The sequence below is a fragment of the Microvirga aerilata genome (assembly GCF_016743775.1).
Classification (GTDB): Bacteria; Pseudomonadota; Alphaproteobacteria; order Rhizobiales; family Beijerinckiaceae; genus Microvirga; species Microvirga aerilata.
In genome coordinates this window covers 1-115343 of the sequence record NZ_JAEQMY010000001.1, presented here as the reverse complement: position 1 = coordinate 115343, position 115343 = coordinate 1, and the positions used below count along the sequence as shown (strand labels likewise).

The following is a 115343-nucleotide window of genomic DNA, read 5'->3' as shown; positions in this document are numbered from 1 at the left end:
CGGCGACGATCTGGCGGATTATCGCGACGCTGAAACGTCCGTGACCGTGAACCTCGTCAACAGGGCCCTCAACACAGGCGAAGCGAGAGGCGACACGTTCATCTCGATCGAGCGGGTCAGGGGCGGGCGCTTCGACGATGTTCTCACCGGAAACTCCCGCGACAACGTTCTCGAAGGCGTTGCGGGGGCCGATATCCTCAATGGCCGCGGCGGATTCGATTTCGCCCGCTACAAATCGGCTCTGGAGGGTGTCACGGCTAATCTCGAAAACCCCTTGGGCAATACGGGCCATGCGGCTGGAGATACCTATTTTTCCATCGAAGGGCTGCAGGGCAGCGACTTCAATGACACGCTGGTCGGCAACAGCGTCGGCAACACTCTCATCGGCGGACGGGGCGCCGACGCTCTCGACGGTCGGGATGGGTTCGACTTCGCACGCTACGACGTCAGCGACGGCGGGCGCACCGGCGTGCGAGCCAACCTGATCGATGCTGGTCTCAACACCGGCGATGCGGCCGGCGACACATACGCCTCGATAGAGGGGCTCATCGGAACCCGGCTCGCGGACGTCCTGACGGGAAACGACGTCGCCAACAGTTTGGTCGGTCAGGCCGGGAACGACCGGTTGGCCGGAAATCTCGGCAACGACACCATCAATGGAGGATCGGGCAACGACCGTATCGATGGAGGCTATGGCAACGACCGGCTGACCGGAGAGTCGGGCAGGGATCTTTTCATCTTCAGCTCGACCTTGAACGCTGCCGAGAACGTCGACCGGATCAGGAGCTTCTCGGTCAGGGACGACACCATTCGCCTCGACGATGCGATCTTCACCGAGGCCGGATCCACAGGAGTGCTCAGGGCTGCCGCCTTCTATAGAGGATCCTCCGCCCACGACGCGAACGACCGGATCATCTACAACCGTTCGACGGGTGCGGTGTATTACGATCCTGACGGCACGGGAGCGCAGGAGCAGGTTCAGTTCGCCCAGCTTAGCTCCAGGCTCGGCCTGAAGAATACCGACTTCCAAATCTTCTAGGCCTGGGTATTCCAGACCTTGTAATAGCTACAATCACCGAAGCTCGGCTTCCCCCGGCTGCCCCAATCTGCAGCCGGGGGAAGTTCTGTTGGGCCGGTCGGTTCAGCCTCGTGCCTGGCCGCCTCTCTTGAAGAGCCATCAAAATCGCATGACCCTGCCTCGCACCATCTCAAAAGGCATGACAGCCGGATGAAGATAGGGGTAAAGCACAGGAGCTTTACGCTCCTTCGCTCAGGGCCCACGCGATAGATCATGACCCAGACCCACGACAAAATCCTCATCGTCGATTTCGGCTCCCAGGTGACCCAGCTCATCGCACGGCGCGTGCGCGAGGATGGCGTCTACTCGGAGGTCGTTCCGTTCCAGAAGGCCGCCGAGGCCATCCGGACCTTGAAGCCAAAGGGCGTGATCCTGTCGGGCGGGCCTGAGTCGGTCACCACCGACACCTCGCCCCGGGCGCCCAAGGAGCTGTTCGAGACGGGCCTGCCTGTCTTCGGCATCTGCTACGGGCAGCAGACCATGGCGGCGCAGCTCGGCGGCGAGGTCGAGGGCGGGCACCATTCCGAGTTCGGCCGCGCCGAGATCGAGGTTTTCACCGAGAGCCCGCTCTTCCAGGGCGTGTGGCAGGTGGGCAAGAAATACCCGGTGTGGATGAGCCACGGCGACCGGGTCACCAGGCTGCCGGAGGGCTTCGAGGTGCTCGCCGCCTCCGAGAACGCGCCCTTCGCGGTGGTGGCCGACGAGGAGCACAAGTTCTACGGCGTCCAGTTCCACCCGGAGGTGGTGCACACCCCGCAAGGCGCGCAGCTGATCCGCAACTTCGTCCGCGACATTGCCGGCTGCAAGGGCGACTGGACCATGAAGGCCTTCCGCGAGGAGGCTATCGAGCGCATCCGCGCCCAGGTGGGCACCGGCCGTGTGATCTGCGGCCTGTCCGGCGGTGTCGACTCCGCGGTGGCGGCGGTGCTCATCCACGAGGCCATCGGCGACCAGCTCACCTGCGTGTTCGTGGATCACGGGCTCCTGCGCGCGTCCGAGGCCGAGCAGGTGGTGACGCTCTTTCGCGACCACTACAACATCCCGCTCGTCCACGTGCAGGCGCAGGGCCCGTTCATCGGCGAGCTTGAAGGCGTGTCCGACCCGGAGGTCAAGCGCAAGACCATCGGCCGCCTCTTCATCGACGTGTTCGACGAGGAGGCCAAGAAGATCGGTGGTGCTGATTTCTTGGCTCAAGGGACGCTTTACCCGGACGTAATCGAGAGCGTCTCCTTCACCGGCGGTCCCTCGGTCACCATCAAGAGCCACCACAACGTGGGCGGTCTGCCCGAGCGCATGAACATGAAGCTCGTGGAGCCCCTGCGCGAGCTGTTCAAGGACGAGGTTCGGGTGCTCGGCCGCGAGCTCGGCCTGCCCGACGCCTTCGTCGGCCGCCACCCCTTCCCGGGTCCGGGCCTTGCCATCCGCGTTCCCGGCGAGATCACCCGCGAGAAGCTCGACATCCTGCGCAAGGCCGACGCGATCTATTTGGAAGAGATCCGCAACGCCGGCCTCTACGACGAGATCTGGCAGGCCTTCGCCGTGCTGCTGCCGGTGAAGACCGTGGGCGTCATGGGCGATGCGCGCACCTACGACCACGTCTGCGCGCTGCGCGCCGTTACCTCAATCGACGGCATGACGGCGGATTTCTACCCCTTCGACATGGGCTTCCTCGGCCGGGTGGCCACCCGCATCATCAACGAGGTGAAGGGCATCAACCGGGTCACCTACGACATCACGTCGAAGCCGCCTGGAACAATCGAGTGGGAGTAGGCGATGGCCTCCAGGCAGGCCGTCACGCTTTACGGCATCAAGAACTGCGACACGATGAAGAAGGCGCGCGCCTGGCTCGATGGCAGGGGCGCGCCTTACACGTTCCACGATTACAAGACTGAAGGCATCGATGCAGCGCGGCTTGAGTCCTGGGCGCAGAGTGTCGGCTGGGAGACGCTCCTCAACCGTGCCGGCACGACCTTTCGCAAGCTTCCCGAGGCTGACCGCGCAAACCTCGATGAGAGCAGGGCGCTGGCGCTCATGCTGCACCAGCCCTCCATGATCAAGCGCCCGGTGCTCGATTTGGATGGTCGGCTTCTGGTTGGCTTCAAGCCGGAGCAATACGAAGCAGCAGTCCGCTAAGGCACCCCTGCTCCCGCCCGTCATCTCTGCTTTTCCCCGTCTTGCCCGGCCTTGTGCCGGGCATTTACGTCTTTGCCGCGGTTGAACGTGGATGGCCGGCACGAGCCCGGCCATGACGCGCGGTGGGTGTCATCCCCGGCGGCCCACAGGGCCGGGAAGGGGATCCATAGCTCTGAGCTTGTCAATGGATACCCTTCCCCTCCGCTGACGCTCCGGCCGGGAATGATACCAGGTCCCGAAGGGCGTGACTCGGGTCTAAGTTTGAGTGGGCTGGCTAGGTCGGCTAGGACCAGCGGGACCAGGCTATCGCTCTGGCAGGACTATGCCGTTGACATATAAAATTGCGCAGCCGAGATATCTCAGCGTGATACGGCTTCACACTACCAGCCATTTGAATGCGCGCCGTAGAAGTGCTCGGCCGTTATTAGTCACAGGCGTCCCATGCGCCATCAACACCTTTTCAACCGGCCATGCGAGGATGCGTTCGACAGCCGTGCGGGCTGCATGACGATTGGTAAAGGCAACACGAAATTTGCGTGGGACGGATGGTTCGGGGCCTATCATCAGGTCCAGTTTCGCGACGACCGCTCGCCAACCTGAAAGCCAGCCGGACGGGAGTTGCTGGAGCAGATCAGTGAAGAGTGCGGTGCCGCTCCGGCGGTGAAAGAACACTGCCTCACTTGTTATCGCGTTGCCCGGCACCACGATATAATCGATCTCTCCCGACCACTCGGGAACCGGAGTTCCGTCCAATCCGCGGTCAAACGCGATGTCCTTGCGCTTCTCCCGCAATCCGGGAGCGGCATAGACCCCTGCGTTCGGATAAGCTTCCTTCCAATCGGCGATAAACAGGTGACGCAGCGAGTTGGGTGCAACGAGATAGCGAACCTTGCCGAGCGCATCGACCTCGTCACGAAGGTCCTCGGTTAAAGCGACGGGCGACCATATAAAAAGGTCTCCACTAGGCAGCTTTATGATAGCCATACGGGTCGGATAGTGAAATCCCAGCGTGGCCACCACCTCAGGACCCTCAGCTGTCCATATTTCCTGTCCAAAATCTTTCAGCATGACCGCTCCTGCGTCGAATTCGTTAAATGGTTGGAGACCGGGGTTGCTCGCCGATACCTTCAACAACGATACGGACAAGGTGCCTTATGTCGTCCTCGCTGAATGGCTCGCCCGAGAGCGCCGTCAGCATGGCCTGGGCATAGCTTCCAAGCAGGAAGAGCGACATGTCCATCGGATTGCGCGAATAGGCGCACAGGTCGTGACCTCCGCGACTTGGTATGACACCCGAGCTGCGCATAGGACTCTCCCATCCCAAACAAAAAGGCAGGCCGCAAAGCCCGCCTTTCTGATTCATCGCGTAATCCGCCCTTACTGAATTTTCGGCGGTTCGTCGAAGTTCAGGCCGGGGAGGCCGCCCGGATCGCCGGGAGCGCCGAGGCCCGGGACCAGCAACTGGTCGAGCTTCTGCTGCACCGCTGCCGGATCGACGGCGGGGCCTGCGGACTTGTAGTGCGTGACGATGCCCGGGAAGATCACCACGATGGCCACCATGATGAGCTGGATCACCACAAACGGAATGGCACCCCAGTATATCTGGCCAGTGGTCACCGGCTCCATGCGCTTGCCCGTCAGGCGGTCGATATAGGCCTGCTTGGGGGCCACCGAGCGCAGGAAGAACAGGGCGAAACCGAAGGGCGGGTGCATGAACGAGGTCTGCATGTTCACGCCCAGCATGACGCCGAACCAGATCAGGTCGATGCCCAGCTTCTCGGCCGCGGGGCCGAGAAGCGGCACCACGATGAAGGCCAGTTCGAAGAAGTCGAGGAAGAAGGCCAGGAGGAAGACCAGGATGTTGACCACGATCAGGAAGCCCACCTGACCGCCCGGAAGCGAGGTCAGCAGGTGCTCCACCCACACATGGCCGTTCACGCCGTAGAAGGTGAGCGAGAACACGCGGGCGCCGATCAGGATGAACAGCACGAAGGCGGAGAGCTTCGCCGTCGCTTCCGTCGCCTGGCGCACGATGGTGAAGTTGAAGCGGTTCGGGTTGTTGTCGAGCCGGCGCTTGACCGCCGCCAGGATGACGGAGCCGAGCGCGCCCATGGCGCCGCCCTCGGTCGGGGTGGCCAGACCGATGAAGATGGTGCCGAGCACGAGGAAGATCAGCAGCAGCGGCGGCACCATGACGAAGGTGGTCTGCTGCGCCATGTTCGACATGAGGCGCAGGCCTGAGAACCGCTCGATGATGCCCACCACCAGCGCATAGACCGCGCCGGCGATCACCATTTCCAGGGGCAGCGCTAGATTCTCATGACCCTGCTGGTTCAGGTAGAAATAGGCGCCGACGAGCAGCACGGTGAGCACGGCCGAGATGGCGATGCGCTTGGCGCCGAGCAGCTTGTTCATCACCGCGCAGATGAGCGCCACCACGGTTCCGACGCAGATCGTCAGGATCACGAAATCCGCGCCGGCCTTGGTGTTCGTCTGCGACAGCACGTAGTAGCCGACGAGGCCGGAGAACACGACCAGGACGCCGAGCTGCCACACGCCGCGCGAGCCGTTGGGTTCGCGGAAGCCGACGGCTTCGAGCGGCAGGCCGGGAGCGGCCTTGGGGTCGATCAGCGAGGCCAGCAGCACGTAGCCGGCGTAGAGGCCGGCCAAGATCAGGCCCGGCAGGAACGCGCCCTCGTACATGTCGCCCACCGAGCGGCCGAGCTGGTCGGCCATGACGATGAGAACCAGGGAGGGCGGAATGATCTGGGCCAGCGTGCCGGAGGCCGCGATCACGCCCGAGGCGAGGCGCCGGTCGTAGCCATAGCGCAGCATGATCGGGAGCGAGATGAGGCCCATGGAGATCACGGAAGCGGCCACGACGCCCGTGGTGGCGGCGAGCAGCGCGCCCACGAAGATCACCGCATAGGCGAGACCGCCGCGCAGGGGGCCGAAGAGCTGGCCGATGGTGTCGAGCAGGTCTTCCGCCATCCCCGAGCGTTCGAGGATGTATCCCATGAAGGTGAAGAACGGGATCGCCAGCAGCACCTCGTTCGACATGGTGCCGTAGATGCGGTCCGGCAGCGCCTGGAGGAGCGGCCAGGACAGGTTGATGCTCTGGGGCGCGAGAGGGGCGAGCTCCACCGCGATGAAGAAGAACAGAAGCCCGTTGGCCGCCAGCGAGAAGGCGACCGGGTAGCCGAGTAGAAGGAAGATCACCAGCGCACCGAACATGATCGGTGCGAGGTTCTGGGCAATGAATGCAGCCATAGGACGAAAGACTCCGAAATCAGATCAGGGCGAGGGGCGTCAGCGCAGGACGTCGCCCGGGGGCTCGCCGCCCTTGGTGGTGCTGGTATCGGCCAGCTCAGAGATCAGCCGCTCGGCCTCGGCTTCGACGGCGTTGTGCCCCGCCGTGTCATGCTCGTCGACGAGTTCGCCCTTCATGATGGCCACCCGCTTGATCAGCTCGCTCAGGCACTGGAACCCCAGCGAGATAAAGCCCAGCAGGATGAGGCCCTTCGCCGGCCAGATCAGCAGGCCGCCCGCATTGGACGAGACCTCGCCCGAGCGGTAGGAGCCGATGAAGTAAGGGAAGCTCAAGTACAGCATCAGCGCCAGGAAGGGCAGCAGGAAGAACAGGTGCCCGATCAGGTCGATGGTGTCGCGTCCGCGCTTCGTGAGCTTGCTGGAGATGATGTCGATGCGGATGTGCTCGTTCACCTTCAGGGTCCAGGCGGCGCAGAGCATGAACACGGCGCCGAACAGGTACCATTGCAGCTCGAGCCAGGCATTGGACGACACGCCGAAGATGCGCCGGATGATGGCATTGATGGCCGAGACCAGGATGGCCACCACGATGGCCCAGGCGGCAACCTTGCCGATGCGTTCGTTGAACGAGTCGATGACACGGGATAGCCGAAGAAGTGCCGTCACCTGTCTCCCCCTCAAAACTTGTTGGTTGAAATCTTGCGGCCTAGCTACCGGAGTTGGGGTCCGTCCGCTAGTGCCGTGTTGGTATAAAGCAAGGTTTGGGGGTCAGTAGCGGGGAAATTTTCGGGCCGCAAGATGTCAGGCTGTTAAAAGTTTAGGCAGGCCAAGGCTTTGAGGACGATCCGAAACTTGCGGGGCCTGCCCCGCAGGCTTTTTGTCCCGTGCAGTCTGCCCCGAAAGGCCACGGTTGGTTTTTCCCCGGCAGTCTGGCTATAAGATCCTATCTTCCGGAGGACTCCCGTGACGCTGCTCGTTCTCGGCCTTGTGATCTTTCTCGGCACCCATTCCTACAGCATGGCCCGTGGCAGCAGGGCCGGCCTGATCGCCAGGATCGGGGAGGGGCCGTACAAGGGCCTTTACTCGCTGGCGTCGCTGGCCGGCATCGTCCTGATCTCCATCGGCTACGGACAGTACCGGGCGGGCGGCTACATCCCCGTCTGGGATCCGCCGGTCTGGACGCGCCATCTCGCGCTTCTTCTCGTTCTCGTCGCCTTCATCTGCTTCGTGGCGGCCTATCTGCCCGGGCACATCAAGGCCCGGCTGAAGCACCCGATGCTCGCGGGGGTGAAGATCTGGGCGCTGGCGCATCTCCTCGCCAACGGGGATCTCGGCTCCATCCTGCTCTTCGGCTCGTTCCTGGCCTGGGGCGTGGCGGCCCGCATCAGCGTGAAGCGCCGGAACGTGGCGGCCCAGCACGGCGGCACGGCGGCGCCCGCAGGCATCCGCAACGACCTGCTGGCGGTGGCGATCGGCACGGCGGTCTACGTGGCTTTCGTCCTGTGGCTTCATCCGTGGCTGATCGGCGTTTCGGTGCTGCCCATGCGGGCATGAAACCTCTCGCCTTAGGCGGGGGGGTATGCTAGGCGACCCACTCGATTGAAGGAGGCGGCTCAAGGCCGCGAAGAGTGCATGGCCCGGAACGACGAGTTCATTCGCGAAGTCGACGAGGAATACCGCCGCGATCAGATCGCCCAAATCTGGGCGCGCTACAATGGCGTGATCATTGCCGTCGTCGTTCTGATCGTCGCCGGCGTCGGCGGCTGGCGCTACTGGGAGCACATGCAGGAAACCAACGCGCAGGCGGCCGCCGTGCGCTACGAGGAGGCGCTCCGCCTGTCCGACCAGGACAAGGGCCAGGAAGTGCAAGCCGCCCTCGAGGCCCTCGCGAAGGAAGGCGGCACCGGCTACAGCCTGCTCGCCCGCTTCCGCCTCGCCGCCGAGCAGGGCCAGCAGAACCCGGAGAACGGCGCATCCGCCTATGATGCGCTCGCCAACGACGCCGCCGTGAGCCCCGTCTGGAAGGATCTCGCCCGTCTGCGCGCCGCGTGGCTGCGCCTCGACACCGCCGAGCCCGCCGCCCTGCGCCAGAGTCTGGAGCCGCTGGCGGCGCCCACCAACGCCTGGCGTCACTCGGCGCGGGAACTCTTGGGGCTGTCCGGCCTTAAGGCCGGTGATATGGATTATGCGGGCCGCTGGTTCGATCAGATCGCAGCCGATCGCGAGACGCCTTCCGCCTTGAGGCAGAGGCTTGCCGTCTACACCGCGCTGGTGGCGGGCGGTCCGGTCCAAGCGACCCAGTAACTCGGCGACCCAGTAACCAGGCGACCCAGTAAAGGACACAGGGACATGACGGCGACCGTCGCCATTGTCGGGCGGCCGAATGTCGGCAAATCGACTCTCTTCAATCGTCTCGTCGGCAAGAAGCTGGCGCTCGTGGACGATCGGCCGGGCGTGACCCGCGACCGGCGCGAGGGCGAGGCGCGCCTCGGCGACCTCGAGTTCCGCATCATCGACACGGCGGGCCTGGAAGAGGCCACCGAGGAATCGCTGCTCGGCCGCATGCGCGCCCAGACGGAGGCCGCCATCGTCGACGCCGACGTGATCCTCTTCGTGATCGATGCCCGCGCGGGCATCCTGCCGGCCGACCGGCCCTTCGCCGAAATGGTGCGTCGCTCCGGCAAGCCCGTGATCCTCATCGCGAACAAGGCGGAAGGCGGGGCCGGCATGGCGGGCGCCTATGACGCCTTTTCGCTGGGCCTCGGCGATCCGGTTCCCTTCTCGGCGGAGCACGGAGAGGGCTTGGCGGACCTGTTCGAGGCCCTGATGCCCCACTTCCCGGATCCGAACGACCAGGAGGAGGAAGAGGACGATCCCAACAAGCCCCTGCAGGTGGCCATCGTCGGGCGTCCCAATGCAGGCAAATCCACCCTCATCAACCGCATGGTGGGTGAGGATCGCATGCTCACGGGCCCCGAGGCCGGCATCACCCGCGATTCCATCTCCCTCGATTGGGAATGGCGCGGACGCTCGATCAAGCTGTTCGACACCGCAGGCATCAGAAAGCGCGCCCGGGTCGAGGACAAGCTCGAAAAGCTCTCCGTGGCTGACGCGTTGCGTGCCGTGCGCTTTGCCGAGGTGGTGATCATCCTCCTCGACGCCACGATCCCGTTCGAGAAGCAGGACCTGTCTATCGTCGACCTGGTAGAGCAGGAGGGCCGCGCTCTCGTGATCGGCCTCAACAAGTGGGATCTGGTGGCCGACCAGAAAGGCCTGCTCAGCGATCTGAAGGAAAAGGCCACCCGCCTGCTGCCGCAGGTGCGCGGCGCCCCGGTGGTGCCGCTCTCAGGGCTCGCCGGCAGCGGCATCGATCCGCTCATGAAGGCGGTGCTGTTCGTCTACGAGAAGTGGAACACCCGCATCTCCACCGCGCGGCTCAACCAGTGGCTCACGGAGGCCCTGGAGGCCAACCCGCCTCCCGCCGTGTCGGGCCGCCGGATCAAGATCCGCTACATGACCCAGGTGAAGGCGCGCCCGCCGCATTTCGCGGTCTTCGGCAACCAGCTCGATGCCCTGCCGAAGAGCTACTCGCGCTATCTCGTCAACAGCATCCGCGAGGCCTTCGACATCCCCGGCACCCCGATCAGGCTTTCGCTCCGCACAGGTGCGAATCCGTTCGACAAGGACCGGAAGTAGCGCCCCGCCCCGTGGTCCCCGGCGGCCGTAAGGCCGAGGGGATCCAGTCACACGCGTGGTGTTATGGATTCCCTTCCCCTCCGCTTTGCTCCGGCTGGGAATGACACCGAGGTGAGTGCTCCGCTGTCATCCCCGGCGGTCCGAAAGGACCGGGAAGGGGATCCACTTACACGCTCAGCACTATGGATTCCCTTCCCCTCCGCTTTCGCTCCGGCCGGGAATGACACTGAAGGAAGCGCCACCGCTGTCATCCCCGGCGAGCGGCAGCGAGGGAAGGGGATCCATGACCAGGGTTGCCGCCATAGCTCCGCCCCGCACCACCGCGAGGAAGGGTGAAAGCCCGATCCTCATCCTGATATCGTTGCAAAGCCCCACGATCTGCTTCTATCCTTCACCGGTACCCGTGAGCGGGGCCAAAAGGCCTCTCGCATGCACCGAGGGAGCGCGATGGCAGGCAGCGCGGATAACGGCAGTGGACGGCGCGGGCACCTCTGGAGGCTAGCTCCCTGGGGGATCGCGGCCCTCATTCTGCTGCTGCCTCTCGTGGCGATGCCCTTCACCGACGAGGTGGCATGGGACAGGGTCGATTTCGCCCTCATGGGCGTGATGCTGTTCGGCGCCTGCGGTGCTTTTGAGCTCGCCGCCCGGATGACCGGGAATAAGGCCTATCGGGCTGCCGTCGGCGTTGCGGTCGCGGCGGCCTTCATCCTGGTCTGGATCACTCTTGCCGTCGGCATCGTCGGGTCCGAGGACAACCCGGCGAACCTCATGTATGGCGGTGTGCTCGCCGTCGGCCTTCTCGGCGCCCTCCTGGTGCGCTTCCGGCCCCAAGGCATGGCCCGCGCCTCAATCGCGACGGCGCTCGCCCAGGCGCTCGCCGGCCTCACCGCCCTGATCACCGGATGGGGATCCACGGGAGCGAACTGGCCGGGAGCAATCATGGTCCTGACCGCTTTCTTCGCCGCCCTGTGGCTTCTCTGCGCCTGGCTGTTTCGCAAGGCGTCACGGGAGGAGATGTCGGTGGGCGGGGCGACGTAGGTTGGGGCGCGCTCGAACTTGTCGCCGATCGCTCCTCGCTCGGGAGGGCGCGAGGCGGGGTGTCGGGGAAACAGCACCCGCAGCACCCATTGACAGACAGGGCCGCAGCTTCGAGCCTCTGCCGTTGAGGAAACCCCAGACGAGAGGCTGAACCGCCATGAACCTGTCCACCCTGCTGCGCCAGCGCCACGACAGCAACCGCCCCGTTCGCGTGGCGGTGATCGGCGCGGGCAAGTTCGGCTCCATGTTTCTCGCCCAGGTGCCGACCATTGCCGGGCTCGAGGTCGTGACGATTGCCGATCTCGATCCCGACCGCGCCCGCCAGGCCTGCCGGACCGTCGGGTGGGACGACGCGAGGGTGGCCGCCACGCGCTTTACCGCAGACGGCCTCGACGCCTGCCGCGACGACGCGGAGGTGGTGATCGAGGCGACGGGGCATCCGGAGGCCGGGATCCGGCATGCGCTCGCCGCCATCGAGGCAGGCAAGCATATCGTCATGGTCAATGTGGAGGCAGATGTTCTGGCAGGCCCCCTCCTCGCCGAGAAGGCGCGGAAGCGCGGCGTGGTCTATTCCATGGCCTATGGCGACCAGCCGGCCCTCGTGTCCGAGATGGTGGATTGGGCCCGGGCCGCAGGCTTCACGGTGGCTGCCGCCGGCAAGGGAACCAAGTATCTGCCGCATTACCATCAGGTGACGCCGGAGGACGTTTGGACCCATTACGGGCTGACGCCCGATCAGGCGAAGGCCGCCGGCATGAACCCGCAGATGTTCAACTCCTTCCTCGACGGCACGAAATCCGCCATCGAGATGGCGGCCATCGCCAATGCCTGCGATCTCGACGTGCCGGAGCAGGGCCTCCGGTTTCCGCCCTGCGGCGTGGACGACCTCGCCCAGACCTTGCGCCCGCGCGAGGACGGCGGCCAGCTCGATCATGACGGCATGGTGGAGGTGGTCTCCTCGCTTGAGCGCGACGGCCGGCCCGTGTTCCGCGACCTGCGCTGGGGCGTCTATGTGGTCCTGAAGGCGCCCAACGATTACGCGGCGGCCTGTTTCAAGCAATACGGCCTGCCGACCGACGCGACCGGCCGCTATGCCGCCATGTACAAGCCGTTCCACCTGATCGGGCTCGAGCTGTCGATCTCGGTGCTCAGCGCGGCGCTGCGCGGGGAGCCGACCGGTTCGACCCGCTCCTGGCGCGGCGATGCGGTCGCCACCGCCAAGCGGGATCTCAAGGCCGGCGAGATGCTCGACGGGGAGGGCGGCTACACGGTCTATGGCCGCCTGGCGCCGGCGGCGCGCAGCAAGGCGGAGCGCATGCTGCCGATCGGCCTGGCGCACGGGGTGCGCCTGACCCGCGATGTGCGGGCCGGTTCGACCGTGACGGAGGACGACGTCAGCCTCGATGCGGATCGGCTGGCCGTGCAGGTGCGGCGGGAGATGTCGAGCCGCTTCGGGTGAGGCTGCGCGCCCCGGCTCAGGCCGGCATCTGCGGCTCGACGACCTTCCCGTCCTGGGTGAAGTCGTAGATCTTGCCGGTCTCGGTCCAGGCGGGCAGGGCGAGCTTCACGATATGGGGGGCGAGGTCTTCCGGCGTCTTCAGGGTCAGCGGGTCCTCGCCGGGCATGGCGGCGCGGCGCATGGAGGTGCGCAAGGGACCGGGATTGAGCAGCATGGCCTTGACCGGCGTCGTCACCGTCTCGGCCGCATAGGTGCGCACCAGGGCCTCGAGGGCCGCCTTGGACACCGAGTAGACGCCCCAATACGCCTTGTGCTTGTGGGCGGCGCCGGACGTGATGAAGATCGCGCGGCCCGCATCGGACGCGCGCAGCAGCGGGTCGAGGGAGCGCAGCAGGCGGTAGTTGGCCGTCACGTTGACCGCCATCACCTCGTCCCAGACGGGCTGGTCCACATGGGTGATGGGCGCGAGCTCGCCGAGCTGGCCCGCGTTGCCGAGCAGGATGTCGAGCTTGCCCCAGCGTTCATGGATCGCAGCGCCGAGCCGGTCGAGGGCGTCGAGGTCCTTCAGGTTCACCGGCACCAGGGTGGCCGAGCCGCCCTTGGCGCGGATCTCGTCGTCGAGGGATTCGAGCGCGCCCTGGGTGCGGGCGAGGGCGATGACGTGGGCGCCGGCCTCGGCGAGAGCCAGCGCCGCGGCGCGGCCGATCCCGCGCGATGCACCGGTGACGACCGCGACGCGGTTGAGAAGGGGCTTGTCCATGAGAACTCGGATATCCTCAGTCGGCTTCGGCGAGAACGGCCAGGCGGCGCGGGGTGGCGATGGTCAGGTCGGTGAGCGCCGTCGGGTAGTCGCCCGTGAAGCAATGGTCGGTGAATTGCGGCTGGGCCGCGTTGCGGCCGGTCTCGCCCATGGCCCGGTAGACGCCTTCGATGGACAGGAAGGCCAGGGAGTCCGCCCCGATATACTGGCGCATCTGCTCCAGGTCGTGCGTGGCGGCGAGCAGCTTCTCCTTCTCGGGCGTGTCGATGCCGTAGAAGTCGGGGTGCGTGATCGGCGGGCTGGAGATGCGGAAGTGAACCTCCTTGGCACCGGCCTCGCGCATCATGCGGACGATCTTCACCGAGGTGGTGCCGCGCACGAGGCTGTCGTCCACGAGCACGATGCGCTTGCCTTCGATGGCGGAGCGGTTGGCCGAGTGCTTCATGCGCACCCCGAGCTCGCGCACCGACTGGGTCGGCTGGATGAAGGTGCGGCCCACATAATGGTTGCGGATGATGCCGAGCTCGTAGGGCAGGCCGCAGGTCTGCGCGAAGCCGAGGGCCGCCGGCACGCCGGAATCCGGCACGGGAATGACCACATCCGCGTTGGCGGGCGACTCCGTGGCGAGCTCCCGGCCCATGGCCTTGCGCACCTCGTAGACGCTGCGGCCGTTCACGATGGAATCGGGGCGGGCGAAGTAGATGTATTCGAAGATGTCCGGGCGGGGAGCGCGCTTGGGCGCGAAGCGGAAGGACTCGATGCCCTCATCGGAGATCACCACGCACTCTCCGTTCTCCACATCGCGGATGAAGCGGGCGCCGATGATGTCGAGCGCGCAGGTTTCGGAGGCCAGGATGTAGCGGCCGTCGAGCTCGCCCAGCACAAGCGGGCGGATGCCCATGGGGTCGCGGGCGCCGATCAGCTTCTTGTTGGTGAGCGCCACGAGGGCATAGGCGCCCTCGATCTGCTGGATCGCCTCGACGAAGCGGTCGATCACCCGATCCTTGCGGCTGCGGGCCACCAGGTGGACGATCACCTCCGTGTCCGTGGTGGACTGGCAGATGGCGCCGTCGCGGATGAGGTTGCGGCGCAAGGTGAGGCCGTTGGTGAGGTTGCCGTTATGGGCCACCGCGAAGCCGCCGCCGTCGAGCTCGGCGAAGAGGGGCTGCACGTTGCGCAGCACCGTCTCGCCGGTGGTCGAGTAGCGGACATGGCCGATGGCCGAGAGGCCCTCGAGCCGCTCGATGGTCGCCCGGTCGGAGAAGCTGTCGCCCACGAGGCCCAGCTTGCGCTCGGAATGGAACACGTCGCCGTTGAAGGACACGATGCCGGCCGCTTCCTGGCCGCGGTGCTGAAGGGCGTGGAGGCCCAGCGCCGTGATGGCCGCGGCATCCGGGTGCCCGTAGATGCCGAAGACACCGCATTCTTCACGCAGGGTATCGCCGTCGAGGTCGAGGTCCACCTTCTTGGGCGCGACCTGCCACGTCTCTGACCAAGCAGACATCAATGTGATCCTCGGGATTCGCGCCCCCACCGGCGCCGCCCTTATGTAATGGGCCTTGCGCCGATCGCCAATGGGTATTCTGCCGCTGCCGGAAACGTGACCCTGGCCGGTCAGCTGCGCCGTTGCGGCGGCTGCGGCGGCGCCGGAGCGGCGGGTGCGGCCGGGCGCTGCGGATCGGGCTCGGCCGGCTCGGCCGGGTCGGGAGCCGCGTCCTTGTTGCGCAGCCGCTGGATCAGCGCCTCCGCATTTTCGGGCAGCATGGCGATGATGTTGTCGCGGGTGTTTTCCATGGCGGGCCGGGTGCGCGAGGCTGCGGCCCAGTCGGGCTCCTTGCCCTGAAGGAGCCAGCCCAGGAAGGCCCAGCCGATCACGCAGATCAGGAAGCCCCGGGCCGCGCCGAAGAACAGGCCCAGCGTCCGGTCGAGGGCGCCGATGCGGGAGTCGAGGATCAGGTCCGAGATCTGCACCGTGATGATCGACACGATGATCAGGGTGATGACGAAGATCCCGCCGATGGTTGCCACGAGCGCCACCGTGTTGCTGCTGATATACTGCTGGGCGATCGGCAGGGCGGTGGGGTGCAGATACCAGGCGGCGGCCGCCGCCACGACCCAGGCCACGATGGCGAGCACTTCGCGGGTGAAGCCGCGCACGGCAGCCAGAAGGGCCGAGATCAGGACGATACCGATGACGACGAGGTCCAGAACGGAAACGGGCATGGGCCGGGCCTACGCAAGAAGAACAGGAATGAAGCCGCCTTCGCGGCTACGAAGCCTGGCTCTATAGCCTTAAGAAAAGGTTTCGTCACCCTTCGAAGTCCAACAGGATGTGTGAAGGCACCCGATGGGCGCCTTCGCCGGATCCGTGCCGTCAGGCAACCCGCACGACCAGCTTGCCGAAATTCCTGCCCTCCAGCAGGCCGATGAAGGCTTCCGGCGCATGCTCGAGGCCGTCGACGATGTCCTCCTTGTACTTCACGCGCCCTTCCGCGATCCACTCCGCCATCTCCCGGTAGAAGGCCGGACGCTGCGCCTGGAACTCGCGCTGGATGAAGCCGCGGATGGTGAGGCTTTTGGTGAGCACGTCGCGCATGAGGACCGGCAGGCGGTCGGGTCCCTCGAACGGTCCGGTGCTGTTGTACTGCGCAACCAGGCCGCAGACCGGGATGCGGGCAAAGGTGTTCAGGAGCGGGAACACCGCATCCCAGACCTTGCCGCCCACATTTTCGAAATAAATGTCGATCCCGTTCGGGCAGGCGGCCCGCAGGTCCTCCGCCAAGGTCGGCGAGCGGTGGTCGAGGGCCGCATCAAAGCCGAATTCGTCCCGCACAAGGGCGCATTTCTCCGGACCGCCCGCAATGCCGATCGCCCGGGCGCCCTTGAGGCGCGCGATCTGGCCGACCGTCGCGCCCACGGGCCCGCTGGCCGCGGCCACGACCACGGTCTCCCCCGGCTTCGGCTGGCCGATGGTGAGCAGTCCTGCATAGGCGGTAAAGCCCGGCATCCCGAGGACGCCGAGGGCCGTGGTGACCGGGGCCTGCTCCGGATCGAGCTTCCGCAATCCGGCGCCGTCGGACAACGCGTAGGACTGCCAGCCCGAATGCGAGAGAACGATGTCGCCTGCCGCGTAGTCCGGATGGCGGCTCTCGATCACCTCCGCGACCGTGCCGCCCTCCATCGGCTGGCCGATCTCGACAGGAGCCGCATAGGACTTCGCGGCGCTCATGCGTCCGCGCATATAGGGATCGAGAGAAAGGTAGCGGATCTTGAGGAGCAGCTGCCCCTCACCGGGCGTGGGGACGGGCGTCCGCACAAGCTCGAAATTGTCGGGCGAGGGACGGCCGGTGGGCCTCGAGGCAAGGACGACTTGGAGATTCTGCTCTGTCACGGATGAACTCCTGGGGCACGCCATAGGCCATGGGCCTAGGCTGCGACGACTCGGCTTCGTTCGGCCCTTAACGGGCGAGACAGTGAGCCGTTCGTCAAGTGCCTCGACAGCCTAGACCCGCAACGAAACAGGCCCCGGCGGATGCCGAGGCCTGATGGGTAGGGGAAAGCCGGCACGAGAGCTGTTGCCATCAGTATGATAGCGACCCCGAACCATGGTTCGCTCTCTCTTTGGGCGGCGAACGGGATGTACCTCGCCGATGCTCTAGATGAACAGGAAGTCGTCGGCCGTGAGCTTAATGCCCGGCTTCACCTTGAAGATCTCGATTCCCTTGCCTTTGCCTGAGCCGTCGATGTCAAGATAAACGATGCCGCTCTTCTTGTTGTAGAAGATATAATCGTTGGAGCCGTCCGGGGTGTCCTTGAGCTTCGTGCCCACATTGAAGAACTTCTTCTGCAGCTTCTGATCCTTCAGGAAGATCTTGTCGAAGCCAACGGACTTTTTGCTGCCGCCTTTGTCGTCAGGCTTGCCCTTGTCATCCGAGCTCTTCTTCGAATGCACGTCGCTTGCATTGGGGGCCTTCACCTTGAAGGCCTTGAGAGCCGCAAGGCTGATCTGAATGGTATCGTCGGACGGCTTGAAGTCATAGATCTGGTCGAATTGGCCCTTCCTCACGGCTGTATCGAACACGAAGGTGTCCTGGCCCGAACCGCCATAAAGCTTGTCCTTGCTTAAGCCCCCGATGAGTACGTCGTCGCCGTCCCCGGCGTAGAGGCTGTCCTTGCCCGCTCCACCCAACAGGGTGTCGTTCCCGGAGTAGCCGTAGAACGTGTCGTTACCGGCCCCACCGTTCATGCTGTCGGCACCGGCCGTGCCGGTGAGCCCGTCGTTCGCCGCTCCGCCCTCGACAGTATTCACAGGCTCAACGGGATCTTTGATGGTATCCGTGATGGTCAGCGTGATCTGTTTCGCCGTCCACATATCCGGTTCCGTTTCAGTGTGGGCGGTGTTCTGGTCTAAGGCCCGCACCCAGAGGGTATAAGTGCCCGCCTTGGCGTTGCCAGGCTGAGATTTGAGCCTGATCGTATTGCCCACGATTTCGAAAAGCGGATCTGTTGTGACGGTCTTGCCGCCTGCATCTGTCACAAAGGCATAGGAGAGCCTTGCCTGGTCGCCTGCATCCTCATCGATCGCGTTTAATGTGGCCACAACGGTTCCGGCCGCTGCGTCCTCTCCGACAGCGCCCCCGCTCATCGTCAGGTCCTTCGGAGCTTCTTCGGAATTACGAATCTCAACGTCGAAGTTCCCTATTAAAGTCTGCATGTTTCCAGCAGTGCCGGTCTTGGCAAGAACGCGGATTTTTATGAATTTATCAGATAGAGCTTCATAACTTATAGTACTCTTCAATATCATCAGGCCGCCCTGAGCAGCGTCAAATTCATAGGAAAAGCGATCGTCCGCAATCTCAATAGTGTACCGGTCGATGTAGAAACTTCCGGATGCATCTTGCCTACTTCCATTTTGATCGACAATGTTGATCTTCAGCACTGCCGCTCCAACACCTGATGACTCCGAAATTTCATAGGCTGATAGCATGAGGGTGAGTGTCTCTTGGCTCTCCTGCATATCTCCAGTCTCCCCATAAAAAACGATCTATTCCTACTAGCCAGCGTTTACGCAATGATAGATCGTTTATATAAAGATTCCTAGATGTCTTTTGAGGTGGCCGATGGCTCAAACGACCTAAATGTTCGTATTCGTGGAAATAGATTTACGACACTCTGCGGCGGCTGACGGCGATATTTGCCACTAGGTCTGTGATGTGCCCGATAGAGGCAGTTGCGAGAGAAGGGCGCTCCTTCTTGCCCTTGTCGTTGCGGGGAGCCGGGGCAACGGCGCTTGAGAAGCCGAGCTTCGCCGCCTCCTTCAGGCGCGCCTGCTCCTGGGCGACCGGCCGTATCGCGCCGGAGAGGCCCATTTCGCCGAAATAGACCGTGTCCGGCGGCAGGGGATTGCCGGACAGGGACGAGACCAGGGCTGCGGCTGCCGCAAGGTCCGCTGCGGGTTCCGTGATGCGCAGGCCGCCGGCGACGTTGAGGTAGACGTCGTGCATGCCGAGCTTCAGGCCGCCATGGGCCTCCAGCACCGCGAGCACCATGGACAGCCGGCTCTGGTCCCAGCCGACGACCGCCCGGCGCGGGGTGCCGAGGGACGAGGGGGCGACGAGGGCCTGGATTTCCACGAGCAGCGGGCGCGTGCCCTCCATGCCGGCGAACACCGCCGTTCCGGCGGTTGCCATGTCGCGGCCGGCCAGAAACAACTCGGAGGGGTTCGGCACTTCCCGCAGGCCCTGGTCGGACATCTCGAACACGCCGATCTCGTCGGTGGGGCCGAAGCGGTTCTTCACCGCGCGCATGATCCGGAAATGGTGGCCCGTATCGCCCTCGAAGGACACCACCGCGTCCACCATGTGCTCCACGACGCGGGGGCCGGCGATCTGGCCGTCCTTGGTCACGTGGCCCACGAGGATCACGGCCGTGCCGGTTGTCTTGGCGAAGCGGATAAGCGCCTGCGCCGAGCCGCGCACCTGGGTCACGGTTCCGGGTGCCGATTCCACCGTTTCGGTCCACATGGTCTGGATCGAGTCGATGATGGCGAGCGCCGGCGGGCGGCCCTGGCTCAAGGTGGCGATGATGTCCTCGACATTGGTCTCGGAGGCGAGCTCGACCGGCGCCTGACCGAGCCCCAGGCGCTCGGCGCGCAGGCGCACCTGCGCCACCGCCTCCTCGCCTGAGATGTAAGCCACGCGCTCGCCCCGAAGGGCGAGGGCCGCCGAGGCCTGCATCAGGAGGGTCGACTTTCCGATGCCCGGGTCGCCGCCCAGCAGAATGATGGAGCCGTGCACGAAGCCGCCGCCGGTGACCCGGTCGAGCTCGGCGATGCCGGAGGGCGTGCGCGGCGCTTCCTTGGTCTCCCCCTGGAGACCCTCGAGCGGGAAGATCCGGCCTTTGGCGCGAGACGGACGCGTGGCGACGGGCCCTGCCATGGGGCTTGCGGAGCCGGCTTCCTCGACAATGGTGTTCCAGCCGCCGCAGGCCTCGCACTTGCCTTTCCAGCGGTTGTAGACCGCGCCGCATTCCTGGCACGTAAAGGCGGGATGACGCTGCTTGGCCATCAGCCGGCATCCCCGCTGTAGGTGCGGGCGTAGCGGGATCCCAGGTTGGTCAGGATCTCGTATCCGATGGTGCCGGCGCGGCGGCCGACCTCGTCCAGCGTCAGCTCGCCCCCGATGAGGGTGACGGGATCGCCGCGCTTCACCTGGGCCTCGGGCACGTCGGTCACATCCACCGCAAGCAGATCCATGGAGACGTTGCCGGCAAACGGGCAGCGCTGCCCCGCCACGAGAGCCACCCCGGCAAGCAGCTCCTCGCCGCTCTTGCCGCGCGCGCTGGAGGAGCGCGGGTAGCCGTCAGCGTAGCCCACCGAGATGGTGGCGATGCGGCGTTTGCTCAGGGCCAGCCAGCGGCCGTTGTACCCGACCGTATGCTCCGCCTCGACCCAGCGCAGCTGCACGATCCGGCCCTCGAGGCCGATGACGGGGCGCATGGGGTTGTCCAGGTCAGGCGTCGGGTTGCCGCCGTAGAGCGCATAGCCGGGGCGCACCAAGTCGTAGTGCGGCTTGTCGCGCAGGAAGATGCCGGAGGAGTTCGACAGCGATGCCGGCACGTGAGGCAGCGACGACCTGACTGCCTCGAAGGCCTCCGCCTGCTGCCGGTTGAGCGGATTGTCGCTTTCCTCGGCGCTGACGAAATGGCTCATGAGCAGAGCCGTCTCGAAATCCTGCAGCGCGGCCGTGTCCTTCAGCATCAGGCCCTGCGGCACGGTGAGCCCCAGCCGGTTCATTCCCGTGTCCACATGGATCGCGGCCTTGAGCCTGTGGTTCTGGGAACGGCAGAAGCCTGCCCATTCCTCGATCTCCTCGAAGGAACCGAGAACCGGGCGCAGATCGTGCTCCGCGTAGGAGGGAGCGGTGCCGGGAAGGAGCCCGTTCAGCACATAGATCGTGGCATCGTACGCGACGGCGCGGGCGCGCACGGCCTCGCTCAGATGCGCCACGAAGAACGTGCGGCAGCCCGCCCTGCCGAGGGCCGGCACGGCCTTCTCGATGCCCGTGCCGTAGGCGTTCGCCTTCACCACGGCCGCGGTCTCGGCCCCGCCTGCGGCGTCGCGCAGGGCGCGCCAGTTCGCCGCCAGGGCGTCCAGGTCGATATGCAGGACGCCGCCGGCGCCGCTCGCAGGGATGGGGGCGGTCAGGTTGGTGTGAGAGTGAAGCTCGGTCAATCGCCAATCCGTTCAGGGAGTTTGTCTTCATCCGCAAGGTTGGTGAAGCGGGTGATGTCGGCCTGGAAGGCCAGCTGCACGGTGCCCGTGGGGCCGTGACGCTGCTTGCCGATGATCACCTCGGCCTTGCCATGCACCTGGTCCATTTCCGTCTGCCACTTGAAGTATTCCTCGGTGCCGGGTTTCGGCTCCTTGTTCTTAAGATAGTACTCCTCGCGGTAAACGAACATGACCACGTCGGCGTCCTGCTCGATCGAGCCCGATTCACGAAGGTCGGAGAGCTGCGGCCTCTTGTCGTCGCGGGACTCCACCTGACGGGAGAGCTGGGACAGGGCGATGAGCGGAACCGACAGCTCCTTGGCCAGCGCCTTGAGGCCGGTGGTGATCTCGGTGAGCTCCTGCACCCGGTTCTCGCCCTTCTTGGAGGAGCCCGAGAGGAGCTGGAGGTAGTCGACGATGAGAACGTCGAGGCCGCGCTGGCGCTTGAGGCGCCGGGCGCGGGCGGTGAGCTGGGCAATGGAGATGCCGCCGGTCTGGTCGATGTAGAAGGGGATCGACTGCATCTCGCGAGCAGCTTCCGTGATCTTGTAGAAGTCGTCCTCGCGCATGTCGCCGCGGCGGATCTTGTAGGACGGCACGCCCGATTGCTCCGCGATGATACGCGTCGCCAGCTGCTCCGCCGACATTTCCAGGGAGAAGAAGCCGACGATGCCGCCATTGACGGTTTTCAGGTGTCCGTCCTGCTGCTTCTCGGCCCTGTAGGCCTTGGCGATGTTGAACGCGATGTTCGTGACGAGCGAGGTCTTGCCCATGGCCGGACGTCCGGCCAGGATGATCAGGTCGGACGGCTGGAGGCCGCCGAGGGACTTGTCGAGATCGACAAGCCCCGTCGAGACGCCGGACAATGCGCCCTCGCGCTTGTAGGCGGCGGCCGCCATGTCGATAGCGGCGGTGAGCGCATCGGAGAAGCGCTGGAAGCCCCCGTCGGCGCGGCCCGTCTCGGCGATGGCGTAGAGACGCCGTTCCGCCTCCTCGATCTGCTCGCGCGGTGAGTTCTCCACCGGGGCGTCGAAGGCGTTGTTGACGATGTCCTCGCCGATATTGATCAGGTTCCGGCGCACCGCGAGGTCGTAGATGGTCCGGCCGTAATCCTCGGCGTTGATGACCGTGGTCGCCTCGGCGGCGAGGCGGGCGAGGTACTGGGAGACGGTGATGCCGCCCAGGTCCTGGTCGCCCAGGAACGTTTTCATGGTGATCGGGGTCGCCACCTTGCCGGCCTTGATCAGGCTCGTCGCCACCTCATAGATGCGCCGGTGCAGGTCTTCGATGAAGTGGGCGGCCTCGAGGAAATCGGAGACGCGGTAATAGGCGTCGTTGTTCACCAGGATCGCGCCCAGCAGGGCCTGTTCGGCCTCGATGTTGCTGGGAGGCGTCCGAAACTGCGGCTCGGCAGCTTCGAGGCGGGCGATCAGGGCATTGGCGGTGGCCATCTGGCGCTCCGAAAACAGGAAAGGGTTAGAGTCTCTTAGACCGCAAATGGTGTCCTAAAGGTTGCCGGGCAGACACGAAGCCGAACCTTGGCGTGATCTGTCCTCGCTGTCCTCGATTCTCACACCGTTCATCTTTTCGCAGGCGCCATGGCTTGACTCTCCGGCAGCCCCGAAACCCAAAGAAAAACGCTCCCCGTCGAATCGACGGAGAGCGCTAATTTAGAACAAATCGAGAACTAGAACAAGCGGTCGAGCTTGATCGCTTTCCTGTCACACCGGCAAACAGAGTGCGGCAAGGGGATTCACCATTGAGCGCTCTGGCTATGGATCCCCGTCCCGTCCGCTGACGCTACGGCCGGTGACGACGGAAGCGGCTTAGGCCTCGTCGTCGCCGCCGGCTTCGGCAAGAGCTGCGCCGACCTCGAGGCCGAGATCGTCGAGATCCAGCTCGTCACGGGTGGTGACGGCCTCGCCGCGCGCCTGACGCTCGGCTTCCTCGGGGCTGCGGGCGACGTTGATCGTCACCTGAACCTCGACCTCCGGATGGAGGGCGACCGGGACCGTGTGAAGGCCGATGGTCTTGATCGGCTGGTTGAGCGCAATCTGGTTGCGGTCCACCGTGAAGCCGTTCTGGGTCATGATCTCGGCCAGGTCGCGGGTGGACACCGAGCCGTAGAGCACGCCGGTCTCGCCCGACTGGCGCAGGATGATGAAGCTCTGGCCGTTCAGCTTCTCGCCGACAGCCTCCGCGTCTTTGCGGCGCTCCAGGTTGGTGGCCTCGAGCTGGGCGCGCTGGGTCTCGAAATGCTTCTTGTTGCCCTCCGTGGCGCGCAGAGCCTTGCCGCGCGGCAGGAGGAAGTTGCGTGCATAGCCGGAGCGGACCTTTACGGTCTCGCCCATCTGGCCGAGCTTTGCGACGCGCTCGAGAAGGATCACTTCCATGGTTTTCTCCTTTAGGTTCGTGATCAGGCAGAAAGGGTTGGTGGCTGTTTCGGCCTGCTGCCGCCGAAGCGGCGACGCAGGCCGAAGGTCGTGTCGGCCAAGCCGAACAGGGCAAGGGCAACCATCAGGATGCCCTGGGTGACGAAGACGAGCACATAGAGTGTCGACAGAATGAAGGCGCGGCCGGACTTGCCTCGGGTCCGGTCATGGATGGCGGCAAGGCCCTGCAGGGCAAAGGCCATGAGGAAGGCCCCCGACAGGGCCATTCCCAGCACGCCGATGAACCCGTCCACGGTTGCCATCACGAGGGCGACGATCAGGACCACCCCGGCGGCCCGCGGCATCGCGAGTTCCGGCACCGGCGCCCAGGGGCGCGGCAGCCGCTTGGAGGCCTGGACGATTCGGGCGGCCGCCCAGAGATAAAGCGCCAACACGGTGGCAAAGCCCTGGGCCGACAGGAAAGGCGTCAGCCGGGTCAACAGACCGATCAGCTGCTCGCGGGTGTCGGCATCGAGGCCCTCGGGCCCGGCGGGCGCGAACTGGGCGTTCACGAAGGCTTCGGACACGCTGCGGGCGCTCTGGTGGAAGGCCGCGTAGTCGCCGCCCGTGGACAGCAGGCCGGCGGCAGCGATGGTGAGCGCGGCCGTGGCTGCAACCCAGGCCAGGAGGCGCCCGACCGGGTACCATTCCATGGCGCCGTCGGCATCGGGGCGCCCGAGCAGGGCCAGATAGGACAGCCACCAGGCGGGCAGGGCCGTGATGAGCGCAAAGCCAAGCCCGCTGAGCGGCGACAGGAAGACCGCGATGGCAAGCCCGCCTACGACGGCCGCGACGAGGCCGGAGCGGTGATCCCAGCCAAGGGACACGATCAGAACGGGGATGGGGGCAAGGAGATACAACAGGGCCGCAAGCGGTGTCGCCTTGACGATCACCGCGGTCAGGAGGGCTGAAACGAGCCCTGCGCCTATGCCTGTTGCAACAAAATTCATGGTCTCGCTGTCCCGCTGCTCACCGGCAGGGTTAGGGGCGGCTGGCCCCAACTGACCCGGCGGGTTCTCACCGCTGGGCGATCTGGTAGGGAGACGGGCCGCGGAGGGCGGCCCGTCGAGGTCTTGCTTAGCGGATCACGTAGGGCAGGAGGCCCAGGAAGCGGGCGCGCTTGATCGCCTGGGCGAGCTCGCGCTGCTTCTTGGCCGACACGGCCGTGATGCGGGACGGAACGATCTTGCCGCGCTCGGAGATGTAGCGGGACAGGAGCTTCGTGTCCTTGTAGTCGATCTTCGGCGCGTTCGGGCCGGAGAACGGGCAGGTCTTGCGACGACGGAAGAACGGACGGCGACCGCCGCCGGCTGCGCCACCAGTAGCACCAAATGCCATGATTAAGCCTCCTCGCCTTCGTTGCCGCCTTCGAAGCTGCCGCCGTCGCGCTCACGGCGCTCCCGGTCCTTGCGCTCGTCGCGGTCACGCTTCTGCATCATCACGGACGGCTCGGTCTCGAGCTCTTCCACCTTGATGGTCATGAAGCGAAGGATGTCTTCGTTGATGCGCATCTGACGTTCCATCTCGGCAACCGCCGGAGCGGGAGCGTTGAGGTTGAACATCGTGAAGTGCGCCTTGCGGTTCTTCTTGATGCGGTAGGCGAGGGACTTCACGCCCCACATCTCGGTCTTGTCGACGCTGCCGCCATTCTGCTCGATGACGCCCTTGTACTGGTCGACCATAGCCTCGACCTGCTGCGGGGTGACATCCTGGCGAGCCATGAAGATATGCTCATAGAGAGGCATAGTGGGCCTTTCTCAGGGTTTGAGGACAAGCCTTGCACTGTTTTGACGAGTGTCTCGGCCGTTTCGCGCATCCGATCGGCGCCAAGCCCTTCGAGCCTGCAAGGCCCGAGCGATTGTCGAAGGCGGAGACACGGGACGACGGGTTCGCAAAAACCCTGCATGGCCAAGCCACACCGTCCGTTCAGCCCCCGGCCGGAGCGAACGCGAAGCGGGGGCTATAGTCGATTTGGGCCGGGAATGCAAATGGGGAATGCAAACGCGTCGGTGCGCCGTCATCACCGGCCTCGTGCCGGTGATCCCGATGCTCAAGGGCGCCGCATTCCTCGAAACGGGGTGGCCGGGACCGTTCCCCGGGCGGCCATGAAGGGAAGGTTGTCATGCGCAGGCCGAGCCGCAGTCGAGGGAAGGGACACGGGTGTTGAGGCTGCGAGTGGATTCCCTTCCCCTCCGCTTTCGCTCCGGCCGGGAATGACACCGAGGTGAGTGCTCCGCTGTCATCCCCGGCGGTCCGAAAGGACCGGGAAGGGGATCCACTTCCACGCTCAGCACTATGGATTCCCTTCTCCTCCGCTACGCTCCGGCCGGGAATGACACTGAGGTGAGTGTGTAAGGCCAGCGCTACGCTGTCATCCCCGGCGAGCGCAGCGAGGGAAGGGGATCCACGCCCAAGCCCAGCGCCACGGATTCCCCACCCGATCCCACGGACCGCGGGGCTGACGCAGCGCGTCGATTTGCCGTTGATAGCGCCGCCGGACGGCGCGAGAACTCTGGTCAATCGGCCCGTCTAGGCTAAAACACCCTTATGAAAGCTCCTCCTCTTCGCCTTGGCGTCAACATCGACCATGTCGCGACCGTGCGGAACGCCCGCGGCGGCGCCTACCCTGACCCGATCCGGGCCGCCCATCTGGCGGTTCTCGCCGGGGCCGATGGGATCACGGCCCACCTGCGCGAGGACCGGCGGCATATCCGGGACGAGGACATGGAGCGCCTCAAGCGCCAGCTCTTCGTGCCGCTGAACTTCGAGATGGCGGCGACCACGGAGATGGTGGGTCTCGCCACAAGGCTGCACCCCCATGCGGCCTGCCTCGTTCCCGAGAAGCGGGAGGAGCGCACCACCGAAGGGGGGCTCGACATCATCGGCGGCCATGCCCATCTGCGTCCTGTCATTCAGGAGCTGAAAGGCGAGGGCATCAGGGTGTCCCTTTTCGTCGAACCGGAGATCGCCGTCATGGACGCAGCCTGCGACCTGGGGGCTCCCGTGGTGGAGCTTCACACGGGCACCTACTGCGAGGCCGTGGTCGAAGGCGACGGGGCCAGGATCGCCCACGAGCTGGAGCGCCTGCGCCGGGCTGCCGAACATGGCGCGAAAATCGGCCTCGAGATCCATGCCGGTCACGGCCTCGCCCTCGATTCGGTTCGCCCGGTCGCGGCCATCCCCCAGATCGTGGAGCTCAACATCGGCCATTCCCTTATCGGCGAGGCCATCTTCCTCGGGCTCGACGAGGCGGTGCGGGCCATGCGCGCCGCCATGGACGAGGGCCGGGCACAGGTGGCGGCATGATTCTGGGCATCGGATCCGACCTCTGCGACATCCGCCGCATCGAAAAGTCGATCGAGCGCTTCGGCGACCGCTTCACCCACCGGGTCTTCACCGAGGGCGAGAGGGCCAGGAGCGACCGCCGCGCCGCCCGTGCCCCGTCCTATGCCCGCCGCTTCGCCGCCAAGGAGGCCTGCGCCAAGGCCCTCGGCACAGGCCTGAGCCACGGGGTGTTCTGGCGGGACATGGAGGTGGTCAATCTCCCCGGCGGACGCCCGACGCTGCGCCTGACCGGCGGGGCGCTGGAGCGCCTTCAGGCCATGACGCCGGAGGGCCACAAGGCGGTGGTGCATGTCACGCTGACGGACGATCCGCCCATGGCTCAAGCCTTCGTGATCATCGAGGCCCTGCCGGCGTGAGGAGACGCTGCGTTGCGGCAGGGCACGCCATAGGTTAGAGGATTGCCGCGGCGGAACGGATCAAGGTCCGCCGGATGGGGCTGCGACAGCTAAAATTGATCGGGAGCGGTTTGCACTCGGGGCTGAGTGCAAACCGCTCCCGACTGCCTCAATCAGCGAGACGGCGCGAGCCGTCGTGTTTCGAAAGCATAGGTCGATAGACGTGAGCGACAAAACCGGCAAATACGTAGGCAGCAGCGTGAAGAATGACGAAGGCGGTCTCTGGGAGACGATCAAGGTGATCGTCCAAGCCCTCCTGATCGCGGTCGTGGTCCGCACCGTGCTCTTCCAGCCCTTCAACATCCCGTCGGGCTCCCTCATCCCGACCCTGCTGATCGGCGACTACCTGTTCGTGTCGAAGTACTCCTACGGGTACTCCAAGCATTCGATTCCCTTCAGCCCGGGCGTCTTCTCGGGCCGCATCTTCGGCTCCGAGCCCAAGCGGGGCGAGATCTCCGTCTTCAAGCTGCCGAAGGACAACTCCACCGACTACATCAAGCGGGTGATCGGCCTGCCCGGGGATCGGATCCAGGTGATCAGCGGCGTGCTGCACATCAACGGGCAGCCGATTCAGCGCGAGCGTGCCGAGGATTACAAGACCACGGACCTCTACGGACGCACCGTGAGCGTTCCCCGCTACAAGGAAACCCTGCCCGGCGGCGTGTCGTATTTCGTCATCGAGCGTGACGGGGACCGGGGCTACTGGGACAACACGAACGTCTACACGGTGCAGCCGGGCCATTTCTTCATGATGGGGGACAACCGGGACAACTCCACCGACTCCCGGGACGAGGCCAGCGTCGGTCAGGTGCCGTTCGAGAACTTGGTGGGCCGGGCCGAGATCATCTTCTTCTCGATCGACGAGACCGCATCCCTTTGGCGTCCCTGGGAATGGCCGCAGAAGATCCGCTGGAACCGTCTGTTCGAGAGGATTCGATAATCCGTGGCCCGCCGCAAGCCAGACCTCGAGGAGCTTCTGAAGAAGCTCGACTACCGCTTCGAAAAGCCTGAACTTCTCGAAGAGGCGCTCACCCATGTGAGCGCCCCTCAGGCAGGCGGGCAGAGCTACCAGCGGCTGGAGTTTCTCGGAGACCGGGTGCTCGGGCTCGCCATTGCCGAGCTTCTCCACAATACCTTTCCCAACGCCCCCGAGGGCGAGCTGTCCCGGCGGCTGGCGGAGCTGGTGCGGCGTGAAAGCTGCGCCGAGATCGCGGTTGCCTGGGATGTCGGCCCTCATCTGAAGCTGGGCGCCGGCGAGGCGCATTCAGGCGAGCGGCGCAATCCGACGATCCTGGCCGATGTGTGCGAGGCCATCATCGGGGCGGTCTTCCTCGACGGCGGGTACGAGGCCGCCAAAGGCCTCGTGGAGCGCTCGTTCCAGGAACTGGTGGATGCCCCCCGCCGCCCCTTGCGCGACCCGAAGAGCGCCCTTCAGGAATGGGCGCAGGGGCGGGGCCTTCCGCCCCCCAGCTATGCGGTGGTCGAGCAGACGGGGCCGGACCATGCGCCGAAGTTTCGGGTGATGGTGAAGGTCAAGGGCAGCGAAAGCGAGTTTGGGCTCGGCACATCCAAGAGAATCGCGGAACAGGCGGCGGCGCGAAGCCTTCTCTTGAAGGAAGGCGTCTGGACGGAGGAAGAGCATGGAACAGCCTGAGCAAACCGCCACGAAGGCCGGTTTCATCGCCCTCATCGGCGCGCCGAACGCGGGCAAGTCGACCCTGCTGAACTCGCTTGTCGGCTCCAAGGTCTCCATCGTGTCCCGCAAGGTGCAGACGACCAGGGCCCTGGTGCGCGGCATCGCCATCGAGGGCGAGGCGCAGCTCATCTTCGTGGACACCCCCGGCATCTTCAAGCCGAAGCGTCGGCTCGACCGGGCCATGGTCACCTCCGCCTGGGGCGGGGCAGGCGACGCGGATGTGATCGCTCTCCTGCTCGACGTCCGCAAGGGCATCGACGAGGAGGCCGAGGCGATCCTCGAGAAGCTGCCCGACCTCAAGCGCCCGAAGGTGCTGATCCTGAACAAGATCGATCTGATCGAGCGCTCGAAGCTGCTGGAGCTTGCGTCAAAGCTCAACGAGAAGGTGCCCTTCGCTCACACCTTCATGATTTCGGCCCTGAAGGGCGATGGGATCGAGACGCTGAAGCGGCAGCTTGCCGGGATGATGCCGGAAGGTCCCTGGCTCTACCCGGAGGACCAGATCTCCGATGCGCCCCTGCGGATGCTGGCGGCCGAGATCACCCGCGAGAAGATCTACGAGCGCCTGCACGAGGAACTGCCCTACCAGTCGACCGTCGAGACGGACCAGTGGCAGCCGCGCCCCGACGGCTCGGTGCGCATCGAGCAGACCGTGTTCGTGGAGCGGGACAGCCAGCGCAAGATCGTGCTCGGCAAGGGCGGGCAGACCATCAAAGCCATCGGGCAGGCCGCCCGCAAGGAGATCGCGGAGATTGCCGAGTCCCCGGTCCACCTCTTCATCTTCGTGAAGGTGCGGGAGAACTGGAGCGACGATCCGGAGCGCTATCGCGAGATGGGCCTGGAGTTCCCGCGGGGCGGTTAGGCGCCTGAGCGGCAAGCCTCCCGTTCAAGCCTTGTAGGCCGTTCTCAAGCCGCCCCAATGGCGGCCCAGGACGCGAATGGGGGCGTCCACCTCCTGCATCATCACGATCTTCCCGCCGCCCATGTCCCGGGCATAGGCCTGAACAGCGAAAGGCCTCGTGCTCCGAGCCGCCGTGATGCCGGCACGATCGTCGAAGATCCGCTTGTTTCGGGCATTCGCCGCGTTCCAAACCGGATCGCCCGTGCGCTGAGGCTGCGAGTAGATCCTGTTATGGACCGGGATGTAGCCGTTGCGGTCAATGGCCAGGCAGAAGGCCATGGTGGGGTCCGATGCAAGGACCTTCTCGAGGATCGGCGGCAGGAGCCTCCCGAAGACCGGCAGATAGGCCGTGCCGTATTGAACCGGGTCTGTGCCGGAGAGCAGCCTGTATTCCGTGTCGAAGACGGCGTCGCGGGTCACCGTCCCATCGGCCACCGCACGCTCGATGGCCGTCTCGACGTGGCGTGCGGTCTCCTGGGCGAGCAGGATGCGGGGGCGATAGGTTGCCTCCACCTGCGCGATGAAGCCGTCGATGCGGGTACGCGCTCCAGGATCTAGCCGATCGAAGGCGCAGTGAACACCCATGGGGCTCGCGGCGACGATCCGCATGCCGAAGCGGCCGGCGTTCTGAATCTCGATCTCCCCTCTTGAGCCCAACTCGATCCGTGTGCCCGCAACAGGAGCCAGAAGGACGCCGCCGTTGCTGACGTCGATCAGCCGCGAGGAGGCGGTGCGCCCGGAAATCCAGACCGTCGCAGGGTGGTCGACCGGGAATCGATCCGATTGACGCCTGTCGCCCAGTTCGCTCTGGCGGATTACCGTGACGAAACGCTGGCCCAGGGCCTTTGCGAGACCGTCGGCATTCTTGGTCGCCTGATCGGCCTGGTTGGCCCTGTGGCTCGCATTGAGCGAAATCGTGTCCACATCTCCGGCCCGGTTGCTCACCTGGCCAACGCTCGACGACGTCCTCGTGGCCAGGCGAGACACCTCGCCGATGGCCGAGTTCTGTTCCCCGACGGCGTTCCGGACCGTGTCGAACACCGGCCGGACGCTTTGAACGACATCGACGACCTCAGCCACGGCGCTCGTGGAAGCCTGAGCCGTTTCCCGCAGGCGGTCGATCCGCTGACGGATGTCGTCCGCAGCCCTTCCGGTTTCCATGGAAAGAACTTTCACTTCACTTGCCACCACCGCAAAGCCTCGCCCGGCCTCGCCAGCCCTCGCTGCCTCGATGGTGGCGTTGAGCGCCAGAAGATTGGTCTGACGTGCGACCGCCGAGATCGTATCGACGATGCCCACGATCTCCGATGTGGCGGCAGAGAGTTGCGTGATGAGGGCGCTGGCTTTCTGCGCCGCCTGCACGGCGCTGTCGATCCGCGTGCTCGCCTGATCCATTGCGCGCCCGATCTCGGCGGAGGTGACCGCCAGTTCCTCGGTCGAGGAGGCAAGCGAGAGGGTCTCGTCGGAAGCGGTTCTGCCCGACGAGGCAAGCTCCCCCGCATGGGTGCGGATCTCTGCCAGATCCTTCTCGACGGCCGCTACATCAGCCGCGGCCACGGCAATGGCCTGGGTCACGCCTTGGATCGCCCTTAGAACGTCAGCCTCCAACGAAGCGACGATCTCGGTGTCAAATTGCTTCTCTGGTGATGCCGGAACAGACGGTTCCGCCGGCGCAGCCGCATCGGGGCCAGCGGCAATAATCGTTTCTGGAGCGCGCCGCAGAATACTGAACATCGCCCGACTCTCATCCTTTTTGTGCTTAGCCTAACGTCATGTCAAAAGGTTAATGAAAGAAGAATACTTGAGCCCGCTCCTTCTAAGGTCGTACAGGACTGCCGGAAAGCGCAAGGTGCCTGCACGGCATCTCCCGCCACGAGGGGCTTCCAGAAACCGGCAGGAGAGCGCCAATTCCTTTGAAAATCCTTGCTTTGCATCGATTTCAGGCAGTTTCCCGACGCAACCAGATGGGATGTGAGGCTTTATCATGAGGGAACGATGAAAAGCCGAACAGCCTGTTGAGTAATCTTCCCCTGTAGCGTCAGTTTCAGCGTCGACGTCCTGGAGAGGCCATGAGCAGCCCTTCTGATCAGACGGCGCAAAGACGTCTCGCAGCTGTCCTTGCCGCTGACGTGGTAGGCTATTCCGATCTCATGTCCAAAGACGAGGAAGGCACGCTGGCTCGTCTTCGAGACCTGCGGCGGCAGGTGATCGAGCCAAGCATTCGCTCCCACCATGGGCGGCTGGTGAAAACCGTCGGGGATGGGTTCCTGGTCGAGTTCTCAAGTCCTGTGGAAGCCGTTCGATGTGCAGTGGATCTTCAGAAATCCGTCGCATCGACCTCGAGCAAAGAGGCGATGAGGCCGCTCCAGCTGCGCATCGGGATCAATATCGGCGACATTATGATCGAGGAGGACGGGGACATCTTTGGAGACGGAGTGAACATAGCCTCGCGCCTGCAGAAGATGGCGCTGCCAGGGGGCATCTGCCTGTCCGCGAAAGTCTATGAAGAGGTGAGGGACAAGCTTCCCTTCGAGTTCGAGGACCGCGGAGAGCATCGCTTCAAGAACATCGGAAGGCCCATCAAGGTCTATTGCCTTCTGGAAGGGCTGGACTCATCAGAAGCCTCAGGCGAGCGACGTTTCGTGCCGCCGGTCCTGAACCAGCCCTCAATCGCCGTTCTGCCCTTCGTCAACATCAGCAAGGATCCCGAGCAGGATTTTTTTGCCGACGGGATCGTCGAGGACATCATTGCAGCTCTGTCGCGCTTCAGATCCTTCTTCGTGATCGCCCGGAACTCGACCTACGCCTACAAGGGGCGATCCATAAACGTACAGCAGATCGGCCGCGAGCTCGGCGTGCGGTACGTGCTCGAAGGCAGCGTCAGACGTTCTGCCGATAGACTTCGCATTACGGCACAGTTGGTGGACGCCATGACCGGTGTTCATCTTTGGGCCGAACATTATGATGGGGTCGTGGCGGATGTCTTCGATCTGCAGGACCAGATCACGGCCAGCGTCGTGGGATCGATCCAACCCTCCATCCGAGCGGCCGAGATCGAGCGGGCAAGACGCAAGCGCCCCGAGAACCTGGACGCCTACGATCTGGTCATGCGGGCGCTTCCCTACGTATGGTCGTTGGAATACGAGGGAAACCGGGAGGCAGCAAGGCTGCTGGAAAAAGCTCTGCTCCTCGATCCCGGTTATCCGCTGGCTCTCTCCCTGGCAGCGTGGTGCCGGGGGCAGAGGATTGTCTACAACTGGTCCACGAATATCCGGGAGGACAAGCGCGAGACGTTGCGTCAGGCGCAGACGGCGGCCGCCCTCTGCCACGACGATCCCTTCATTTTGACGGTGCTGGGCGCAGCGCTGACGATCACGAAAGAATATCAGCGCGCCACCTTCATGCTGGATCGGGCTCTCTCATTGGATACGAACTCGGCGTGGGGGTGGAACCGCAGCGGATGGCTGCGCAACTACCAGGATGATCCAGAGGTCGCGATCCAGCATTTCGAGCGCTCGCTCCGCCTCAGCCCGTTCGATCCCATGGCGTTCAATTGCGAAATGGGAATTGGCTGCGCCCACTTCATTGCAAAGCGTTATGATCAGGCGACGCAGTGGCAGGAAAAGGCCCTTATGGCGAAGCCGACTGCGGCCTGGATCCACCGGACGCTTGCGCCGTCCTATTTCCTGGCCGGCGAGCTCGACAAGGCGCAGGAAAGCGTTGGGGAACTGCTCAAGGGATATCCAGGCATCACCGTCACGGACATTCTGCAAGCCATGGCCTTCAGCAAGGAAGCCATGAGCCGGTTCGCGGAAGGCCTGCGGCAGGCAGGCCTTCCGGAGTAAATCAGGACTGTTGAACAGCCGTGAGGCTCGCGGGGAGCCTCACGGCAGATCGGCTTACTGCTGCTGGTTCTGTCCCTGCAGAAGCGGGGTGATGCGGCGCATGGCCACCCGACGGTTCTGCCGCTCGGGCGCCTCCGTGCTCACCTTCAGGTACTGCTCGCCGTATCCCTGCGTGGTGAGGTTCTCGGCCGGGATCTGGAACCGTTCGGACAGGATCGTCGCAACCGTCTCGGCGCGGCGGTCGGAGAGGGTGAGATTGTCCTCGTCCGGGCCGACGGCATCCGTATGGCCTTCGATCAGGAAGATCTCGTTCGGATTCTTGGCCAGGGCTGCCTTGATCGCCTCGGCAATGCCCGTCAGAGCGCCTGCCTGATCGCCGGCCAGCTCCCAGGAGCCGAACTCGAAGGTGACCGTATCCACGTCCACCCGGCGCATGCGCTCACGCAGCGGCTGGCTGCGACGAACTTCGTCGAGCGTGTAAGACCGCTCGATCCGCTCGACGGGAGGAGCCGTGAAGGCTTCCACCAGGTCGTCCTGGGATGCGCGTTCCACATCGACGATGTATTCCTCCCGCGGAATCCGGACCACCGGCGGCGGCAGGCGCACGACCTCCTCCTCGACATATCCGTAGGTTGTCGCGCGGCGGTCACCACGGCGGTTCTCGATCAGCACGACCTCGCGGCCGCCTGCCGGCTCTCGCCTCGCGCGGCGGATCAGATTGCCGTACTCGTCGCGCACGGTCACGATCTCCGAGCCGTCCGGACGGCGCACGATGGTGACTTCCTCATCGGCGCCACGGCGTTCGACACGCACGTCGGCATCACGGTAGGTCCGGCGGAACCTCTCGGTCTCGTCGTGACGGATCACGACCTCGTTGCCCTGGCGGATAATGGTGCGGTTGCCGGGCTCCTCGATGATAACCCGTCCACCTTCCCTCCGCTCACGCCGCTGATTGCGCAGATCCTCGATGCGAACACGGGACGGATCGAGCGGCTGGGCTGTGGGTGCAGCCTGCTGGCGCGGCGCGATCTGCGTGGGTGCAGCCGGAGCTGTAGGCTGGGCTCTCGTCGCGGGAGCCGGTGCCGCGGGGGCAGCCGGAGCTGCGGGCGCAGCGGTTGCCGGAGCGGCGGGGGTAGGCGTCGGAGCAGCGGGTGCCGCAGGGGCCGCGGTCGGAGCTGATGGTGCGGGCGTCGCAGGAGCCGCTGGGGCCGTGGTTGTGGTGGGCGCATCCTGGGTCGGACGCTGCCCGCGCTGGCGGTCAGGCCGCTCGGTGTCTCCCTGTCGGGTGGGCCGCTCCGCATCGGCCGGGCGAGGCGCGCCTGCGGCAGGCCGCTGCTGTGCCGGGGCCGGAGGCGTTGCCGGCTGAGCCGCCGGAGCAGGAGGCGTTGCCGCCGGAGCCGGAGCGGTCGGAGAGGTCTCGGCGGCAGGTGCTGGCTGCCGAGGACGATCGCGCTCGGCGGCGGGGCGGTCGCGGTTTCGTTCACGCTCCTGGGCGGCCGGGCGAGCGGGGCGCTCAGGCGTCTCGGCGGAAGGCAATGGGCGCTCTGCGGGCGCCTGCTGCGCCGGCCGGGCGGGAGTGGCCGGAGTTGTACCGGAAGGCGGCGTCGGCCGCTCGGCGGGCTGGGCCGAGTCGCGCCGTGGGCGCGGCGCTTCCTCAGACTCCGTGGCGCGGGAGCCGCGCGGCGCGTCGGGGGCGCCGCGCTCAGCGGGGCCTGCACCACGCTCGGCCGGGCCTGCACCGCGGGGCGGGCGCTGACCACGTTCCTCGGAGGCAGCGGGGGCACCACCTGCGTCCTGGCCGCCCTGTCTGCGCTCCTGGGCGTCCTGTCTGCGCTCCTGACCCTGACGTCCTCCGCGGGGCGCCTCGCCATCCTGCTGGCCCTGCCGTCTGGGGCGAGCGCCAGGTGGGAGTTCCTCTTCGGCACTCGGTCCAGCTTGGGCGATGACAATGGGCATCGCGGCTTCCGCCTGGAGGGCCGACACGTTCGCCGGCAACAGCATCAGAGGAAGGGCGGTGCTCGCAAGAAACAGGCGGGAAAGTTTCATGGTTCTCAATTCATCACTAGACATATTAAGGTTATCGACAATGTGAGGGCGGCAGTTTGGTTCCGCCTGGCGAGCATTCCGGCTTCTGCAACAGAATTTTAGAAGTTGGCCGATATCCTTGAAAAACATGGATGAATGTCCCCTGAATGCTTACATCAGGCATTCAGGTAAACCGTTTTCCGAAGGCCTTTAGGAACGATGCAATGGACTGACGAAGGGGTCGTTCTCGGCGTCCGCAAGCATGGCGAGGCTGGCGTCATCCTTGAGCTGATGACGCGCGAGCACGGCCGGCACCTGGGGCTGGTCCACGGCGGGCGCTCAAAATACCTTCAAGCGGTTCTACAGCCCGGCAACACAGTCCAGGCGACCTGGCGGGCGCGGCTCGACGAGCATCTGGGCACCTATCAGGTAGAGGGCCTGAACCTGCGCGCCGCGCGGCTGATGGGATCCTCCATGGCGCTCTACGGTTTGGCGACGCTTGCCCATCTCCTGCGAAACTTCCCGGAGCGGGACCCTCATTTTGCCCTTTTCGAGACGCTCACCGTTCTGGTCGACCACCTGGACGACGCCGATCTCGCACCGGCGCTGTTCGTGCGGTTCGAACTAGCGATCCTCACTGAGCTCGGCTTTGGTCTGGACCTTTCCAGCTGTGCCGCCACCGGTACAGAGCGCGACCTCACCTATGTCTCCCCAAGGAGTGGTCGGGCGGTCAGCGCCGGAGCCGGAGAGCCCTATAAGGACCGGCTTCTCAAGCTGCCAGGCTTCCTGATCGGGCAGACAAAAGCCAATCGGCCGAGCGAGGAGGATGTCCGGGCCGGGTTTGCGCTCACAGACTTCTTCCTGCATCAGAACGTGTTCGACCCACAGGGGCGGAGGGCGCCCGACGAGCGGGCGCGTTTCGTCGCACTCGCCACAGCTGGGGACGAATGAAGTTTGTTTCTGTTATGTTCTCATTTCAGATGATAAGAAGCGATTCGCAGTTGAGGATTTCGAGTCATGGGTAAGCCGGTCAATCCGCCGACAGGGGGCGAGATCGAGAACATCAATCTCAAGGATGCCCTGGAAGAGCGCTATCTCGCCTATGCGCTCTCCACCATCATGCACCGGGCCTTGCCGGACGCCCGCGACGGCCTGAAGCCGGTCCACCGCCGGATTCTGCATGCCATGCGTCTGCTGCGCCTGGATCCGAAGTCGGCTCCGAAGAAGTGCGCGCGCATCGTCGGCGACGTGATGGGTCAGTTCCACCCCCATGGCGACCAGTCGATCTATGATGCCCTCGTGCGCATGGCGCAGGACTTCGCCCAGCGCTATCCGCTGGCCGACGGACAGGGCAATTTCGGCAACATCGACGGCGATAACGCCGCTGCCATGCGCTACACCGAAGCACGCATGACGGAGGTCGCGCGCCTCCTCCTTGAGGGGATCGACGAGGATGCCGTCGATTTCCGCGAGACCTACGACCAGACCAACGAGGAGCCGGTGGTGCTGCCGGCCGCCTTCCCGAACCTGCTGGCCAACGGCTCGCAGGGCATCGCGGTCGGCATGGCAACCTCGATCCCGCCGCACAATGCGGCCGAACTCTGCGATGCGGCGCTCCATCTGATCGGGAAGCCGAACGCGACCTCGGAACAGCTGATGCAGTTCGTGCCGGGCCCGGACCTGCCGACCGGCGGCATCATCGTCGACATGCCGGCTTCCATGGCCGAGACCTACCGCACGGGCCGCGGCTCGTTCCGCGTGCGTGCCCGCTGGGCCAAGGAAGACCTGGGGCGCGGCAACTGGCAGATCGTCGTCACCGAAATCCCCTATGCGGTGCCGAAATCGCGGCTGATCGAGAAGATCGCCGAGCTGCTCCAGGAAAAGAAGCTGCCGCTGCTGGCGGACGTGCGCGATGAATCGGCCGAGGACATCCGCGTGGTTCTCGAACCCCGCGCCAAGACGGTCGACCCCATCATCCTCATGGAATCGCTCTTCAAGCTGACGGAGCTTGAGAGCCGCATCCCCATGAACGTGAACGTTCTGGCTGGCGGCAAGGTGCCCAAGGTGCTGGGGCTGGTGGAGTGCCTGCGCGAGTGGCTCGACCACCGCCGCGAGGTGCTGATCCGCCGCTCGGGCTTCCGTCTGGCCGCGATCGACCGCCGCTTGGAGATCTTGGGCGGCCTGCTCATCGTTTATCTCGACCTCGATCGGGTGATCAAAATCATCCGCGAGGAGGACGAGCCCAAGCAGGAGCTGATGCGGGTCTTCAAGCTCACAGAGGTTCAGGCCAACGCCATCCTCGACACGCGCCTGCGCAGCTTGCGCAAGCTCGAGGAAATGGAGCTCAAGCGCGAGCAGAAGAACCTGCAGGACGAGAAGGCTAAGATCGAGGAGCTGCTCGGCTCCGAGAAGGTGCAGTGGAAGACGATTTCGGCCGAGATCAAGGAGGTCCGCAAGACCTTCGGGCCTGAGACGGCGCTCGGCCGCCGCCGCACGTCGTTCGCAGAGGCGCCGGACACCTCCGACATCGATTTCGCAGAGGCGATGATCGAGCGCGAGCCGATCACGGTGATCGTCTCCGAAAAGGGCTGGATCCGCGCCATGAAGGGGCACCAGGACGATATCTCCGGTGTTCAGTTCAAGGGTGACGACAAGCTGAAGACCGCCTTCTTTGCCGAGACGACGTCGAAAATCGTCGTGGTGGCGAACAATGGCCGCTTCTTCACGCTCGAGGCTTCCAAGCTTCCGGGCGGGCGTGGTTTCGGCGATCCGATCCGCCTCATGGTGGACCTGGAGGAGGGTGCCGATTTCATCGCCGCCTTCCCCTACAGGGCGGGCTCCAAGCTGCTCGTCGCCGGCTCCGATGGGCGCGGTTTCGTGGTGCCCACCGAGGAGATCACGGCGAACACCCGCAAGGGCAAGCAGATCCTCAACCTCGACGCGCCTGCCAAGATGGTGGTGTGCGCTGAGGCCGATGGCGATCACGTCGCGATCATCGGCGAGAACCGCAAGCTCCTGATCTTCCCTGCAAAGCAGGTGCCGGAGATGACCCGCGGCAAGGGTGTGCGCCTCCAGCGCTACAAGGACGGCGGCGTCTCCGACGCCAAGGTCTTCAAGCTCAAGGAAGGTCTGACCTGGAAGGACACCGCCGGCCGCACCTGGACGGTGGCCAAGGAGGACCTCCGCGACTGGATGGGCGATCGCACCGAGGCCGGCCGCCTTCCGCCGAAGGGCTTCCCGAAGTCGAACACGTTCGGCGAGTAACAGATGTCGAAGCTCGTTCTCTATGGCAACAGAGAGTCAGGCCATTCCTACAAGGTGAAGCTGGCTCTCACCCTGCTCGGCTTGGAGCACGAGTATCGGTCCGTCGATCTGACGGTCGAGCGTGCAAACCGGCCCCGTGATTTTCGGGAGGTCAGCCGCTACGGGGAGGTTCCCGTTCTCGTGACGGACGGAGAACCCCTCGTCCAGTCCGATGCAATCCTCATGCACCTCGCGCGCACGACAGGGCGTCTGCGCGGGGAGTGCGACCCGGATCGTACGGTGGAGTGACTGTTCTGGGAGGCGAACCGGATCGGCTTCTCGGTGTCCAACCTGCGTTTTGCAAGGCGCTTCGCGCCCGATACGCCATCTGACGTGATTGCCTGGCTTGAAGCCCGTGCTCGCGCCGATCTCAGCCGGCTCGATGAGGAGTTTCGAGCAAAGGAGGGTTTTCTCCTTGGCTCGACCATCTCCATCGCAGACATCGCCTGTTGCAGCTACCTCTTCTGGCCCGAGCAGACTGGCCTCGATTACAGGGCTTGGCCTCATGTAGCCGGCTGGCTGGAGCGCATCCAGGCCCTGCCCGGATGGGCACATCCATACGTGCTTCTGGACTGACCCTGGCCGTCTCAACCCTGATCCGCCGTTCCGCCGGTCGTTTCGGTCGGATTGTTCATATCGGCCGGCGCGGGACCGCGCTCCCCGGCGCCGCGTTCGAGCCGCGCTGCGATCTCGGCAACGTGCCGGCCCTGGAAGCGGGCGCCGTCCAGCTCATTCTCGCTCGGCTGTCGGGAGCCATCGCCGCCGGCCAGGGTCGTGGCCCCATAGGGTGTGCCGCCGGTCACTTCGTCCATCTTGGTCTGTCCCGCGAAAGAATAGGGCAGGCCTACGATGATCATGCCGTGGTGGAGGAGCGTCGTGTGGAACGACGTGATGGTGGTCTCCTGCCCGCCGTGCTGGGTTGCCGTTGAGGCGAACACGCTGCCGACCTTTCCCACCAGCGCGCCCTTCACCCACAGGCCGCCGGTCTGGTCGAGGAAGTTGCGCATCTGCGCCGCCATGTTGCCGTAGCGGGTCGGCGTGCCGAAAATGATCGCGTCGTAGTCAGCCAGCTCGTTAGGGTTCGCAATGGGAGCCTGCTGGTCGATCTTCATGCCAGACTTGCGCGCCACCTCCTCAGGGACCAGTTCGGCAACCCGCTTGATGGTGACGTCGGTTCCGGCAACGGAGCGGGCGCCTTCCGCAATGGCCTGGGCCATTGTTTCAAGGTGACCGTAAGAGGAGTAGTAAACGACCAGGACCTTTGCCATAGCGCACCCGCTGCTTGCGTTGAAGTTACGCAAGCAACGAGTCGAGACTCGCGTTGTTCCTTGCCCTGAGTGCAAGACACGATCTGCAGCACCGGCTTGGCCAGAGCCTAGTCGACCCGCACCCAACCATGAGCCAGGAGGCGCTCCTGTGGCTTGTAGCGGGCCTTGTAGCCCATCTTCTTCGAGCCATCGACCCAGTATCCAAGGTAGAGGTAGGGCAGGCCCATCGCCTTCGCACGCCGGATGTGATCCAGGATCATGAAGGTGCCGAGGCTGCGGTCCTGATGATCGGGATCATAGAACGAATAAACCATGGAGAGGCCGTCGCTCATCTCGTCGGTAAGGCAGACGGCAATGAGATTGCCTTCGCCCTTGCCGGTAATGCTGCTGTCGATGCCGCGCCGCCTGTATTCGATCAGCTTCGTGTCCACATGGCTGTCCTCGACCATCATGGAATAATCGAGCACCGTCATGTCGGCCATGCCGCCATCCGCGTGGCGCGTGTCCACGTAGCGGCGGAAGAGCGAGTACTGTTCCGATGTCGGACGGTTGGGATTAGGGCTGCCGATCAGGTCGGCGTTATCCTTCAAGACACGCCTCAGGTTCCCGGACGGCTCGAATTCGTCCACGAGAACGCGCACGGAGACGCAGGCCCGGCAGGTGTCGCAGGCCGGTCGATAAGCGATGGTCTGGGAGCGGCGGAACCCACCCTGGGTGAGGATCTCGTTCAGCTCCCGTCCGCGCCGCCCCACGATATGCGTGAAGACTTTGCGCTCTTCCTTACCCGGCAGATAAGGGCAGGCGGAGGGGGAGGTGAGGTAGAATTGCGGTGCGTCGCGGGGCTGGCTCGTCAAGCTGGATGCCTTGTGGAGAAACCTTGAGCGCTAGGTTAACGCCCAAGGATAACATTGGTGTCCGCAGGGTCCAGGAAAAGAGCGGCGATGTCGCAGACTTTTGTTCAGGCCCGAACGACCATCATGCCGGTGAGCAGGTCGCGCAGGAAGCGGCGGTCGTCCCGGATGAATCCGACGAACACGTCACCTGCCCAGAGCAGGAAGGTCGAGACGGCCACGTAAAAGAACAGGGCGTGCACGGCAGCGGACAGCATGGAGGCGCCCCTGCCGGTCTGCGGATCGATTACCCGCAGGCCCATATAGCGCATGCCCACCGTCGCCTGGGACGGGCCGCCGATAGTCACCGCATTGTAGACGATGAAGATCAGGGCGGTGAGGGGAAGGGCGAAGAACAACCCCCAGCCGAGACCCAAGGTGATGATCCCGAGGAAGAAGATGCCGATGGAGATCAAGGTAACCCAGAGCGCGATCACGACGAGGTCGATCAGATAGGCCCAGAAGCGCCGGGAAATGACGCCCTCGGTCAGCCGGGAGTCCATCACGTAGGATGGGTAGTTCGGCTGCGCCGGGTAGGGTTGGTTGACCATGGGTGTCTCCTAGAAGGCGGTCTGGGGAAGGCTGCGGGATGCGATCCGCTGCGGGGCGAGCCCCTCCGCCGCAAGGGCCCCGAAGACCTCCGACGTATGTTGTCTGTCCCGCGTTTCGACGGTGATGTCGATGGAGACGCCCTTGGCGGGCACATCGAGGAACAGGCGACCGTGGGATACTTCGAGAATGTTGGCGCCAAGGCTGCCGAGCAGGCTCGCCACGCGTCCCAGGATGCCTGGCCTGTCGTTCGATGTGATGCGGAAGGACGTGATGCGATCATCCCGCTCCAATTCGCGGACCATGACGGAGGCCAGGATGCGCGCATCGATGTTGCCGCCGCAGAGCACGAGGCCGACCCGCTTGCCCTCGAAGCGCTCAGGGCTTGCCATCATGGCGGCAAGCCCGGCCGCGCCGGCACCTTCCGCCATGGTTCTTTGCAGGGTGGCATAGGCGTTGACGGCGCGCTCGATCAGCGGCTCCTCGACTGCGATGATGTCGGACACGAGATCGCGCACGATCGGCAGGGGCAATTGTCCGACGGTTTTCACCGCTATGCCCTCCGCCAATGTCGCCCCCCCGATCGGCTGGTCCTCACCCTTGATGGCGTTGCGGAATGACGGGTAAAGCGCTGCCTCCACACCGATGATCTCGATGGACGGCTTCATGGCTTTGGCCGCGACCGTGATGCCGGAGATGAGCCCGCCGCCCCCGATGGGCACGACGATCTGGTCGAGATCAGGCGCATCGGCCAGCATCTCCAGCGCGATGGTGCCCTGGCCTGCCATGACCTTCGGATCGTCGTAAGGGTGGACGAAGACGAGGCCCTCCCGCTCGCCGATCTCGCGGGCATGCGCGGCCGATTCGTAGAGAGTCTCGCCATGAAGGATCACCTGCGCCCCATAGGAGCGGGTGTTCTCCGCCTTCACCAGGGGCGTATTGTCGGGCATCACGATGGTGGCCGGGATGCCGAGGCGCCGCGCATGATAGGCCACGGCCTGGGCATGATTGCCGGCCGACATGGCGATGACGCCTCGCTTGCGTTCGCCGTCCACCAGGCTCTCGAGCTTGGTCACCGCTCCCCGCTCCTTGAAGGAGCCCGTGGGCTGCATGTTCTCGTGCTTCACGAAAACGCTCGCGCCGGTGAGCTGAGACAGGCGCGGAGCAGGAACCAGCGGGGTTCGCAGGACCTGTCCCTGGACGATCTCCGCCGCGCGTTTCACATCCTCGATGGTGATGGCATAGGTGCCCAAGCGTTCCTCCAGGCTTTGACTATACACCCTTAAACGGGTCGCGGTGTTGGATCCTTGAAGCCGAGCAAGCCGCCGGGCCGAAAGATCAGGAAGATGATCAGTGCGCCATAAAGAGCCATATCACGCACCTCGATCGGTAAATACGCCGACCACAGGGTCTCGAACAAGCCTACGGCGAAACCTCCTAACATTGCGCCGGGGATCGATCCGATGCCGCCGATGATGGCGGCGATCAGCGCCTTGAGGCCGTACTGGAAGCCGCCAGCAAACCCCAGGCCGCCATATTGGGCCACGATCAGCATGCCCGACAGGCCTGCCATGGCGCCGGCGAGCGCAAGAGTTTGGATGAGAAGGCGAGGGCCGTCGACGCCCAGGAGTGCGGCAGCGCCCGCATCGTCCGCATAGGCGCGCCACCTCCTTCCGAAGCCGGTGCCCTGCACGAGCCAGAGCAGGCTCAAGGCAACCAGAAGGCCGATGCCGGACGTGACCGCCGTGACAGGGGTCAGGCTCACGAGAAACTCTCCAGCCTTGGCAAGGGGCCAGGCTTCCGACCAGATCGGGGGGAGCCAGACCGTGACAGGGCTCTGCGCGAGCCGAAGATACTCCATAAGGAAGAGCGATAGCCCGACGGTGGCGATCAGGCTGGGCTGCGGGCTGGCGCCGGTAATGCGTGCGATGGTGAAATGCCCGCCGACGGCGCCATGGATAGCCCCGGCGAAAAGGGCGGCGGCCAAACCTGCGACAAGTCCAAGGACCGGGGAGCTGATCCCCATGCCGAGAACGACTGAGGCGCCTGCCACGGTGGCCGCCGAGCCGACCGCCGCCAGCTCGCCGAAGGCCAGATTGATCCGGCCGCTCAAACCGAAGACGAGAGCGAAAGCAACGGACAGGAGCGCATAGATGGCGGTTCTGGGAAGGCTGACGAGCAGTTGCTGAAGCCAGTAAGCTGTGCTCATCGGGATTTCCGCAACATCGGCATCCATCCGGCTGCCGGGATCGCCGGCGGCGCCCTCGGGCGTATCGAGATAGAAGCGCTTCAGAAGATACAGGTTCGCCCCGGACAGAAGACCTTCCTCTGTGCCGATGCCGGTCAGTTCCGCCTTGTTGGGGGACAATCCCTCAGCCGCGAATTGGCAGATCGCGAAGCGCTCGAGGGCGGGGCGGTCCGGATGTTGGGCGATGTAGTCGACGCGCAGGCTGCTTGGCGCCGGACCCTTGCGAACAGCCTGTACGGTGATCGCTGCCCCCGGATTGAGCGCCGGCAGCGCTGAGCGGCAAACCCGCGCATGCTCGGCGTCGACGGAAGCGCCGCAGGCGGCAAGCAGGCAAAGGCCCATCAGGCAGGCGGTGAGCCTCCATGCCGCATAGAGCCGGGAGCCTGTCACGAAGAGGCCCTGCGACCGGGACGCGTCAGCCCTGCGTCTTCAGCTTTTCCGCCACCTGAGGAGCGAAATAGGTGAGGATGCCGTCGGCACCGGCTCGCTTGAAGGCCAGGAGGCTTTCCATCATGGCTCGCTCGCCATCGATCCACCCGTTGGCGGCCGCGGCCTTGATCATCGCGTACTCGCCGGAAACCTGGTAGGCGAAGGTTGGAACCGCGAAGGTCTCCTTCACCCGGTGCACGATGTCGAGATAGGGCAGACCCGGCTTGACCATGATCATGTCGGCGCCTTCCTCCAGATCGAGCAGGACCTCCCGCATGGCCTCGTTTGCGTTGGCAGGGTCCATCTGGTAGGTGCGCTTATCGCCTACCAGGGTGGCGCTGGTGCCGATGGCGTCCCGGAAGGGGCCGTAGAAGGCCGAGGCGTATTTGGCCGCATAGGCCATGATCTGCACGTCCTGGAAGCCCATCTCGTCGAGAGCGGTGCGAATGGCTCCCACGCGCCCGTCCATCATGTCGGAGGGAGCGATGATATCCGCTCCGGCCTCTGCTTGAAGGACTGCCTGCCGCGCCAGAAGGGCAACGGTCTCGTCGTTGAGGATCCTCTGGCCGTCCATGACCCCGTCGTGGCCATGGCTGGTATAGGGATCGAGGGCTACATCGCAGATGATCCCGAGTTCCGGCACGGCCTTCTTGATCTCACGCACCGCGCGGCAGACCAGATTGCGGCTGTTCAGGGATTCGGAGCCTGTCGGGTCGCGCAGGGCGGGGTCCGTATAGGGAAAGAGCGCGACGGCCGGAATGTGGAGGGAGGCTGCCCGTTCGGCCTCACGCACGGCCTCGCCGATGGTCAGTCGCTCCACGCCCGGCATGGAGCCGACCGGCTGGCGACCGGACGCGCCTTCCACGATGAAGATCGGCCAGATCAGGTCGTTTGCCGTCAGCACGTTCTCGCGCACGAGCCGCCGCGACCACTCGGCCTTGCGGTTGCGCCGCGGGCGGTGGGACAGGTTCAGGGAAGAAGGGCGTGCTTCCTCTGAGGAGGGGCGGGGGAACGGCGACAGCTTCGACATGATCCTCATCCGGCGCCGGCTTCGATGCGCTGGCGCTGGGCTGAGGGTTAGCACATTTAAATCGCTCTAAAAAAGGGTTCGAGGTCGCACTTCGGCAGGATCCATGTGAAATTCCGGTTAGACTGACCCACATGTCATCCCCGGCGATCCGCCGGGTTCGGGAACGACAAGGGTGCATTGACGGCTGACCCGCACCTTGTTTTAAGCCACATACCGATATTGGAGGAGTGTTCCATGGACGAGAGCGCCGAGGTCGTCTGCGAGAAGCAGGGTGAGGCCGGTCTCATCACGCTCAACCGTCCGAAGGCGCTCAATGCCCTCAACCTGGCCATGGTCCGCGAGATACGGCGGGCGCTCGACGCTTGGGAGAGCGACCCGTCCGTGACGCGCATCGTCGTGCAGGGCGCCGGCGAGAAGGCATTCTGCGCCGGCGGCGACATCCGCCAACTCACCGAGGACCTCAAGGCCGGACGCCGGGAGGAGGCGCTCGCCTTCTGGCGGGAGGAATACCAGCTCAACATCCGGATCAAGCGCTATCCGAAGCCGTACGTGTCGCTCATCGATGGCATCGTTATGGGCGGCGGCGTTGGCGTGTCCCTGCACGGCTCGCACCGGGTGGCCGGGGAGCGCTATCTCTTCGCCATGCCGGAGGTAGGAATCGGCTTCTTCCCCGATGTGGGCGCCACCTATGCCCTGCCACGCCTTCCCGGCCACAGCGGCATGTACCTTGCGCTCACCGGGGAGCGGGTGAAGCGCGCCGATGCCGTCATGCTGGGCCTCGCGACCCATTCCGTTGCGAGCGGGAGCATCCCCGCCTTGCGCGAGGCGCTGATCGCGGGCGAGCCGGTGGACGAGGCTCTGGCCAGGGCCGCGGCCGATCCCGGTCCTGCGCCGCTGGAGGCCCACAGGGTCGAGATCGATTCCTGTTTTTCGGGCGACAGCGTCCCCGAAATTCTCCAGCGCCTCGACGAGGCTGCCGGCAGAGGCTCCGAGTTCGCCGCCAAGACTGCGGCGGGCATGCGCACGAAATCGCCCACCAGCATGAACCTTGCCTTCGAGCAGGTGCGCCGGGGTGCAGCCCTCGATTTCGAGGAGGCCATGAAGGTCGAGTTCCGCATCGTCTCCCGCATCGGCGAAGGCCACGACTTTTACGAGGGCGTCCGGTCGGTCCTGATCGACAAGGACAACCAGCCCCGCTGGCAGCCGGCCTCCCTGGAGGCGGTCGATCCGGCCGTGATCGAGCATCACTTCGCGAGCCTTGGGGCACAAGAACTGGAGATCGCCTGATGCCCCGCAGCGGCAGCCAAGGATCGTCCGCCCAAGCGGCGCGTGACTATCTCTCCGACCGCATCGAGGAGCGCCCCGCACCCCAGGGCTTCATGCGCTGGAGCTTCGTGCTCACCTGCTTCATGCGGATCCTGTCCATCCTGTGGATCATGAAGGGCCTGAGCGCCTGGGCGGTGATTCTCGGCATCTGGACCCCCATTGGGCACTTCGAGGCCCGTTCGACAGGCTATCAAGCAACCGTGATCTACTTCGCCCTGATCGACCTGATCGCGGCCGTGGGCCTGTGGATGGCGAGCACCTGGGGCGGCATCATGTGGCTTCTGGCCATCATGAGCCACCTCATCCTGGCAGCCTTCTTTCCCGGCATCGTATCCGGCGGCGTCATGACGGTGGCGTTCTTCCTCACCCTCATGGCCGTTTACTTGGGAATTTCATGGCTCGCGGCGCGGGAGGCATAGGGCTGGCCGGCCTTCAGGTTTCCCATGCCTAGCCTACAGACGGGTGCGGGCATGGGACCTTGAGGAGGCAGGCTTCACCTATGAGATAGCTTTACCGTTCCACTCCACGCAGTGAAGGCGGCCATCGCGAAGCTCCCCCTTGGCATAGCTCGCGTTGGCAAGCTTGTTGCCCATGGAAAACTTCAAGTCGATGTTGTCGAACACCAGGGGCAGCATGTTCCGGTAGATGCCGCTATGTGCCACGAGCACGATGGCGCCGCCCGTCGGGCCGTGATGAGCAAGCAAGCGGGACATGAAGGGAAGGAAGCGCCCTTTCTGGTCGTTGAGGCTTTCGCCGCCATCCATCTTGGCTTCGGGCTGACCCCTGTTCCAGGCCTCCTGCACTTCATCGAAGATCTTCCAGCCCTGCTCACTCCCGGTGTCTCCGTAGACTCCGACATCGTATTCGCGAATTTCTGGGGCCAAGCGCACGACTTTGTTCGTGGCCAGGGCGATGATGTCCGCAGTCTGCACGGCGCGGGTAATCGGGCTCGAATAGATTGCCTCGATCTTATCCCTGGCCAAGGCCTCGGCCAGAGTTTTGCCCTGCTGGTACCCTTTGATCGTCAGCGGATGCTTCACGCCGCGGTTGGAGAAGACATTGAGGACGTTGGCCTCGCTCTCCCCGTGACGGGCGAAGTAAACCGTAAGCTTGCCGGAAGCAGTAAGCGGCGTCTGGGCAAGCGCAGGCGATGAGAGCGTGCCTGCGCTGAAGAGGAGCGGCGTTCCCAAAACGGCCTTGAGGACTGAGCGCCGATCCGCGCCGTCCTTGTTCTTTTCAATATCCATAGCAAGATCCTTTCTCTCTCCAGCCGGGATGAAGCTGGTGAGGATCCGCATATTGCAGTTATAACGTCACTATTATGACGGGGGGGAGGTCGACGTTCAGCCCAGGCTCGGCAGGCAACCTGATCTCGGTCGATTGGCAACAAACCGTAATGCCAAGCTCCTCACGCAGAAGTGTATCCCCAAGATCACACTTCAAAGTTACGTACCCCTCAAGAGCGGTTTCGAAGCCGGGTGGAAGTCCAATGGGGCGATTTGCCATAAAACGGCCCTGATGTTCCCTGTTTTCGATACCGTTCTTTAATCCTATCCCGGCACTTATCGCTGGGAATGGGAGCGGATCCCGACGCTTGTCTGCCGCTCCTTTGACCGACCACACCTAACCGGGAAGAGCCTGCGCTCATGTTGTCTCGCCGTACCCTCCTGACTGGATCGCTCGCCCTCATCTTCACGCCGGCGACCGGAGCCTTGGCCCAGCAGTTCGCTCAGAGCCAGGCCGAGTGGTCGCAGAACTACGAAGCTGTGTCCCGCACCCGGGTCCAGCGGACCTCGACCCCCATGCTGTCTCAGGAGGCGCTCGCCGCCACCGAGCAGATGATCGAGTACTACCGCAACATCGCCGCCCGTGGCGGCTGGCAGCCGGTCCAGGGCGTCCAGGGCCTGCGCGTCGGCTCCAAGAGCCCGGCCGTCATCGCGCTGCGCCAGCGCCTCATCATCACGGGCGACCTCGACCAGGCCGCCGGCGAATCCCCGATCTACGATTCCTATGTCGAGGCCGCCGTCCGCCGCTTCCAGGCCCGCCACGGCATCAGCTCCACGGGCACCATCACGGCCCCGACGGTGGCCGCCATGAACGTGCCGGCCGATGTTCGCATCCGCCAGCTTGAGATCAACGTCGCTCGCCTGCGCACCCTCGTCGGCGCCGGGCTGCCCAGCCGGTATGCGGTCGCCAACATCCCGGCCGCTCTCGTCGAGGCCGTTGAGGGCGGCGTCGTCCACTCCCGGCACGCGGCCGGCGTCGGCAAGATCGACCGCCAGTCCCCGCTGCTGAACTCGAAGGTTGTCGAGGTCAACTTCAACCCGTTCTGGACGGCTCCTGCCTCCGTGGTCAAAAAAGACCTCATCCCCAAGATGCAGAAGGAGCCGAACTACCTCGCCGAGAACAAGATCCGCATCTTCAACGCGGCCGGCCAGGAGGTTCCCTCCAGCCAGATCAACTGGTTCTCCGACGAGGCGACCCGCTACCGCTTCCGCCAGGACCCGGGCGGCGACCTCAACTCCATGGGCTTCGTGCGCATCAACATCCCGAACCAGCACGGCGTCTACATGCACGACACGCCCTCCAAGGGCATCTTCGGTGACGATTTCCGCTTCGTCTCCTCGGGCTGCATCCGCATTCAGAACGTGCGCGATTACATCGAGTGGCTCCTGAAGGACACCCCCGGCTGGACCCGCGAGCAGATCGACGCCACCTTCAAGTCCGGCGAGCGCATCGACGCCCGTCTGGCGCAGGCGGTTCCGATCCACTGGATTTACATGACGGCCTGGGCGACCCCGGACGGCCTCGTGCAGTTCCGCGACGACATCTACAACAAGGACGGCCTCGGCAACGCCATCCCGGTGGCAAGCCGGACGCCTACCGAGCCGGACGAAGAGATGTTCCTCCAGAACTGAGCCTTCTGCGACAAAGCTCCCAACAGCCCGCCCTCCGGCGGGCTGTTGCATTTCATAAGCCGGGTGGGCATGTCTCTGGAGCAGTTGGCGCGGTGAAGCCTGCCATGTTAAAGGCCACGGCACGTGCAGATCGAGCGGCCGTATCGGCTAAGGCTCCCAGGAAGGCGAGAGTGAACCCATGAGCGCGAGTGAAGCGGCACACAGCCATCTGTCCAACAGCTTTTTCTCGGCCGGCCTTGCCGACAGCGATCCCGAGATCGCCCGCGCCATCGGGCTCGAACTCGGCCGCCAGCGTGACGAGATCGAGCTGATCGCCTCCGAGAACATCGTCTCCCGCGCCGTCTTGGAAGCACAAGGGTCGGTGATGACCAACAAGTACGCGGAGGGCTATCCGGGCCGCCGCTACTATGGCGGCTGCCAGTTCGTCGACATCGCCGAGGAGCTTGCCATCGACCGGGCCAAGCGCCTGTTCGACTGCCGGTTCGCCAATGTCCAGCCCAATTCAGGCTCCCAGGCCAACCAGGCCGTGTTCATGGCGCTCATGAAGCCAGGCGACACGTTCATGGGTCTGGATCTTGCCTGCGGCGGCCACCTGACCCACGGCTCCCCAGTGAATATGTCCGGCAAGTGGTTCAACGTGGTCAGCTACAAGGTGCGCGAGGAAGACCAGATCATCGACATGGATGAGGTGGCCGCGCTTGCCCGCGAGCATAAGCCGAAAGTGATCGTCGCCGGCGGCTCGGCTTATTCCCGATTCTGGGACTTCGCTCGCTTCCGCGAGATCGCGGACGAGGTCGGCGCCTTCTTCATGGTGGACATCGCCCATTTCGCTGGCCTCGTGGCGGGCGGCGCTCACCCGTCGCCGTTCCCGCATGCGCATGTGGTCACCACCACCACCCATAAGACCCTGCGCGGACCCCGCGGCGGCATGATCCTCACCAACGATGAGGACATCGCCAAGAAGGTCAATTCGGCCATATTCCCCGGACTTCAGGGTGGTCCACTCATGCACGTGATCGCGGCGAAGGCCGTGGCCTTCGGCGAGGCGCTGCGCCCCGAGTTCAAGCTCTATGCCCGCTCGGTGGTGGAGAACGCCAAGGTCTTGGCCGACACCATGCTGGCGGGCGGCTACGCCATCGTGGCCGGCGGCACCGACAACCACCTGATGCTGGTCGATCTTCGCCCAAAGAAGCTCACCGGCAAGGCGGCCGAAGCCGCAATGGGTCGCGCCCACATTACCTGCAACAAAAACGGCGTGCCCTTCGATCCCGAGAAGCCGATGGTGACCTCGGGCGTCCGCCTCGGAACCCCTGCCGCCACCTCTCGCGGCTTCGGCATCGCCGAATTCAAGCGGGTGGGCGAGCTGATCGTCGAAACGCTCGATGGCTTGGCCAAGCATGGGGACGAGGCCAACGCTTCGATCGAGGAATCGGTCAAGCAGCGCGTCCACGAGTTGACCCGCCGTTTCCCAATCTACGCCTGAGGTTTAAACGGATCCATGCGTTGCCCCTATTGCGGGAGCCTGGACACCCAGGTGAAGGATTCCCGCCCCACGGACGATTCCTCGTCCATCCGCCGCCGCCGCATCTGCCCCGATTGCGGCGGCCGGTTCACGACCTTCGAGCGGGTTCAGCTGCGTGAGCTGACGGTCGTCAAGCGCTCCGGACGCCGGGTTCCCTTCGACCGCGACAAGCTCCAGCAGTCGGTCGAGGTGGCTCTGCGCAAGCGTCCGGTTGAGCCGGAGCGGGTCGAGCGGATGATCAACGGCATCGTGCGCCAGCTCGAGAGCATGGGCGACGGCGAGGTGCCGAGCGAGACCGTAGGCGAGCTCGTCATGGAAGGGCTGAAGGGCCTCGACGACGTGGCCTATGTGCGCTTCGCGTCCGTGTACAAGAACTTCCGTGAGGCCAAGGACTTCGAGGAGATTCTTGGCAAGTTGGCTGAGGGAGACGGCGACGACGAACTGCAGCCTCCCGCCAAGAAGAAGCGCGTGCAGTCCGAGCCATGAATGCCGCAGGCGCGAAGTGGCAGATGACTGACAGAACTTTCCAGGACGAGCGGTATATGCGCCTGGCATTCGCTCTGGGGGAACGCAATCTCGGCCTGACCTGGCCGAACCCGTCCGTTGGGTGCGTGATCATGGACGAGAGCGGCAGTGCTCCGGTGATCATCGCCCAAGGGGCGACCCAGCCGGGCGGCCGGCCCCATGCGGAGCGGGTGGCGCTTGCGGCGGCGGGAGAAAAAGCCAAGGGGGCGACCCTCTACGTTTCCCTGGAGCCCTGCTCACACTACGGCAAGACCTCACCCTGTGCGGACGCCGTGATCGCGGCGGGGGTGGCCAGGGTGGTGTCCGCCCTGGAGGACCCGGATTCGCGCGTGGCGGGGCTCGGCCATGCCCGCCTGAGAGAGGCCGGCATCGAGGTCGTTGCCGGGTGCCTCGGCGAAGCGGCCCGCCGGGCGCACCGGGGGCACATTGCCCGGGTGACGCAGGGTCGCCCCGCCGTCACCGTGAAGCTTGCGCGCAGCACCGAGGGCTTTGCGGGCGCGCGCAACGGCCCGCGCCTGATTCTCACCGGCGAAACCGCTCAGGCAAGGGTTCACCTGATGCGGGCCCATGCGGATGCCATCATGGTGGGAGCCCAAACCGTTTTGGCCGACGATCCGCTGCTGAACGTGCGCCTGCCCGGCCTCGAGAGCCGGTCGCCGGTTCGTGTCATCGTCGATTCCCGGCTGCGGACGCCTCCGGCTTCGCGGGTCGTTGCCGGAGCGGGCAGCATCCAGACCTGGATCGTGACCACGGCTGAGGCACCGGTCGAGGCGGAGATGGCCCTGACCGCGCAGGGCGTCGAGGTGATGCGGGTCTCTAGGGACCAGGACGGCCGCGTTTCCCTCGCCGAGGCACTGCAGCTCCTTGGCGCCCGGGGCGTGACCCGCGTCTTCTGCGAGGGCGGTCCTCAGCTGGCCGATGCGCTTGCCAGGGAAAACCTCATCGACGAGCTGGTTTTGATCACCGGCCGCTCGGCACGGGGCCTGGGCGACGTGCCGGCGCTCGGCCTTTCGCTCCAGGACCGCATGGACGAGCTCAGCTTTCTGGCCGAGGAGCAGATCGGCCCGGACCTTTTCATGTTTTGGGAGAAGCCCTGATGTTCACGGGTATCGTCACCGACCTCGGCGAGGTTGCGGCAGTGGAGGGGGCTCAGGGAACCCTGAAGCGCCTGCGCATCCATTCCGCCTATGATCCCGCGACCATCGCGCTCGGTGCATCCATCGCCTGCGGCGGACCGTGCCTGACGGTGGTGGCGGTGGGCCCGCGGGAGGGCGGCTGCTGGTTCGATGTGGATGCGGCGGCCGAGACCCTGGAGCGCACCACCGTCGGCGACTGGCGGCCCGGCACCAGGATCAACCTGGAGCGCTCCCTGAAGATCGGGGACGAGCTCGGCGGCCATATGGTCACCGGGCACGTGGACGCCGTCGCCACCATCGTGGCCAAGGAGGCGATCACGGCGGGGGACAACCCCTGGGGCCCGACGGCTCGCTTCGCCATCAAGGTGCCGCCCGCGCTCGCGCCGTTCATCGCCGAAAAGGGCTCCGTCTGCCTCGACGGCACGTCGCTCACGGTGAACGCGGTCGACGACGACACGTTTTCCGTGCTGATCATTCCCCACACCCTGAGCGTGACCACCTGGGGCGACCGGCAGGCGGGCGACAGGCTCAACCTGGAGGTCGACCTGATGGCCCGCTATGCGGCGCGGCTTGCGGACGCGCGCCGGGCGGGGTAGGGGAACGCCTAACGTTTCCCGTATTCCATACGCAGCCCTCATCCTGAGGAGGCCGCCAGGCCGTCTCGAAGGATCAGGGCGTTTCCGGTTCTCTCTGGATCCTCCTTCGAGACGCCTGCTCCGCAGGCTCCTCAGGATGAGGGCAGAGGGGCTGTCAGAGTTCTGAACGGATTTCTCATGGTCGCCCATTCCGACAAGCCGAAAAGCCCTCGCCCGCCGGTGCCCGGCGCCCGCATCCTGATCGTCGAGGCCCGCTTTTACGACGACATCGCCAACGAGCTCCTGCGCGGCGCGCAGGGCGCGGTGGAGGCGGCGCAGGCCACCATGGACGTGCTGACCCTCGACGGGGCGCTGGAGATCCCGGCCACAATCGCCATCGCGCTCGATGCCGCAGAGAAGGCAGGCCGGCCCTACGATGCGGTCGTCGCCCTGGGCTGCGTCATCCGCGGCGAGACGGGGCACTACGATATTGTCGCAGGCGAGAGCGCCCGCGCCCTCATGGATCTCTCCGTGGAGCGCCGGATTCCGCTCGCCAACGGCATCCTCACCGTCGAAAATGAGCAGCAGGCCTGGACCCGGGCCAGCGTGAATGAATTGAACAAGGGCGGTGGAGCGGTGGATGCGGCTCTGGCCGTCCTGCGCATCAAACGCCAACTCGTGGAGGCCTGATCATGACGAAGCCAGCAGAGCGCTCGGCCGCTCGCCTCGCTGCCGTTCAGGCCCTCTACCAGATGGACGTGTCGGGCACGGGGGTCATCGACGCGCTTGCGGAATTCGAGGCCTTCTGGATCGGCCGCGAGGTCGAAGGCATCACGTTCCAGCCGTCGGACACCACGTTCTTTCGCGATATCCTCTCGGGCGTGGTCAAGAACCAGCGAGAGATCGACGTGAAGATCGACAAGGCCCTGGCCGAGGGCTGGCCCTTGAAGCGCATCGAGGCCGTGCTTCGCGCCATCCTGCGTGCCGGCGGCTACGAGCTCATGTACCGCAAGGATGTGCCGGCCCGCGTGGTCATCACCGAATATGTGGACGTGACCCACAGCTTTTACGGCGAGGATGAGCCCGGTCTCGTGAACGCCGTTCTCGACAACCTGGCCCGAGAGGCGCGGCCGGGCGAGCTGGAGAAGAAGGCTGCAGGCCAGGGGAAGCGGTAAGGGCTCGTATTTACGGCGTTGTTCTTTCAAGCCCATGTCAGGTTAGCCTGGGATGGGCTTTTTCATGAGCGCTCCCGGATCCGCCTTGCGCTCGACCTCGCCCTCGGGGAAGGGTAAGGAGCAGCCGGAGGAGTCCCCCTGCGGATGAGCGTGCAAAGACCGACCGAAGACAGCCTGATCGCCCGCTTCTTTGCGCCCATCGCAGGCGAAGGGGCTTTGGGCCTCATGGACGATGCGGCCCGTCTGACCCCTAAGCCCGGGCACGATCTCGTGCTCACCGTCGACGCGCTGGTCGAGGGGGTCCACTTCCTGCCGGACGACGCCCCCGGCTCCATTGCCCGCAAGGCTCTCGGCGTGAACGTGTCCGATCTCGCCGCCAAGGGTGCCGATCCTTCGGGCTTCCTCCTCAGCCTGGCCCTGCCGGCCCACTGGACGGAGAGTTGGCTTGCGGATTTTGCCGCCGGGCTCGGCGAGGCTTCCCGGGAATTTGCCTGCCCGCTTCTCGGCGGCGATACGGTGAAGGCAAGGGGGGCTCTCACCCTCTCGGTCACCGCCGTCGGCGAGGTGCCGTCGGGCCTGATGGTTCGCCGGACGACGGCTCGGGTGGGGGATGCGATCTGCGTGACCGGCACCATCGGCGACGGCGCCCTGGGTCTCAAGCTGCGCTCCGCTCCCGACTGGGCGGAGGCCCTGTCCCATGACGACAAGGCGCATCTCGCCGACCGCTACCTCCATCCCCAACCCCGCCACCGCCTGGCGGGGGCACTGCGCGACCACGCGAGCGCCGCCATGGACGTGTCCGACGGCCTGGCGGGCGATCTCGCCAAGATGATGCGCTCAGGCGGGGTCTCCGCCCTCGTCGAGGCGGGTTGGGTTCCGCTGTCGCCCGCCGCCCGCAAGGCCGTCCAGGCCTCGCCCCCGTTGCTGGACGTCGCTTTCACGGGGGGTGACGACTACGAAATTCTCTGCACCGTGCCGGAAAAGAACCTCGACAGCTTCCGGAAAGAGGCCGATAGGGTCGGGGTTGCCCTGTCCGTCATCGGCCGAGTCGTCGCAGGAGACGGCCTGCCGGTCTTTCGGATGAAAGATCTCGAAAGACGCTACGATGTCGGCTCATACCAGCATTTCTGACGCTCCCGTTCAGGCTCACTCCAACGACGCGGTCGCCAAGTACAACGCGGTGGTGCTTGCCGCCGCCATGGCCCTGGGCGGCTCGAGCCCGGCCATCGTGGTGTCCCTGGGCGGGCTCGTGGGGCAGGCGCTTTCCCCCGACAAGGAACTGGCGACGCTCCCGGTGAGCCTCCTCAACCTCGGACTGGCGCTGGGCACCATTCCGGCCGCGGTGCTCATGCGAAAGGCCGGACGGCGCATCGGCTACATGGTCGGCGCCGGAATCGGCCTTGCGGGCGGGTGCCTGGCGGCCTTCGGCATCGCCTCGTTCAGCTTCGTGCTGTTCTGCCTCGGCACCCTGATCATCGGCAGCTACGGCTCCTTCAACCAGAGCTACCGCTTCGCCGCGACGGATGCGGCCTCCGAGGCGTTCAAGCCCAGGGCCATCTCCTGGGTCATGACGGGCGGCCTGATCGCCGGGGTGGTGGGACCCCAGACGGTGATCTGGACCCGGGACTTCATCCAGGCCGCTCCCTTCGCCGGGGCCTTCCTGGGGCAGGCGGCCCTGGCCTTCCTGTCCATGATCGCCGTGTCGTTCCTTCGCCCCGCGCCGGTCAGCGTCGCGGCCTCCAAGGCCAGCGGCAGGCCCTTGATCGAGATCGTGCGGCAGCCCCGCTTCATCGTGGCTGCGGTGACGGGCCTCGTTTCCTACAGCCTCATGACCTTCATGATGACGGCCGCGCCGCTCGCCATGATCGGATGCGGGCACTCGGTGGGGGCGGCGGCGCTGGGCATCCAATGGCACATCCTGGCCATGTTCGGCCCGAGCTTCTTCACCGGCCGCCTCATCGCCCGCTTCGGCAAGGGCGCGGTGACCGCCGCAGGCCTGGCTCTCATCGCCGTTTCGGCCGTGATCGGACTGTCCGGCATCAGCATCGCTCATTTCTGGCTGACCCTCATCCTCCTCGGCCTGGGCTGGAACTTCGGCTTCATCGGAGCCACCGCCCTGGTGACCGACTGCTACCGCCCCGAGGAGCGCGCCAAGGTTCAGGCGGCCAACGACTTCCTGATCTTCGGCTCGGTTGCCGTCGCGTCCTTCTCGTCGGGCAAGCTTTTGAATGCCGGCGGATGGGACAGCGTGAACTGGCTGGTCTTCCCGCCGGTGGCCATCGCGCTAGTTCTGCTAGCTTGGCAGCAGAGGACGAAGGCAGCCGCACCCGCTTAAAGTATTAAGGGCTTCCTGTGGGTTGTGCTGGCAGGATCGTTGCGAACTGCCTAGTTTTTTGCAACCAAATATAAAGTTCGCTGGGGGTAGGGGCCGGTCAGGGCCATCAAACAGGCCTTGATGAGCGGCTTTCTGCTTTCCCATAACAAGGATGGCATGATGGCACTGACCCTTATTATCTTGGGCGGTCTTCTATCGATCGCGTATGGCTTCTGGGCCATCAGCGATGTGATGAAGCGGGACGCCGGTTCTCAGCGTATGCAGGAAATCGCGGGCGCGATCGCCGAAGGCGCGAAAGCCTATCTTCGCAGGCAATACATCACCATCGCCATCGTGGGCGTGATCCTGTTCGCCGTCATTGCCTACCTGCTCGGGATTCGGGTCGCCATCGGCTTTGCCATCGGGGCCATCCTGTCGGGTCTCGCGGGCTTCATCGGCATGAACGTGTCGGTTCGCGCCAATGTGCGCACGGCCCAGGCCGCTACCCAGTCCCTTGGAGGAGGCCTCGACGTGGCCTTCAAGTCCGGCGCCGTCACGGGCATGCTGGTGGCGGGCCTCGCGCTTCTCGGCGTGGCGCTCTACTACGGCTATCTCACCCGCATCTCGGGCCTCAACCCGTCCGACCGGGTGGTGATCGACAGCCTCGTGGCCTTGGGCTTCGGAGCCTCCCTGATCTCCATCTTCGCCCGTCTCGGCGGCGGCATCTTCACCAAGGGCGCCGACGTGGGCGGCGATCTCGTGGGCAAGGTGGAAGCCGGCATCCCGGAGGACGATCCGCGCAACCCGGCCACCATCGCCGACAACGTGGGCGACAATGTCGGCGACTGCGCCGGCATGGCGGCCGACCTGTTCGAGACCTATGCGGTGACCGTGGTGGCCACCATGGTTCTGGCGGCGATCTTCTTCGCCGGCCAGGCGAACCTGGACACGATGCTGCTGTACCCCCTGGGCATCGGCGCCGCCTGCATCGTAACCTCGATCATCGGCTCCTTCTTCGTGAAGCTCGGGCAGAACGAGTCGATCATGGGTGCGCTCTACAAGGGGCTCATCGTGACGGGCGTTCTCTCGGCCATCGCGATTGCCCTCGTGACATGGCAGATGATCGGCTTCGACCAGGTGGCCGGCGCCGAGTTCACGGGGCTCGACCTGTTCTGGTGCGCGCTCATCGGCTTGGCTGTGACGGCCTTCATCGTCGTGATCACCGAGTACTACACCGGCGTCGGGTTCCGCCCGGTCCGGTCCATCGCCCAGTCCTCGGTGACGGGGCACGGCACGAACGTGATCCAGGGCCTCGCGGTCTCGCTGGAATCCACCGCGCTGCCCACCATCGTGATCATCGCGGGCATAATCGTGGCCTTCAAGCTCGCCGGCCTCTTCGGCATTGCGATCGCGGTCACCGCCATGCTGGCGCTCGCCGGCATGATCGTGGCCCTCGACGCCTTCGGCCCGGTGACCGACAACGCGGGCGGCATTGCCGAGATGGCGGGCCTGCCCAAGGAGGTTCGCAAGTCCACGGACGCGCTGGATGCCGTCGGCAACACCACCAAGGCGGTGACCAAGGGCTATGCCATCGGCTCGGCGGGCCTGGGCGCCCTCGTGCTGTTCGCGGCCTATACGTCGGACCTGAACTACTTCACGCAGAATGCGGCGCAGTACCCGTACTTCCAGGGCGTGGCGCCGGACTTCTCCCTCACCAACCCCTATGTGGTGGTGGGTCTGCTGTTCGGCGGCCTCATCCCGTTCCTGTTCGGCGGCATCGCCATGACGGCGGTGGGCCGGGCGGCCGGCGCGGTCGTGGAGGAGGTGCGCCGTCAGTTCCGCGAGAAGCCCGGCATCATGGCCGGCACCGACCGTCCCGATTACGGGCGCGCGGTCGACATGCTGACCCGGGCCGCGATCAAGGAGATGATCGTGCCCTCGCTCCTGCCGGTGCTGGCGCCGATTGTCACCTACTTCGTGATCTACTGGGTTGCGGGCAAGTCCCAGGCCTTCTCGGCCCTGGGCGCCATGCTGCTCGGCGTGATCGTCACCGGCCTGTTCGTCGCCATCTCGATGACCTCGGGCGGCGGCGCGTGGGACAACGCCAAAAAGTCCTTCGAGGACGGCTTCACGGACAGCTCCGGCACGACTCACCATAAGGGCTCCGAGGCTCACAAGGCCTCGGTGACCGGCGATACCGTCGGCGACCCCTACAAGGATACGGCGGGTCCCGCCGTCAACCCGGCGATCAAGATCACCAACATCATCGCCCTTCTGCTGCTCGCGATCCTCGCGCACTCCTAAAGCGGCAGCACTCAAACGATCCGAGCCCGCGGCAAATGCCGCGGGTTTCTTTTTGGGCTCAGGGGCTCAAACACGAAAATGGCCGGGACGAAGCCCGGCCATTCTGAAAGCTCTCGAGGGAAGGTGCGGATCAGCCGAACGGGTTGAAGCTGTTCACGCCGCGGAAGATCTGGCCGAGGAAGCTCGATTCCTCGCCGCCCGCCGGGGTGGTGCGGCTGATGAAGTCGAACACCCGGCCGTCCTGGAGGCCGTACAGCGCGATGCGCTCGACCCTCAGGTTGTTGTCGAAGTACACCGCCGTGACCTGCTGATCCACCACCTGCTCGCCCATGAACTGGAGGGTGCGGCGGGACTTCTGGCTGATGTAGTACCAGTTCCGGTTGCCCACGGTGGACACAGTGGAGGGCGTTCCGAGGGTCTGGAGGACCTGGTCGGCGCTCATGCCCTTCCTGACCTGCGAGATGGCGCGCTCATCCACGAGATAGCCGCGGTGGAAGTCTTCGCCCATCGTGCAGGCGGCAACGGACGAGGCGAGGAGAGTCGCGGTAGCCAGGCGCACCAAAAGAGGATGATATCGACGCATCGTACGGTTCTTCCAGAAAAGCGGCGCGGATAAGCTTGCGCCTACGGATCGTGATGGCGTAACCCGAGGTTACGATTTTGACAAGCTTGGAAGGGCAAGAGCCGTGATCTTCAGTCTCTTCCGCAAGGATCCCCGGCGCACCGCCATCGCGACCCTCTACAAGGGAATCGCCACGGCGTCCCGCGCACCGGGGCTGTATGCGGCACTCGGCATCCCGGACACCCTGGAGGGGCGGTTCGAAGCCCTGTGCCTGCACATGGTGCTGGCCCTGCGGGCCTTGCGCGGCTTTCCGTCTCCCGCCGACGAGATCGCCAGGGACCTGACCGAGGCTTTCTTCCGGGACATGGACGCCTCCTTGCGGGAGATGGGCGTGGGCGACACCGTGGTGCCGAAGCGGATGAAGAAGGTGGCGGCATCGTTCTATGGGCGCGCCCATGCCTATGACGGTCCGCTCAACGATGCCGACGAGGCGGGCCTCGCAGTGGCCCTTGGCCGCAACGCCTACGGGACCGATGCACCTGCCGCCCCTCTTGCGCGTTATGCCCTGGCAGCCGACCGGGCCCTCAAGGCCCAGGGCCTGGAGACGCTTATGGATACAGGGCCGGCTTTCCCGGAACCCGCAACCTTTTCATGAGGAGCGCACCCATGACACCTGAAACCGTGGGACCGTTGTCGCGGCTCGTCGACGTCATGAAGATCCCCCCGCGCGGGCAGGAGATCCATGTGCAGGCGACCCCCGAGGAATGCGCCGCCCTTGCGAAGGATTTCGGCCTGCCGGGCATACGGGCGCTCTCCGGGGACTTCATGCTGAAGACCTCCGCCAAGGGCATCAACGTGAAGGGCACGGTCAAGGCCTCGATCACCCAGGTCTGCGTCACGACCCTGGAGAACTTCGACTCCGACGTGGAGGAGGAGGTCGAGGTGGACTTCGCCGAATCCTCCGGCATGCCGGCCGAGCCCCCCACCGACATCAACGAGTACGAGCCGCCGGACGAGATCGTGAACGGCCAGATCGACTTGGGAGCCCTCACGGCCGAGTTCCTGGCGCTGGGCCTCGATCCCTATCCGCGCAAGCCCGGGGTAGGTTTCGACTACCGGGACCCCACCGACGAGATGGATTCTCCCTTCGCGGCGCTGAACAAGCTCAAGGGCCAGCAGTAGGAAGCGGCCCGTCGACCGCTTGCTCAGGGCCCCGAGGCGGGTCCCGGAGCACGATTCTGCGGCTCGGCGGGCCGCAGAATTCAGTTGCGGAGCCCCCGCAAACCGCTATTTTCCGCCCCCTGTCGAATAGCTTGAAAAGAAAGAACGACCGTTCATGCCGAAGCCGGTGCGTATTTCGCTTGATGCGATGGGGGGCGATCATGGCCCGTCCGTCGTCGTCCCGGGCGCAGCCTTGGCCTTGGAGCGCCACCCCGACCTGCGCTTCCTCATGTTCGGCGATGAGACGGTTGTTGCGCCTCTACTCAACGCCCATCCCAGGCTCAAGGAAGTCACCGAGCTGCGCCATACGGACATTTCCATCGCCATGGACGAGAAGCCGAGCCAGGCGATCCGCATGGGCCGGGGCAAGTCCTCCATGTGGCGCGCCGTCCAGGCGGTGAGGGACGGGGAGGCGGACGCGATGGTGTCCGCCGGCAACACCGGCGCCCTGATGGCAACCGCCAAGGTCTGCCTCAAGACCATGGCGCATATCGAGCGCCCGGCCATCGCCTGCATGTGGCCGACCACCCGGGGCGAGAGCATCGTGCTCGACGTCGGTGCGACCATCGGCGCGGATGCGGGCCATCTGGTGGATATGGCAATCATGGGCGCGGCCATGGCTCGCATCGTGTTCGACCTGGAGCGCCCGACCGTCGGGCTCCTCAACGTCGGCACCGAGGAGATCAAGGGGATCGAGGCCGTCAAGGAAGCCGGTCGGCTCCTGAAGGAATCGAACCTTCCGCACCTGAACTACCATGGCTTCGTGGAGGGCGACGATCTCGGCAAGGGAACGGTCGACGTGGTGGTGACCGAGGGCTTCACGGGCAACATCGCCCTGAAGACCGCTGAAGGAACCGCCAAGCAGATCGCCCAGTATCTGCGCTCTGCCATGAGCCGGACCCTGATGGCGAAGATCGGCTATCTGTTCGCGAAACAGGCTTTTAACGCTCTCAGGGACAAGATGGACCCGCGCAAGGTCAACGGCGGGGTCTTCCTGGGGCTCGAAGGGGTGGTCGTCAAAAGCCATGGCGGCACCGACGACCTCGGCTTCGCCAGCGCCATCGACGTGGCCTACGACATGGCGCATTTCGAATTGATGAACACAATCCGGGCCATGCTGGAGCATGACCCGGTCGGACAAACGGTTTAGAGCACCACCGTGCTCGTATTTGGATATGGCATGATCCCCCTGGACGACCGGTTCCGGCCCGTCCGGGTCATGCCGTAGGAAGGCGCACCTTGAAACGCACCCGCTCCATTGTACGCGGCGTCGGCTCCTATCTGCCGAGGCGCAAGCTGACGAACCAGGATCTCGAGAAGCTGGTCGAGACCTCGCACGATTGGATCGTGCAGCGGACCGGCATCGAGGAGCGTCATATCGCGGAGGACGATGAGACCACCTCGGTGCTCGGCATCAAGGCGGCGGAGGCGGCGCTCGCCGATGCGGGGCTTACGGCCGACGACATCGACCTCGTCATCTGCGCCACCTCGACCCCGGATTACACCTTCCCGTCGACCGCCACGATGATCCAGACGGGCCTTGGCATGACCCATGGGGCCGCCTTCGACCTTCAGGCCGTCTGCACGGGCTTCGTCTATGCGGTTTCGACCGCGGACAAGTTCCTGCAGTCCGGCTCGCACAAGCGCGCCCTCGTGATCGGCGCCGAGACCTTCTCGCGCATCCTCGACTGGAACGACCGCACCACCTGCGTTCTCTTCGGCGACGGGGCCGGCGCCCTCGTGCTCGAGGCGCAGGAGGGGGAGGGCACCTCCGCCGACCGGGGCGTGCTGACGTCGCACCTGCGCTCCGACGGGCGCTACCGGGACAAGCTCTACGTCGACGGCGGGCCGGGCTCGACCAAGACCACCGGCGTCCTGAAGATGGAAGGCCGCGAGGTGTTCAAGTTCGCCGTGGGCATGGTCGCCGACGTGGTGCAGGACGCCTTCAAGGCCACGGGGACCAGCGCCGACGAGCTGAAATGGTTCGTGCCGCACCAGGCCAACAAGCGCATCATCACCGCGAGCGCCGACAAGCTCGGCATCGCGCCGGAGAAGGTGGTTATCACCGTGAACAAGCACGGCAACACCTCCGCCGCCTCGATTCCGCTGGCCCTCGACGCCGCCCGCAAGGACGGGCGGATCCAGGACGGCGATCTGGTGATGATCGAGGCGATCGGCGGCGGCTTCACCTGGGGCAGCGCGCTGATCCGCTGGTAGGATATTCGGGGCGTTCGGCCTTCGTGGCGTTCGGGAAATTGACCTTGGCGGTTGACCATAGGAGGTCATCTGCCTAGCGTCGTCAGAGACGATAAGACCAACGATCTCATTCGTGCTGGGGAGCTCAATGGCTGGCAAGACGATAACGAGGGCGGACCTGAGCGAGGCCGTATACCAGAAGGTGGGTCTCTCCCGTACCGAATCGGCTGAGCTGGTCGAGCGCGTTCTGGCGGAGATCTGCGACAGCCTGGCTGCCGGCGAAACCGTGAAGCTCTCCTCCTTCGGCTCGTTCATCGTGCGCAGCAAGGGCGAGCGCGTCGGCCGCAATCCCAAAACCGGGGTCGAGGTGCCGATCGACCCCCGCCGGGTCATGGTGTTCAAGCCTTCGAATGTTCTGAAGGCCCATATCAACGGCGAAACCTTCGAAGGCGAGGACTGAACCGGCGATGGCGAGCGGCGCCATGGACAAAAGCCCGGATGCATTTCGCACCATCAGCGAGGTCGCCGAAGACCTCGACGTTCCCCAACATGTGCTCCGCTTCTGGGAAACACGCTTTTCACACATCAAGCCGCTGAAGCGCGGCGGCGGGCGGCGCTACTACCGTCCCGACGATGTCGATCTGCTCAAAGGCATCCGGCATCTGCTGTATGGCGAAGGCTATACGATCAAGGGCGTCCAGCGCATCCTGAAGGAGGAGGGCGTCCGCTTCGTTCATGCGGTCGGGCGGGGGGAGCAGAGCGTCTCCGCGCTGCATCCCGAAGGCGCGCGTGCCCCGGCGGAGGAGGCAGAGGGCCTTGCAGAGCTCCCATTCCTCGATGAGGCCGACGCGCCTGCCGAGCCATGCCGGACGGGCCTGCCGGAAGAAGCGCTTCGCTGCCTGCAGGCGGCCCTCGACGAGCTGTTCGAGTGCGATCGCGTTCTGACCTCCCTCAAAAGCGCGGGCGAGGCTTCGATTGGTGAGTGAGACCTGAGGGGCTGGGTTTCAGCCGATGGCTCAACTCCCCCTCCAGTGTCATCCCCGGCGCTCCGTAGGACCGGGAAGGGGATCCATAGCGCTGAGAGTGTGAGTGAATTCCCTTCCCCTGCGATGGCTTGCGCCATCTCCGGCCGGGAATGACACCGGAGGCGGCACCACCCTGTCATCTCCGTTGGCACTCCTTTGTCATCCCCGGCGAGCGTCAGCGAGGGAAGGGAATCTTCATCAAGCGCTGCGCAATGGTTTCGTGTTACTGCCGCGTTTTGGAAGGCAGTGCTGAGCCCCCTGCTGCCTACGAGATGCAGGTTTCCCGGATCGTTTTCAAAATGGCCGCTTTGCACCCTTGACAGGGGTCGGGGTGGCCCTTAAACCGCACCCACACCGCTTCGGCGGTCCGATGCGCGGGCGTAGCTCAGTCGGTTAGAGTGCCGGCCTGTCACGCCGGAGGTCGCGGGTTCGAGCCCCGTCGCCCGCGCCACTTCCCCTCCAAAAATTCGTCGGAAGCGAAGTCCGGCTGTTGCCCTGGGCGCAGCTTAATCGCGAACGAAGCGCCAAGTCAGCTTGCCTGACATCGGCGCGACCGTCTGCCCGGAATTGTGGGAAACCGAGCCGATCTTTTCCAGCTGGCTCTGCCCGGACCATGTGGTCGCATCAGTGCTGACAGCCTGGTCGAAGAGCTCGATCCCTTTGCTGCCCTCGAGAAAGAGAACGGACTTTTCCGCCGTGTAGGCTTGGCCGGTCATCCGAACGGGGACCGGAATGTTGAGCCCGCCGAGCCGCATGCTCAGAAGGCCTTTCTGACGATCAACCGAGATCTCCGCTTTGCAGGCCCGGTCCAGGAGGTCCGCGCTCTGGGGCGCAAGCTCCAGGGTTCCGCTGCGTTTGAACCGGTAGGGCTTGGCCGGCGCCGGAGGGGAAATGTTCATGCCGTCCCCCTCGTCGTCCACCCTGAGCGTACCCGAGGCGCAGGGTCCGCGGCGGTCGGCGCACCAGTTCTCGAACCGGGTATCGTCCGGCTGCATGGCTGCCAGGACTCCAGGGTTGGCCATCATCTTCTGGGCGACGGCCGCCATAGCCTGGCTTTCGCAGTTCTGGTCCCCGTTGCACCCCTCGACCGCGTTCTTGATGGCCTCCATGCCTGCGGGCATGGGCGCATTGTTCTTGTCGATGCCGCCGACCGTGAGCGTAGGAGCCGGGCTCTTCAAGAGCATGTACATGGCAAGCTCGAGTTCCAGCCTGCGGTCGGCCGCGAGCCGGTACCACTCGACCTTGTTCGAAAGGTCCTTCCTGCCCTGGCCTTTCAACTCCACCATCAGGAACAGGCGGCCTGTCAGCGGCTCGAAGCGCTTGCTCCTCGGCGATCCCTGTGCCGAAGCGTCAGCCGATACGATGCAGGTGAGCGCGATGGCCGCTGCCCCTTGGTAGAATGTGCGCATATCAAATCCACATGGAATGCAATATCGCTGCATTATAGGATCGCAGGGGTGCTTCGAACAAGTCTTCCGGCAGGTGGGGGGTGACTTGAGTTCCCGGCAAGTGTCGTCTCCGGGCAGGCGATGGCCGGGAAGGGGGGCATGGCGTTGTGCGTGTGAGTGGATCCCCTTCCCCTCCGCTTCGCTCCGGCCGGGAATGACACCGGGGCAGCACGACTCTGTCATCCCCGGCGAGCCGTAGGCGAGGGAAGGGGATTCACGACCAGCCTCAACCCTATGGATCCCCTCGCCTCCACCGCCCGGCCGGGAATGATACCGAGGGCAGGAGCATCCGGGTTGAGCCGCTGCCTGCAGGCGAACGGCTTCCGGCGCACCGCCCCAGGAACGGCGCATGGGCAGCCGGGAGATCCAAGCTTGACCGATTGCGGCGGGGCCGAGCCATGCAAAAAGCTGATTGGGGGTTTGGAATGGTTCTTTTTGCGGCAGTGCAAACACTTGTCAGGGAAGGGGAACTCAGCTAAGCCTCCGCGCAATCAGCGTGTTGTCGCAGGGGGCTGTTTTGGGCCTTTCTGAGGCCTAAATGCGTAACATATTCCCGGCTAAGAGCCGGACTTCGTTCCTTCTAGGTGTCGCATGACGAATCTCCTCGCCGACTACCTGCCTCTCGTAATCTTCATCGGCGTGTCGCTCCTGATCGGGGTGGCGCTGCTCGTGGCGCCGTTCCTGGTTGCCTACAGCCGCCCCGACACCGAGAAGCTGTCCGCCTACGAGTGCGGGTTCAATGCCTTCGACGATGCCCGCATGAAGTTCGACGTGCGGTTCTACCTCGTCGCCATCCTTTTTATCATCTTCGACCTGGAAGTGGCGTTCCTGTTCCCCTGGGCCATCACGTTCGGGGGACTGGGCTGGTTCGGTTTCATCTCCATGATGATCTTCCTGGGCGTCCTCACGGTCGGATTCGTTTATGAGTGGAAGAAGGGGGCCCTGGAATGGGATTGATCTCCGATAACCAGTCGACCCTGGTGGCTCCGGCCCCCCGCGGCGTCATCGATCCCAATACGGGCAAGCCTGTCGGTTCGACCGATCCCTATTTCGTCTCGATCAACGAGGAACTGTCCGACAAGGGCTTTCTCGTCACGTCCACCGAGGACCTCATCACCTGGGCGCGCACCGGCTCGCTCATGTGGATGACCTTCGGCTTGGCCTGCTGCGCCGTCGAGATGATGCAGATGTCCATGCCGCGCTACGACGCAGAGCGCTTCGGCTTCGCGCCCCGCGCCTCGCCGCGCCAGTCGGACGTGATGATCGTGGCCGGCACGCTGACGAACAAGATGGCGCCCGCCTTCCGCAAGGTCTATGACCAGATGCCGGAGCCGCGCTACGTCATCTCCATGGGCTCCTGCGCCAATGGCGGCGGCTACTATCACTATTCCTACTCGGTGGTTCGTGGCTGCGACCGCATCGTGCCGGTCGACATCTACGTGCCGGGATGCCCTCCGACTGCGGAAGCGCTCCTCTACGGCGTGCTGCTCCTTCAGAAGAAGATCCGCCGCACCGGCACCATCGAGCGCTGAGCAAAGGTCATTGCATGAGTGCTGAGCTCCAAGCCCTGAGCGATCACATCGCCTCGTCCCTCGGCGAGGCGATCGAGGATCGGGCCATCGCCTATGACGAGCTGACGATCGTCGCCCGCCGCGAGGACATCGTGCGGGTGGCGACCTTCCTGCGGGACGACCCGCAGTGCCGGTTCGTGTGCTTCATCGACATCTGCGGCGCGGACTATCCGGCCCGCGAGCGGCGCTTCGACGTGGTCTACCATTTCCTGGCCCCGCACCATAACCGCCGCATCCGCGTGAAGGTGGAGACGGACGAGGTCACCCCCGTCGCTTCGCTCAACGGCGTCTTCGCGGCGGCGAACTGGTACGAGCGCGAAGCCTACGACATGTACGGCATCCTGTTCACCGGGCACCCGGACCTGCGCCGGATCCTCACCGACTACGGGTTCGAGGGGCATCCCCTGCGCAAGGACTTCCCGATGACCGGCTATGTCGAGGTTCGCTACGACGACGGCCAGGGGCGCGTGGTCTACGAGCCGGTGAAGCTCAGCCAGGAGTTCCGCAACTTCGACTTCCTCTCGCCCTGGGAAGGCACGGACTACGTGCTGCCGGGCGACGAGAAGGCCAAGGCTTAAAGGGGCGGAGAAGGCGACCTATGAGCGAGCACAACATCCGCAACTTCACGATCAACTTCGGCCCGCAGCATCCGGCGGCGCACGGCGTTCTGCGCCTCGTGCTGGAGCTGGACGGCGAGGTGGTCGAGCGCGTGGATCCGCATATCGGCCTGCTCCACCGGGGCACCGAGAAGCTGATCGAGTACAAGACCTACGTTCAGGCCAATCCCTATTTCGACCGGCTCGACTACGTCGCGCCGATGAACCAGGAACATGCCTACTGCCTCACGATCGAGAAGCTCCTCGGCATCCAGGTGCCCCGCCGGGCCCAGCTGATCCGGGTGCTCTTCGCCGAAATCGGACGCCTGCTGTCGCATCTTCTCAACGTGACCACGCAGGCCATGGACGTCGGCGCGCTCACGCCGCCCCTCTGGGGCTTCGAGGAGCGCGAGAAGCTGATGATCTTCTACGAGCGCGTCTCGGGCTCGCGCCTGCATGCCAACTATTTCCGCCCCGGCGGCGTGAACATGGACATCCAGCCGGAGCTGATCGACGACATCGAGGCCTTCTGCGACCCCTTCCTGCAGGTTCTCGACGATCTCGACACCCTCGTCATGGGCAGCCGCATCTTCAAGCAGCGCAACGTCGACATCGGCACGATCACGCTCGACGATTGCTGGACCTGGGGCTTCTCCGGTCCGCTCGTGCGCAGCTGCGGCGTGGCCTGGGACCTACGCAAGTCGCAGCCCTACGAGTGCTACGAGGAGATGGAGTTCGACATCCCGGTGGGCCTCAACGGGGACAACTACGACCGCCAGGTGATCCGCATGGAGGAGATGCGCCAGTCCGTGCGCATCATGCGCCAGTGCATCACCAAGCTGCGGGCGCCGGACGGGCAGGGCCCCGTGACCACCCTCGACGGCAAGATCGCCCCGCCCTCGCGCAAGGACATGAAGCGCTCGATGGAAGCGCTGATCCACCACTTCAAGCTCTACACGGAAGGCTTCCACGTCCCTGCGGGCGAGGTCTATGCCGCCGTGGAAGCCCCGAAGGGCGAGTTCGGCGTGTACCTCGTGTCGGACGGCACCAACAAGGCCTATCGCTGCAGGATCCGCGCCCCGGGCTTCGCCCACATGCAGGGCATGGACTTCATGTGCCGCGGCCACATGCTGGCCGACGTCGCAGGCGTTCTGGGCTCCCTCGACATCGTGTTCGGCGAGGTCGACCGTTAAAGACAACCCGGCTCCGGATCCGGCGCCGGCATCACGCTCTTTGAGGCGTGCTGGACAAGTTCAAGTCGTGAATGGCCGGGCACAAGACCGGCCATGACGATGAGGAGAAGAGTGTATGGCCGTTCGTAAGCTCGCGCCTGAAGAGTTGCAGCCGGAAAGCTTCGTGTTCTCCCCCGAGAACGAGGCGTTCGTGGATCAGCAGATCGCCAAGTATCCGCCGGGCCGTCAGGCCTCGGCCATCATCGCCGTGCTCGGCAAAGCCCAGGAGCAGGCGGGCGGCTGGCTGCCGCGCAAGGCCATCGAGGCCGTGGCGGCCCGGCTCGACATGCCGGTGATCCGCGTGATGGAGGTGGCGACCTTCTACACGATGTTCAACCTGGAGCCGGTCGGAAAGTATTTCATCCAGTTCTGCGGCACGACGCCCTGCATGCTGCGCGGCGCCGCCGACATCAAGAAGGTGCTGGAGCGCCGCATCGGGGATGCCAACCACATCCCGTCCAACGGCACCTTCTCGTGGCTCGAGGTCGAGTGCCTGGGAGCCTGCTCCAACGCGCCGATGGTGCAGATCAACGACGACTACTACGAAGACCTGACCACGGAGAACTTCGAGAAGCTTCTCGACGATCTCGAGGCCGGTCGCCCTGTGCGCAAAGGCTCGCAGATCGGCCGCAACCGGTCCGAGCCGTTCGAGGCCGTGAACACCCTGCAGGACCCGTCTCTCTATGACGGTTCGCTCGTCGGCGCCTGGCGCAACCGCTTCGAGGAGCAGGCCAAGGCTGCCGAAACCGGTGAAGCCGCCGCTGCCTTGGAGAGCGTCCCCGGCAAGGCGGGACGGCCCGGTGCCGGACGGGCCATCGAAACCGGCGCTGCCGATACGCCGGCCGAGCGTGCGAAAGAAGGCGAGACGCCGATCAACCCGGTCGACCGCAAGGAAGCCGCCGATCCGTCGACGGCCACCAAGGGCAAGTCGCATACGGAGGAGGGCGCAAGGCCCGCTCCGCAGAGCAGCAAGTCCTACGTGACGACGCCGTCGAAACCGGAAGGGGGATCGCCCGTGCCGGAAAGCCCGACGACGCCGGAGGCCGGAACGCCGCCTGCACAAGCCGAGACACGCCGCGACGGCAGCGAAAGCAAGCCGGACGTGGTCGTCGACAAAGACAACATGACGTCCTGATGGAGATGTCGGGAATGCTTCAGGACAGAGATCGTATTTTCACCAACCTCTACGGCTTCCATTCGCCGGACCTCAAGGCCGCGAAGATGCGCGGGGCTTGGGATGGAACCAAGTTCCTGCTCGAGCAGGGGCGCGACTGGATCGTCAACGAGATGAAGGCGTCGGGCCTGCGCGGCCGCGGCGGCGCGGGCTTCCCCACGGGCCTGAAATGGTCCTTCATGCCGAAGCAGTCGGACGGACGTCCGCACTACCTGGTCGTGAACGCGGACGAGTCGGAGCCGGGCACCTGCAAAGACCGTGAGATCATGCGGAACGATCCGCATCTCCTGGTCGAGGGCTGCCTTCTCGCGTCCTTCGCCATGGGGGCGCATGCGGCCTACATATACATCCGCGGCGAGTACGTGGCCGAGCGTTTCGCGCTTCAGCGGGCGGTGGACGAGGCCTACGAGGCCAAGCTCATCGGCAAGGACAACATCCACGGCTATCCCTTCGACCTCTACGTTCACCACGGCGCAGGCGCCTACATCTGCGGCGAGGAGACGGCTCTCATCGAGAGCATGGAGGGCAAGAAGGGCATGCCGCGCCTCAAGCCGCCGTTCCCGGCCAATATGGGCCTCTACGGCTGCCCGACGACGGTGAACAACGTGGAGTCCATCGCGGTCGCCGGCACGATCCTGCGCCGGGGCGCCGCCTGGTTCTCCGGCATCGGCCGCCCGAACAACGTGGGCACCAAGCTCTTCTGCGTGTCGGGCCACGTGAACAAGCCCTGCAACGTGGAAGAGGCCATGGGCCTCACCTTCCGCGAGCTGATCGACCGCCATTGCGGCGGCATCCGGGGCGGCTGGGACAACCTCCTCGGCGTCATCCCGGGCGGATCCTCCGTGCCGATCGTTCCGGCCGAGCAGATCGCCGACGCCCATATGGATTTCGACACGCTGCGGAACCTGAAGTCGGGTCTGGGCACCGCCGCCGTGATCGTGATGGACAAGTCCACCGACATCGTCCGCGCCATCGCCCGTCTGGCCTATTTCTACAAGCACGAGAGCTGCGGCCAGTGCACTCCGTGCCGCGAGGGCACGGGCTGGATGTGGCGCGTGCTCAACCGCATGGCCGAAGGGCGCGCCCAGAAGCGCGAGATCGACATGCTCCTTGAAGTCTCGACCCAGATCGAAGGCCACACCATCTGCGCGCTCGGCGACGCGGCGGCTTGGCCGGTCCAGGGTCTGATCCGCCACTTCCGTCACGAGATCGAGAAGCGGATCGACGATTACGCGGCGAACCCGCATTCCGAAGCCGTCATGATCGCGGCGGAGTGAGATTGAAGATGACGAAAATCATCGTTGATGGCGTCGAGGTCGACGTTCCTGCGGAATACACCCTGCTCCAGGCCGCCGAAGCGGCCGGGGCGGAAATTCCGCGCTTTTGCTACCACGAGCGGCTCTCGATTGCCGGCAACTGCCGCATGTGTCTCGTCGAGGTGAAGGGTGCGCCGAAGCCGGTGGCGTCCTGCGCCTGGGGCGTGCGCGACTGCCGTCCCGGCCCGAACGGCGAGCCGCCGGAGATCTCCACCAAGTCGCCGACGGTCAAGAAGGCGCGGGAAGGGGTGATGGAGTTCCTCCTCATCAACCACCCGCTCGACTGCCCGATCTGCGACCAGGGCGGCCAGTGCGACCTGCAGGACCAGGCCATGGCCTACGGCGTCGACACGAGCCGCTTCCACGAGAACAAGCGCGCGGTCACCGACAAGTATCTCGGCCCGCTGGTGCGCACCTCCATGAACCGGTGCATCCACTGCACCCGCTGCATCCGCTTCTCGGCCGAAGTGGCCGGCGTGTCGGATCTCGGCGCCCTGTGGCGCGGCGAGGACATGGAGATCACGAGCTATCTCGAGAAGGCCCTCGGCTCCGAGCTGCAGGCCAACGTGGCGGATCTCTGCCCGGTGGGCGCGCTCACCCACAAGCCCGAGTCCTATCACTACCGTCCCTGGGAACTCACCAAGACTGATTCCGTCGACGTGATGGACGCGGTCGGATCGTCGATCCGGGTCGATTCCCGTGGCCGCGAGGTCATGCGCATCCTTCCGCGCGTGAACGAGGCGGTGAACGAGGAGTGGATCACCGACAAGACCCGCCACATCGTGGACGGCCTGCGCCTCCAGCGCCTGGACCGGCCCTTCGTGCGCGACAACGGCCGCCTGCGGCCGGCGTCCTGGCAGGAGGCGTTCGCCACCATCGCCAACCGGGTGAAGAGCACGTCGCCCCAGCGCATCGGCGCCATCGTGGGCGATCTTGCGGCCGTCGAGGAAATGTTTGCCCTGAAGCTCCTCATGCAGAGCCTCGGCGTGACCAATATCGACGCCCGCCAAGACGGCACGGTGCTCTCGTCGGCCTACGGCCGGGGCTCCTACCTGTTCAACACCACCATCTCCGGCATCGAGGATGCGGACGCGATCCTGATCGTGGGCTCCAATCCGCGCCTCGAGGCATCGCTCGTCAACGTGCGCATCCGCAAGCGCTGGCGCGTGGCTCCGCCGCCGATCGCGCTGATCGGCGAGCATGCGGATCTGACCTACCCCTACGAGTATCTGGGCGCAGGCCCCGAGACCCTGGCGGATCTGGTCTCCGGCCGCCACAGCTTCATGGAGAAGCTGCGGGGCGCCGAGCGTCCGCTGATCATCGTGGGGCAGGGCGCTCTCACCCGTCCGGATGGTCTCGCGGTTCTCTCCGCAGCCGCCGGGCTTGCCCGTGACGTCGGCGCCGTGAACGAGGGCTGGAACGGCTTCTCGATCCTGCACACCGCCGCCTCCCGCGTCGGCGCGCTCGACCTCGGCCTCGTGCCGGGCGAGGGGGGCGTCACGGCGCAAGAGATGGCGCAGGGCGGGGTGGACGTGCTGTTCAACCTCGGCGCGGACGAGATCGAGATCGCGCCCGGCGCCTTCGTCGTCTACCAGGGCACCCATGGCGACCGTGGCGCCCACCGGGCCGACGTGATCCTGCCGGCGGCAACCTATACGGAGAAGTCCGGCACTTACGTGAACACGGAAGGCCGGGTGCAGCTTGCCAACCGCGCAGCCTTCGCGCCCGGCGAGGCCCGCGAGGATTGGGCGATCCTGCGCGCCCTGTCGGACGTGCTGGGTCACCGCCTGCCCTTCGACTCCCTGAACGCTCTTCGGGCGAAGCTTTATGCGTCCCATCCGCATTTCGCCGGCATCGAGATGGTTCAGCCGGCCGACGGTGCCGCCGCCATCCAGGCGCTTGCCGGCATCGGCGGCAACCTGGGGCGCGAGGCGTTCGTGAGCCCGGTGCAGGACTTCTATCTGACGAACCCGATTGCCCGCGCCTCCGGCGTCATGGCCGAGTGCTCCGCGCTCGCCCGTGAGCTGAAGCTCGAGGCGGCTGAGTAAGAGGAACGGATCATGGAATTTGGGGATATCGTTCTCGCGGTCGCGATCATGCTGGGCCAGAGCCTGCTCATGCTGGTCGCCCTGCTCATCTTCATCGCCTACGCGCTCTATGCCGACCGCAAGGTATGGGCGGCGGTCCAGCTGCGCCGGGGCCCGAACGTGGTCGGCCCCTGGGGCCTGCTCCAGTCATTCGCGGACCTGCTCAAGTTCGTGCTGAAGGAGCCGGTGATCCCGGCTCCGGCCAACAAGGGCATGTTCCTGCTGGCGCCCTTGCTCATGTGTACACTGTCGCTGGCCGCCTGGGCGGTGATCCCGCTCAATGCGGGCTGGGCGATCGCGGACATCAATGTGGGCATTCTCTACATCTTCGCGATCTCGTCGCTGGGCGTCTACGGCGTCATAATGGGCGGCTGGGCCTCGAACTCGAAGTACCCGTTCCTCGGGGCGCTGCGCTCGGCGGCCCAGATGGTCTCCTACGAGGTGTCCATCGGCTTCGTGATCGTGACGGTGCTCATGTGCGCAGGCACCTTGAACCTGTCGCAGATCGTCGAGTCGCAGAACACCAGCTTAGGGATCCTCGGCTGGTACTGGCTGCCGCTCTTCCCGATGTTCGTGGTGTTCTTCATCTCGGCCATGGCCGAGACCAACCGCCCGCCCTTCGACCTGCCCGAGGCCGAGTCGGAGCTGGTGGCAGGCTACATGGTGGAGTATTCCTCGACCCCGTACCTGCTCTTCATGCTCGGCGAGTACGTGGCCATCATGACCATGTGCGCCCTCGGGACGATCCTGTTCCTGGGCGGCTGGCTGTCGCCGATCCCGTTCGCGCCGTTTACCTGGGTGCCGGGCGTCATCTGGTTCGTCCTGAAGGCGAGCTTCCTCTTCATCCTCATCGCCATGGTGAAAGCCCTGGTGCCACGCTACCGCTACGATCAGCTCATGCGCCTCGGCTGGAAGGTCTTTCTTCCGCTCTCGCTCGCCATGGTGGTGATCGTGGCAGGCGTCCTGATGGCCACCGGCAATGCGCCGGGCATGCGCTAACGGAGATCGACGACATGAAGCTCGATCAATTCGCACAGTCGCTTCTGCTGAAGGAGTTCGTGGCAGGGTTCATCCTGACCGTGAAGTACTTCTTCAAGCCGAAGAAGACGATCAACTATCCCTTCGAGATGAGCCATCGCGGCCCCCGCTTCCGGGGCGAGCATGCGCTGCGCCGCTACCCCAACGGGGAAGAGCGCTGCATCGCCTGCAAGCTCTGCGAGGCGATCTGCCCGGCCCAGGCCATCACCATCGAGGCGGGTCCTCGCCGCAACGACGGCACCCGTCGCACCACGCGCTACGACATCGACATGGTGAAGTGCATCTATTGCGGCATGTGCCAGGAGGCCTGCCCGGTGGACGCCATCGTGGAGGGCCCGAACATGGAATTCTCCGTCGAGACCCGCGAGGAGCTCTACTACGACAAGGCAAAGCTTCTCGAGAACGGGGAGCGCTGGGAGCGGGAGATCGCGAAGAACATCGCGAAGACCGCGCCCTACCGGTAAGCCACTCCCGGCCCGACAAGGGCAGGGGGCAAACAGGCCCGGCGGGTTGTCCCGGCGGGATTCGGAATTTATAGACTGGCCCTTGGATTCTCCCGGGCCACGTCGGAAGGGGCCGCCGAGGGCGGCTTGAGCTTGAGCATGACGGTTACCGCCGCCTTCTTCTATCTGTTCGCGACGATCACGGTCGCCTCCGGCTTCATGGTGATTGCCTCCCGCAATCCCGTGCAGTCGGTGCTGTTCCTGATCCTGGCCTTCGTCAATGCGGCGGGGTTGTTCCTGCTCATGGGAGCCGAGTTCCTGGCGATGATCCTGGTCATCGTCTATGTGGGCGCGGTCGCGGTGCTCTTCCTCTTCGTGGTCATGATGCTCGATGTGGACTTCGCGGCGCTCCGCCAAGGGTTCCTCCAGTATCTGCCGGTCGGCGGGCTGATCGGCGTGATCTTCCTGCTGGAGCTCGTCCTGGTGGTCGGCGCCTATGCGGTCGATCCCGCCCTGGTTCGTTCGCCGGGCGTTCCGATCCCGGCCCCGGACGTGATGACCAACACCGAGGCCCTCGGCCAGGTGCTCTACACCCGCTACTTCTACTTCTTCCAAGCGGCCGGCCTGATCCTGCTGGTCGCCATGATCGGCGCCATCGTGCTGACCCTGCGCGAGCGCGTGGGCGTGCGGCGCCAGAACATCACCATGCAGAACAACCGGACGCAGGACACTGCCGTCGAGGTGCGGAAGGTTCCCTTCCGCCAGGGCATTTAAGGAGGCGCGCGATGGTTATCGGACTGGGCCATTATCTCACCGTCGCCGCCGTGCTGTTCACGCTCGGGGTGTTCGGGATCTTCGTCAACCGCAAGAACGTGATCGTCATCCTGATGTCCATCGAGCTGATCCTGCTCGCGGTGAACATCAACATGGTCGCTTTCTCGACCCACCTGAACGACATCGTCGGCCAGGTCTTCGCCCTGCTGATCCTCACGGTCGCGGCGGCGGAGGCGGCCATCGGCCTTGCCATCCTGGTGGTCTTCTTCCGCAACCGCGGCTCCATCGCGGTTGAGGACGTCAATATGATGAGGGGCTAGGGGCATGATTCAGAAAAGTGGGCACCGGTTTTCTGAACACAATCATGCGGCCATGAGCCAAGCCCGATCGGCGAAGTAAACGAACATGTATCACGCAATCGTCTTCCTGCCGCTCGTCGGCTTCCTCATCGCAGGCCTGTTCGGCCGCCTGCTCGGCCCCCGGCCGAGCGAGATCGTCACCACGGCGCTGCTCTTCGTGGCGGCCGTCCTGTCCTGGGTGTCCTTCATCCAGGTGGGCTTCGGCGACGGCGCGACCCGGGTCCAGGTGGCCCAGTGGATGTCGGTCGGCGACCTGGTGGTCGACTGGGCGTTCCGGATCGACACGCTCACCGCCATGATGCTGGTGGTGGTGAACACGGTCTCGGCCCTCGTCCATCTCTACTCCATCGGCTACATGCACGAGGACCCGCACCGCCCGCGCTTCTTCGCGTATCTGTCGCTGTTCACCTTCGCCATGCTCATGCTGGTGACCGCCGACAACCTGGTCCAGATGTTCTTCGGCTGGGAAGGGGTGGGCCTTGCGAGCTACCTGCTCATCGGCTTCTGGTACCAGAAGGACTCCGCCAATGCGGCGGCCATGAAGGCCTTCATCGTCAACCGCGTCGGCGATTTCGGCTTCCTGCTCGGCATCTTCACCCTGTTCGTCCTGTTCAACGGCGTCACCTTCGACCAGATCTTCCCCCGCGCGGCGGAGCTGGCGAACGCCAACTTCCACTTCCTCGGCATCGAGTGGCATGCCCTGACCATCGCCTGCCTGCTGCTCTTCATGGGCGCCATGGGCAAGTCGGCGCAGTTCCTGCTCCATACCTGGCTGCCGGACGCGATGGAGGGCCCGACTCCGGTCTCCGCGCTCATCCACGCCGCCACCATGGTGACAGCCGGCGTGTTCATGGTCGCGCGCCTGTCGCCGGTCTTCGAATATGCGCCTGCGGCTCTCACGGTGGTCACCGTGATCGGCGGCATCACGGCCTTCTTCGCCGCGACCATCGGCTTGGTTCAGAACGACATCAAGCGCGTGATCGCCTACTCGACCTGCTCGCAGCTCGGCTACATGTTCGTGGGCCTCGGCGTCGGAGCCTACAGCGCGGGCGTGTTCCACCTGTTCACGCACGCCTTCTTCAAGGCCCTGCTGTTCCTGGGCGCCGGCTCCGTCATCCATGCCATGCACCATGAGCAGGACATGCGGAACATGGGCGCGCTTCGCCGCTACATCCCCGTCACCACGGCGATGATGGCGATCGGCACGCTCGCGCTCACCGGCTTCCCCTTCACGGCGGGCTACTATTCCAAGGACGCCATCATCGAGGCGGCCTATGCGTCCCATTCCACGGCGGGCACCTTCGCGTTCCTGGCCACCGTGATCGCAGCCTTCATGACCTCGTTCTACTCCTGGCGCCTGTTCTTCCTCACCTTCGAGGGCACGGCGCGCTGGTCGAACGCGGATCACCATGCCCATGGCCACCATGAGGGCGTGGAGCATGACGGCCACAGCCACGATGTGGAGCCGGCCACCCATGCCCAGCATGAGCATGGCCATCATGGGGACCATACCCCCCACGAGAGCCCGCTCGTGATGCTGCTGCCGCTGGTGGTGCTTGCCATCGGCGCCGTGGTTGCCGGCATCGTGTTCCACGGCGCCTTCATCGGCGAAGGTTATGCGGATTTCTGGAAGGGTGCCCTGTTCACCCGGCCTGAGAACCACATCCTGGAGGAGATGCACCATCTCCCGGGCTGGGTGCCGCTCCTGCCGACCGTGATGATGATCCTCGGCTTCGTGCTCGCGGTCTACATGTACATGATCGACGCCAAGAAGCCGGCCCAACTCGCCGCCGAGCATCCGGTCCTCTACCGCTTCCTCCTGAACAAGTGGTACTTCGACGAGCTCTACGACCTCCTGTTCGTGCGCTCGGCCATGTGGATCGGCCGCTTCTTCTGGCGCACGGGCGACCAGCGCATCATCGACGGGCTCGGGCCCGACGGCATCTCCGCCCGCGTCATGGACGTGACGCGCGGCGTGGTGCGGGTTCAGACCGGCTATGTCTACCACTACGCTTTCGCCATGCTGATCGGCGTTGCGGCTCTCGTGACCTTCTATCTCTTCAGGGGAGCCCACTGATGCTCGGCTTCGGCATTCTCTCCGGCCTTCTGGTCCTCCCCCTAGTCGGGGCGGCCTTCATCCTGACCCTGCGCGGCGACAGCGAGGCTGCTCGCTCCAACGCCCGCTGGGCTGCGCTGGCCACGACAATTGCAACCTTCCTCCTGTCGCTGGTCGCCTGGGGGCGCTTCGACACGGCAACCGCCTCGTTCCAGCTCGTCGAAAGCCATGCCTGGCTCACCGAGACGATCCGGTTCAAGCTCGGCGTCGACGGCTTCTCCATGCCGCTGATCCTGCTCACCACCTTCCTGATGCCGTTCTGCATCCTGGCCTCGTGGGAGTCGATCGGGCACCGGGTGAAGGAGTATTTCGTCGCATTCCTGGTGCTCGAGACCACCATGATCGGCGTGTTCTCCGCCCTCGACCTGGTGCTCTTCTACCTGTTCTTCGAGGCAGGCCTCATTCCGATGTTCCTCATCATCGGTATCTGGGGCGGCAAGCGGCGCATCTACGCCAGCTTCAAGTTCTTCCTCTACACGCTGCTCGGCTCGGTGCTGATGCTGCTGGCCATCATGGCCATGTACTGGGCCGCCGGCACCACGGACATCCCGACGCTGCTGGCCCACAAGTTCCCGGCAAACCTCCAGACCTGGCTCTGGCTTGCCTTCTTCGCGTCGTTTGCGGTGAAGATGCCCATGTGGCCGGTGCACACCTGGCTCCCCGACGCGCACGTGGAAGCGCCGACGGCGGGCTCGGTCATCCTGGCGGGCGTGCTGCTGAAGATGGGCGGCTACGGCTTCATCCGGGTGTCGCTCCCCATGTTCCCGGACGCCTCGGTCTATTTCGCGCCGCTGGTCTTCGCCCTCTCGGTCATTGCGATCGTCTACACCTCCCTGGTCGCCCTGATGCAGGAGGACATCAAGAAGCTCATCGCCTACTCCTCCGTGGCGCATATGGGCTTCGTCACCATGGGGCTGTTCAGCCTGAACCCGCAGGGGATTCAGGGCGCCATGTTTACCATGATCTCCCACGGCCTCATCTCGGGTGCGCTCTTCCTCTCCGTCGGCGTCATCTACGACCGGATGCACACCCGCGAGATCAAGGCCTATGGGGGCCTCGTGAACCGGATGCCGCTTTACGCGGTGGTGTTCCTGATCCTGACCATGGCCAACGTGGCGCTTCCGGGCACCTCGGGCTTCGTCGGTGAGTTCCTGACCCTGATGGGCGCCTTCCGGTCCAACACCTGGGTGGCGTTCTTCGCCACCACGGGCGTGATCCTGTCCGCCGGCTATGCCCTCTGGCTCTACCGCCGGGTGGTCTACGGGGAACTCGACAAGCCGGCGCTCCAGGGCATCAAGGATCTGAACCGCCGCGAGATCATCACCTTCGCGCCCCTGATCCTTCTCATCATCTATTACGGCGTACAGCCCGGACCCATCCTCGACGCCTTTGCGGCGCCGACCGATGCGCTCATGAACAATGTCCAGGCCGCGCTCGCCACCGTGAAAACGGCCGCTGTTGCCGCACACTGAGGTCACGATGAACTCCGCCTTCGTCATTCCCGCCTTTGGTCCCGTCCTGCCGGAAATCCTTCTGGCGGCGGGTGCCCTCATCCTGGTCCTGTTCGGCGCCATTCGCGGCGAGCGCCCGGGCTACGGCATGAACATCATCGCGCTTGCGCTTCTGGCGGTCACCTTCGTGGCCGTCCTGATGCTCCCTTCCGAGCGCGTCGAGACCATGGGCGGCTCCTTCGTCGTGGACGGGTTCGCCAAGTTCATGAAGGCGCTCACGCTCCTTGCATCTGCGGGCGGCGTCATCCTCTCCCTGGACTACATGCGCCGCGAGGGCATCAGCCGTTTCGAGTACCCGATCCTGATCGTGCTCTCCACCATCGGCATGATGATGGTGATCTCGGCGAACGACCTGATCGCCCTCTATCTCGGCCTCGAGCTGCTCAGCCTGTCGTCCTACGTGATCGCGGCTTTCGACCGTGACAACGTGCGCTCGACGGAGGCCGGCCTGAAGTACTTCGTGCTCGGCGCGCTCTCCTCCGGCATGCTGCTCTACGGCGCTTCGCTGGTCTACGGGTTCACGGGCAGCGTGTCTTTCCCGGTCATCGCCTCGGTTCTCCAGGGCAATGTGGGCATCGGCGCCATCGTGGGCCTCGTGTTCGTGTCGGCAGGCATCGCCTTCAAGATCTCAGCCGTGCCGTTCCACATGTGGACGCCGGACGTCTACGAGGGCTCGCCCACGCCGGTGACGGCGTTCTTCGCCGCGGCGCCCAAGATGGCCGGCATGGCCATGGCCACCCGCGTCTTCATCGATGCCTTCCCGGGCATCCTGGGCCAGTGGCAGCAGATCATCGTCTTCATCTCCATCGCATCGATGGCGCTTGGCTCCTTCGCGGCGATCGGCCAGCGCAACATCAAGCGCCTGATGGCCTATTCCTCCATCGGCAACGTAGGCTATGCGCTGATCGGCCTTGCCACCGGCACCGTGGAGGGGATCCAGGGCGTCGCCGTCTACATGGCGATCTATCTGGCGATGACGCTCGGCGCCTTCGCATGCATCCTCAGCCTGCGCCGCGGCAACGTGATGTTCGACACGGTCGACGATCTCTCCGGCCTTTCGCGCACCCATCCGGTCATCGCCTTCTGCCTCGGCATGATGATGTTCTCCCTGGCCGGCATCCCGCCGCTTGCGGGCTTCTTCGCCAAGTTCGCCGTGTTCACCGCGGCCATCGAGGCGGATCTCGTGGCTCTTGCGGTCATCGGCGTGGTGACCAGCGTGATCGGTGCCTATTACTACCTGCGCATCGTGAAGGTGATGTATTTCGACGAGCCGGCCGAGCGCTACGACTCGATGCCTGCGGGCGTTAAGCTCGTGCTCGCCCTGTGCAGCATCTTCGTCGTGCTCTTCGGCATCGTTCCGGCTCCTCTGGTGGCCGCCGCAGGTGCTGCCGCGCGCTCCCTGTTCTGATCGTGAACCTGTCGCCCGAGACCGAGTCCGCCGGCTACCGGCTTCTCTCGCTCGAGGCGACAAACTCGACGAACGACGACGCCCTGCAGGCCGCTCGGGCCGGCGATCCGGGACAGCTCTGGATCGTGGCCGACGAGCAGCTGGCGGGGAGGGGAAGGCACGGCCGGCAATGGGCGTCCCCGAAAGGCAACCTTTACTCCAGCCTTCTCCTGATCGATCCCTGCGACACGGCGGCTGCGCCGCAGCTCGGCTTCGTGGCAGGGCTCGCCCTGCATGAAGCCGTCGAGTCGGTCACTGGCCTTAGGGCTCCGCGCCTGTCGCTGAAATGGCCGAACGATCTCCTGCTCGATGGAGCCAAGGTGTCGGGCCTTCTCCTCGAGGGGCACAGGATCGGGCCCGACGGATCCCTGGCCATCGTGATCGGCTGCGGCGTGAACGTCGCCTTCGCGCCGACAGGGACGCCGTATCCAGCCATCGCTCTTCAGGCCGTCAAACCTGGCTTGCGCCGGGAGGATGTGTTTCGAGCCCTTTCGTCGTCCTTCGCCCGCACCTTCGCGGCTTGGCGCGCGTCAGCCCGGATGAATGCATCGGACCCGTTCGGAGCGATCCGGCAGCTTTGGCTGGAGCGGGCTGCCGGCATCGGGCAGGAGGTGACGCTTCGTCTGCCCACCGGCGAGAAGAAGGGCGTCTTCGAGGGTCTCGATCGTTTTGGGCGCCTGCAGCTGAAAAGCGTCGATGGAATGGAACTCATCGATGCAGGCGACCTTTATTTCCCCAATTTGCTGCACGATATAGCCAAGCCTGGCGCTGGCTTAAAAAGGTTTGAACAATAATGGCTTCCCACCAAGATGAACTCGTCTTCCTTCCCCTCGGAGGGCTTGGCGAAATCGGGATGAACGCCGCGCTTTACGGCTTCGGGCCGGAGACGGAGCGCCAGTGGATTCTGGTCGATTGCGGCATGGGCTTCGGCGGCGAGGAGAACCTGCCCGGCATCGACGTAGTCTACCCGGACCTGCGCTTCATCGAGGAAGAGCGCCACAATCTGCTCGGCATCTTCATCACCCATGCCCATGAGGACCATATCGGGGCTCTCGTCGAGATGTGGCCGAGCCTTCAGGCGCCGGTCTACGCCACGAAATTCGCCATCGGGCTTCTGGAGACGCGCCGCCTTTCCGAGGCCGGCGCGCCGAAGATCGAGCTGAACGAGATCGTGCCCGGCCAGCGGCTGAAGCTCGGGCCCTTCGACATCGAATATGTGCCGGTCGCCCACTCGATCCCGGAATCGAACGCGCTTGCGATCCGCACCCCCCACGGTCTCGTGGTTCATACGGGCGACTGGAAGCTCGACAACACGCCTTACCTCGGCAGCCTGACCTCTGAGGATGCTTTCCGCGCCTTGGGCGATGAGGGCGTTCTTGCGCTCATCTGCGATTCCACCAACGTGGTCCGCGAGGGCGTCAGCCCCAGCGAGTCGGACGTGGCCAAGAACCTGGCCCAGCTGATCAACGACGCGCCCCATCGGGTTGCCATCACCACCTTCGCGTCCAACGTCGCGCGCATCCGCTCCGTGGCGGAGGCCGCCCGCGAATGCGGCCGCGAGGTCGTGGTGGTGGGGCGCGCCATGGACCGGGTGGTCGACGTCGCAAAGGAATGCGGATACCTGGAAGGGCTGCCCGAGTTCCGCTCCGCGGAAAACTTCGGCTACATACCCCGCAACAAGATCGTGGCGATTCTAACCGGATCGCAGGGAGAGCCGCGGGCGGCGCTCGCCCGCATTGCCCAGGACGAGCATCCCGACATCGCGCTCTCCGCAGGCGATCGGGTGATCTTCTCGTCTCGCGCAATCCCCGGTAACGAAAAGGGCGTCGGAGCGATCATCAACAGCCTCATCGAACAAGGCATCGAGGTCATCACCGACCGCACGGAGCTGGTGCACGTTTCCGGCCATCCGCGCCGGGGAGAGCTGGCGCAGATGTACGAGTGGACGCGCCCGCGCATCTCCATCCCGGCTCATGGCGAACCGCTGCACCTGAGCGAACATGCGAAGTTCGCGCGCCAGCAGGGCGTGCCCGAGGTCGTCCGCGCCAAGAACGGCACCGTGGTGCGCCTTGCGCCCGGCCCCGCCGAGATCGTCGACAACATTCCGGCCGGCCGGCTCTACCGCGACGGCAACATCGTCATCAACGCCGGCGAACGGGCGCTGCCGGAGCGCCGCAAGCTGGCCTTCGCCGGCATCGTCACGGTGGCCATCGCCATCGACGAGAGGGGCGAGCTCGTAGGTGATCCCGTGATCGACGCCATGGGCCTGCCCGACAAGAACCGCCAGGGGCGGGAGATGACCGAGATCATCGCCGATACGGTGGCCGATCTGCTCGATGGGCTGTCGAAGGCCAAGCGCCGTGATCCGGAAGCGGTCGAGAACGCCGTTCATCGGGCCGTGCGCGCTGCCGTGAACCAGGAATGGGGCAAGAAGCCCGCATGTCATGTGCTCGTGATCGAGGCATGAGAACGGCGGATTCGGGAGGGAAGCAGCCATGATCGGACGTCTCAACCACGTCGCCATTGCCGTGCGTGACATCGAGGCGGCCTCTGATGTCTACCGCAACACCCTGGGTGCCGAGGTTTCGGCGCCCGAGGCGCTCGAAGAGCATGGCGTCACGGTCGTCTTCATCACCTTGCCCAATACCAAGATCGAGCTCTTGGAACCCTTGGGCGGCGAGTCGCCCATCGGGCGCTTCCTGGAGAAGAACCCGGATGGCGGCATTCACCATGTCTGCTACGAGGTAGATGACATCGGCGAGGCGAGAGACCGGCTTGTGAAATCCGGGGCCAGGGTGCTGGGCTCCGGCGAGCCGAAGATCGGGGCCCATGGGAAGCCCGTGCTTTTCCTTCACCCGAAGGACTTCAACGGCACCCTCATCGAACTCGAGCAAGCCTGAGGACAAGCTGTTGACAAGCCTTGTAAAACATCTGGCGGGATCGCTCTTGTCCACGATCGCGGCCGTCGTGATCGTCTCGGCGGCGGCCGTCGCCGTTGCGGCCAATGCATTCGCCCTCAGCGTCGCCGGCGGCTTGGCCCTTTATTTCGTGATCTGGTGGATCCTGCTCTTCGCCGTCCTTCCCTTCGGCGTCCGCAGCCAGGCGGAAGACGGGGAGGTCATCAAGGGCAGCGAACCCGGTGCCCCGACGCTGCCCGCGTTGCGGGAAAAGGCGATCTGGACGACGCTCGTCGCTTCCGTCGTTCTTGTGGTTGTCGCAGCCGTGTTTCCCCTGGCCGGTCTTTAATCGGAAGCAGAACGGGATGCCTAAAAAGAAAAAGCAAGGCTTTCGCCTTGCCTGAACTGCCTTTTGGCAATTTTTGATCTCTGGCTTTCTGATGCCAACGCCTATGATGGCGCTTGAAGATCTTGTTCCTCCCGAAACTCGGACCGTAACCTCTGACCTTTGAAGGTCTATGACGTTAGGATTTTGTTTATAATCACCTTCCCTAGCGGTGTCACCTTTTTTGGGCACGCGCTGATGCAATTTTCGGCATTTATTGTATTGATCTTTGGTCTAATCCATCTCGCCGCAGGCCCGTTCCGGCGATGACAGCTTGTCTTTTACCCGAGGCCTGTGTTGTGTGCTGGAAGCGAGTCGCTACCCATTTATTCTGCTTGAGACTTAAAGGCGTCCTATGCGTTTGAGCCGCTATTTCCTCCCCATTCTCCGTGAGACGCCGAAAGAGGCGGAGATCGTCTCCCATCGCCTGATGCTGCGCGCCGGCATGATCCGCCAGGAATCGGCGGGCATCTATGCATGGCTGCCCTTGGGCCTGAAGGTGCTGAACAAGGTCAACGCCATCGTCCGCGAGGAGCAGAACCGCTCCGGCGCCGTCGAGCTCCTGATGCCGACGATCCAGTCAGCGGATCTCTGGCGCGAATCGGGCCGCTACGACGCCTACGGCAAGGAGATGCTGCGCATCCAGGACCGGCACGAGCGCGAGATGCTCTTCGGCCCGACCAACGAGGAGATGGTCACGGAGATCTTCCGGGGCTATGTGCGCTCCTACAAGGATCTGCCGCTGAACCTCTATCACATCCAGTGGAAGTTCCGCGACGAGGTGCGCCCGCGCTTCGGCGTGATGCGCTCCCGCGAGTTCCTGATGAAGGACGCCTATTCCTTCGACCTGGATCAGGCGGGCGCCGTCCATTCCTACAACAAGATGTTCGTGGCCTACTTGCGCACCTTCGCCCGGATGGGCCTGAAGGCGATTCCCATGCGGGCCGACACCGGCCCCATCGGCGGAAACCTGAGCCACGAGTTCATCATCCTGGCCTCGACCGGCGAGAGCGAGGTGTTCTGCCACGCCGATTATCTCGACTACGACATTCCGGCGGCCGACACGGATTTCGACAGCGTCTCCGGCCTTCAGGGCATCGTCGACCGGTGGACGTCGCTCTACGCCGCCACCTCCGAGATGCACGACGAGGCTGCCTTCGAGGCCATTCCGGCGGACAAGAAGATGTCGGCCCGCGGCATCGAGGTCGGCCATATCTTCTATTTCGGCACCAAGTATTCCGAGCCCATGGGCGCCAGGGTCATGGGGCCGGACGGGCAGGAGCGGGACGTCCATATGGGCTCCTACGGCATCGGGCCGAGCCGCCTGATAGCCGCGATCATCGAGGCGAGCCATGACGAGAACGGCATCGTCTGGCCGGAGGCCGTGGCCCCGTTCGACGTGGCGATCCTCAACCTGAAGGCAGGGGATGCGGGCACGGACGGAGCCTGCGAGCGGCTCTACCGTGAGCTGAGCGCTGCCGGCCGGGACGTGCTCTACGACGACCGCGACGAGCGTCCGGGCGGCAAGTTCGCCACCGCCGATCTCATCGGCGTGCCATGGCAGGTGCTGATCGGCCCAAAGGGCCTGGCGGATGGCAAAGTGGAGCTGAAGCGCCGCGCCACGGGCGAGCGCGAGCATCTCTCGCTCGACGACGTGGTCGCCCGGCTCTCGGTTCCTAAATAAACCGCCATGGCCAAGACGGCGACAACAGGGACCAGGCCCTTCTCGCTCTTCGAGTGGATGCTCGCCGGGCGCTACCTGCGCACGCGGCGGCGGGAAGGGTTCGTCTCGGTGATCGCCGGCTTCTCCTTCCTCGGCATCATGCTGGGGGTCGCCACCCTCATCGTGGTGCTCTCGGTCATGAACGGCTTCCGCAAGGAGCTGCTCGACAAGATCGTCGGCATCAACGGCCACATCTTCGTGGCGCCGCTCGAGAGCCCGCTCACCGATTATCCGGAGGTCGCCGCGCGCATCGCCGCCGTTCCCGGCGTCAGGCGCGCCATCCCCCTGGTGGAAGGGCAGGCGTTCGGCTCCTCGCAGTACAACGGCAGCGGCGTTCTCGTGCGCGGCATCCGCCCGGAAGACCTGCGCAAGATCGAGCATATCGCCGGCAATCTGCGCCAGGGCACGCTCGAGAATTTCGAGGAAGGCGAGGGTGTTGCCATCGGGCGGAGGCTGGCTGACTCCCTGTCCCTTCAGGCGGGCGATACCTTCACGCTCATTACCCCTCGTGGGGCCGCAACGCCCTTCGGCACTGCGCCCCGGGTGAAGGGGTATCCGGTCAAGGCCATCTTCGAGATCGGCATGTCGGAGTTCGACTCCACCTTCGTGTTCATGCCCCTGACGGAGGCGCAGAACTACTTCAACCGACAGGGCGACGTGCAGCTCATCGAGGTTTATCTCGACAACGCCGACCGGGTGGACGAGGCCCGCGCCGCCATCGAGGAGGCGGCAGCCCGCCCGATTCTCATGACCGACTGGCGCCAGCGCAACCGAACGTTCTTCGGCGCCCTGGAGGTCGAGCGGAACGTTATGTTCCTGATCCTCACCCTCATCGTGCTGGTGGCGGCGCTGAACATCATCTCCGGGCTGATCATGCTCGTGAAGGACAAGTCGGAGGATATCGCGATCCTGCGCACCATGGGGGCGACCCGCGGCTCCGTCATGCGTGTGTTCCTGATCACGGGCGCCTCGATCGGCATCGTCGGTACGTTCGCGGGCTTCGGTCTCGGGCTGCTGCTCGCGCTCAATGTCGAGACCATCCGGGATTTCATCTCGACCCTCACGAACACGAACCTCTTTCCGGCGGAACTCTACTTCCTGAGCCGTCTGCCTGCCGAGGTGAACCCGACGGAAGTGACCACCATCCTTCTCATGGCGATGGTGCTGTCGCTGCTCGCAACCCTTTATCCCTCCTGGCGGGCCGCGAAACTCGATCCGGTCGAGGCTTTGCGCTACGGTTGAGTATGTCCCCCGCCCAATCCCAACCCGCCCTGTATCTGTCGAAAGTGGAGCGCCGCTATCCGCAAGGGAGCAGCTTTCTCGAGGTCCTGCGCGGTGCCGATCTCGCGATCTGGCCTGGCGAGATCGTGGCCCTGGTTGCTCCCTCGGGAACTGGCAAGTCCACCTTGCTCCATGTGGCGGGGCTGCTCGAAAAGCCCGATGGCGGCGAGGTCTTCGTCGGCACGAAGCCCACGGCATCGATGAACGACCAGGAGCGGACCCGTGTCCGCCGCGAGGAGCTCGGCTTCGTCTACCAGTTTCACCACCTCCTGCCGGAGTTCTCGGCTTTGGAGAACGTGGTCATCCCGCAGCTCATCCGCGGCCTCTCGAAGGCCGAGGCTCAGGATCGCGGAACGCAGCTTCTGACCTTTCTGGGGTTGGGCAAGCGTCTCGATCATCGTCCCGGCGAACTCTCCGGCGGCGAGCAGCAGCGTGTTGCGATTGCGCGCGCGGTTGCCAATGCGCCGCGCCTGCTTCTGGCCGACGAGCCTACGGGCAATCTCGACCCGCATACCGCAGACCGGGTCTTCCAAACATTGGTCGCCATCGTTCGCGCATCGAAGCTCGCAGCATTGATCGCCACGCACAACATGGACCTCGCAGCCCGCATGGACCGGCGCGTGACGATCCGCGACGGCCTGATCGTTCAGCTGCCCTGACGTCTCATCATTCCAATCACGGTGATTGAAGCGCATTCAGCGCTGTCGAAGATGCGCGCTCCGGCATCTTAACGGTCTGTTGACTCCGTCGCGAGCGCAGCCTCTGCACACGCTTTACACAGAACATCCAATGAACAAATATGAACATGTCAGGAACATGGAGATCCAAACATGCTTCGCTTCATCCTCGAAACCGCCGCCGAAATCGCCTCGCTGGCCATGTTCGGCTCGGCCGTGGCAATCTGGGCTCTGGTTCTTTCTCCCATTGCTTGATACCGGGAATCCACAACAACCCACCGGGATTCACAGGAACATAGTCCTCGAGGTCCAAGGTTAGGCTTCCTTAGCTAGAATCGTGTCACTATGCGTGCCGTTCGATGAGTAGAGTTTTATGGCGCGCATCCTTCAAGACATCGGCTTCGTTCACCTGCACGTGCATTCCTCGTATTCGCTGCTCGAGGGCGCACTGAAGATCGCGCAACTGGCGAAGCTCGCTGCGGCCGACAAGCAGCCGGCTCTGGCGCTCACCGACACCAACAATCTCTTCGGCGCCCTGGAGTTTTCCGAAAAGCTCGCCGGCTCAGGCATCCAGCCCATTGCCGGCGTGCAGCTCTCGGTCTGCTTTGAGGAGGCGGATCCGGTGGCCCGGGTCGCGCCGCAGCCCTCCAACATCGTGCTGCTCGCGCAAACGGAGGAGGGCTACCGCAACCTCATGCGGCTTGTAAGCCACGCCTATTTCGGCGTGCCCCTGGGCGAGAGCCCACGGATCGGCGCTCCCGCGCTCGCAGCCCATTGCGAGGGCCTCATCGCGCTGACCGGCGGCTTCACGGGACCGCTGGATTGCGCCCTGCGCCATGGCGGCCGTCAGGAATTGGCGCAGGCCCGGCTGGATATCCTCAAGAATGCCTTCGGCCATCAGCTCTATGTCGAAATTCAGCGCCACGGCCTCGACGAGGAGCGGCTGATCGAAGGCGAGCTGCTCGCGCTTGCGGACCGCAATGGCTTGCCTATCGTGGCTGCCAATGAGCCGTTCTTCTCGTCGGCGAAGGACTACGAAGCCCACGACGCACTGCTCGCCATCGCGGAAGGGCAGATCGTGTCCAACGACAATCGCCGCCGCCTTTCGCCGGAGCACCATTTCAAGACACGCGAGCAGATGATGAAGCTGTTCGGGGATCTGCCGGATGCGCTGCAGGCCAGCGTCGAGATCGCCATGCGCTGCGCCACGCGCGTGAAGACCCACAAGCCCATCCTGCCGAACTTCGGAACAGGCCCGGACGCCGCCGCCCTGGACGAGGGCGAAGAGCTGCAGCGGCAGGCGGAGGAGGGGCTGCTCAAGCGTCTTGCGGCGCATGGCCCCGCGCCGGGATTGACCGAGCAGGATTATCACGACCGCCTGGCCTATGAGGTCAACATCATCCGGAACATGAAATTTCCGGGCTACTTCCTGATCGTGTCGGACTTCATCAAGTGGGCGAAGGACCACGACATTCCCGTCGGCCCGGGCCGTGGCTCCGGCGCGGGCTCCCTTGTGGCTTATGCGCTCACCATCACCGATCTCGATCCGCTGCGGTTTGCGCTTCTCTTCGAGCGCTTCCTCAATCCCGAGCGCGTGTCGATGCCCGACTTCGACATCGACTTCTGCGTCGAGGGCCGCGAGCGCGTCATCGAATACGTGCAGCAGCGCTATGGCGAAGAGCAGGTCGCGCAGATCATCACCTTCGGCACCCTGCTTGCCCGCGGGGTGATCCGCGACGTGGGGCGCGTGCTCGAAATGCCCTATGGGCAGGTGGACAAGCTCACCAAGCTCGTGCCGCAGAACCCGGCCAACCCGGTGACGCTCGCACAGGCCATCGAGGGGGAGCCGAAGCTCCAGGCGGCCATCGAGGAAGAGCCTGTAGTCAAGCGCATGCTCGACATCGCGCAGAAGCTGGAAGGCCTGCATCGTCACGCCTCGACCCACGCAGCCGGCGTGGTGATCGGCGACCGGCCGCTGCAGGAGCTGGTGCCGCTCTATCGAGACCCGAAGACCGGGATGCGCGTCACCCAGTACAACATGAAGTGGGTCGAGCAGGCAGGGCTCGTGAAGTTCGACTTCCTCGGCCTCAAGACGCTCACGGTTCTGCGCACGGCGGTGGACCTGATCCGGCGAACGGGAGTTGAGGTCGATCTGTCGGCCTTGCCGCTGGACGACCGCAAAACCTACGAAATGCTTCAGCGCGGCGAGACGGTCGGTGTGTTCCAGGTGGAATCGGCCGGCATGCGGAAAGCGCTCGTCGAGATGGAGACCGACCGGTTCGAGGACATCATCGCCCTCGTGGCGCTCTACCGTCCGGGCCCGATGGCGAACATCCCGGTCTACTGCGCCCGCAAGCTCGGCAAGGACGAGCACAACAAGAAGGACTGGTACCCGCACGACAAGCTGGAGCCGATCCTGCGCGAGACCTTCGGCATCATCGTCTACCAGGAGCAGGTGATGGAGGTGGCCAAGGTCCTCTCCGGCTACTCCCTCGGCGACGCCGACCTGCTCCGCCGCGCCATGGGCAAGAAGATCAAGGCCGAGATGGACGCCCAGCGCGAACGCTTCGTCTCCGGTGCGAAGGAGGGCGGCCTCGACAAGGCGAAGGCCAACGAGATCTTCGACCTTCTCGCGAAGTTCGCCGATTACGGCTTCAACAAGAGCCACGCGGCGGCCTATGCGCTCGTGGCGTTCCAGACCGCCTACCTGAAAGCGAACTATCCGGTGGAGTTCATGGCGGCGTCCATGACTCTCGACCTCGACAACACGGACAAGCTCTCCGAATTCCGCCGCGAGGCGCAACGCCTAGGCTTCAAGGTCGAGCCGCCGTCGATCAACCGCTCGGGCGTGGTTTTCGACGTGAAGTACGATGCCGAGGGCAAGGGCTCGATCCTGTATGCGCTGGCCGCCGTCAAGGGCGTGGGCCGCCAGGCGATCGAGAGCGTGATCGAGGCCCGGGGCGACAAGCCGTTCAAGGATCTCGCGGATTTTGCCCGGCGCATCAACCCGCGCACGATCAACAAGCGCACCCTGGAAAACCTGATTGCCGCCGGGGCCTTCGACGAGCTGGAGCCGGACCGGGCCAAGGCCTGCGCCTCCATTGACGCCATGATGAGCCTCGCCCAGCAATCCCATGAGGCGGCCAACGGCGGCATGGTGGACATGTTCGGCGGCGTCGCCGCGGCGGATGTGCAGCTGCGCATTCCGCCCTATGAGCCGTGGCCCGTGGCCGAGAAGCTGCAGCGGGAATACGACGCCGCCGGCTTCTTCCTCTCGGGGCACCCCCTCGACGAATATGGCGACCTCCTCAAGAAGCTGCGGGTTCAAACCTGGGTGGAGTTCTGCCGCTCGGTGAAGGCCGGAAACTCCGTAGGGCGGGTGGCCGCCACCGTGCTCGACAGGCAGGAGCGCCGCACCAAGACCGGCAACAAGATGGGCATTCTCACGCTGTCCGATCAGACCGGGCACTTCGAAGCCATCATCTTCTCGGAGGGGCTCCAGCGCCTCCGCGAGGTTCTCGAGCCCGGCTCCGCCGTCGTTCTCATGCTGCAGGCCGGGGTCGAGGGCGAGGAGGTGAGGGCGCGCATCGGTATGGCCGAGCCGCTCCAGGAAGCCGCCGCCAAGCACCAGAAGGGCATGCGGATCTTCCTGCGCGACGAGCGCCCCATCTCCAGCGTCTACGAGCGCCTGAAGGCGCGGGGCGAGGGCGAGGTGTCCCTGGTGCTGATTCTCGACGACGGCGACCGGGAGGTCGAGGTCAAGCTCCCGGGCAAGTACATGGCCACCCCCCAGATCGCCGGAGCGCTCCGGGCCGTGCCGGGGGTCGTGGATGTGCATATGAACTAAGAGAACATTGGCCTTGGCACTCCTCGCTCAGACAAGACTTGTTACCAAGTGACAAAATAGGGGAGGCAGGATAAGTCTTTGGTCCGGCTAATCGCAGGAGCGTTGACATGCCGGACCTTTCCACCCTCGCCCTCTTTGCCGCAGCCTGTCTGGCCCTTACGGCAACTCCAGGCCCTGACATGATGCTCATCGTGTCCCGCAGTGTCAGCCAGGGGCAAGGGGCCGGCTTTGCTACGCTGGCAGGTATTCAAGTAGGCACATATTGCCATGCCTTGGCAGCTGCATTCGGATTGGCGGAGCTATTTCTCATCGTGCCGCATGCGTACGATGCGGTCCGCTACCTTGGCGCGGGGTACTTGCTTTATCTGGCCTGGAAAACTGTTCGTCATTCTGGGGCCGCACATGGTCCAGGGTCTGAATCGAGGCAGTATCCGATAGGGCAGGTTTTTCGACAGGGCCTTCTGACCAACATGCTGAATCCCAAGATGGCCCTGTTCATTCTGGCTTTGTTTCCGCAGTTTGTACGTCTCGATTCGGGTTCGGTCACCCTGCAGATCATGCTCTTGGCAACGGTGCTCAACCTTGTGGGTTTCTTAGTCAATGGCATCGTGATCGTAATGGCCGGCCGAGCAGGCAAGGTGATCATGGGTCGGAGCAGATTGGCTCGGGTGCCCCAATACCTTCTCGCCACCGTGTTTGCCGGCTTGGCGGTCAAGCTTGCATTCGACAGTCGCCGGTGATGATCTTGCCTCCCCATCCGGCGCTTGACATAGGCTATTCATGCTTGCGTCCGGAGCGATTTACCCCTATATGCGCGCCATCCCACACGCGGAATCCCCTCTTGAGCCCAAGAGGAAACCCCGGTGGCCGGCAGGGCCGGTCCACTGTTCCGCGGAGGCTTAACCGGAGAATAAACATGGCGCTTCCCGATTTTTCGATGCGCAGCCTGCTTGAGGCTGGCGCGCACTTTGGACACCAGTCCCACCGTTGGAACCCGAAGATGGGTCAGTACATCTTCGGCACCCGCAACAACATCCACATCATCGACCTCGCCCAGACGGTTCCGATGCTGCACCGCGCCCTCCAGGCCGTCAGCGACACGGTGTCCAAGGGCGGCCGCGTGCTGTTCGTCGGCACCAAGCGTCAGGCTGCTGATGCGGTTGCCGATGCGGCCAAGCGTTCGGCCCAGTACTACGTGAACTCCCGCTGGCTCGGCGGCATGCTGACCAACTGGAAGACGATCTCCGGCTCGATCTCGCGCCTGCGCAAGGTGGACGAGATCCTCGCCGGCGGCGGCCAGGGCCTCACGAAGAAAGAGCGCCTCATGCTCGCCCGCGAGAAGGAGAAGCTCGAGCGCGCTCTCGGCGGCATCAAGGACATGGGCGGCACCCCCGACCTGATCTTCGTCATCGACACCAACAAGGAGCAGCTGGCGATTCAGGAGGCCAAGCGCCTCGGCATCCCGGTGGCTGCCATCGTCGACACGAACTGCGATCCGGACGGCATCACCTTCCCGGTTCCGGCCAACGATGACGCCGGCCGTGCGATTTCGCTCTACTGCGACCTGATCGCCCGCGCCGCTCTCGACGGCATCTCCCGTGGCGCCGGCGCCATGGGCATCGATATCGGCGAATCCGAGAATCCGATGGCCGAAGAGCTCCCGGCGAACGACACGGCTGCCCCGGCCTACGAGGGTGAGCAGTTCGAGCGTCTGGCAGCTCCCCGCGGCGCTCCCGACGATCTGACCAAGCTCAACGGTGTTGGCCCGCAGCTCGAGAAGAAGCTCAACGAGGCCGGCATCTTCCACTACTGGCAGCTTGCCGCCATGCAGGCCGGCGATATCGCTCAGCTCGACAAGGACCTGAAGCTCAACGGCCGCCTCGAGCGTGACGGCTGGATCGATCAGGCCCGCTCGATGATCGAAGCCGCTGCCGCTTAATGCTTCACGGCGCTGCAACCCGCAGGGCCGCTTGAACGAATGATCGAGCCCGGCGTTCCACGAGCGCCGGGCTCCCTCTATGCGTGAACCTTTGAAAGGATAAGCCATGGCGAACATTACCGCTGCGATGGTGAAAGAGCTGCGCGAGACGACCAGCGCCGGCATGATGGACTGCAAGGCCGCCCTCGCCGAGACCAACGGCGACATGGAGGCCGCGATCGACTGGCTTCGCAAGAAGGGCCTGTCGAAGGCCGCCAAGAAGGCCGGCCGCGTTGCGGCCGAGGGCCTCGTGGCCGTCGAATCGTCCGGCCACACCGCGACGATCCTCGAGGTCAACTCCGAGACCGACTTCGTCGCCCGCAACGATGGGTTCCAGGCTTTCGTCCGCGAAGCCGCCAAGATCGGCCTCATGGGCAACGGCACCATCGAGTCGCTCGAGGCTGCCCACTTCCCCGGCTCGCAGACCACCGTGAAGGACCGCCTGCAGGAGCTCATCGCCACCATCGGCGAGAACATGACCCTGCGCCGCATCGCGAAGCTCGAAGTGTCGAAGGGCGTGATCGCGTCCTACGTCCACAACGCCGTCACCGAGGGCCTCGGCAAGATCGGCGTGCTCGTGGCTCTGGAGTCCGAGGGTGACGTGACCGTTCTCGGCACGCTCGGCCGTCAGATCGCCATGCACGTGGCCGCGACTAGCCCGCTTGCTCTCGACGCCTCCGGCGTGGATCAGGCCACCATCGAGCGCGAGAGCGCCATTCTGCGCGACAAGAACGCCGGCAAGCCGGATCACGTCATGCAGAAGATCATCGACAGCGGCCTGAAGAGCTACTTCAAGGAAGTCACGCTCCTCGAGCAGCCCTTCGTGCACGATCCGTCCAAGACCGTGACCCAGGTGCTCAAGGAAGCCGAAGGCAAGGCCGGCAAGCCGGTCACCCTCAAGGCCTTCGTCCGCTATGCCCTCGGCGAGGGTATCGAGAAGGAAGAGGCTCCGGACTTCGCGGCCGAGGTCGCTGCGGCGGCCGGCACAAAGGCTTAAATCAGCCATCAGCAAAACGGCGGCGCTTCAGCCGCCGTTTTCATGAGAAGGGTAGAGGATCCGGCAGGGCCCTGCCTGTCATGAGACGGTCGCCAGACCCTCTCGGAATGATCCAGGACCCGCCGGTGACGCCCACGTCTTCCAGGTTGGGGCTGCCCACTTCCGGGAACGGGAGCTTGAAGAGAGGCTTCTATAGAGGCCTTTGGAGCATCGGCCCAAAACCGCCCAGGTTCTGCGAAAAAGCGGTGCTTCAACAAAAGAGAAACTCAAGAAAGGTCCGACAATGGCACAGTTCCGGCGCGTCCTGGTGAAGCTCTCCGGTGAGGCCCTGATGGCTCCCGACGGTTATTGGCTCGATTCGCAGATCCTTTCGGCCCTGGCCGAGGATCTGGCTCAGGCCACCCGCGCCGGATTCGAGATCGCCGTCGTGATCGGCGGAGGCAATATCATCCGAGGTGCCCGCATGAGCGCTGCCGGCTGGATCGACCGCCCGACCGCCGACTCCATGGGCATGCTCGGCACGGTCATGAATTCCCTGGCCATCGAGACGGCTCTGAACGCCGCCGGCGTCCCTGCGCGCACCATGTCGGCGGTCTCGATGCCGACGATCTGCGAAACCTATGCCCGGCAGCCTGCCTTGCATCACCTGGACAAGGGGCAGGTGGTCGTTCTCGCAGGCGGCACCGGCAATCCGTTCTTCACCACCGATACGGCGGCCGTCCTGCGCGCCGCCGAGCTGCGCTGCGACGCGGTCCTGAAAGCCACCCAGGTCGACGGCGTCTATTCCGCGGATCCCAAGAAGGACCCGAGCGCGATTCGCTTCGATCAGCTGACCCATGACGAGGCCATCAACCGGGACCTGAAGGTGATGGACACCGCAGCCTTCGCGCTCGCTCGCGAAAACAAGCTCTCGATCATCGTAGGCTCCGTTCACGCTCCGAGCTCCGTGACCGCTCTTCTCCAGGGGAAAGTGCCTTCCACGGTGGTCGCCCCTTGATCCTGGGGTCTTGATGCTGGACCTTGTGGAGCGTAAGCCCGTTTAAATAGTTCGCGTTAAGGACAAATCTGATGGCCACGACCTTTGAACTCGCCGATGTGAAGCGCCGCATGCAGGGCGCCATCAACGCTTTCAAGAACGATCTGGGCAGCCTGCGCACCGGGCGCGCCTCGCCGAACCTTCTCGATCCCATTCAGGTGGACGCCTATGGCTCCCCCATGCCGATCACGCAGGTAGCGACCGTCAATGTGCCGGAGCCGCGCCTGCTCAGCGTGCAGGTTTGGGATCGCGGCATGGTTTCCGCCGTGGAAAAGGCGATCCGCGAGTCGGATCTGGGCCTCAACCCGCAGACCGAGGGCCAGGTGATCCGCTTGCGCATTCCTGAGATGAACGAGCAGCGCCGCAAGGAAATGGTGAAGGTCGCGCACAAATACGCCGAAGAGGCCCGCATTGCTGTGCGCCACGTCCGTCGCGACGGCCTCGACCTGCTCAAGAGGCTTGAGAAGGACAGCGCCATCAGCGAGGATGACGGCAAGCGTCATGCCGACCAGGTCCAGAAGGCCACGGATCAGTTCGTCGCCGAGATCGAGACGATTCTGGTGGCTAAGGAAAAGGAAATCATGCACGTCTGATCCTCCAGGCGCGCATCGGAAAAGGATATCATGAGCGGCGAAGCCAAACGGTCGGTCCCAGGCTTTGCCTGCAAGGAAGCAGGCGAGGGGATGCCGGCCCATGTCGCCATCATCATGGATGGAAACGGGCGGTGGGCCGCTCAGCGGGGCCTGCCTCGCTTCGAGGGGCACCGGCGGGGAGTCGAGGCGATCCGGCGCGCCGTGCGCACGGCTGGCGATCTCGGGATCCGGTATCTGACGGTCTACAGCTTCTCGGCAGAGAACTGGCGCCGTCCCGCCCAGGAGGTCTCCGACCTCATGGGGCTTCTCAAGCGCTTCGTCCGGCATGATCTGGCGGAGCTCCACGCCAACAACATACGGGTCAGGATCATCGGAGAGCGCGATGGGCTGGCCTCCGACATCCGTCTCCTGCTGGACGAGGCCGAGCAGCTGACCCGTTCCAATACGGGCCTGACCCTGGTTATCGCCTTCAACTATGGCGGACGCCAGGAGATCGCCGGCGCCATGCGGGCTCTTGCGCAGAAGGTGAAGGACGGTACCCTCGATCCGGCCTCCATCGACATGGACACCATCGGAGCAGCCCTCGACACCTATGGCGTTCCCGACCCAGATCTGGTCATCCGCACGTCAGGCGAGCAGCGGGTCTCGAACTTCCTGACATGGCAGACGGCCTATTCCGAGTTCGTCTTCCTGCCCTGCTTCTGGCCCGATTTCGACGAGGCGGCGTTCAAGGCCGCCATCGATGAGTACTGCAGGCGCGACCGCCGCTTCGGCGGCCTGAGCGCCCGGGCAGGCTGATGATGGTTGCGGACGAAGGCTCCTCCTTGCCATCCAACTCCAAGTCGGCGCCTTCCAAGGAACTGACGACGCGAGTGCTCTCCGCCCTCGCAATGGCCGCCGTGGCCCTCCTGACGGCTTATCAGGGGGGCTGGGCCTTCGCCCTGTTCTGGCTGGCCGCCGGCATTGCCATCATGGTCGAGTGGACCGATATGATCGGGGTCGCGCCGCGCCGTCCGGTGCAGGGGCTTTTGGGCCTCGGCTTGGCGGCCCTGATGGTTCCGCTGCTGACCGATGCGGGCTTCGGCCCGTGGGCCACCGCTGGTGTCGTGCTGGCTGCAGGAGGCTCCCTCCTCGCGCGCGGCACCTCCAGCAAGCTGTGGACAGCTTCGGGTTTCGTTTACGCGGCGTTGATCGTCCTCATCCCGCCGATCGTGCGGGCTCACCCCGATCTTGGCATTCTCGGCCTCCTTTGGATGTTTGCCGTCGTCTGGGCAACCGACGTCGCCGCCTATTTCACCGGACGCGCTCTCGGTGGGCCGAAGCTCTGCCCTGCGATCAGCCCCAAAAAGACCTGGTCCGGCTTTATGGGCGGAGTGTTCGCCGCAACCCTCAGCGGCCTTCTTGTGGCTTGGAGCGGCCAGCGGTTCGGCCTCAGCCTGCCCTTCGGGCTGTTCGGCACCGCCGTTCTGTCGGTTGTCGCATCGGTCGCAAGCCAGGCTGGCGACCTGGGCGAATCGGCGCTCAAGCGCCATTGCGACGTCAAGGACTCGAGCCACCTCATCCCAGGGCACGGGGGCGTGATGGATCGGCTCGACGGATTCTGGGCCGTGTGCCTCATTATGGCGGTCGTTCTCCTTACCATTCCTCTCGCGGCATAATTTTCGATGGTCCGTTCTCTTACGATCCTTGGGGCGACAGGTTCGGTCGGCCGCTCCACCGCAGACGTGGTCTTGGCCCACGGGGAGGAGCTTCGCGTCGAGGCGGTTGTGGGGGGGCGCGATGCCGGCGCCCTGGCGGAGATTGCCCGTCGCCTTGGAGCCAAGTTCGCAGCCTTGGCCGACGAGAGCGGAGGCGGAGCCCTGAAGCAGGCGCTCTCGGGCACCGGAATCGAATGCGGCGCAGGCTCGTCCGCGGTTCTGGAGGCGGTGGAGCGTGAGGCCGACACGGTTCTTGCCGCCATCAGCGGAACCGCGGGATTGGCACCCACCCATGCGGCCCTGAAGCCGGGCAGGCGCATCGCCCTTGCCAACAAGGAGAGCCTTGTCTGCGCGGGTGCTGCCTTCATGGCCGATGCGCGCCGTCTCGGCGTCGAGATCATGCCTGTCGACTCCGAGCACAACGCGCTGGACCAGGCGCTTGCCGCCGGCCGCAATGGAGATGTGGAAAAGGCGGTCATCACCGCCACAGGCGGCCCCTTCCGGACCTGGTCCCGAGAGCGCATTGCGAGAGCCAGCGCCAAGGAAGCCTCGGCCCATCCGGTCTGGTCGATGGGATCGAAGATCAACATCGATTCCGCCACTTTGATGAACAAGGGCCTCGAACTCATTGAAGCTCATCATCTTTTTGAGCTGGAGGCGGAGCGCCTCGATGTCCTGGTGCATCCCGAGGCGATCGTTCACGGGCTTGTCCAGTGGAGCGACGGCGCCCTAACAGCGGGCCTTGCTCTACCGGACATGAAGGTTCCCATCGCCAATGCGCTCCGAGATCAGGGCCGTCTGCGCATGAGCCTGCCCCGTCTCGATCTTGCCGCGATTGGCCGTTTAAGCTTCGAGCGGCCTGACGAGGCACGTTTCCCGTGCCTCTCTCTGGCGAAGGCGGCCCTCAAGGCCGGGGGAGCCCTGCCGACGATCCTGAATGCCGCCAACGAAATCGCCGTCGAGGCCTACATGGCGGGCAGGATTGGATTCTATGATATTTCGGAAATGGTTGGCAGCATCTGCTCGACCTTTTCGGGAAGAGCCATGGCGGCACCGGCGACCGTTGCGGATGCTCTGGCTATCGATCAGGAGGCTCGAAGGGCGGCACGGCAGCTCATTCCGGCCTAGATATATGCAACGCAGCTCTTGAAAGAGCGCGAAAGGGACGACAATGGACTTTCTCACGACGATCAGCGGTGCGACAGGCTCCCTGTTCCTGACCCTGATCTCCTTTCTGGTGGTTCTCACGGTGGTCGTGTTCGTTCACGAATTCGGCCACTTCTGGGTAGGGCGGCTCTGTGGCGTGGGTGTCACCACCTTTTCGATCGGCTTTGGACGGGAACTGTTCGGCTGGACGGACCGGAAAGGCACCCGTTGGCGGCTCGCCGCGATTCCCCTCGGCGGTTACGTGAAGTTCGTGGGCGACCTCAACGCAGCCAGCGTTCCGAACCATGACGACGTGAACAGAATGCCTGCCGCGGAGCGCGCAATCAGTTTTCCCCATCAGAACGTGGCGAAACGAGCGGCCATCGTCGCGGCAGGTCCGATTGCCAACTTCATCCTGGCCATCGCGATCTTCGCCGGTTTCAACTATTTCAACGGACGTCAGGTCCTGGAGCCGCGGATCGAGGCGGTCCAGCCCGGAAGCGCTGCCGAGAAGGCCGGCTTCCAGCCCAAGGACCTCATCCTGACGGTTGAGGGCAGGCGCATCGAGACCTTCGCTGATATGCAGCTCATCGTAAGCTCCAGCGCCGGCGAGCCCCTGGCGTTCACGGTGGAGCGCAACGGGGAGACCGTTCCCCTGACGGCAACGCCCAATTTCGTCGAGAGGACGAGCCCCTTCGGCAAGCAGCGCATCGGCCTACTGGGCGTGGAAGCCTCCCGCGATCCCTCGGCGATCAAGCGGCTGTCCTATTCGCCTCTGGGAGCAATCAAGGCGGCCGCGGTCGAGACCTGGAATCTCGTCGAGCGCACCATCAATTTCATCCGCCGGCTGGTGATGGGGTGGGAATCGGCGGATCAGCTCTCGGGGCCCATCGGAATCGCCAGGGCGTCCGGCACCGCCTTCGATGTGGGCGGGGTCTACAGCCTGGTCAGCCTGATCGGCTTCATGTCGGTCTCGATAGGTCTCATTAACCTATTTCCCATTCCGCTCCTGGATGGCGGCCATCTTCTGTTTTATGCCATTGAGGCGGTTCGCGGCCGGCCCCTGAGCGAGAAAGCCCAGGAAATCGGCTTCAGAATCGGTTTTGCCCTGGTGGGAATGCTCATGCTTTTCGCCACTTGGAATGATCTTGTTCACCTTGGCACCAGTTTTATGGCCCAGGGATCGTGACAAGGACGCCACGCCGGGCAAAAATTGGTACTGTGTTGTGGATGTGCCGTTTGCAATAACGGCTAAAGTTTGTACAAGCGGGTCCACATGGATAAGGTTGGGGGCACTCGTCTCCAGCCGGCGGGGCACCCCGCTTTGGACAGAAGATTAAAGAAACGGGCCAGTTGATGATGTCGACGACCACGCCTCGCCGGAAAAAGCCGGCTACCACCGCAGTTATCGCAATCAGCGCGCTGATGGCTGGACTGACTGCTGCGGAGAGCACCTTTGCACAGCAGGCGTCTTCCAGGGCGCGCCGGGCTTTCGCCGCCCAGGGGCCTGTCGTCAACCGCGTGGTGATCGAGGGCAACAACAGGGTCGAGAAGGCGCTGATCGAGGGCGAGCTTCAGGCCCGCGCCCGGGCGCCCTACAACCAGGCCGCCGTCGACGCCGACGTCCAGCGAATCCTGGAGATCTACCGCCGCTCGGGCCGGGGCCTCGCCCAGGTGACCCCTCGCGTGGTCGATCTTCCGAACGGCACCGTCGACGTGGTCTATACGGTCGTCGAAGGCGACAAGACCGGCGTGAAGGAAATCCGCTTCGTCGGCAACAACCAGGTTTCCTCCGGCCGTCTGCGTGGTGTCATGCAGACCACCGAGACGAACCTTCTGAGCTTCCTCAAGAGCACCGACCTTTACGATCCGGACCGGATCGCGGCCGACCTTGAGCTGATCCGCCGCTACTACCTTAAGAACGGCTATGCCGATTTCCGGGTCGTCTCCAGCGATGTGCAGTTCGATCCCACGGGGGGCGGCTACATCATCACCATCGCGGTGGAAGAGGGCGAGCAGTACCGGGTCGGTAATGTCAGCGTCGATTCCCGTCTTCCCGGGGTTGACGCCGAGGCTGTCCGCAGGGGCGTCACGACTTCGGCCGGCGCGGTCTACAATGCCGAGGCGGTCGAGCGGTCGGTTCAGGCCGTTACCACAAACGTCGCCCGCCAGGGGAACCCCTTCGTTCAGGTTCGCCCTGTCGGAACGCGGGATCCTTCGACCCGCACCATCAATCTCGGCTACGTGATCGAGGAAGGTCCGCGGATCTACATCGAGCGGATCAACGTGCGCGGCAACAGCCGCACCCGTGACTACGTTGTGCGCCGTGAGTTCGAGCTCGGCGAGGGTGATGCCTACAATCAGGTTCTCGTCGACCGCGCCGAGCGCCGCCTGAACAACCTCGGTTACTTCAAGCGCGTTCGCATCTCGAACGAGCCCGGCTCCTCGGCCGACCGCGTGGTCGTGAACGTGGATGTGGAGGATCAGTCCACCGGCGCGTTCTCGATCTCCGGCGGCTACTCGACGGCTGACGGCTTCATCGGTGAAGTCTCCGTGACCGAGACCAACTTCCTCGGCCGTGGCCAGTACGTCCGCCTGGCGGGCCAGCTCGGCCAGCGCAGCCACGGCATCGACTTCTCGTTCACCGAGCCGTATTTCCTCGGCTACCGGATGTCGGCGGGTATCGACCTGTTCTCGAAGTTCAGCGATCAGACCCGGTATTCCCGTTACGAGAACCGCATGACCGGCGGTCAGTTGCGCCTCGGCCTTCCGTTCACCGAGCAGTTCACCATCACGGCGCGCTACTCGCTGTACCAGCAGGAACTGGAGATCCCGAACGACGAGGATCAGCCGTTCAACGACTGCTCGGCGCCGATTCCGGGCTATACGGTGGTTAACAGCGCAGGAATTGCGAGCCGCGCGTTCTGCGAAGGCAACGGCGAAGCATCTCTGGCGATCAAGGAATCCCAGGGTGAAAGCCTCACCTCCCTTGCGGGCCTGACGTTCAACTATAACACCCTCGACAGCACACGCGATCCACGCAACGGCTTCTATGCCGAGGTGAAGACCGACTTCGCAGGTCTGGGCGGCGACTCGCGTTACTTCCGTATGACGGGTGACGCTCGCTACTACCATGAGCTGTTCGAGGATGTTGTCGGTATCGCCCGCGTCCAGGGCGGCCACATCATGGGTCTCGGCGGCGACAATGATGGAAACGGCGGCGATCTGCGCATCATCGACCACTTCTTCATGGGTCCATCCCTGGTTCGCGGCTTCGCCACCAACGGCCTTGGCCCGCGGGACGTGTCGAGCCTGGACAGCCGTGCGAACGCCATCGGCGGCACCACCTACTTTGCTGGCTCGGTCGAGGTGCAGTTCCCGATCCCACTCCTGCCTCGTGAGCTGGGCCTGAAGGGCGCTGTCTTCGCTGATGCCGGTACGCTCTTCGGCTATGAGGGTCCGACGACCTTCAACATCGGCGGCGGCAGCATCCTCGATCCCTTGGACAACTGCGTTCCGCAGGGTGACACGCCTCAGAACTGCATCCGGGTTCTCGACAGCGAGAAGCTCCGCTCCTCCGTGGGTGCCTCGCTCCTTTGGAGCTCACCGCTCGGCCCGATCCGGTTCGACTACGCGGTTGCACTCTCCAAGGAAGAGGGCCTTGTGGATGCCAATGGCAACCGGTACGGCGGCGACCGCACCCAAGCCTTCCGCTTCTCGGGCGGCACACGCTTCTAATCGGGGAGGGCGCCTCAAGGCGCCCTCACTTTTTATTCATGGCAGAATCAAACTTCTTCCCGCAGAGCCAGACGTTGAACTTGCGTCAGGTGGCGGAGATGGCGAACGCAACGCTCCCCGACGGTACCGACGGGGAGCTTTTGCTTCGCGGCGTCGCTCCCTTGGAGAGCGCCGGCACCGGCGACCTCGCCTATATGGACAACCCCGCTTATGTGGGGGCTCTTGGGACCACACGGGCTGCCGCGTGCCTCGTCACGCCGCGCTACGCCGCAAAGGTGCCCGCTCAGACCATCGCCATCGTCACCCCACAGGCCTATAGGGTCTTCGCTCAGGCCCTCGCGATCCTGTTTCCATCGGCCATGCGGCCGGAATCCGCCTTTGCGGCGACAGGGATCTCTCCCGGTTCCTTCGTTCATCCATCCGCGCGGCTGGAGCATGGGGTCCGGGTCGATCCCGGCGCGGTGATCGGGCCCTACGCCGAAATCGGCTCGGGAACCCTGATCGGGGCGCACTCGGTCATCGGCCCCCATGTCAAGATCGGTCGCGACTGCTCCCTTGCCGCCCAGGTGTCCGTGATCCATGCCTTCCTCGGCAACCGGGTCATCCTTCATCCAGGGGTCCGCATCGGACAGGATGGGTTCGGCTTCGCCATGGGGCCGCAGGGGCATCTGAAGGTGCCGCAGGTCGGGCGGGTGATCATCCAGGACGATGTGGAGATCGGGGCCAACACTACGGTCGACCGTGGTGCAAGCCGGGATACGGTGATCGGCGAAGGCACGAAGATCGACAATCTCGTCCAGATTGCTCACAACGTGGTCATCGGGCGCCATTGCGTGATTGTGGCCCAGGTCGGCATCGCCGGCTCCACGACGATCGAGGACTATGTTGCCATCGGCGGTCAGGTGGCGGTGAAAGGCCATGTGCGGATCGGCATGGGCGCCCAGATCGCCGCGACCAGCGGCGTCAACGGCGATGTTCCGCCCGGCGCCCGCTGGGGCGGCATCCCGGCCCGTCCCATGCGGGAATGGTTCCGCGAGATCACGGCCCTGAAAAAGCTTGCATCCCAGGGCGATTCCGCCAAAGACGACGAAGCGTCTTCATAACGTTCGTTGAAGGCATCAATTACCGTCCGGAGTTCACGTCATGTCCGAAGCGGCCACCACGCTTCAAACCGCCGATATCATGGAGATCCTGGAGCTCCTGCCGCACCGGTATCCCTTCCTGCTGGTCGATAAGATCATCGAAATCGACGGCGACAATTCATGCATCGGCATCAAGAACGTCACCTTCAATGAGCCACAATTCACGGGCCATTTCCCCTCCCGCCCGATCTTCCCGGGCGTGTTCCTGATCGAGGCGATGGCTCAGACTGCGGGTGCCATCTGCGTGAAGGCGAAGATGGCGCAGCAGGCCAAGCCGAAGCAGGTATACTTCATGACAATCGACAAAGTGAAGTTCCGCAAGCCTGTGGAGCCGGGCGACAGGGTCGAGTTCCACATGCGCAAGCTGAACAACCGCCGCAACATGTGGTGGTACAAGGGCGAGGCGAAGGTCGACGGCGTTCTCGTCTGCGAGGCCGAGGTCAGCGCCATGCTGGTGAACGACTGATGGAAACGGTAATTCATCCAAGCGCCGTCGTGGAAGACGGCGCAAAGATCGGCGCAGGGGTCAAGATCGGCCCGTTTTGCACCGTTGGCCCGGAAGTCGAACTCGGCGATGGCTGCCAGCTTCTCAGCCATGTCGCCCTGGCGGGGCGTACGACCATCGGCGCCCGCACACGGATTTTTCCCTTCGCCTCCATCGGGCATATCCCGCAGGACCTGAAGTACCGGGGCGAAGCCTCGACCCTTGAGATCGGTGCCGATTGCATGATCCGCGAAGGCGTGACCATGAATCCCGGCACCGAAGGCGGCGGCCTGCGCACCGTGATCGGCGACCGCTGCACGTTTCTTGCAGGCTCCCATGTGGGGCACGACACAAAGGTCGGCAGCGACTGCATCCTGTCCAACAACGTGATGTTGGCCGGCCACGTCACGGTGGGCAACTTCGTGATCTTCGGCGGCGGCTCCGCCGTCATCCAGTTTGCCCGCGTTGGATCCCACGCTTTCGTGGGAGGCATGTCGGGCCTGGAGAACGACCTGATCCCCTATGGCATGGCCATGGGCAACCGGGCGCATCTGGCCGGCCTCAACATCATCGGCCTGCGCCGCCGCGGCTTTACCCGCGAGCAGATCCATGACATCCGCCGCGCTTATCGCCTGCTCTTCGCCGATGAGGGCACCTTATCCGAGCGGGTCGAGGATGTTGCCGGGGAATTCGACGATCATCCCTTCGTGCACGAGATCCTCGATTTCATTCGCGAAGGCAAGGATCGGGCGATCTGTACCCCTCGCGATCCGGTCAGTTCGGCGGGATAATGCCGGCGGGCCCGATTGCGATACTCGCCGGGGCCGGGCAGCTTCCCATCCAACTCGTGAACCATCTCGAGCGGACGGGACAGGAGTACCGTGTGCTGGCCTTTCGCGGCTTCGCTCTGCCGGAGCTGCGCCGTCGCGCCCATGCGAGCGTCGATCTTCTCGACCTGAAAACCATCATGAGCACCCTGGAAGGGTGGCAGCCCCGCGCCGTCTCCCTTGTCGGAGCCGTACGCCGGCCGGGCTTCTCCGCCCTGCTCGGGGCCTATTCGGCCCTGCGCAACCGGCAGGAGGTGAGGGACGTCATCGCCCGTGGGGACGACCAGGTGTTGCGCGGGGCCGTGATGCTGCTCGAGGAGCGCGGCCATCGTGTGGTCGGAGCCCATGAGCTGGCGCCTGACCTCGTGGCGCCGCCCTCGTTGAGCGGCGCGCTGCAGCCGAGAGCGGACGACCGAGAGGCCGTCACGGTCGGGCTCGACCTTCTCGCCTCCCTCTCCGCCTTCGACATCGGCCAGGGGGCCGTTGTGGACCGCCGGCATGTTCTCGCCATCGAAGGCCCCGAGGGCACCGACCGGATGCTGCGCCGGGTCAGGGGCTTGCGGCAATCCTGGTTTGGCATGCGCCGCCGGGAGGAGGGCGGGGTGCTCATCAAGGCGGCGAAGCGGGGCCAGGATCTGCGGGTCGACATGCCGACCATCGGGCCCAGGACCGTGGTCGAGGCAAGCCGAGCGGGCCTTTCGGGCATCGCCATCGGGGCAGGCTCCACCTTCGTGCTGGAGCAGGCGGAAACCATGCACACTGCCGATCGCCTGGGCTTGTTCCTCGTGGCGGTCGACCTGCCCTGGATGGAGAAGGCTTTTGGCTGAGAAGACGCCGCTGACGATCTGGATCGTATCAGGCGAGGAATCGGGCGATCAGCTCGGGGCAAAGCTCATGCGCTCCCTGAAGGCGCGGCTGGGGAGCGACCGTCTCCGTTTTGGCGGCGTCGGCGGACATGCCATGGCGAAGGAGGGCTTGAGCAGCCTTTTTCCTCTGGAAGACATCGCCGTCATGGGCATTTCCGCCGTGATTGCCCGCCTGCCCACAATCCTCAAGCGCATCAGGTTTACGGTCGATGCGGTGATCGAGGCAAAGCCCGACATGCTCGTGATCATCGACAGCCCGGATTTCACTCACCGTGTGGCGAAGGCCGTCCGGCAGCGGGCTCCGGCAATTCCCGTCATCGATTACGTCAGCCCCTCCGTGTGGGCCTGGAGGCCCGGTCGGGCCCCTAAGATGAGGGCCTATGTGGATCACCTCCTTGCCCTGCTTCCCTTCGAGCCGGATGCGCACCGGCGCCTGGGCGGACCGCCCACGACCTATGTGGGGCACCCGCTCATCGAGCGCCTGGACGAGATCAGGCCGGCTCCCGGTGAACGCACCAGCACCCTGGAGGGGCCTCTCAGCTTGCTCGTGCTCCCAGGCAGCCGACGCTCGGAGGTCAGCCGTCTCATGGGACCCTTCGGCGAGGCTCTCGCGCTTCTGAAGGAGCGCTCGCCGCGTCCCTTCGAGGTGACGATCCCGGCCGTTTCCCATGTGGCCGAGGAGATCAGAACGCGGGCGCAAGCCTGGAGCGTGAAGCCGCAGATCGTCGAAGGCGAGGCTGCCAAGTGGGCCGCGTTCCGCAAGGCCGATGCCGCACTTGCGGCTTCCGGCACCGTGACCCTCGAACTCGGGCTCTCAGGTGTGCCGATGGTGGTGGCCTACCGGGTATCGAAGATCGAGGAGGTGCTGAAATATCTCATCAAGGCGCCTTCCATCGTGCTGACCAATCTTGTTCTGGGCGAGAACGTCGTGCCGGAGTTGATCCAGTGGGACTGCACACCGGAGAAGCTCGCCGATTCCCTCCTCCCGCTTCTCGAAGATACGCCGGAGCGTCAACGGCAGCTGGACGCCTTCGGCAAGCTCGACACCCTAATGAAAATTGGCAGCGAGACCCCGAGCGAGCGGGCGGCCCGGATTGTCGAAGAGGTATTGTCGGTGACGCACAGGGCAGGAACGTAAGCAACGTGGAAAGCTTACGGACGTAGCCAAAAATTCGGGAGGTAAATTGCTGTCCTTTCAGAAGAACTTCTGTAAGCTCCTAAGCTGAAAAAATACAAGCACTCCACTGCTACCGCTTTGAAATGAGCAACTCCCTCTCTAACGAAGAAATAAATGAGCGGCGAAAATTTGTCGCTTCTCAGTACAGTGGCATTCTTCCTCAGTATGAAGCGTTTTACATCCACTCGGTTATGTACGCTGCAGATTGCTCTGCAAATGCATTCGAGCGGTACAAAATTGCTGTTGAGGAATACGAAAGTCCGACGATTATAGTGGCTATCGTCCAAGAGGCGCTTACACACGCCGCTGCTCTATCTAGGTTCTTCTGGCCTATCTTGAGTAAGAAAGGAGACCCACTTCGAGAGGCAAGAGGTGCGGCGCTTCGGGGTGCTTTCGGTCTGGATGAAAGATGCCCACTGTATTCTCGGAGCTTGCGCAACGCTATAGAGCACTACGATGAGCGTCTTGACAGTTTTCTTCTTGTAGACCGGGTTGGCTCATTCTTTCCAACCCCGTTGGTAAACACTCACAAGTTAGCTGATGACGTAATTCGACATATTTTCAAGATGGTAGATCCTGACGAGGAAATCTTCGTGCTTTTTGGCGAAAAGTACGAATTATCCCCTATTAGGGATGCTGTTTTCGATGTCTATGAAAAGTGCGCTAAGATGCTTCTAGATGGCCGGCTCAAATAAAACTTATAACTCCTTAGATTATGTGATGCGCCGGCATGAAAAAAGGGGCCCTTCGGCCCCTTTTTCTTCTCGGTTCAGACGCTTTTACCCGCGTTGTGCGACCGTCACGTAGTCGCGCTGAGGCTCGCCCACATAGAGCTGGCGCGGCCGGCCAATGCGCTGGGACGGATCTTCGATCATCTCGCTCCACTGAGCAATCCAACCGACCGTACGGGCCAGCGCGAACAGCACCGTGAACATGGAGGTGGGGAAGCCCATCGCCTTCAGCGTGATGCCCGAATAGAAATCGATGTTCGGGTAGAGCTTCTTCTCGACGAAGTACTCGTCTTTCAGGGCGATCTGCTCGAGCTCCACGGCAACGTCGAGGAGCGGATCGTCCTTGATGCCGAGCTCGTTGAGCACCTCGTGGGTGGTCTTCTGCATGATGCGGGCGCGCGGGTCGTAGTTCTTGTAGACCCGGTGGCCGAAGCCCATCAGGCGGAACGGATCGTTCTTGTCCTTCGCCTTGGCGATGTATTCCGGAATGCGATCCGGCGTGCCGATCTCCTCCAGCATCTTCAAAGCGGCCTCGTTGGCGCCGCCATGGGCGGGACCCCAGAGGCAGGCGATGCCGGCCGCGATGCAGGCGAAGGGGTTCGCGCCGGAAGAGCCGGCCAGGCGCACCGTGGAGGTCGAGGCGTTCTGCTCATGATCGGCGTGGAGGATGAAGATCCGGTCCAGCGCCCGCGAGAGCACCGGGTTGACCTTGTACTCCTCTGCCGGCACCGCAAAGCACATGCGCAGGAAGTTGGAGGTGTAGTCCAGGTCGTTCTGCGGATACACGAAGGGCTGGCCGACATGGTACTTGTAGGCCATGGCAGCGAGCGTCGGCATCTTGGCGATCATGCGCATGGAGGCCACCATGCGCTGGTGCGGATCCGAGATGTCGGTGGAGTCGTGGTAGAAGGCCGACAGCGCACCCACGCAGGCCACCATGATGGCCATCGGGTGGGCATCGCGGCGGAAGCCGGTGAAGAACCGGTTCATCTGGTCGTGCACCATGGTGTGGCGCGTGACGCGGTAATCGAAATCCGCCTTCTGGGCTGCAGTCGGCAGCTCTCCGTAAAGGAGCAGGTAGCAGGTCTCGAGGAAGTCGCCGTGCTCGGCAAGCTGCTCGATGGGATAGCCGCGATACAGGAGGACACCCTTGTCGCCGTCGATATAGGTGATCTTGGACTCGCAGCTTGCGGTCGAGGTGAAACCGGGATCGTAGGTGAACATCCCGGTCTGGCCGTAGAGCTTGGAAATGTCGATGACGCTGGGGCCGATGGTGCCCTCTTTGACCGCCAGATCGACGGGCTTGTTGTCGACTGTGAGTGTGCTGGTCTCGGAACTCATTCGTCTTGGCCCTTTCAACAGGAGGCCGGGCATAACCTAGAGCAACCGTTGGATCGGAGAAGGCCTCCGGGCAGGTTGCCGAACCGAGGTTGGCCGGTCGGTTTGAGATGATGGCTTGGGGTTAGCTTATCCGTATGAACGGGGCAAGCGCGTCTAAAGGTGAGAATGCGCCTGCTATGCAGCAGGCGCATCCTTCAATTGGTCACGCAGACGCAACAGGGTTTCCTCTTTGCCGAGCACCGCCATCACGTCGAAGAGGCCGGGTGAGGTGGCGCGCCCCGTGAGCGCCGCCCGGAGCGGTTGGGCCACCTGCCCGAGCTTCACGCCGATGGCCTCCGCATGCTCACGCACGACCGCCTCCACGCTCTGGGCCGACCACTCTGAGACTGCTTCGAGCCTCTCGGCGACGCCGGCAAGGCGCGAGCGCCCATCCGAAAGCAGGCTTGCAGCCTTCTCGTCCAGACGCAGCGGACGCTGGGCGTAGAGGTAGTAGGCGCTGTCGAGCAGCTCCACGAGCGTCTTGGCGCGCTCCTTCAAGCCCGGCATGGCCGCCGTCAGCTTCTCGCGCAGGGCGGGAACAAGGGGGGCACCGATGCCGCGCTCATCGCCGATCTCGGGCAGGATCTCCTCGATCGCCGCGATCAGATCCTCATCATTCGCCTGGCGCATGTAATGCCCGTTGAGGTTCTCCAGCTTGGCGAAGTCGAACCGCGCCGGCGAGCGGCCGATGCTTCCCAGATCGAAGGCGTCGATCATCTCCTGCGTGGAAAAGATCTCCTGGTCGCCATGGCTCCAGCCGAGGCGTACGAGGTAGTTGCGCAAGGCCGTGGGCAGATAGCCCAGGCTGCGATAGGCCTCGACGCCCAATGCGCCATGGCGCTTGGACAGCTTGGCGCCGTCCGGTCCATGGATGAGCGGGATATGCGCCATCTTCGGCACGCTCCAGCCCAGGGCCTGATAGATCTGCGTCTGCCGCGCGGCATTGGTCAGATGGTCGTCGCCGCGGATGACATGGGTCACGTCCATGTCGTGATCGTCCACCACAACGGCGAGCATGTAGGTGGGCGTTCCGTCCGAGCGCAGGAGAACGAGATCGTCGAGATCCTTGTTCTGCCAGACGACGCGGCCCTGCACCTCGTCCTCGACAATCGTCTCGCCCTCGGTAGGCGCCTTCAGCCGGATGACGGGCTTCACGCCCTCGGGAGCTTCCGACGGATCGCGGTCGCGCCAGCGGCCGTCATAGCGCAGGGGACGACCCTCCCGGCGGGCGGCCTCGCGCATCTCCTCGAGCTCCTGCTGGGACGCGTAGCAATAATAGGCGCGGCCCTGCGCCAGCAGGCTCTCGGCCACTTCCTTGTGACGGGCGGCGCGGGAGAACTGGTAGACCACATCCCCGTCCCAATCGAGGCCGAGCCATTTCAGCCCGTCGAGGATCGCCGTGATGGCCGCATCCGTGGAGCGTTCCCGGTCCGTGTCTTCGATGCGCAACAGCATCTTGCCGCCATGCCGCTTGGCATAAAGCCAGTTGAACAGGGCTGTGCGTCCGCCTCCGATATGCAGAAAGCCGGTGGGAGAGGGGGCAAAGCGGGTGACAACGGTCATCGCAGGGGAACCTTGACTAAAAACTGGGTCGCGCGGCTCTTGATCCGCGGCGGTATCCGACTCAATCCACAGGGCGGTTTGGGCCGGAGCGCGCGCTCGTCTAACATGCAACCGAACCCGCGTTAAGCCGAAGCCACGATGGAAGACAACCGAGGAAAGACCCGCAGGATCCCGCACGGTGTCGCGCGGACCGCAGCCTTGCCTTGGGCTGGGGGCGCAGGCGTCGATTGGAGCCTGCTGGATGGGCGCGGCTGGCTTTCCCGGAATGTCGGTCTTGAGATCGAGCAGCGCCGTCTGTTTCCATGGATCGCGGTCTGCTTTGGCCTGGGCGTGGTCCTGTTCTTCCAGGCCGACGGGCAGCCGGCCCTGTGGGCGCCCCTGGGAGCGCTTGCGCTCTATGCCTCCGCAGCCATCGCGCTTCGACGCAGCCTGCCAGCCTTCTCGGTCATGATCGCAGTGGCTGCCGTTTTCGCAGGGTTCTCGGCCGGCGCCATCCGCACCAGGAGCGTGGCGGCTCCAGTCCTGTCACGGGTTATGATCGTCCCGCTCACGGGGTTCATCGAAGCGGTCGAGGATCGTGAGGGGGGTAAGCGGCTTCTCCTGCGCATCGTAGACATGAAGGATGTTCCGGAAGCGGAGCGTCCGACACGTGCGCGCATATCGGTGCGCAACGGGGAGGGGCTCCAGGCAGGCCTGTTCATCGGCGGCACGGCCCGCCTGCTTCCGCCGCCGCAGGCTGCCTGGCCGGGCGGATACGACTTCGCGCGCGACGCCTATTTCAAGGGCATCGGGGCTGTCGGCTCCTTTTCCGGACCGGTCCGCCGCCTTGACCCGCCCATGCCGCCCGGCTGGTCCCTGCGGTTGGCAGCCCAGGTGGACGAGGCGCGCAATTCCCTGACCCAGCGCATCGCCCTGTCCATCGGCGGTGCCGCCGGGGGTGTCGGCGCAGCCCTCGTAACGGGCAAGCGCGGCCTCATCGGCGAGACCACGAACGACATTCTGCGAGGCGCCGGCATCTATCACATCGTGTCGATCTCAGGGCTGCACATGGTGCTGGCAGCCGGCACCTTCTTCTGGCTGGTACGCGCCGTCCTGGCGCTCGCGCCCGGTCTCGCCCTGCTCTGGCCGGTCAAGAAGATCGCCGCCATTGCCGCGATGATCGGAGCAACGGTTTATTGCGTCTTCTCCGGCTCCGACGTGGCGACCGAGCGCTCGCTCATCATGACGCTCGTCATGTTCGGCGCGGTCCTGGCGGACCGTCCTGCCCTGAGCATGCGCAACCTGTCGATTGCAGCCATTATCGTGCTGGCGCGCGAACCGGAGGCCCTGCTGGGGCCGAGCTTCCAGATGTCGTTCGGCGCCGTGGCTGCCATGATGGCGCTTGTGCCGCTGATGCATCGGCGTAGCACGGAAGCGCTGCCCGCAACCTTGTTTGAGCGGGGCATTCGGTGGGTCGGACAGGCGATGCTTGGCATCGTGACCACGACCTTGGTCGCCAGCATCGCCACGGCACCGTTCTCGGCTTATCATTTTCAAAGCCTCAACCCCTATGGGCTCATCGGCAATGCGCTCGCCCTGCCGCTGGTCTCCCTCGTCGTGATGCCATCCGCCGTTATCGGCGTGCTGGCATATCCGTTCGGACTTGATCGCCCCATATGGCAGATCATGGGGGCGGCAGTTTCGCAGGTGCTCGAGGTTTCCGCCTGGGTTGGAGGCTTCAGCGGCTCGACGCTCGTCGTGCCCGCCCTGAGTGCCGGTGCGCTTGTTCTCCTGAGCCTAGCCCTGCTGGTGCTGACAATCCCGGCCTCCACTCTTCGCTGGATTGCCCTGCTTCCTGGAGCGGCAGGACTGGCCTTCGCCGCGGCCCCTGATCGGTACGACATCTATATCGATCGGGAGGGGGCAGGGGCAGCGATCCGCAGCATCAAGGGGCAACTGACCCTTGTGGGAAAACCATCCGAATTCGTGGCCGAGCAGTGGCTGCGGGCCGATGGGGACGGCAGGAGCGCCAAGGATGCGGGTTTAAGACAGGATGCCTTATGCGACGCTGCCGGATGCGTCGTTGCCGCCGCAGGTCAGCGGTGGATCGCCTTCGTTCAGCACGTATCGGCTTTCGACGAAGACTGCCGCCGGGCAGCAGTGATCATCACGCGCCTCAAGGCGCCCCCTACATGTCAAACAGGCTTTCTGCTGGACTCTGCAGCGCTCAGCGCGCGCGGCGCGACGACAATCCGCTTCATGCCGGAGGCTGTCGAGGTGAGGTCGGTCAGAAAGGGGAGCGAGCGCCTGCCCTGGCTCAATGCCGGAGTGCCCCGGGCCGAAGAAATGCCTGCTCGGGAGCGGCCGCGGCAGGCGCGACCCATTCCCGAGCAGGATTTCCCCGAAGAGGAAATCAGTACCGGCGAACCAGACTGACCAGCTTGCCCTGGATCTTGACCCGGTCGGGACCGAGAACGCGGGTCTCATAGGCCTGATTGGCGGCCTCCAGGGCAATGGAGGAGCCCCGGCGGCGGAAGCGCTTCAGGGTCGCCTCCTCATCGTCGATGAGAGCCACGATGATGTCGCCCGTGTTGGCATTGTCCTGCTTGCGGATCACCACGAGGTCGCCGTCGAGAATGCCGGCCTCCACCATCGAGTCGCCACGCACTTCGAGGGCGAAATGATCGCCCTGAGCCAGGAAGTCGCCCGAGAGGGTGATGGAATGGCTGCGGGTCTGGATCGCGGAAATCGGCGTACCGGCGGCAATCCGCCCCATGACCGGGATCGACATTTCGCGATCCCGCGTGTCGGCGGCCGGCTGAGGAGGGGCCTTGGCTTTTCCGGCTAGGCCACCTTCGACCACGCTCGGCGTAAAGCGCCGCTGGCCTGCCGCACCGCTGGTGCTTTCCGGCAGGCGGATCACCTCAAGCGCCCGGGCCCGATTGGGCAGCCGGCGAATGAAGCCGCGCTCCTCGAGCGCCGTGATCAGGCGGTGAATGCCGGATTTGGACTTGAGGTCGAGCGCATCCTTCATCTCGTCGAAGGACGGCGGAACCCCGGTTTCACGCAGCCGCTCATGAATGAAGCGGAGCAATTCGTGCTGTTTGCGCGTCAGCATGGCTGGCCCTTACTGCCTTGAAAAAGGCGATTCTGAAACAAATCAGGAACAAGGTAGCCGTTCTTGCTGTGTTCTGCAAGCCTTATGGCTCAGCTGGACCATTATCGGATCGGCTGAAGAAATATTTGCCTTCACCAGGAAAGTGAAGGATATGATAGTTAGTTTATAACATTTGATGCGGAGACCCCCCATGAGCGTCCTGAGCATGTGGACCAGTGACGATCAGATCAACGATGTTCAGGCTCGGCTTGCTTATGGCATGACCGCTTTAGCTCCGGGAAGAGTATGGATCGGCACCGATGCGAGCGAAACCGAAGGAGGCACTGTCCATGACGATACTCTGGAAGGCGCAGGCGGAAACGATCAACTAACTGGTGACGCGGGGAACGATCTTCTGTCCGGCGGGACGGGCAATGACAGTCTTTTTGGCGGCAATGACAGCGACACGCTTGCTGGTGGCCTAGAGACTGTTATGGACCTGTCTTGAGGTCATAGCCGTTGGGGCGGGATGACCTCTGCTCGCAAACCTTACCCCTCCGATGTCTCCGATGAGGAATGGGCGCTGGTGGCGCCCTACCTGACGCTCCTGCCCGAAGAAGCGGGCCAGCG

The 115343-nt window shown here is 64.5% G+C and carries 107 protein-coding genes and 1 tRNA gene (1 of these 108 running past the window's edge); 78 read left to right on the top strand and 30 right to left on the bottom strand.

What is annotated here, in order from left to right; translation table 11 throughout:
* From JKG68_RS00540 to JKG68_RS00530, 3 genes are all read left to right on the top strand, one after another.
* Positions 1-1039: the 3' portion of a calcium-binding protein gene (locus JKG68_RS00540; RefSeq protein WP_202055139.1), read on the top strand. It extends 185 nt beyond the left edge of the window; only the last 1039 of its 1224 coding nucleotides appear in the window; the start codon falls outside the window, past its left edge; the stop codon is at positions 1037-1039.
* Between the two features lie 252 nt (positions 1040-1291).
* Positions 1292-2848, top strand: a complete 1557-nt coding sequence (gene guaA / locus JKG68_RS00535) for a glutamine-hydrolyzing GMP synthase (RefSeq protein ID WP_202055138.1) — start codon at positions 1292-1294, stop codon at positions 2846-2848.
* Positions 2849-2851: 3 nt separating this feature from the next.
* Positions 2852-3211 carry an ArsC family reductase gene (locus JKG68_RS00530; protein WP_202055137.1) on the top strand — a complete coding sequence of 120 codons (360 nt, stop codon included), beginning with the start codon at positions 2852-2854 and terminating at the stop codon, positions 3209-3211.
* A gap of 375 nt (positions 3212-3586) precedes the next feature.
* Here JKG68_RS00530 and JKG68_RS00525 read toward each other — a convergent pair whose 3' ends face one another.
* The 4 genes from JKG68_RS00525 to JKG68_RS00510 all read right to left on the bottom strand — a co-directional run bounded on the left by JKG68_RS00525 (position 3587) and on the right by JKG68_RS00510 (position 7147).
* Positions 3587-4279 (bottom strand): DUF4336 domain-containing protein, encoded by a 693-nt coding sequence (locus JKG68_RS00525; protein WP_202055136.1) that lies wholly within the window; start codon positions 4277-4279, stop codon positions 3587-3589.
* A gap of 22 nt (positions 4280-4301) precedes the next feature.
* Positions 4302-4517, bottom strand: coding sequence for a hypothetical protein (locus JKG68_RS00520; protein ID WP_246514986.1), 216 nt, complete (start codon positions 4515-4517; stop codon positions 4302-4304).
* 71 nt (positions 4518-4588) lie between these two features.
* On the bottom strand, positions 4589-6481 hold the full coding sequence (locus tag JKG68_RS00515; protein ID WP_202055135.1) for a TRAP transporter large permease: 1893 nt from the start codon (positions 6479-6481) through the stop codon (positions 4589-4591).
* A gap of 39 nt (positions 6482-6520) precedes the next feature.
* Complete coding sequence (locus JKG68_RS00510) at positions 6521-7147, bottom strand: TRAP transporter small permease subunit (protein WP_202055134.1); 627 nt, start codon at positions 7145-7147, stop codon at positions 6521-6523.
* Between the two features lie 297 nt (positions 7148-7444).
* Between JKG68_RS00510 and JKG68_RS00505 the strand changes: the two genes are divergently transcribed.
* From JKG68_RS00505 to JKG68_RS00485, 5 genes are all read left to right on the top strand, one after another.
* A complete protein-coding gene (locus tag JKG68_RS00505) occupies positions 7445-8035 on the top strand; it encodes an NnrU family protein (RefSeq protein WP_202055133.1) in 591 nt (196 codons plus the stop codon).
* Positions 8036-8113: 78 nt separating this feature from the next.
* Positions 8114-8785 (top strand): tetratricopeptide repeat protein, encoded by a 672-nt coding sequence (locus JKG68_RS00500; RefSeq protein ID WP_202055132.1) that lies wholly within the window; start codon positions 8114-8116, stop codon positions 8783-8785.
* Between the two features lie 45 nt (positions 8786-8830).
* Positions 8831-10177, top strand: a complete 1347-nt coding sequence (gene der / locus JKG68_RS00495) for a ribosome biogenesis GTPase Der (protein WP_202055131.1) — start codon at positions 8831-8833, stop codon at positions 10175-10177.
* A gap of 447 nt (positions 10178-10624) precedes the next feature.
* Positions 10625-11215 carry a hypothetical protein gene (locus JKG68_RS00490; RefSeq protein ID WP_202055130.1) on the top strand — a complete coding sequence of 197 codons (591 nt, stop codon included), beginning with the start codon at positions 10625-10627 and terminating at the stop codon, positions 11213-11215.
* 157 nt (positions 11216-11372) lie between these two features.
* Positions 11373-12674 (top strand): NAD(P)H-dependent oxidoreductase, encoded by a 1302-nt coding sequence (locus JKG68_RS00485; RefSeq protein WP_202055129.1) that lies wholly within the window; start codon positions 11373-11375, stop codon positions 12672-12674.
* A 16-nt stretch (positions 12675-12690) separates the two neighbouring features.
* Here JKG68_RS00485 and JKG68_RS00480 read toward each other — a convergent pair whose 3' ends face one another.
* From JKG68_RS00480 to rpsF, 12 genes are all read right to left on the bottom strand, one after another.
* Entirely contained in the window at positions 12691-13434 is a 744-nt protein-coding gene (locus tag JKG68_RS00480; RefSeq protein ID WP_202055128.1) for an SDR family NAD(P)-dependent oxidoreductase, read from the bottom strand.
* A 16-nt stretch (positions 13435-13450) separates the two neighbouring features.
* Positions 13451-14938: an amidophosphoribosyltransferase gene (gene purF, locus JKG68_RS00475; protein WP_202055127.1), complete on the bottom strand. Its 1488-nt coding sequence runs from the start codon at positions 14936-14938 to the stop codon at positions 13451-13453.
* 110 nt (positions 14939-15048) lie between these two features.
* On the bottom strand, positions 15049-15657 hold the full coding sequence (locus tag JKG68_RS00470; RefSeq protein ID WP_202055126.1) for a CvpA family protein: 609 nt from the start codon (positions 15655-15657) through the stop codon (positions 15049-15051).
* A gap of 151 nt (positions 15658-15808) precedes the next feature.
* The gene (gene curA / locus JKG68_RS00465; RefSeq protein ID WP_376773092.1) at positions 15809-16825 is read right to left on the bottom strand and encodes an NADPH-dependent curcumin/dihydrocurcumin reductase; all 1017 of its coding nucleotides are present in this window, start codon (positions 16823-16825) and stop codon (positions 15809-15811) included.
* Positions 16826-17089: 264 nt separating this feature from the next.
* Positions 17090-18451 carry a calcium-binding protein gene (locus tag JKG68_RS34150; RefSeq protein ID WP_202055124.1) on the bottom strand — a complete coding sequence of 454 codons (1362 nt, stop codon included), beginning with the start codon at positions 18449-18451 and terminating at the stop codon, positions 17090-17092.
* Positions 18452-18596: 145 nt separating this feature from the next.
* Positions 18597-20000 (bottom strand): DNA repair protein RadA, encoded by a 1404-nt coding sequence (gene radA, locus JKG68_RS00455; RefSeq protein ID WP_202055123.1) that lies wholly within the window; start codon positions 19998-20000, stop codon positions 18597-18599.
* The gene (gene alr, locus JKG68_RS00450) at positions 20000-21166 is read right to left on the bottom strand and encodes an alanine racemase (RefSeq protein WP_376773091.1); all 1167 of its coding nucleotides are present in this window, start codon (positions 21164-21166) and stop codon (positions 20000-20002) included. Before alr ends, radA begins: the two co-directional genes overlap by 1 nt.
* Positions 21163-22656, bottom strand: a complete 1494-nt coding sequence (locus JKG68_RS00445) for a replicative DNA helicase (protein ID WP_202055122.1) — start codon at positions 22654-22656, stop codon at positions 21163-21165. The genes alr and JKG68_RS00445 overlap by 4 nt, the downstream gene beginning before the upstream one ends.
* A 375-nt stretch (positions 22657-23031) precedes the next feature.
* Complete coding sequence (gene rplI, locus JKG68_RS00440) at positions 23032-23598, bottom strand: 50S ribosomal protein L9 (RefSeq protein ID WP_202055121.1); 567 nt, start codon at positions 23596-23598, stop codon at positions 23032-23034.
* A gap of 23 nt (positions 23599-23621) precedes the next feature.
* Positions 23622-24587, bottom strand: a complete 966-nt coding sequence (locus JKG68_RS00435) for a DUF2232 domain-containing protein (protein ID WP_202055120.1) — start codon at positions 24585-24587, stop codon at positions 23622-23624.
* A 127-nt stretch (positions 24588-24714) separates the two neighbouring features.
* Positions 24715-24975 carry a 30S ribosomal protein S18 gene (rpsR, locus tag JKG68_RS00430; RefSeq protein ID WP_036353512.1) on the bottom strand — a complete coding sequence of 87 codons (261 nt, stop codon included), beginning with the start codon at positions 24973-24975 and terminating at the stop codon, positions 24715-24717.
* A 2-nt stretch (positions 24976-24977) separates the two neighbouring features.
* Entirely contained in the window at positions 24978-25382 is a 405-nt protein-coding gene (rpsF, locus tag JKG68_RS00425; RefSeq protein ID WP_202055119.1) for a 30S ribosomal protein S6, read from the bottom strand.
* A gap of 802 nt (positions 25383-26184) precedes the next feature.
* Here rpsF and JKG68_RS00420 point away from each other — a divergent pair.
* The 5 genes from JKG68_RS00420 (at position 26185) to era (ending at position 29935) form a co-directional block, all read left to right on the top strand.
* On the top strand, positions 26185-26943 hold the full coding sequence (locus tag JKG68_RS00420) for a pyridoxine 5'-phosphate synthase (protein WP_202055118.1): 759 nt from the start codon (positions 26185-26187) through the stop codon (positions 26941-26943).
* On the top strand, positions 26940-27338 hold the full coding sequence (gene acpS, locus JKG68_RS00415) for a holo-ACP synthase (RefSeq protein ID WP_202055117.1): 399 nt from the start codon (positions 26940-26942) through the stop codon (positions 27336-27338). The genes JKG68_RS00420 and acpS overlap by 4 nt, the downstream gene beginning before the upstream one ends.
* Positions 27339-27540: 202 nt before the next feature.
* Positions 27541-28317 (top strand): signal peptidase I, encoded by a 777-nt coding sequence (gene lepB / locus JKG68_RS00410; protein WP_376773090.1) that lies wholly within the window; start codon positions 27541-27543, stop codon positions 28315-28317.
* A 3-nt stretch (positions 28318-28320) separates the two neighbouring features.
* Positions 28321-29031: a ribonuclease III gene (rnc, locus tag JKG68_RS00405; protein ID WP_202055115.1), complete on the top strand. Its 711-nt coding sequence runs from the start codon at positions 28321-28323 to the stop codon at positions 29029-29031.
* Positions 29018-29935: a GTPase Era gene (gene era, locus JKG68_RS00400; protein ID WP_202055114.1), complete on the top strand. Its 918-nt coding sequence runs from the start codon at positions 29018-29020 to the stop codon at positions 29933-29935. Before rnc ends, era begins: the two co-directional genes overlap by 14 nt.
* A gap of 24 nt (positions 29936-29959) precedes the next feature.
* On the opposite strand, the gene JKG68_RS00395 is transcribed toward era, so the two are convergent.
* Positions 29960-31708, bottom strand: a complete 1749-nt coding sequence (locus JKG68_RS00395; RefSeq protein WP_202055113.1) for a methyl-accepting chemotaxis protein — start codon at positions 31706-31708, stop codon at positions 29960-29962.
* A gap of 335 nt (positions 31709-32043) precedes the next feature.
* Between JKG68_RS00395 and JKG68_RS00390 the strand changes: the two genes are divergently transcribed.
* On the top strand, positions 32044-33819 hold the full coding sequence (locus JKG68_RS00390; RefSeq protein WP_202055112.1) for an adenylate/guanylate cyclase domain-containing protein: 1776 nt from the start codon (positions 32044-32046) through the stop codon (positions 33817-33819).
* A gap of 54 nt (positions 33820-33873) precedes the next feature.
* Here JKG68_RS00390 and JKG68_RS34145 read toward each other — a convergent pair whose 3' ends face one another.
* Entirely contained in the window at positions 33874-35865 is a 1992-nt protein-coding gene (locus JKG68_RS34145; protein ID WP_281399040.1) for an OmpA family protein, read from the bottom strand.
* Positions 35866-36063: 198 nt separating this feature from the next.
* Between JKG68_RS34145 and recO the strand changes: the two genes are divergently transcribed.
* From recO to JKG68_RS00365, 4 genes are all read left to right on the top strand, one after another.
* Positions 36064-36795 (top strand): DNA repair protein RecO, encoded by a 732-nt coding sequence (recO, locus tag JKG68_RS00380; protein ID WP_202055111.1) that lies wholly within the window; start codon positions 36064-36066, stop codon positions 36793-36795.
* A gap of 66 nt (positions 36796-36861) precedes the next feature.
* Positions 36862-39108, top strand: coding sequence for a DNA topoisomerase IV subunit A (parC, locus tag JKG68_RS00375; protein WP_202055110.1), 2247 nt, complete (start codon positions 36862-36864; stop codon positions 39106-39108).
* Between the two features lie 3 nt (positions 39109-39111).
* A complete protein-coding gene (locus JKG68_RS00370; RefSeq protein ID WP_202055109.1) occupies positions 39112-39396 on the top strand; it encodes a glutathione S-transferase N-terminal domain-containing protein in 285 nt (94 codons plus the stop codon).
* A 33-nt stretch (positions 39397-39429) separates the two neighbouring features.
* On the top strand, positions 39430-39723 hold the full coding sequence (locus JKG68_RS00365; RefSeq protein WP_202055108.1) for a glutathione S-transferase family protein: 294 nt from the start codon (positions 39430-39432) through the stop codon (positions 39721-39723).
* An 11-nt stretch (positions 39724-39734) separates the two neighbouring features.
* Here JKG68_RS00365 and wrbA read toward each other — a convergent pair whose 3' ends face one another.
* The 6 genes from wrbA to hemB all read right to left on the bottom strand — a co-directional run bounded on the left by wrbA (position 39735) and on the right by hemB (position 45561).
* Positions 39735-40415 carry an NAD(P)H:quinone oxidoreductase gene (gene wrbA, locus JKG68_RS00360; protein WP_202055107.1) on the bottom strand — a complete coding sequence of 227 codons (681 nt, stop codon included), beginning with the start codon at positions 40413-40415 and terminating at the stop codon, positions 39735-39737.
* A gap of 107 nt (positions 40416-40522) precedes the next feature.
* Positions 40523-41269, bottom strand: coding sequence for an arginyltransferase (locus JKG68_RS00355; RefSeq protein ID WP_202055106.1), 747 nt, complete (start codon positions 41267-41269; stop codon positions 40523-40525).
* A 104-nt stretch (positions 41270-41373) separates the two neighbouring features.
* A complete protein-coding gene (locus JKG68_RS00350) occupies positions 41374-41856 on the bottom strand; it encodes an RDD family protein (protein WP_202055105.1) in 483 nt (160 codons plus the stop codon).
* A 9-nt stretch (positions 41857-41865) separates the two neighbouring features.
* Positions 41866-43107, bottom strand: a complete 1242-nt coding sequence (locus tag JKG68_RS00345; RefSeq protein WP_210346172.1) for a threonine ammonia-lyase — start codon at positions 43105-43107, stop codon at positions 41866-41868.
* 29 nt (positions 43108-43136) lie between these two features.
* Positions 43137-44492, bottom strand: a complete 1356-nt coding sequence (locus JKG68_RS00340; protein WP_202055104.1) for a branched-chain amino acid ABC transporter permease — start codon at positions 44490-44492, stop codon at positions 43137-43139.
* A gap of 25 nt (positions 44493-44517) precedes the next feature.
* A complete protein-coding gene (hemB, locus tag JKG68_RS00335) occupies positions 44518-45561 on the bottom strand; it encodes a porphobilinogen synthase (RefSeq protein ID WP_202055103.1) in 1044 nt (347 codons plus the stop codon).
* A 234-nt stretch (positions 45562-45795) separates the two neighbouring features.
* Between hemB and JKG68_RS00330 the strand changes: the two genes are divergently transcribed.
* Together JKG68_RS00330 and JKG68_RS00325 are read left to right on the top strand one after the other, a co-directional pair.
* Positions 45796-46848, top strand: coding sequence for an enoyl-CoA hydratase/isomerase family protein (locus tag JKG68_RS00330; RefSeq protein ID WP_202055102.1), 1053 nt, complete (start codon positions 45796-45798; stop codon positions 46846-46848).
* Positions 46848-47306 (top strand): DUF6163 family protein, encoded by a 459-nt coding sequence (locus tag JKG68_RS00325; protein WP_202055101.1) that lies wholly within the window; start codon positions 46848-46850, stop codon positions 47304-47306. Before JKG68_RS00330 ends, JKG68_RS00325 begins: the two co-directional genes overlap by 1 nt.
* Positions 47307-47384: 78 nt before the next feature.
* On the opposite strand, the gene JKG68_RS00320 is transcribed toward JKG68_RS00325, so the two are convergent.
* On the bottom strand, positions 47385-48134 hold the full coding sequence (locus tag JKG68_RS00320) for a histidine phosphatase family protein (protein ID WP_202055100.1): 750 nt from the start codon (positions 48132-48134) through the stop codon (positions 47385-47387).
* Positions 48135-48533: 399 nt separating this feature from the next.
* Here JKG68_RS00320 and JKG68_RS00315 point away from each other — a divergent pair, with 399 nt between their 5' ends.
* The 10 genes from JKG68_RS00315 to JKG68_RS00270 all read left to right on the top strand — a co-directional run bounded on the left by JKG68_RS00315 (position 48534) and on the right by JKG68_RS00270 (position 59356).
* The gene (locus tag JKG68_RS00315) at positions 48534-49805 is read left to right on the top strand and encodes a L,D-transpeptidase family protein (protein ID WP_202055099.1); all 1272 of its coding nucleotides are present in this window, start codon (positions 48534-48536) and stop codon (positions 49803-49805) included.
* A gap of 178 nt (positions 49806-49983) precedes the next feature.
* Positions 49984-51288 carry a serine hydroxymethyltransferase gene (glyA, locus tag JKG68_RS00310; protein WP_202055098.1) on the top strand — a complete coding sequence of 435 codons (1305 nt, stop codon included), beginning with the start codon at positions 49984-49986 and terminating at the stop codon, positions 51286-51288.
* A 15-nt stretch (positions 51289-51303) separates the two neighbouring features.
* Positions 51304-51813: a transcriptional regulator NrdR gene (gene nrdR, locus JKG68_RS00305; RefSeq protein WP_202055097.1), complete on the top strand. Its 510-nt coding sequence runs from the start codon at positions 51304-51306 to the stop codon at positions 51811-51813.
* A gap of 23 nt (positions 51814-51836) precedes the next feature.
* Entirely contained in the window at positions 51837-52949 is a 1113-nt protein-coding gene (gene ribD / locus JKG68_RS00300) for a bifunctional diaminohydroxyphosphoribosylaminopyrimidine deaminase/5-amino-6-(5-phosphoribosylamino)uracil reductase RibD (protein WP_202055096.1), read from the top strand.
* Entirely contained in the window at positions 52949-53584 is a 636-nt protein-coding gene (locus JKG68_RS00295; RefSeq protein WP_202055095.1) for a riboflavin synthase, read from the top strand. The genes ribD and JKG68_RS00295 overlap by 1 nt, the downstream gene beginning before the upstream one ends.
* A gap of 177 nt (positions 53585-53761) precedes the next feature.
* Complete coding sequence (ribH, locus tag JKG68_RS00290; protein WP_202055094.1) at positions 53762-54253, top strand: 6,7-dimethyl-8-ribityllumazine synthase; 492 nt, start codon at positions 53762-53764, stop codon at positions 54251-54253.
* Positions 54254-54255: 2 nt separating this feature from the next.
* Entirely contained in the window at positions 54256-54738 is a 483-nt protein-coding gene (gene nusB, locus JKG68_RS00285) for a transcription antitermination factor NusB (protein WP_202055093.1), read from the top strand.
* Between the two features lie 144 nt (positions 54739-54882).
* On the top strand, positions 54883-55869 hold the full coding sequence (gene thiL / locus JKG68_RS00280) for a thiamine-phosphate kinase (protein ID WP_202055092.1): 987 nt from the start codon (positions 54883-54885) through the stop codon (positions 55867-55869).
* Positions 55844-57073 carry an MFS transporter gene (locus JKG68_RS00275; protein ID WP_202055091.1) on the top strand — a complete coding sequence of 410 codons (1230 nt, stop codon included), beginning with the start codon at positions 55844-55846 and terminating at the stop codon, positions 57071-57073. Before thiL ends, JKG68_RS00275 begins: the two co-directional genes overlap by 26 nt.
* A gap of 156 nt (positions 57074-57229) precedes the next feature.
* A complete protein-coding gene (locus JKG68_RS00270; protein WP_202055357.1) occupies positions 57230-59356 on the top strand; it encodes a sodium-translocating pyrophosphatase in 2127 nt (708 codons plus the stop codon).
* A 130-nt stretch (positions 59357-59486) separates the two neighbouring features.
* Here the strand turns inward: JKG68_RS00270 and JKG68_RS00265 are convergent, their stop codons facing one another.
* The gene (locus JKG68_RS00265) at positions 59487-59939 is read right to left on the bottom strand and encodes an outer membrane protein assembly factor BamE (RefSeq protein ID WP_202055090.1); all 453 of its coding nucleotides are present in this window, start codon (positions 59937-59939) and stop codon (positions 59487-59489) included.
* Between the two features lie 103 nt (positions 59940-60042).
* On the opposite strand from JKG68_RS00265, the gene JKG68_RS00260 reads away from it, so the two are divergent.
* The 7 genes from JKG68_RS00260 (at position 60043) to JKG68_RS00230 (ending at position 64811) form a co-directional block, all read left to right on the top strand.
* Complete coding sequence (locus JKG68_RS00260) at positions 60043-60573, top strand: ubiquinol-cytochrome C chaperone family protein (protein ID WP_202055089.1); 531 nt, start codon at positions 60043-60045, stop codon at positions 60571-60573.
* Between the two features lie 11 nt (positions 60574-60584).
* Positions 60585-61100, top strand: a complete 516-nt coding sequence (locus JKG68_RS00255; RefSeq protein WP_202055088.1) for a YceD family protein — start codon at positions 60585-60587, stop codon at positions 61098-61100.
* A gap of 154 nt (positions 61101-61254) precedes the next feature.
* Positions 61255-62289: a phosphate acyltransferase PlsX gene (plsX, locus tag JKG68_RS00250; RefSeq protein ID WP_202055087.1), complete on the top strand. Its 1035-nt coding sequence runs from the start codon at positions 61255-61257 to the stop codon at positions 62287-62289.
* Positions 62290-62378: 89 nt separating this feature from the next.
* Positions 62379-63356: a beta-ketoacyl-ACP synthase III gene (locus JKG68_RS00245; RefSeq protein ID WP_202055086.1), complete on the top strand. Its 978-nt coding sequence runs from the start codon at positions 62379-62381 to the stop codon at positions 63354-63356.
* Between the two features lie 127 nt (positions 63357-63483).
* Positions 63484-63795, top strand: a complete 312-nt coding sequence (locus tag JKG68_RS00240; RefSeq protein WP_009491113.1) for an integration host factor subunit alpha — start codon at positions 63484-63486, stop codon at positions 63793-63795.
* 22 nt (positions 63796-63817) lie between these two features.
* Positions 63818-64321: a MerR family transcriptional regulator gene (locus JKG68_RS00235; protein WP_202055085.1), complete on the top strand. Its 504-nt coding sequence runs from the start codon at positions 63818-63820 to the stop codon at positions 64319-64321.
* Between the two features lie 413 nt (positions 64322-64734).
* Positions 64735-64811: transfer RNA gene (locus JKG68_RS00230), tRNA-Asp, on the top strand.
* Between the two features lie 55 nt (positions 64812-64866).
* Here the strand turns inward: JKG68_RS00230 and JKG68_RS00225 are convergent.
* On the bottom strand, positions 64867-65769 hold the full coding sequence (locus JKG68_RS00225) for a hypothetical protein (RefSeq protein WP_202055084.1): 903 nt from the start codon (positions 65767-65769) through the stop codon (positions 64867-64869).
* Positions 65770-66399: 630 nt separating this feature from the next.
* Here JKG68_RS00225 and JKG68_RS00220 point away from each other — a divergent pair.
* The 38 genes from JKG68_RS00220 (at position 66400) to JKG68_RS00035 (ending at position 108658) form a co-directional block, all read left to right on the top strand.
* Positions 66400-66765, top strand: coding sequence for an NADH-quinone oxidoreductase subunit A (locus JKG68_RS00220; RefSeq protein WP_202055083.1), 366 nt, complete (start codon positions 66400-66402; stop codon positions 66763-66765).
* On the top strand, positions 66756-67340 hold the full coding sequence (locus JKG68_RS00215) for a NuoB/complex I 20 kDa subunit family protein (protein ID WP_202055082.1): 585 nt from the start codon (positions 66756-66758) through the stop codon (positions 67338-67340). The genes JKG68_RS00220 and JKG68_RS00215 overlap by 10 nt, the downstream gene beginning before the upstream one ends.
* Positions 67341-67354: 14 nt before the next feature.
* Positions 67355-67957 carry an NADH-quinone oxidoreductase subunit C gene (locus JKG68_RS00210; RefSeq protein ID WP_202055081.1) on the top strand — a complete coding sequence of 201 codons (603 nt, stop codon included), beginning with the start codon at positions 67355-67357 and terminating at the stop codon, positions 67955-67957.
* A 20-nt stretch (positions 67958-67977) separates the two neighbouring features.
* Complete coding sequence (locus tag JKG68_RS00205; RefSeq protein ID WP_202055080.1) at positions 67978-69168, top strand: NADH-quinone oxidoreductase subunit D; 1191 nt, start codon at positions 67978-67980, stop codon at positions 69166-69168.
* A gap of 115 nt (positions 69169-69283) precedes the next feature.
* Complete coding sequence (gene nuoE, locus JKG68_RS00200; protein ID WP_202055079.1) at positions 69284-70342, top strand: NADH-quinone oxidoreductase subunit NuoE; 1059 nt, start codon at positions 69284-69286, stop codon at positions 70340-70342.
* A gap of 14 nt (positions 70343-70356) precedes the next feature.
* Positions 70357-71658 (top strand): NADH-quinone oxidoreductase subunit NuoF, encoded by a 1302-nt coding sequence (gene nuoF, locus JKG68_RS00195; protein ID WP_202055078.1) that lies wholly within the window; start codon positions 70357-70359, stop codon positions 71656-71658.
* A gap of 8 nt (positions 71659-71666) precedes the next feature.
* Positions 71667-73745, top strand: a complete 2079-nt coding sequence (gene nuoG / locus JKG68_RS00190) for an NADH-quinone oxidoreductase subunit NuoG (protein ID WP_202055077.1) — start codon at positions 71667-71669, stop codon at positions 73743-73745.
* Positions 73746-73757: 12 nt separating this feature from the next.
* Positions 73758-74783 (top strand): NADH-quinone oxidoreductase subunit NuoH, encoded by a 1026-nt coding sequence (gene nuoH, locus JKG68_RS00185; protein ID WP_202055076.1) that lies wholly within the window; start codon positions 73758-73760, stop codon positions 74781-74783.
* Positions 74784-74797: 14 nt separating this feature from the next.
* The gene (gene nuoI / locus JKG68_RS00180; protein WP_202055075.1) at positions 74798-75286 is read left to right on the top strand and encodes an NADH-quinone oxidoreductase subunit NuoI; all 489 of its coding nucleotides are present in this window, start codon (positions 74798-74800) and stop codon (positions 75284-75286) included.
* Between the two features lie 138 nt (positions 75287-75424).
* On the top strand, positions 75425-76039 hold the full coding sequence (locus tag JKG68_RS00175; RefSeq protein WP_202055074.1) for an NADH-quinone oxidoreductase subunit J: 615 nt from the start codon (positions 75425-75427) through the stop codon (positions 76037-76039).
* Positions 76040-76050: 11 nt separating this feature from the next.
* Positions 76051-76359 carry an NADH-quinone oxidoreductase subunit NuoK gene (gene nuoK / locus JKG68_RS00170; RefSeq protein WP_202055073.1) on the top strand — a complete coding sequence of 103 codons (309 nt, stop codon included), beginning with the start codon at positions 76051-76053 and terminating at the stop codon, positions 76357-76359.
* Between the two features lie 85 nt (positions 76360-76444).
* Positions 76445-78475: an NADH-quinone oxidoreductase subunit L gene (nuoL, locus tag JKG68_RS00165; RefSeq protein ID WP_202055072.1), complete on the top strand. Its 2031-nt coding sequence runs from the start codon at positions 76445-76447 to the stop codon at positions 78473-78475.
* Positions 78475-79986, top strand: a complete 1512-nt coding sequence (locus JKG68_RS00160) for an NADH-quinone oxidoreductase subunit M (protein ID WP_202055071.1) — start codon at positions 78475-78477, stop codon at positions 79984-79986. The genes nuoL and JKG68_RS00160 overlap by 1 nt, the downstream gene beginning before the upstream one ends.
* A gap of 7 nt (positions 79987-79993) precedes the next feature.
* A complete protein-coding gene (gene nuoN / locus JKG68_RS00155; protein WP_202055070.1) occupies positions 79994-81433 on the top strand; it encodes an NADH-quinone oxidoreductase subunit NuoN in 1440 nt (479 codons plus the stop codon).
* 2 nt (positions 81434-81435) lie between these two features.
* Complete coding sequence (locus tag JKG68_RS00150; RefSeq protein WP_312890712.1) at positions 81436-82266, top strand: biotin--[acetyl-CoA-carboxylase] ligase; 831 nt, start codon at positions 81436-81438, stop codon at positions 82264-82266.
* Positions 82266-83939 (top strand): ribonuclease J, encoded by a 1674-nt coding sequence (locus JKG68_RS00145; RefSeq protein WP_202055069.1) that lies wholly within the window; start codon positions 82266-82268, stop codon positions 83937-83939. The genes JKG68_RS00150 and JKG68_RS00145 overlap by 1 nt, the downstream gene beginning before the upstream one ends.
* A 28-nt stretch (positions 83940-83967) precedes the next feature.
* Complete coding sequence (mce, locus tag JKG68_RS00140) at positions 83968-84372, top strand: methylmalonyl-CoA epimerase (RefSeq protein ID WP_202055068.1); 405 nt, start codon at positions 83968-83970, stop codon at positions 84370-84372.
* 10 nt (positions 84373-84382) lie between these two features.
* Complete coding sequence (locus tag JKG68_RS00135; protein WP_246514985.1) at positions 84383-84718, top strand: DUF1467 family protein; 336 nt, start codon at positions 84383-84385, stop codon at positions 84716-84718.
* Positions 84719-85109: 391 nt separating this feature from the next.
* Entirely contained in the window at positions 85110-86438 is a 1329-nt protein-coding gene (proS, locus tag JKG68_RS00130) for a proline--tRNA ligase (protein WP_202055066.1), read from the top strand.
* A 6-nt stretch (positions 86439-86444) separates the two neighbouring features.
* Positions 86445-87719: a lipoprotein-releasing ABC transporter permease subunit gene (locus JKG68_RS00125; protein ID WP_202055065.1), complete on the top strand. Its 1275-nt coding sequence runs from the start codon at positions 86445-86447 to the stop codon at positions 87717-87719.
* Positions 87720-87721: 2 nt separating this feature from the next.
* Positions 87722-88417 carry an ABC transporter ATP-binding protein gene (locus JKG68_RS00120; protein ID WP_202055064.1) on the top strand — a complete coding sequence of 232 codons (696 nt, stop codon included), beginning with the start codon at positions 87722-87724 and terminating at the stop codon, positions 88415-88417.
* A gap of 391 nt (positions 88418-88808) precedes the next feature.
* Positions 88809-92282, top strand: coding sequence for a DNA polymerase III subunit alpha (gene dnaE, locus JKG68_RS00115; RefSeq protein ID WP_202055063.1), 3474 nt, complete (start codon positions 88809-88811; stop codon positions 92280-92282).
* 107 nt (positions 92283-92389) lie between these two features.
* Positions 92390-93022, top strand: coding sequence for a LysE family translocator (locus JKG68_RS00110; protein WP_202055062.1), 633 nt, complete (start codon positions 92390-92392; stop codon positions 93020-93022).
* A 176-nt stretch (positions 93023-93198) separates the two neighbouring features.
* Positions 93199-94221, top strand: a complete 1023-nt coding sequence (locus JKG68_RS00105) for a 30S ribosomal protein S2 (RefSeq protein WP_202055061.1) — start codon at positions 93199-93201, stop codon at positions 94219-94221.
* Between the two features lie 106 nt (positions 94222-94327).
* Positions 94328-95257, top strand: coding sequence for a translation elongation factor Ts (gene tsf, locus JKG68_RS00100; RefSeq protein ID WP_202055060.1), 930 nt, complete (start codon positions 94328-94330; stop codon positions 95255-95257).
* Positions 95258-95540: 283 nt separating this feature from the next.
* Complete coding sequence (gene pyrH, locus JKG68_RS00095) at positions 95541-96254, top strand: UMP kinase (protein WP_202055059.1); 714 nt, start codon at positions 95541-95543, stop codon at positions 96252-96254.
* A gap of 71 nt (positions 96255-96325) precedes the next feature.
* Positions 96326-96886 carry a ribosome recycling factor gene (gene frr / locus JKG68_RS00090; RefSeq protein WP_202055058.1) on the top strand — a complete coding sequence of 187 codons (561 nt, stop codon included), beginning with the start codon at positions 96326-96328 and terminating at the stop codon, positions 96884-96886.
* 30 nt (positions 96887-96916) lie between these two features.
* The gene (locus JKG68_RS00085) at positions 96917-97684 is read left to right on the top strand and encodes an isoprenyl transferase (protein WP_202055057.1); all 768 of its coding nucleotides are present in this window, start codon (positions 96917-96919) and stop codon (positions 97682-97684) included.
* Complete coding sequence (locus tag JKG68_RS00080; protein WP_246514984.1) at positions 97684-98544, top strand: phosphatidate cytidylyltransferase; 861 nt, start codon at positions 97684-97686, stop codon at positions 98542-98544. Before JKG68_RS00085 ends, JKG68_RS00080 begins: the two co-directional genes overlap by 1 nt.
* Before the next feature lie 6 nt (positions 98545-98550).
* Positions 98551-99711, top strand: coding sequence for a 1-deoxy-D-xylulose-5-phosphate reductoisomerase (gene dxr / locus JKG68_RS00075; protein WP_202055056.1), 1161 nt, complete (start codon positions 98551-98553; stop codon positions 99709-99711).
* A gap of 43 nt (positions 99712-99754) precedes the next feature.
* Positions 99755-100918 carry an RIP metalloprotease RseP gene (rseP, locus tag JKG68_RS00070; protein ID WP_202055055.1) on the top strand — a complete coding sequence of 388 codons (1164 nt, stop codon included), beginning with the start codon at positions 99755-99757 and terminating at the stop codon, positions 100916-100918.
* A gap of 167 nt (positions 100919-101085) precedes the next feature.
* Entirely contained in the window at positions 101086-103467 is a 2382-nt protein-coding gene (gene bamA, locus JKG68_RS00065) for an outer membrane protein assembly factor BamA (RefSeq protein ID WP_202055054.1), read from the top strand.
* 38 nt (positions 103468-103505) lie between these two features.
* Positions 103506-104570, top strand: a complete 1065-nt coding sequence (lpxD, locus tag JKG68_RS00060; protein WP_202055053.1) for a UDP-3-O-(3-hydroxymyristoyl)glucosamine N-acyltransferase — start codon at positions 103506-103508, stop codon at positions 104568-104570.
* 40 nt (positions 104571-104610) lie between these two features.
* On the top strand, positions 104611-105075 hold the full coding sequence (gene fabZ / locus JKG68_RS00055; RefSeq protein ID WP_202055052.1) for a 3-hydroxyacyl-ACP dehydratase FabZ: 465 nt from the start codon (positions 104611-104613) through the stop codon (positions 105073-105075).
* The gene (lpxA, locus tag JKG68_RS00050; RefSeq protein WP_376773101.1) at positions 105072-105884 is read left to right on the top strand and encodes an acyl-ACP--UDP-N-acetylglucosamine O-acyltransferase; all 813 of its coding nucleotides are present in this window, start codon (positions 105072-105074) and stop codon (positions 105882-105884) included. Before fabZ ends, lpxA begins: the two co-directional genes overlap by 4 nt.
* On the top strand, positions 105884-106747 hold the full coding sequence (locus tag JKG68_RS00045) for an LpxI family protein (RefSeq protein WP_202055050.1): 864 nt from the start codon (positions 105884-105886) through the stop codon (positions 106745-106747). The genes lpxA and JKG68_RS00045 overlap by 1 nt, the downstream gene beginning before the upstream one ends.
* Positions 106740-107924 (top strand): lipid-A-disaccharide synthase, encoded by a 1185-nt coding sequence (gene lpxB / locus JKG68_RS00040; protein ID WP_202055049.1) that lies wholly within the window; start codon positions 106740-106742, stop codon positions 107922-107924. Before JKG68_RS00045 ends, lpxB begins: the two co-directional genes overlap by 8 nt.
* Positions 107925-108046: 122 nt before the next feature.
* Positions 108047-108658: a hypothetical protein gene (locus tag JKG68_RS00035; protein WP_202055048.1), complete on the top strand. Its 612-nt coding sequence runs from the start codon at positions 108047-108049 to the stop codon at positions 108656-108658.
* Between the two features lie 84 nt (positions 108659-108742).
* Here the strand turns inward: JKG68_RS00035 and gltA are convergent, their stop codons facing one another.
* Complete coding sequence (gene gltA / locus JKG68_RS00030; RefSeq protein WP_202055047.1) at positions 108743-110035, bottom strand: citrate synthase; 1293 nt, start codon at positions 110033-110035, stop codon at positions 108743-108745.
* A 174-nt stretch (positions 110036-110209) separates the two neighbouring features.
* The gene (gltX, locus tag JKG68_RS00025) at positions 110210-111637 is read right to left on the bottom strand and encodes a glutamate--tRNA ligase (protein WP_202055046.1); all 1428 of its coding nucleotides are present in this window, start codon (positions 111635-111637) and stop codon (positions 110210-110212) included.
* 138 nt (positions 111638-111775) lie between these two features.
* Here gltX and JKG68_RS00020 point away from each other — a divergent pair, with 138 nt between their 5' ends.
* Complete coding sequence (locus tag JKG68_RS00020; RefSeq protein ID WP_202055045.1) at positions 111776-114052, top strand: ComEC/Rec2 family competence protein; 2277 nt, start codon at positions 111776-111778, stop codon at positions 114050-114052.
* Here the strand turns inward: JKG68_RS00020 and lexA are convergent.
* The gene (gene lexA / locus JKG68_RS00015) at positions 114030-114734 is read right to left on the bottom strand and encodes a transcriptional repressor LexA (protein ID WP_202055044.1); all 705 of its coding nucleotides are present in this window, start codon (positions 114732-114734) and stop codon (positions 114030-114032) included. The genes JKG68_RS00020 and lexA overlap by 23 nt on opposite strands.
* Positions 114735-114924: 190 nt before the next feature.
* On the opposite strand from lexA, the gene JKG68_RS34140 reads away from it, so the two are divergent.
* Together JKG68_RS34140 and JKG68_RS00005 are read left to right on the top strand one after the other, a co-directional pair.
* Positions 114925-115221, top strand: a complete 297-nt coding sequence (locus tag JKG68_RS34140) for a calcium-binding protein (RefSeq protein ID WP_281399035.1) — start codon at positions 114925-114927, stop codon at positions 115219-115221.
* A gap of 21 nt (positions 115222-115242) precedes the next feature.
* Positions 115243-115343, top strand: a 101-nt coding sequence (locus tag JKG68_RS00005; protein ID WP_376773100.1) for a transposase, incomplete at its 3' end; no start/stop codon positions are given.

Excerpts from the sequence above, each read along its gene's own strand:
- nuoH (WP_202055076.1), top strand. The coding sequence starts at position 73,758 with ATGGAATTTGGGGATATCGTTCTCGCGGTCGCGATCATGCTGGGCCAG.
- JKG68_RS34150 (WP_202055124.1), bottom strand. The coding sequence starts at position 18,451 with ATGCAGGAGAGCCAAGAGACACTCACCCTCATGCTATCAGCCTATGAA.
- JKG68_RS00225 (WP_202055084.1), bottom strand. The coding sequence starts at position 65,769 with ATGCGCACATTCTACCAAGGGGCAGCGGCCATCGCGCTCACCTGCATC.
- JKG68_RS00215 (WP_202055082.1), top strand. The coding sequence starts at position 66,756 with ATGGGATTGATCTCCGATAACCAGTCGACCCTGGTGGCTCCGGCCCCC.
- JKG68_RS00395 (WP_202055113.1), bottom strand. The coding sequence starts at position 31,708 with ATGTTCAGTATTCTGCGGCGCGCTCCAGAAACGATTATTGCCGCTGGC.
- JKG68_RS00435 (WP_202055120.1), bottom strand. The coding sequence starts at position 24,587 with ATGAATTTTGTTGCAACAGGCATAGGCGCAGGGCTCGTTTCAGCCCTC.
- JKG68_RS00520 (WP_246514986.1), bottom strand. The coding sequence starts at position 4,517 with ATGCGCAGCTCGGGTGTCATACCAAGTCGCGGAGGTCACGACCTGTGC.
- mce (WP_202055068.1), top strand. The coding sequence starts at position 83,968 with ATGATCGGACGTCTCAACCACGTCGCCATTGCCGTGCGTGACATCGAG.
- JKG68_RS34145 (WP_281399040.1), bottom strand. The coding sequence starts at position 35,865 with ATGAAACTTTCCCGCCTGTTTCTTGCGAGCACCGCCCTTCCTCTGATG.
- nuoF (WP_202055078.1), top strand. The coding sequence starts at position 70,357 with ATGCTTCAGGACAGAGATCGTATTTTCACCAACCTCTACGGCTTCCAT.
- radA (WP_202055123.1), bottom strand. The coding sequence starts at position 20,000 with ATGGCCAAGCAGCGTCATCCCGCCTTTACGTGCCAGGAATGCGGCGCG.
- JKG68_RS00370 (WP_202055109.1), top strand. The coding sequence starts at position 39,112 with ATGTCGAAGCTCGTTCTCTATGGCAACAGAGAGTCAGGCCATTCCTAC.
- glyA (WP_202055098.1), top strand. The coding sequence starts at position 49,984 with ATGAGCGCGAGTGAAGCGGCACACAGCCATCTGTCCAACAGCTTTTTC.
- nuoN (WP_202055070.1), top strand. The coding sequence starts at position 79,994 with ATGAACTCCGCCTTCGTCATTCCCGCCTTTGGTCCCGTCCTGCCGGAA.
- rpsF (WP_202055119.1), bottom strand. The coding sequence starts at position 25,382 with ATGCCTCTCTATGAGCATATCTTCATGGCTCGCCAGGATGTCACCCCG.
- thiL (WP_202055092.1), top strand. The coding sequence starts at position 54,883 with ATGAGCGTGCAAAGACCGACCGAAGACAGCCTGATCGCCCGCTTCTTT.
- wrbA (WP_202055107.1), bottom strand. The coding sequence starts at position 40,415 with ATGGCAAAGGTCCTGGTCGTTTACTACTCCTCTTACGGTCACCTTGAA.
- JKG68_RS00235 (WP_202055085.1), top strand. The coding sequence starts at position 63,818 with ATGGACAAAAGCCCGGATGCATTTCGCACCATCAGCGAGGTCGCCGAA.
- JKG68_RS00390 (WP_202055112.1), top strand. The coding sequence starts at position 32,044 with ATGAGCAGCCCTTCTGATCAGACGGCGCAAAGACGTCTCGCAGCTGTC.
- JKG68_RS00240 (WP_009491113.1), top strand. The coding sequence starts at position 63,484 with ATGGCTGGCAAGACGATAACGAGGGCGGACCTGAGCGAGGCCGTATAC.
- recO (WP_202055111.1), top strand. The coding sequence starts at position 36,064 with ATGCAATGGACTGACGAAGGGGTCGTTCTCGGCGTCCGCAAGCATGGC.
- rplI (WP_202055121.1), bottom strand. The coding sequence starts at position 23,598 with ATGGAAGTGATCCTTCTCGAGCGCGTCGCAAAGCTCGGCCAGATGGGC.
- pyrH (WP_202055059.1), top strand. The coding sequence starts at position 95,541 with ATGGCACAGTTCCGGCGCGTCCTGGTGAAGCTCTCCGGTGAGGCCCTG.
- JKG68_RS00515 (WP_202055135.1), bottom strand. The coding sequence starts at position 6,481 with ATGGCTGCATTCATTGCCCAGAACCTCGCACCGATCATGTTCGGTGCG.
- JKG68_RS00145 (WP_202055069.1), top strand. The coding sequence starts at position 82,266 with ATGGCTTCCCACCAAGATGAACTCGTCTTCCTTCCCCTCGGAGGGCTT.
- JKG68_RS00045 (WP_202055050.1), top strand. The coding sequence starts at position 105,884 with ATGCCGGCGGGCCCGATTGCGATACTCGCCGGGGCCGGGCAGCTTCCC.
- JKG68_RS00330 (WP_202055102.1), top strand. The coding sequence starts at position 45,796 with ATGGACGAGAGCGCCGAGGTCGTCTGCGAGAAGCAGGGTGAGGCCGGT.
- bamA (WP_202055054.1), top strand. The coding sequence starts at position 101,086 with ATGATGTCGACGACCACGCCTCGCCGGAAAAAGCCGGCTACCACCGCA.
- nuoI (WP_202055075.1), top strand. The coding sequence starts at position 74,798 with ATGAAGCTCGATCAATTCGCACAGTCGCTTCTGCTGAAGGAGTTCGTG.
- JKG68_RS00270 (WP_202055357.1), top strand. The coding sequence starts at position 57,230 with ATGATGGCACTGACCCTTATTATCTTGGGCGGTCTTCTATCGATCGCG.
- JKG68_RS34140 (WP_281399035.1), top strand. The coding sequence starts at position 114,925 with ATGAGCGTCCTGAGCATGTGGACCAGTGACGATCAGATCAACGATGTT.
- nuoG (WP_202055077.1), top strand. The coding sequence starts at position 71,667 with ATGACGAAAATCATCGTTGATGGCGTCGAGGTCGACGTTCCTGCGGAA.
- nuoE (WP_202055079.1), top strand. The coding sequence starts at position 69,284 with ATGGCCGTTCGTAAGCTCGCGCCTGAAGAGTTGCAGCCGGAAAGCTTC.
- JKG68_RS00125 (WP_202055065.1), top strand. The coding sequence starts at position 86,445 with ATGGCCAAGACGGCGACAACAGGGACCAGGCCCTTCTCGCTCTTCGAG.
- fabZ (WP_202055052.1), top strand. The coding sequence starts at position 104,611 with ATGTCCGAAGCGGCCACCACGCTTCAAACCGCCGATATCATGGAGATC.
- JKG68_RS00315 (WP_202055099.1), top strand. The coding sequence starts at position 48,534 with ATGTTGTCTCGCCGTACCCTCCTGACTGGATCGCTCGCCCTCATCTTC.
- JKG68_RS00480 (WP_202055128.1), bottom strand. The coding sequence starts at position 13,434 with ATGGACAAGCCCCTTCTCAACCGCGTCGCGGTCGTCACCGGTGCATCG.
- JKG68_RS00445 (WP_202055122.1), bottom strand. The coding sequence starts at position 22,656 with ATGGCCACCGCCAATGCCCTGATCGCCCGCCTCGAAGCTGCCGAGCCG.
- purF (WP_202055127.1), bottom strand. The coding sequence starts at position 14,938 with ATGTCTGCTTGGTCAGAGACGTGGCAGGTCGCGCCCAAGAAGGTGGAC.
- JKG68_RS00085 (WP_202055057.1), top strand. The coding sequence starts at position 96,917 with ATGAGCGGCGAAGCCAAACGGTCGGTCCCAGGCTTTGCCTGCAAGGAA.
- JKG68_RS00110 (WP_202055062.1), top strand. The coding sequence starts at position 92,390 with ATGCCGGACCTTTCCACCCTCGCCCTCTTTGCCGCAGCCTGTCTGGCC.
- JKG68_RS00120 (WP_202055064.1), top strand. The coding sequence starts at position 87,722 with ATGTCCCCCGCCCAATCCCAACCCGCCCTGTATCTGTCGAAAGTGGAG.
- JKG68_RS00035 (WP_202055048.1), top strand. The coding sequence starts at position 108,047 with ATGAGCAACTCCCTCTCTAACGAAGAAATAAATGAGCGGCGAAAATTT.
- JKG68_RS00350 (WP_202055105.1), bottom strand. The coding sequence starts at position 41,856 with ATGGTCAACCAACCCTACCCGGCGCAGCCGAACTACCCATCCTACGTG.
- dnaE (WP_202055063.1), top strand. The coding sequence starts at position 88,809 with ATGGCGCGCATCCTTCAAGACATCGGCTTCGTTCACCTGCACGTGCAT.
- ribH (WP_202055094.1), top strand. The coding sequence starts at position 53,762 with ATGGTCGCCCATTCCGACAAGCCGAAAAGCCCTCGCCCGCCGGTGCCC.
- JKG68_RS00485 (WP_202055129.1), top strand. The coding sequence starts at position 11,373 with ATGAACCTGTCCACCCTGCTGCGCCAGCGCCACGACAGCAACCGCCCC.
- proS (WP_202055066.1), top strand. The coding sequence starts at position 85,110 with ATGCGTTTGAGCCGCTATTTCCTCCCCATTCTCCGTGAGACGCCGAAA.
- nrdR (WP_202055097.1), top strand. The coding sequence starts at position 51,304 with ATGCGTTGCCCCTATTGCGGGAGCCTGGACACCCAGGTGAAGGATTCC.
- JKG68_RS00530 (WP_202055137.1), top strand. The coding sequence starts at position 2,852 with ATGGCCTCCAGGCAGGCCGTCACGCTTTACGGCATCAAGAACTGCGAC.
- acpS (WP_202055117.1), top strand. The coding sequence starts at position 26,940 with ATGATTCTGGGCATCGGATCCGACCTCTGCGACATCCGCCGCATCGAA.
- JKG68_RS00175 (WP_202055074.1), top strand. The coding sequence starts at position 75,425 with ATGACGGTTACCGCCGCCTTCTTCTATCTGTTCGCGACGATCACGGTC.
- JKG68_RS00525 (WP_202055136.1), bottom strand. The coding sequence starts at position 4,279 with ATGCTGAAAGATTTTGGACAGGAAATATGGACAGCTGAGGGTCCTGAG.
- nuoL (WP_202055072.1), top strand. The coding sequence starts at position 76,445 with ATGTATCACGCAATCGTCTTCCTGCCGCTCGTCGGCTTCCTCATCGCA.
- guaA (WP_202055138.1), top strand. The coding sequence starts at position 1,292 with ATGACCCAGACCCACGACAAAATCCTCATCGTCGATTTCGGCTCCCAG.
- frr (WP_202055058.1), top strand. The coding sequence starts at position 96,326 with ATGGCCACGACCTTTGAACTCGCCGATGTGAAGCGCCGCATGCAGGGC.
- gltX (WP_202055046.1), bottom strand. The coding sequence starts at position 111,637 with ATGACCGTTGTCACCCGCTTTGCCCCCTCTCCCACCGGCTTTCTGCAT.
- JKG68_RS00325 (WP_202055101.1), top strand. The coding sequence starts at position 46,848 with ATGCCCCGCAGCGGCAGCCAAGGATCGTCCGCCCAAGCGGCGCGTGAC.
- JKG68_RS00420 (WP_202055118.1), top strand. The coding sequence starts at position 26,185 with ATGAAAGCTCCTCCTCTTCGCCTTGGCGTCAACATCGACCATGTCGCG.
- JKG68_RS00275 (WP_202055091.1), top strand. The coding sequence starts at position 55,844 with ATGTCGGCTCATACCAGCATTTCTGACGCTCCCGTTCAGGCTCACTCC.
- hemB (WP_202055103.1), bottom strand. The coding sequence starts at position 45,561 with ATGTCGAAGCTGTCGCCGTTCCCCCGCCCCTCCTCAGAGGAAGCACGC.
- JKG68_RS00205 (WP_202055080.1), top strand. The coding sequence starts at position 67,978 with ATGAGCGAGCACAACATCCGCAACTTCACGATCAACTTCGGCCCGCAG.
- JKG68_RS00080 (WP_246514984.1), top strand. The coding sequence starts at position 97,684 with ATGATGGTTGCGGACGAAGGCTCCTCCTTGCCATCCAACTCCAAGTCG.
- JKG68_RS00160 (WP_202055071.1), top strand. The coding sequence starts at position 78,475 with ATGCTCGGCTTCGGCATTCTCTCCGGCCTTCTGGTCCTCCCCCTAGTC.
- JKG68_RS00265 (WP_202055090.1), bottom strand. The coding sequence starts at position 59,939 with ATGCGTCGATATCATCCTCTTTTGGTGCGCCTGGCTACCGCGACTCTC.
- JKG68_RS00105 (WP_202055061.1), top strand. The coding sequence starts at position 93,199 with ATGGCGCTTCCCGATTTTTCGATGCGCAGCCTGCTTGAGGCTGGCGCG.
- JKG68_RS00470 (WP_202055126.1), bottom strand. The coding sequence starts at position 15,657 with ATGCCCGTTTCCGTTCTGGACCTCGTCGTCATCGGTATCGTCCTGATC.
- rpsR (WP_036353512.1), bottom strand. The coding sequence starts at position 24,975 with ATGGCATTTGGTGCTACTGGTGGCGCAGCCGGCGGCGGTCGCCGTCCG.
- JKG68_RS00020 (WP_202055045.1), top strand. The coding sequence starts at position 111,776 with ATGGAAGACAACCGAGGAAAGACCCGCAGGATCCCGCACGGTGTCGCG.
- der (WP_202055131.1), top strand. The coding sequence starts at position 8,831 with ATGACGGCGACCGTCGCCATTGTCGGGCGGCCGAATGTCGGCAAATCG.
- parC (WP_202055110.1), top strand. The coding sequence starts at position 36,862 with ATGGGTAAGCCGGTCAATCCGCCGACAGGGGGCGAGATCGAGAACATC.
- era (WP_202055114.1), top strand. The coding sequence starts at position 29,018 with ATGGAACAGCCTGAGCAAACCGCCACGAAGGCCGGTTTCATCGCCCTC.
- plsX (WP_202055087.1), top strand. The coding sequence starts at position 61,255 with ATGCCGAAGCCGGTGCGTATTTCGCTTGATGCGATGGGGGGCGATCAT.
- JKG68_RS00490 (WP_202055130.1), top strand. The coding sequence starts at position 10,625 with ATGGCAGGCAGCGCGGATAACGGCAGTGGACGGCGCGGGCACCTCTGG.
- gltA (WP_202055047.1), bottom strand. The coding sequence starts at position 110,035 with ATGAGTTCCGAGACCAGCACACTCACAGTCGACAACAAGCCCGTCGAT.
- JKG68_RS00320 (WP_202055100.1), bottom strand. The coding sequence starts at position 48,134 with ATGGATATTGAAAAGAACAAGGACGGCGCGGATCGGCGCTCAGTCCTC.
- JKG68_RS00210 (WP_202055081.1), top strand. The coding sequence starts at position 67,355 with ATGAGTGCTGAGCTCCAAGCCCTGAGCGATCACATCGCCTCGTCCCTC.
- nusB (WP_202055093.1), top strand. The coding sequence starts at position 54,256 with ATGACGAAGCCAGCAGAGCGCTCGGCCGCTCGCCTCGCTGCCGTTCAG.
- dxr (WP_202055056.1), top strand. The coding sequence starts at position 98,551 with ATGGTCCGTTCTCTTACGATCCTTGGGGCGACAGGTTCGGTCGGCCGC.
- JKG68_RS00295 (WP_202055095.1), top strand. The coding sequence starts at position 52,949 with ATGTTCACGGGTATCGTCACCGACCTCGGCGAGGTTGCGGCAGTGGAG.
- lpxD (WP_202055053.1), top strand. The coding sequence starts at position 103,506 with ATGGCAGAATCAAACTTCTTCCCGCAGAGCCAGACGTTGAACTTGCGT.
- nuoK (WP_202055073.1), top strand. The coding sequence starts at position 76,051 with ATGGTTATCGGACTGGGCCATTATCTCACCGTCGCCGCCGTGCTGTTC.
- ribD (WP_202055096.1), top strand. The coding sequence starts at position 51,837 with ATGACTGACAGAACTTTCCAGGACGAGCGGTATATGCGCCTGGCATTC.
- JKG68_RS00220 (WP_202055083.1), top strand. The coding sequence starts at position 66,400 with ATGACGAATCTCCTCGCCGACTACCTGCCTCTCGTAATCTTCATCGGC.
- JKG68_RS00500 (WP_202055132.1), top strand. The coding sequence starts at position 8,114 with ATGGCCCGGAACGACGAGTTCATTCGCGAAGTCGACGAGGAATACCGC.
- rseP (WP_202055055.1), top strand. The coding sequence starts at position 99,755 with ATGGACTTTCTCACGACGATCAGCGGTGCGACAGGCTCCCTGTTCCTG.
- tsf (WP_202055060.1), top strand. The coding sequence starts at position 94,328 with ATGGCGAACATTACCGCTGCGATGGTGAAAGAGCTGCGCGAGACGACC.
- JKG68_RS00255 (WP_202055088.1), top strand. The coding sequence starts at position 60,585 with ATGACACCTGAAACCGTGGGACCGTTGTCGCGGCTCGTCGACGTCATG.
- lexA (WP_202055044.1), bottom strand. The coding sequence starts at position 114,734 with ATGCTGACGCGCAAACAGCACGAATTGCTCCGCTTCATTCATGAGCGG.